Source organism: Shewanella sp. S1-49-MNA-CIBAN-0167 (assembly GCF_040310145.1).
GTDB lineage: Bacteria > Pseudomonadota > Gammaproteobacteria > Enterobacterales > Shewanellaceae > Shewanella > Shewanella psychromarinicola.
In genome coordinates this window covers 1-115,343 of sequence record NZ_JBEOPO010000001.1, presented here as the reverse complement: position 1 = coordinate 115,343, position 115,343 = coordinate 1, and the positions used below count along the sequence as shown (strand labels likewise).

At 43.6% G+C, this 115,343-nt stretch carries 102 protein-coding genes, 1 tRNA gene, 1 rRNA gene and 1 pseudogene (1 of these 105 running past the window's edge); 53 read left to right on the top strand and 52 right to left on the bottom strand.

Annotated elements, in window-relative coordinates:
* Positions 1 to 145 carry the beginning of a CueP family metal-binding protein gene (locus AAEZ00_RS00530; protein WP_351088006.1) on the bottom strand. It extends 452 nt beyond the left edge of the window, so the window shows 145 of its 597 coding nt (coding positions 1–145); the start codon lies at positions 143 to 145; its stop codon lies beyond the left edge, outside the window.
* A gap of 114 nt (positions 146 to 259) precedes the next feature.
* On the bottom strand, positions 260 to 706 hold the full coding sequence (locus AAEZ00_RS00525) for a hypothetical protein (RefSeq protein WP_351088004.1): 447 nt from the start codon (positions 704 to 706) through the stop codon (positions 260 to 262).
* 184 nt (positions 707 to 890) lie between these two features.
* On the opposite strand from AAEZ00_RS00525, the gene AAEZ00_RS00520 reads away from it, so the two are divergent.
* From AAEZ00_RS00520 to AAEZ00_RS00495, 6 genes are all read left to right on the top strand, one after another.
* The gene (locus AAEZ00_RS00520) at positions 891 to 1,655 is read left to right on the top strand and encodes a PepSY-associated transmembrane domain-containing protein (protein ID WP_351077248.1); all 765 of its coding nucleotides are present in this window, start codon (positions 891 to 893) and stop codon (positions 1,653 to 1,655) included.
* Entirely contained in the window at positions 1,655 to 2,413 is a 759-nt protein-coding gene (locus tag AAEZ00_RS00515) for a PepSY domain-containing protein (RefSeq protein ID WP_351077245.1), read from the top strand. The genes AAEZ00_RS00520 and AAEZ00_RS00515 overlap by 1 nt, the downstream gene beginning before the upstream one ends.
* A 177-nt stretch (positions 2,414 to 2,590) precedes the next feature.
* Positions 2,591 to 3,040, top strand: a complete 450-nt coding sequence (locus AAEZ00_RS00510) for a hypothetical protein (RefSeq protein ID WP_351077242.1) — start codon at positions 2,591 to 2,593, stop codon at positions 3,038 to 3,040.
* A gap of 93 nt (positions 3,041 to 3,133) precedes the next feature.
* Positions 3,134 to 3,832, top strand: coding sequence for a heavy metal-binding domain-containing protein (locus AAEZ00_RS00505; protein WP_351077239.1), 699 nt, complete (start codon positions 3,134 to 3,136; stop codon positions 3,830 to 3,832).
* 126 nt (positions 3,833 to 3,958) lie between these two features.
* On the top strand, positions 3,959 to 5,740 hold the full coding sequence (locus AAEZ00_RS00500) for an efflux RND transporter periplasmic adaptor subunit (protein ID WP_351077236.1): 1,782 nt from the start codon (positions 3,959 to 3,961) through the stop codon (positions 5,738 to 5,740).
* Positions 5,741 to 5,751: 11 nt separating this feature from the next.
* Positions 5,752 to 8,886: an efflux RND transporter permease subunit gene (locus AAEZ00_RS00495; RefSeq protein WP_351088002.1), complete on the top strand. Its 3,135-nt coding sequence runs from the start codon at positions 5,752 to 5,754 to the stop codon at positions 8,884 to 8,886.
* Positions 8,887 to 9,045: 159 nt separating this feature from the next.
* On the opposite strand, the gene AAEZ00_RS00490 is transcribed toward AAEZ00_RS00495, so the two are convergent.
* From AAEZ00_RS00490 to plsB, 5 genes are all read right to left on the bottom strand, one after another.
* Complete coding sequence (locus tag AAEZ00_RS00490; RefSeq protein ID WP_124012720.1) at positions 9,046 to 9,309, bottom strand: hypothetical protein; 264 nt, start codon at positions 9,307 to 9,309, stop codon at positions 9,046 to 9,048.
* The gene (locus AAEZ00_RS00485) at positions 9,306 to 9,569 is read right to left on the bottom strand and encodes a hypothetical protein (protein WP_124012721.1); all 264 of its coding nucleotides are present in this window, start codon (positions 9,567 to 9,569) and stop codon (positions 9,306 to 9,308) included. The genes AAEZ00_RS00490 and AAEZ00_RS00485 overlap by 4 nt, the downstream gene beginning before the upstream one ends.
* A 94-nt stretch (positions 9,570 to 9,663) precedes the next feature.
* Positions 9,664 to 10,443, bottom strand: a complete 780-nt coding sequence (locus AAEZ00_RS00480) for a VOC family protein (RefSeq protein WP_124012722.1) — start codon at positions 10,441 to 10,443, stop codon at positions 9,664 to 9,666.
* Positions 10,444 to 10,589: 146 nt separating this feature from the next.
* A complete protein-coding gene (gene mtr / locus AAEZ00_RS00475; RefSeq protein WP_124012723.1) occupies positions 10,590 to 11,846 on the bottom strand; it encodes a tryptophan permease in 1,257 nt (418 codons plus the stop codon).
* Complete coding sequence (plsB, locus tag AAEZ00_RS00470; RefSeq protein ID WP_124012724.1) at positions 11,846 to 14,269, bottom strand: glycerol-3-phosphate 1-O-acyltransferase PlsB; 2,424 nt, start codon at positions 14,267 to 14,269, stop codon at positions 11,846 to 11,848. The genes mtr and plsB overlap by 1 nt, the downstream gene beginning before the upstream one ends.
* A 264-nt stretch (positions 14,270 to 14,533) precedes the next feature.
* Between plsB and lexA the strand changes: the two genes are divergently transcribed.
* The 6 genes from lexA (at position 14,534) to AAEZ00_RS00440 (ending at position 20,690) form a co-directional block, all read left to right on the top strand.
* Entirely contained in the window at positions 14,534 to 15,148 is a 615-nt protein-coding gene (gene lexA / locus AAEZ00_RS00465; protein WP_101033162.1) for a transcriptional repressor LexA, read from the top strand.
* Positions 15,145 to 15,651: a cell division inhibitor SulA gene (locus tag AAEZ00_RS00460; RefSeq protein WP_124012725.1), complete on the top strand. Its 507-nt coding sequence runs from the start codon at positions 15,145 to 15,147 to the stop codon at positions 15,649 to 15,651. Before lexA ends, AAEZ00_RS00460 begins: the two co-directional genes overlap by 4 nt.
* Positions 15,652 to 16,046: 395 nt before the next feature.
* Entirely contained in the window at positions 16,047 to 17,648 is a 1,602-nt protein-coding gene (coxB, locus tag AAEZ00_RS00455; RefSeq protein ID WP_351077221.1) for a cytochrome c oxidase subunit II, read from the top strand.
* Between the two features lie 9 nt (positions 17,649 to 17,657).
* Positions 17,658 to 19,253, top strand: coding sequence for a cytochrome c oxidase subunit I (gene ctaD / locus AAEZ00_RS00450; RefSeq protein ID WP_101033165.1), 1,596 nt, complete (start codon positions 17,658 to 17,660; stop codon positions 19,251 to 19,253).
* A 1-nt stretch (position 19,254) separates the two neighbouring features.
* The gene (locus AAEZ00_RS00445) at positions 19,255 to 19,818 is read left to right on the top strand and encodes a cytochrome c oxidase assembly protein (RefSeq protein WP_124012727.1); all 564 of its coding nucleotides are present in this window, start codon (positions 19,255 to 19,257) and stop codon (positions 19,816 to 19,818) included.
* Positions 19,815 to 20,690: a cytochrome c oxidase subunit 3 gene (locus tag AAEZ00_RS00440; protein ID WP_101033167.1), complete on the top strand. Its 876-nt coding sequence runs from the start codon at positions 19,815 to 19,817 to the stop codon at positions 20,688 to 20,690. The genes AAEZ00_RS00445 and AAEZ00_RS00440 overlap by 4 nt, the downstream gene beginning before the upstream one ends.
* Before the next feature lie 7 nt (positions 20,691 to 20,697).
* Here AAEZ00_RS00440 and AAEZ00_RS00435 read toward each other — a convergent pair whose 3' ends face one another.
* Positions 20,698 to 20,916, bottom strand: a complete 219-nt coding sequence (locus AAEZ00_RS00435) for a DUF2909 domain-containing protein (protein ID WP_124012728.1) — start codon at positions 20,914 to 20,916, stop codon at positions 20,698 to 20,700.
* Between AAEZ00_RS00435 and AAEZ00_RS00430 the strand changes: the two genes are divergently transcribed.
* From AAEZ00_RS00430 to AAEZ00_RS00410, 5 genes are read left to right on the top strand one after another with little or no spacing between them, the layout of a single operon-like run.
* Positions 20,864 to 21,691, top strand: coding sequence for an SURF1 family protein (locus AAEZ00_RS00430; protein WP_124012729.1), 828 nt, complete (start codon positions 20,864 to 20,866; stop codon positions 21,689 to 21,691). The genes AAEZ00_RS00435 and AAEZ00_RS00430 overlap by 53 nt on opposite strands.
* 57 nt (positions 21,692 to 21,748) lie before the next feature.
* The gene (locus AAEZ00_RS00425) at positions 21,749 to 22,300 is read left to right on the top strand and encodes a redox-active disulfide-containing membrane protein (RefSeq protein WP_101033170.1); all 552 of its coding nucleotides are present in this window, start codon (positions 21,749 to 21,751) and stop codon (positions 22,298 to 22,300) included.
* Complete coding sequence (locus tag AAEZ00_RS00420) at positions 22,300 to 23,280, top strand: COX15/CtaA family protein (protein WP_124012730.1); 981 nt, start codon at positions 22,300 to 22,302, stop codon at positions 23,278 to 23,280. The genes AAEZ00_RS00425 and AAEZ00_RS00420 overlap by 1 nt, the downstream gene beginning before the upstream one ends.
* A 13-nt stretch (positions 23,281 to 23,293) precedes the next feature.
* A complete protein-coding gene (gene cyoE, locus AAEZ00_RS00415; protein WP_351077212.1) occupies positions 23,294 to 24,205 on the top strand; it encodes a heme o synthase in 912 nt (303 codons plus the stop codon).
* An 18-nt stretch (positions 24,206 to 24,223) separates the two neighbouring features.
* Positions 24,224 to 24,847 (top strand): SCO family protein, encoded by a 624-nt coding sequence (locus AAEZ00_RS00410; protein ID WP_351077209.1) that lies wholly within the window; start codon positions 24,224 to 24,226, stop codon positions 24,845 to 24,847.
* A gap of 42 nt (positions 24,848 to 24,889) precedes the next feature.
* On the opposite strand, the gene AAEZ00_RS00405 is transcribed toward AAEZ00_RS00410, so the two are convergent.
* Complete coding sequence (locus tag AAEZ00_RS00405; protein ID WP_101033174.1) at positions 24,890 to 25,948, bottom strand: polysaccharide deacetylase family protein; 1,059 nt, start codon at positions 25,946 to 25,948, stop codon at positions 24,890 to 24,892.
* 14 nt (positions 25,949 to 25,962) lie between these two features.
* Between AAEZ00_RS00405 and dinF the strand changes: the two genes are divergently transcribed.
* The 3 genes from dinF (at position 25,963) to AAEZ00_RS00390 (ending at position 27,936) form a co-directional block, all read left to right on the top strand.
* On the top strand, positions 25,963 to 27,309 hold the full coding sequence (gene dinF / locus AAEZ00_RS00400) for an MATE family efflux transporter DinF (protein WP_351077205.1): 1,347 nt from the start codon (positions 25,963 to 25,965) through the stop codon (positions 27,307 to 27,309).
* Positions 27,310 to 27,435: 126 nt separating this feature from the next.
* Entirely contained in the window at positions 27,436 to 27,570 is a 135-nt protein-coding gene (locus AAEZ00_RS00395; RefSeq protein ID WP_351077202.1) for a hypothetical protein, read from the top strand.
* A gap of 36 nt (positions 27,571 to 27,606) precedes the next feature.
* Positions 27,607 to 27,936, top strand: a complete 330-nt coding sequence (locus AAEZ00_RS00390) for an FKBP-type peptidyl-prolyl cis-trans isomerase (RefSeq protein ID WP_351077199.1) — start codon at positions 27,607 to 27,609, stop codon at positions 27,934 to 27,936.
* Positions 27,937 to 28,013: 77 nt separating this feature from the next.
* On the opposite strand, the gene nfuA is transcribed toward AAEZ00_RS00390, so the two are convergent.
* Both nfuA and AAEZ00_RS00380 read right to left on the bottom strand, forming a co-directional pair.
* Positions 28,014 to 28,592, bottom strand: a complete 579-nt coding sequence (nfuA, locus tag AAEZ00_RS00385; RefSeq protein WP_101033177.1) for a Fe-S biogenesis protein NfuA — start codon at positions 28,590 to 28,592, stop codon at positions 28,014 to 28,016.
* A 230-nt stretch (positions 28,593 to 28,822) separates the two neighbouring features.
* Complete coding sequence (locus AAEZ00_RS00380) at positions 28,823 to 29,629, bottom strand: ComF family protein (RefSeq protein ID WP_351077196.1); 807 nt, start codon at positions 29,627 to 29,629, stop codon at positions 28,823 to 28,825.
* Between the two features lie 43 nt (positions 29,630 to 29,672).
* Here AAEZ00_RS00380 and bioH point away from each other — a divergent pair, with 43 nt between their 5' ends.
* Positions 29,673 to 30,461 (top strand): pimeloyl-ACP methyl ester esterase BioH, encoded by a 789-nt coding sequence (gene bioH / locus AAEZ00_RS00375; RefSeq protein WP_351077193.1) that lies wholly within the window; start codon positions 29,673 to 29,675, stop codon positions 30,459 to 30,461.
* Positions 30,462 to 30,538: 77 nt separating this feature from the next.
* Positions 30,539 to 31,048 (top strand): hypothetical protein, encoded by a 510-nt coding sequence (locus AAEZ00_RS00370; protein ID WP_124012734.1) that lies wholly within the window; start codon positions 30,539 to 30,541, stop codon positions 31,046 to 31,048.
* On the opposite strand, the gene AAEZ00_RS00365 is transcribed toward AAEZ00_RS00370, so the two are convergent.
* From AAEZ00_RS00365 to AAEZ00_RS00340, 6 genes are all read right to left on the bottom strand, one after another.
* Positions 31,040 to 32,989 (bottom strand): LTA synthase family protein, encoded by a 1,950-nt coding sequence (locus AAEZ00_RS00365; RefSeq protein ID WP_351088070.1) that lies wholly within the window; start codon positions 32,987 to 32,989, stop codon positions 31,040 to 31,042. The genes AAEZ00_RS00370 and AAEZ00_RS00365 overlap by 9 nt on opposite strands.
* 462 nt (positions 32,990 to 33,451) lie before the next feature.
* Complete coding sequence (locus tag AAEZ00_RS00360) at positions 33,452 to 34,882, bottom strand: sensor histidine kinase (RefSeq protein WP_351087999.1); 1,431 nt, start codon at positions 34,880 to 34,882, stop codon at positions 33,452 to 33,454.
* Positions 34,882 to 35,556 (bottom strand): response regulator transcription factor, encoded by a 675-nt coding sequence (locus AAEZ00_RS00355; RefSeq protein ID WP_101033183.1) that lies wholly within the window; start codon positions 35,554 to 35,556, stop codon positions 34,882 to 34,884. Before AAEZ00_RS00355 ends, AAEZ00_RS00360 begins: the two co-directional genes overlap by 1 nt.
* A gap of 106 nt (positions 35,557 to 35,662) precedes the next feature.
* On the bottom strand, positions 35,663 to 36,130 hold the full coding sequence (locus AAEZ00_RS00350; protein ID WP_351077188.1) for a diacylglycerol kinase: 468 nt from the start codon (positions 36,128 to 36,130) through the stop codon (positions 35,663 to 35,665).
* Between the two features lie 9 nt (positions 36,131 to 36,139).
* Positions 36,140 to 37,807, bottom strand: coding sequence for a phosphoethanolamine transferase (locus AAEZ00_RS00345; RefSeq protein WP_351087997.1), 1,668 nt, complete (start codon positions 37,805 to 37,807; stop codon positions 36,140 to 36,142).
* Between the two features lie 204 nt (positions 37,808 to 38,011).
* A complete protein-coding gene (locus AAEZ00_RS00340; protein ID WP_351087995.1) occupies positions 38,012 to 40,384 on the bottom strand; it encodes a Tex family protein in 2,373 nt (790 codons plus the stop codon).
* A 215-nt stretch (positions 40,385 to 40,599) separates the two neighbouring features.
* On the opposite strand from AAEZ00_RS00340, the gene greB reads away from it, so the two are divergent.
* Positions 40,600 to 41,079: a transcription elongation factor GreB gene (gene greB / locus AAEZ00_RS00335; RefSeq protein ID WP_124012741.1), complete on the top strand. Its 480-nt coding sequence runs from the start codon at positions 40,600 to 40,602 to the stop codon at positions 41,077 to 41,079.
* Between the two features lie 301 nt (positions 41,080 to 41,380).
* Here greB and AAEZ00_RS00330 read toward each other — a convergent pair whose 3' ends face one another.
* The 10 genes and pseudogenes from AAEZ00_RS00330 to acnA form a co-directional block, all read right to left on the bottom strand.
* Positions 41,381 to 41,518 (bottom strand): hypothetical protein, encoded by a 138-nt coding sequence (locus AAEZ00_RS00330; RefSeq protein WP_164839413.1) that lies wholly within the window; start codon positions 41,516 to 41,518, stop codon positions 41,381 to 41,383.
* A 34-nt stretch (positions 41,519 to 41,552) separates the two neighbouring features.
* The gene (locus tag AAEZ00_RS00325; RefSeq protein ID WP_233768588.1) at positions 41,553 to 43,364 is read right to left on the bottom strand and encodes an alkaline phosphatase family protein; all 1,812 of its coding nucleotides are present in this window, start codon (positions 43,362 to 43,364) and stop codon (positions 41,553 to 41,555) included.
* A 127-nt stretch (positions 43,365 to 43,491) separates the two neighbouring features.
* Positions 43,492 to 43,860: a universal stress protein gene (locus tag AAEZ00_RS00320; RefSeq protein WP_233768589.1), complete on the bottom strand. Its 369-nt coding sequence runs from the start codon at positions 43,858 to 43,860 to the stop codon at positions 43,492 to 43,494.
* Positions 43,861 to 45,336: 1,476 nt separating this feature from the next.
* Positions 45,337 to 46,371 (bottom strand): glycine betaine/L-proline ABC transporter substrate-binding protein ProX, encoded by a 1,035-nt coding sequence (gene proX, locus AAEZ00_RS00310; RefSeq protein WP_124012742.1) that lies wholly within the window; start codon positions 46,369 to 46,371, stop codon positions 45,337 to 45,339.
* Positions 46,372 to 46,709: 338 nt separating this feature from the next.
* Positions 46,710 to 47,741, bottom strand: a complete 1,032-nt coding sequence (gene proX, locus AAEZ00_RS00305; RefSeq protein ID WP_124012743.1) for a glycine betaine/L-proline ABC transporter substrate-binding protein ProX — start codon at positions 47,739 to 47,741, stop codon at positions 46,710 to 46,712.
* 9 nt (positions 47,742 to 47,750) lie between these two features.
* Entirely contained in the window at positions 47,751 to 48,590 is an 840-nt protein-coding gene (locus AAEZ00_RS00300) for an ABC transporter permease (protein WP_101033190.1), read from the bottom strand.
* A gap of 26 nt (positions 48,591 to 48,616) precedes the next feature.
* On the bottom strand, positions 48,617 to 49,843 hold the full coding sequence (gene proV, locus AAEZ00_RS00295) for a glycine betaine/L-proline ABC transporter ATP-binding protein ProV (protein ID WP_101034765.1): 1,227 nt from the start codon (positions 49,841 to 49,843) through the stop codon (positions 48,617 to 48,619).
* Positions 49,844 to 50,530: 687 nt separating this feature from the next.
* Positions 50,531 to 51,264: pseudogene (locus AAEZ00_RS00290) on the bottom strand (hypothetical protein).
* Positions 51,265 to 51,447: 183 nt separating this feature from the next.
* Positions 51,448 to 52,128, bottom strand: coding sequence for a DUF2238 domain-containing protein (locus tag AAEZ00_RS00285; RefSeq protein ID WP_351087993.1), 681 nt, complete (start codon positions 52,126 to 52,128; stop codon positions 51,448 to 51,450).
* Between the two features lie 577 nt (positions 52,129 to 52,705).
* Positions 52,706 to 55,426, bottom strand: coding sequence for an aconitate hydratase AcnA (acnA, locus tag AAEZ00_RS00280; protein WP_351087991.1), 2,721 nt, complete (start codon positions 55,424 to 55,426; stop codon positions 52,706 to 52,708).
* Between the two features lie 92 nt (positions 55,427 to 55,518).
* Here acnA and AAEZ00_RS00275 point away from each other — a divergent pair, with 92 nt between their 5' ends.
* Positions 55,519 to 56,895, top strand: coding sequence for a lyase family protein (locus tag AAEZ00_RS00275; RefSeq protein ID WP_351077170.1), 1,377 nt, complete (start codon positions 55,519 to 55,521; stop codon positions 56,893 to 56,895).
* A 148-nt stretch (positions 56,896 to 57,043) separates the two neighbouring features.
* Here AAEZ00_RS00275 and AAEZ00_RS00270 read toward each other — a convergent pair whose 3' ends face one another.
* From AAEZ00_RS00270 to AAEZ00_RS00260, 3 genes are all read right to left on the bottom strand, one after another.
* Positions 57,044 to 57,499, bottom strand: a complete 456-nt coding sequence (locus tag AAEZ00_RS00270) for a hypothetical protein (RefSeq protein WP_351077167.1) — start codon at positions 57,497 to 57,499, stop codon at positions 57,044 to 57,046.
* A 43-nt stretch (positions 57,500 to 57,542) separates the two neighbouring features.
* Positions 57,543 to 57,824, bottom strand: coding sequence for a sll1863 family stress response protein (locus AAEZ00_RS00265; protein ID WP_232772099.1), 282 nt, complete (start codon positions 57,822 to 57,824; stop codon positions 57,543 to 57,545).
* A 343-nt stretch (positions 57,825 to 58,167) separates the two neighbouring features.
* Positions 58,168 to 59,091 (bottom strand): LysR family transcriptional regulator, encoded by a 924-nt coding sequence (locus tag AAEZ00_RS00260; protein ID WP_351077164.1) that lies wholly within the window; start codon positions 59,089 to 59,091, stop codon positions 58,168 to 58,170.
* A gap of 455 nt (positions 59,092 to 59,546) precedes the next feature.
* On the opposite strand from AAEZ00_RS00260, the gene AAEZ00_RS00255 reads away from it, so the two are divergent.
* The 3 genes from AAEZ00_RS00255 to AAEZ00_RS00245 all read left to right on the top strand — a co-directional run bounded on the left by AAEZ00_RS00255 (position 59,547) and on the right by AAEZ00_RS00245 (position 62,256).
* Positions 59,547 to 60,641 (top strand): L-dopachrome tautomerase-related protein, encoded by a 1,095-nt coding sequence (locus tag AAEZ00_RS00255; RefSeq protein WP_351077160.1) that lies wholly within the window; start codon positions 59,547 to 59,549, stop codon positions 60,639 to 60,641.
* Between the two features lie 128 nt (positions 60,642 to 60,769).
* A complete protein-coding gene (locus tag AAEZ00_RS00250) occupies positions 60,770 to 61,813 on the top strand; it encodes an alkene reductase (protein ID WP_124012746.1) in 1,044 nt (347 codons plus the stop codon).
* Between the two features lie 152 nt (positions 61,814 to 61,965).
* Positions 61,966 to 62,256 carry a putative quinol monooxygenase gene (locus AAEZ00_RS00245; RefSeq protein ID WP_124012747.1) on the top strand — a complete coding sequence of 97 codons (291 nt, stop codon included), beginning with the start codon at positions 61,966 to 61,968 and terminating at the stop codon, positions 62,254 to 62,256.
* Between the two features lie 546 nt (positions 62,257 to 62,802).
* Here AAEZ00_RS00245 and ansB read toward each other — a convergent pair.
* Complete coding sequence (gene ansB, locus AAEZ00_RS00240; protein WP_101033199.1) at positions 62,803 to 63,861, bottom strand: L-asparaginase 2; 1,059 nt, start codon at positions 63,859 to 63,861, stop codon at positions 62,803 to 62,805.
* A 1,124-nt stretch (positions 63,862 to 64,985) separates the two neighbouring features.
* Here ansB and aspA point away from each other — a divergent pair.
* The 6 genes from aspA to AAEZ00_RS00210 all read left to right on the top strand — a co-directional run bounded on the left by aspA (position 64,986) and on the right by AAEZ00_RS00210 (position 72,942).
* Positions 64,986 to 66,428: an aspartate ammonia-lyase gene (aspA, locus tag AAEZ00_RS00235; RefSeq protein WP_124012748.1), complete on the top strand. Its 1,443-nt coding sequence runs from the start codon at positions 64,986 to 64,988 to the stop codon at positions 66,426 to 66,428.
* Positions 66,429 to 66,543: 115 nt separating this feature from the next.
* Positions 66,544 to 67,845 carry an anaerobic C4-dicarboxylate transporter gene (locus AAEZ00_RS00230; RefSeq protein ID WP_124012749.1) on the top strand — a complete coding sequence of 434 codons (1,302 nt, stop codon included), beginning with the start codon at positions 66,544 to 66,546 and terminating at the stop codon, positions 67,843 to 67,845.
* 139 nt (positions 67,846 to 67,984) lie between these two features.
* Positions 67,985 to 68,710, top strand: coding sequence for a fumarate reductase cytochrome b subunit (locus AAEZ00_RS00225; RefSeq protein WP_351087989.1), 726 nt, complete (start codon positions 67,985 to 67,987; stop codon positions 68,708 to 68,710).
* A 203-nt stretch (positions 68,711 to 68,913) separates the two neighbouring features.
* The gene (locus AAEZ00_RS00220) at positions 68,914 to 70,923 is read left to right on the top strand and encodes a fumarate reductase flavoprotein subunit (RefSeq protein ID WP_124012751.1); all 2,010 of its coding nucleotides are present in this window, start codon (positions 68,914 to 68,916) and stop codon (positions 70,921 to 70,923) included.
* Complete coding sequence (locus AAEZ00_RS00215; protein ID WP_124012752.1) at positions 70,920 to 71,645, top strand: fumarate reductase iron-sulfur subunit; 726 nt, start codon at positions 70,920 to 70,922, stop codon at positions 71,643 to 71,645. Before AAEZ00_RS00220 ends, AAEZ00_RS00215 begins: the two co-directional genes overlap by 4 nt.
* A 244-nt stretch (positions 71,646 to 71,889) precedes the next feature.
* Entirely contained in the window at positions 71,890 to 72,942 is a 1,053-nt protein-coding gene (locus tag AAEZ00_RS00210; protein ID WP_124012753.1) for a porin, read from the top strand.
* A gap of 184 nt (positions 72,943 to 73,126) precedes the next feature.
* On the opposite strand, the gene AAEZ00_RS00205 is transcribed toward AAEZ00_RS00210, so the two are convergent.
* From AAEZ00_RS00205 to AAEZ00_RS00195, 3 genes are all read right to left on the bottom strand, one after another.
* On the bottom strand, positions 73,127 to 73,240 hold the full coding sequence (locus AAEZ00_RS00205; RefSeq protein WP_232772100.1) for a nitronate monooxygenase: 114 nt from the start codon (positions 73,238 to 73,240) through the stop codon (positions 73,127 to 73,129).
* Positions 73,241 to 73,327: 87 nt separating this feature from the next.
* Positions 73,328 to 73,597 carry a hypothetical protein gene (locus tag AAEZ00_RS00200; RefSeq protein WP_124012754.1) on the bottom strand — a complete coding sequence of 90 codons (270 nt, stop codon included), beginning with the start codon at positions 73,595 to 73,597 and terminating at the stop codon, positions 73,328 to 73,330.
* A gap of 77 nt (positions 73,598 to 73,674) precedes the next feature.
* On the bottom strand, positions 73,675 to 74,310 hold the full coding sequence (locus tag AAEZ00_RS00195) for a hypothetical protein (RefSeq protein ID WP_101033206.1): 636 nt from the start codon (positions 74,308 to 74,310) through the stop codon (positions 73,675 to 73,677).
* Positions 74,311 to 74,956: 646 nt separating this feature from the next.
* On the opposite strand from AAEZ00_RS00195, the gene AAEZ00_RS00190 reads away from it, so the two are divergent.
* The 10 genes from AAEZ00_RS00190 to AAEZ00_RS00145 all read left to right on the top strand — a co-directional run bounded on the left by AAEZ00_RS00190 (position 74,957) and on the right by AAEZ00_RS00145 (position 85,854).
* The gene (locus tag AAEZ00_RS00190) at positions 74,957 to 75,289 is read left to right on the top strand and encodes a hypothetical protein (RefSeq protein ID WP_351087987.1); all 333 of its coding nucleotides are present in this window, start codon (positions 74,957 to 74,959) and stop codon (positions 75,287 to 75,289) included.
* 175 nt (positions 75,290 to 75,464) lie between these two features.
* Complete coding sequence (gene cyoA, locus AAEZ00_RS00185) at positions 75,465 to 76,496, top strand: ubiquinol oxidase subunit II (RefSeq protein ID WP_124012755.1); 1,032 nt, start codon at positions 75,465 to 75,467, stop codon at positions 76,494 to 76,496.
* A 2-nt stretch (positions 76,497 to 76,498) separates the two neighbouring features.
* Positions 76,499 to 78,478 (top strand): cytochrome o ubiquinol oxidase subunit I, encoded by a 1,980-nt coding sequence (gene cyoB / locus AAEZ00_RS00180; RefSeq protein WP_101033209.1) that lies wholly within the window; start codon positions 76,499 to 76,501, stop codon positions 78,476 to 78,478.
* Between the two features lie 2 nt (positions 78,479 to 78,480).
* Complete coding sequence (gene cyoC / locus AAEZ00_RS00175) at positions 78,481 to 79,116, top strand: cytochrome o ubiquinol oxidase subunit III (RefSeq protein WP_351077959.1); 636 nt, start codon at positions 78,481 to 78,483, stop codon at positions 79,114 to 79,116.
* Positions 79,116 to 79,445 carry a cytochrome o ubiquinol oxidase subunit IV gene (cyoD, locus tag AAEZ00_RS00170; RefSeq protein ID WP_101033211.1) on the top strand — a complete coding sequence of 110 codons (330 nt, stop codon included), beginning with the start codon at positions 79,116 to 79,118 and terminating at the stop codon, positions 79,443 to 79,445. Before cyoC ends, cyoD begins: the two co-directional genes overlap by 1 nt.
* A gap of 72 nt (positions 79,446 to 79,517) precedes the next feature.
* Positions 79,518 to 80,429: a heme o synthase gene (gene cyoE, locus AAEZ00_RS00165; RefSeq protein ID WP_351077955.1), complete on the top strand. Its 912-nt coding sequence runs from the start codon at positions 79,518 to 79,520 to the stop codon at positions 80,427 to 80,429.
* A 197-nt stretch (positions 80,430 to 80,626) separates the two neighbouring features.
* Positions 80,627 to 81,436, top strand: coding sequence for a hypothetical protein (locus tag AAEZ00_RS00160; protein ID WP_351077952.1), 810 nt, complete (start codon positions 80,627 to 80,629; stop codon positions 81,434 to 81,436).
* A 117-nt stretch (positions 81,437 to 81,553) separates the two neighbouring features.
* The gene (gene ompR, locus AAEZ00_RS00155) at positions 81,554 to 82,279 is read left to right on the top strand and encodes an osmolarity response regulator transcription factor OmpR (RefSeq protein WP_101033213.1); all 726 of its coding nucleotides are present in this window, start codon (positions 81,554 to 81,556) and stop codon (positions 82,277 to 82,279) included.
* Between the two features lie 9 nt (positions 82,280 to 82,288).
* The gene (gene envZ, locus AAEZ00_RS00150; RefSeq protein ID WP_101034768.1) at positions 82,289 to 83,623 is read left to right on the top strand and encodes a two-component system sensor histidine kinase EnvZ; all 1,335 of its coding nucleotides are present in this window, start codon (positions 82,289 to 82,291) and stop codon (positions 83,621 to 83,623) included.
* Positions 83,624 to 83,898: 275 nt separating this feature from the next.
* Complete coding sequence (locus AAEZ00_RS00145; protein WP_351087984.1) at positions 83,899 to 85,854, top strand: methyl-accepting chemotaxis protein; 1,956 nt, start codon at positions 83,899 to 83,901, stop codon at positions 85,852 to 85,854.
* Positions 85,855 to 85,934: 80 nt separating this feature from the next.
* Here AAEZ00_RS00145 and AAEZ00_RS00140 read toward each other — a convergent pair whose 3' ends face one another.
* From AAEZ00_RS00140 to AAEZ00_RS00130, 3 genes are all read right to left on the bottom strand, one after another.
* Complete coding sequence (locus AAEZ00_RS00140; protein WP_101033215.1) at positions 85,935 to 86,408, bottom strand: peroxiredoxin; 474 nt, start codon at positions 86,406 to 86,408, stop codon at positions 85,935 to 85,937.
* A gap of 34 nt (positions 86,409 to 86,442) precedes the next feature.
* Positions 86,443 to 86,955, bottom strand: a complete 513-nt coding sequence (locus AAEZ00_RS00135; protein ID WP_101033216.1) for a DUF2937 family protein — start codon at positions 86,953 to 86,955, stop codon at positions 86,443 to 86,445.
* A 226-nt stretch (positions 86,956 to 87,181) separates the two neighbouring features.
* Entirely contained in the window at positions 87,182 to 88,078 is an 897-nt protein-coding gene (locus tag AAEZ00_RS00130) for a LysR family transcriptional regulator (protein WP_124012759.1), read from the bottom strand.
* Between the two features lie 146 nt (positions 88,079 to 88,224).
* On the opposite strand from AAEZ00_RS00130, the gene AAEZ00_RS00125 reads away from it, so the two are divergent.
* Both AAEZ00_RS00125 and AAEZ00_RS00120 read left to right on the top strand, forming a co-directional pair.
* A complete protein-coding gene (locus AAEZ00_RS00125; RefSeq protein WP_101033218.1) occupies positions 88,225 to 88,668 on the top strand; it encodes a DoxX family protein in 444 nt (147 codons plus the stop codon).
* Positions 88,669 to 88,713: 45 nt separating this feature from the next.
* Positions 88,714 to 89,409 carry a pirin family protein gene (locus tag AAEZ00_RS00120; protein ID WP_351087983.1) on the top strand — a complete coding sequence of 232 codons (696 nt, stop codon included), beginning with the start codon at positions 88,714 to 88,716 and terminating at the stop codon, positions 89,407 to 89,409.
* A gap of 69 nt (positions 89,410 to 89,478) precedes the next feature.
* Here the strand turns inward: AAEZ00_RS00120 and AAEZ00_RS00115 are convergent, their stop codons facing one another.
* The 3 genes from AAEZ00_RS00115 to AAEZ00_RS00105 are packed head-to-tail and all read right to left on the bottom strand — an operon-like array spanning position 89,479 to position 91,664.
* Positions 89,479 to 91,071 (bottom strand): PepSY-associated TM helix domain-containing protein, encoded by a 1,593-nt coding sequence (locus tag AAEZ00_RS00115; protein WP_164839414.1) that lies wholly within the window; start codon positions 91,069 to 91,071, stop codon positions 89,479 to 89,481.
* Between the two features lie 15 nt (positions 91,072 to 91,086).
* Entirely contained in the window at positions 91,087 to 91,344 is a 258-nt protein-coding gene (locus AAEZ00_RS00110; RefSeq protein ID WP_124012762.1) for a hypothetical protein, read from the bottom strand.
* A 2-nt stretch (positions 91,345 to 91,346) separates the two neighbouring features.
* Entirely contained in the window at positions 91,347 to 91,664 is a 318-nt protein-coding gene (locus AAEZ00_RS00105) for a hypothetical protein (RefSeq protein ID WP_124012763.1), read from the bottom strand.
* A 731-nt stretch (positions 91,665 to 92,395) separates the two neighbouring features.
* Here AAEZ00_RS00105 and AAEZ00_RS00100 point away from each other — a divergent pair.
* Genes AAEZ00_RS00100 through AAEZ00_RS00085 form a run of 4 tightly spaced genes read left to right on the top strand, consistent with a single transcriptional unit; the run spans position 92,396 to position 96,710 of the window.
* Positions 92,396 to 93,694, top strand: a complete 1,299-nt coding sequence (locus tag AAEZ00_RS00100; protein WP_124012764.1) for a cytochrome c — start codon at positions 92,396 to 92,398, stop codon at positions 93,692 to 93,694.
* Between the two features lie 18 nt (positions 93,695 to 93,712).
* Complete coding sequence (locus AAEZ00_RS00095) at positions 93,713 to 94,192, top strand: (2Fe-2S)-binding protein (RefSeq protein WP_101033225.1); 480 nt, start codon at positions 93,713 to 93,715, stop codon at positions 94,190 to 94,192.
* The gene (locus AAEZ00_RS00090; RefSeq protein ID WP_351087981.1) at positions 94,176 to 96,479 is read left to right on the top strand and encodes a xanthine dehydrogenase family protein molybdopterin-binding subunit; all 2,304 of its coding nucleotides are present in this window, start codon (positions 94,176 to 94,178) and stop codon (positions 96,477 to 96,479) included. The genes AAEZ00_RS00095 and AAEZ00_RS00090 overlap by 17 nt, the downstream gene beginning before the upstream one ends.
* 12 nt (positions 96,480 to 96,491) lie before the next feature.
* On the top strand, positions 96,492 to 96,710 hold the full coding sequence (locus AAEZ00_RS00085) for a diguanylate cyclase domain-containing protein (protein ID WP_351088068.1): 219 nt from the start codon (positions 96,492 to 96,494) through the stop codon (positions 96,708 to 96,710).
* A gap of 55 nt (positions 96,711 to 96,765) precedes the next feature.
* Here the strand turns inward: AAEZ00_RS00085 and AAEZ00_RS00080 are convergent, their stop codons facing one another.
* From AAEZ00_RS00080 to argC, 9 genes are all read right to left on the bottom strand, one after another.
* Positions 96,766 to 97,911, bottom strand: coding sequence for an HlyD family secretion protein (locus AAEZ00_RS00080; protein WP_351087979.1), 1,146 nt, complete (start codon positions 97,909 to 97,911; stop codon positions 96,766 to 96,768).
* A 2-nt stretch (positions 97,912 to 97,913) separates the two neighbouring features.
* A complete protein-coding gene (locus AAEZ00_RS00075) occupies positions 97,914 to 98,300 on the bottom strand; it encodes a DUF3302 domain-containing protein (protein WP_351087977.1) in 387 nt (128 codons plus the stop codon).
* Between the two features lie 444 nt (positions 98,301 to 98,744).
* Entirely contained in the window at positions 98,745 to 98,924 is a 180-nt protein-coding gene (locus tag AAEZ00_RS00070; RefSeq protein WP_351087975.1) for a hypothetical protein, read from the bottom strand.
* A 7-nt stretch (positions 98,925 to 98,931) separates the two neighbouring features.
* Complete coding sequence (locus AAEZ00_RS00065) at positions 98,932 to 99,132, bottom strand: hypothetical protein (RefSeq protein WP_351087973.1); 201 nt, start codon at positions 99,130 to 99,132, stop codon at positions 98,932 to 98,934.
* Between the two features lie 307 nt (positions 99,133 to 99,439).
* Positions 99,440 to 100,804, bottom strand: coding sequence for an argininosuccinate lyase (gene argH, locus AAEZ00_RS00060; protein WP_351087972.1), 1,365 nt, complete (start codon positions 100,802 to 100,804; stop codon positions 99,440 to 99,442).
* Between the two features lie 142 nt (positions 100,805 to 100,946).
* Positions 100,947 to 102,170: an argininosuccinate synthase gene (locus tag AAEZ00_RS00055; protein WP_101033230.1), complete on the bottom strand. Its 1,224-nt coding sequence runs from the start codon at positions 102,168 to 102,170 to the stop codon at positions 100,947 to 100,949.
* 75 nt (positions 102,171 to 102,245) lie between these two features.
* Positions 102,246 to 103,151: an ornithine carbamoyltransferase gene (locus AAEZ00_RS00050; RefSeq protein ID WP_101033231.1), complete on the bottom strand. Its 906-nt coding sequence runs from the start codon at positions 103,149 to 103,151 to the stop codon at positions 102,246 to 102,248.
* 14 nt (positions 103,152 to 103,165) lie between these two features.
* Positions 103,166 to 103,945, bottom strand: a complete 780-nt coding sequence (argB, locus tag AAEZ00_RS00045) for an acetylglutamate kinase (protein ID WP_124012770.1) — start codon at positions 103,943 to 103,945, stop codon at positions 103,166 to 103,168.
* A gap of 30 nt (positions 103,946 to 103,975) precedes the next feature.
* Positions 103,976 to 104,956 (bottom strand): N-acetyl-gamma-glutamyl-phosphate reductase, encoded by a 981-nt coding sequence (argC, locus tag AAEZ00_RS00040; RefSeq protein WP_124012771.1) that lies wholly within the window; start codon positions 104,954 to 104,956, stop codon positions 103,976 to 103,978.
* Between the two features lie 261 nt (positions 104,957 to 105,217).
* On the opposite strand from argC, the gene argE reads away from it, so the two are divergent.
* The 4 genes from argE (at position 105,218) to AAEZ00_RS00020 (ending at position 112,951) form a co-directional block, all read left to right on the top strand.
* Positions 105,218 to 106,369, top strand: coding sequence for an acetylornithine deacetylase (gene argE, locus AAEZ00_RS00035; RefSeq protein ID WP_124012772.1), 1,152 nt, complete (start codon positions 105,218 to 105,220; stop codon positions 106,367 to 106,369).
* A 152-nt stretch (positions 106,370 to 106,521) separates the two neighbouring features.
* Complete coding sequence (ppc, locus tag AAEZ00_RS00030) at positions 106,522 to 109,170, top strand: phosphoenolpyruvate carboxylase (RefSeq protein WP_124012773.1); 2,649 nt, start codon at positions 106,522 to 106,524, stop codon at positions 109,168 to 109,170.
* Positions 109,167 to 109,706: a YceB family lipoprotein gene (locus tag AAEZ00_RS00025; RefSeq protein WP_351087970.1), complete on the top strand. Its 540-nt coding sequence runs from the start codon at positions 109,167 to 109,169 to the stop codon at positions 109,704 to 109,706. Before ppc ends, AAEZ00_RS00025 begins: the two co-directional genes overlap by 4 nt.
* Positions 109,707 to 109,888: 182 nt before the next feature.
* On the top strand, positions 109,889 to 112,951 hold the full coding sequence (locus AAEZ00_RS00020) for a DUF2339 domain-containing protein (protein WP_308199778.1): 3,063 nt from the start codon (positions 109,889 to 109,891) through the stop codon (positions 112,949 to 112,951).
* A 56-nt stretch (positions 112,952 to 113,007) separates the two neighbouring features.
* Here the strand turns inward: AAEZ00_RS00020 and AAEZ00_RS00015 are convergent, their stop codons facing one another.
* From AAEZ00_RS00015 to rrf, 3 genes are all read right to left on the bottom strand, one after another.
* Complete coding sequence (locus tag AAEZ00_RS00015) at positions 113,008 to 114,282, bottom strand: CinA family nicotinamide mononucleotide deamidase-related protein (RefSeq protein ID WP_124013003.1); 1,275 nt, start codon at positions 114,280 to 114,282, stop codon at positions 113,008 to 113,010.
* Positions 114,283 to 114,863: 581 nt separating this feature from the next.
* Positions 114,864 to 114,940: transfer RNA gene (locus AAEZ00_RS00010), tRNA-Asp, on the bottom strand.
* Positions 114,941 to 115,043: 103 nt separating this feature from the next.
* Positions 115,044 to 115,159, bottom strand: a 5S ribosomal RNA gene (gene rrf / locus AAEZ00_RS00005).
* Positions 115,160 to 115,343: the final 184 nt, after the last annotated feature.

Genomic DNA, 115,343 nt, shown 5'->3' with positions numbered 1-115,343 from the left:
CATTTCTATATAATGAATTTGCGGTTAATACTGCTTCTTTATAGTTTAATTGTTCAAAATATTGTGCGTCCATAGGCTCTTGTGCTTGAACAAGGGTGCTAGCACCAAGCATGATGAAGCTGCTGATCAATAATTTTTTAAACATAATAGTACCTTTATACGTCATAGTTCGGGACATTGAGTGTTGAAATACACTCAGCATCCTCCCAAAAAAAGAGCTGTGTTGATTGTGAAATACGGTGTTTTTTGGAATAAACGATTAAGGCGGTGGGGACTGATCAATTAACATTACGGAGGTAAAATTAAGCAGTGGAGTTGGGGTAAACTCCATCGCGAGTTTATCGAAAGTAAATCCTATCGGCATCAATGCACAGGGCGCGCTATGCCAAATATCACAATGGCTGCATTTGTCGCAATTGTGTTTATCTGACGGTTCACATGGAGAAATAGCTTGAACCGTGGATTGCTGAGATAACGGCATTGAATCTGCTATAAATGCTTCGTTATCATGGCAATTGCAGGTACCGGCGCCGGTTTCATCAGATGTTGAAGCATGGCCCATGTGAGTCGATAACTGTTTTGCCGTCGACATGGAGACTTGGCTGTTTTCATGACAAGCAAGTGTACTATTCATCGCCATACTTGAGGACGTTAATCCTTGTAAGATGAGGGCAAACACTACCAGCAATGTTGTGGTTAGTTTCATGAATTCAACCGAGTGGATAATGACCTTTAGCCTATCATTGACCTCACTCGTGACTAAGATAAATTGCTTAAAACTATGAGTCACTTAACAGTTAATAACATTTTGATGGCCATTTATCGCCATTGGTTCCCTCGTAAACAAGGTTACAAACAAACTAATAATAACAATAATAAGGCTCATTTTAATGCATAAAACCGCAAGAACAGTTCATAAATGGCTGATGCTATTACTCGGACTGCAGTTTGTTATTTGGCCAGTGACGGGGGCATACATGGTGTTTATGCATATTGACTATATCCATGGGGATCCGCTAATAACTAACCCTCAGATAAAAATCAATCCCGATAAACTGCAGTACTCGTTGGCACAACTGTTACAGACTTACCCTCATGCTGAGCAAATCAGTGTGGGTAAGCTGATGGAGCAAGACGTATACCGTTTTTCAATCCCAAGCCAAACAGCGACTCAGCAGGTATTATTAAGCGCACAAACCGGTGAGCGTTTATCGCCACTAAATCAAACGACGGCCATTGCATTAGCCCAATATTATTACGCAGGTAATGAGCCTATCGATGAGGTGAGCTTACTGACCGACAATCCACCTTTTGAGCTGAGTGATCGACATTTACCCGCTTGGCGGATTAATTTCGAGCATTTCTCCGCACCATCAATTTATATCTCTGCCGACAGTGGACTTATCGTCGGTAAACGTCATGCCTTTTGGCGGATATTTGACTGGATGTTTCGCTTTCATGTGATGGATTATGGCGATGCTGAAGAGGTCGATAACCTGTTGTTATTTTGGATAGCATTGTTATCGACATTCGCCACTATTAGCGGGCTAGTATTAACTTACTTCAGGGTATTTGGGCGCAAAAGCAAACGTAAGCCCATGTATAGTAAGCGTAAAAATATATTTAAAAAACGCAATCACAGTGGAGCAGCCTAATGTTTTGGATCAGAAAACTGCATAAATGGGCATCGGTCATTGTGGGCATTCAATTACTGCTTTGGTTAATCAGCGGGCTGTATTTTAATCTTATGGATCACAATAAAGCCCAAGGCCTTAGTTACCGAAGCGATGCTCACGCCGTGGTGGCGGTAGACACTCATCGTTTGGTTGAACCTAAAATGGTTTTAGGTGCCTTTAAACCAAGCGTGTCACTCAACTTGATTACTTTATTAGATAAACCTTACTACTTATTAACCCATGAAAAAGGCTTATATAAACATCTTCGCCATGACTACACCTTGATTAATGCTTATCAGGGTAAACCGGTATTGATTGACGTCGAATTTGCGCAACGACTGGCCAAAGAATCCTATTCTGGCGAGGCTCAAATCAGTTCGACACATCTACTGATCCCGCCATTGGACGACTTTCCTAAACAGCAAAATGACACTTGGCAGATAAACTTTGCCGATGACATTGCCACCAGCGTTTATATTGAAGCCCAATCGGGCCGACTTGTCGGTCACAGTGATGAGCACAAACGTTTAGCCGAAGTGTTTTTTATGCTCCACTTTATGGATTACTTTAATGAAGGCGGTTTTAATAATATTCCTATTAAGATCTTTGCGTTTATCACCTTATGGTTAACCTTTAGCGGATTTATTTGGGTAATCGACATGTTGAAGCGCCACAAATACCGGCCTAAGTGGAAACCAAAATCAGCATTGTCTAAACGTGAAACCACGCTAAATTAATGAAATGGAATGTGTATCACACGATACCGACTATAAAGCGCTACCATTATGTTAAATAAAATGGGTATGATTGCTTGAAATATTTTTACTGATATAAAGGTCTGTTAAATTAGACCCTACAAACGACTTGGTTAAGGTTAAATGAGAGCAACGCTGTCAAACTATTGGATCATTGCAATGACTTTGCTGGCACTTGTCGGACAGGGGTTGCTGACTAATGACAGTTTTATGGTGCCAATGGCCCATGCAAAAATGGCTCAACAGACTGCGCCTTCAGATAGGCATGCTCACGATGATCTTGCTCAGCAGAGCATGTCGGTAAAAACCGACCGGGCAACCAACACCACAGCCGCAATGCCTCAAAAGGCAACGAAAAACTGTCATGATAATATGGTCAATGATGTGAATGACCCCATTAGCGCATCGGCACCGCAAACCAGCTGTTGTGATGGTTCGGGCTTTTGCAGTCTTGATTGCCATCATTGTTTGACCATTTCACTGGTAGCTAACCTTATTGACATTCAATTGCCGATGGCCAGCACCCCAATCCATTCGACATCAATTACCATGGTTGTTAACCGTGTTTCAATCGCTTTCCCTCCCGCGTTTCGCCCACCTATCGCTTAATTCAATTGATGATTTTTGTGCATTGAGCACATCCAATATAATTATTTTTTAGTATTTATTATCATGATTATTATCATGAATATCGAGGTTGTTATGAAAAAATTCTCCTTTTCTAGTGTGCTGTTAGGCGCGTTGATTGCCGTTATGCTCCCCGTCGCTCTGACATCACCAGTGGTTTATGGCGCAGAGCACGATCATGCCCAACATCAGTCAGCGACCAGTAAAACCTATACTTGCCCGATGCACCCTCAAGAAACCAGCGATAAAGAGGGACGTTGCCCCATCTGCAATATGTTTTTGGTCGTCAAAGATGAGCAACAAGAGTCTATCGTTGACGACAGCCAACATCATTCAGCAGCGGCCAGTAAAACCTATACTTGCCCGATGCACCCTCAAGAGACCAGCGATAAAGAGGGACGTTGTTCCATCTGCAATATGTTTTTAGTCGTCAAAGATGAGCAACAAGAGTCCATCACTAACGACAGCCAACATCATTCAGCGGTCAGTAAAACCTATACTTGCCCGATGCACCCTCAAGAAACCAGCGATAAAGAGGGACGTTGTCCCATCTGTAATATGTTTTTAGTCGTCAAAGATGAGCAAGACGAATTTACCGCTGACGACAGCCAACATCATTCAGCGGTCAGTAAAACCTATACTTGCCCGATGCACCCAGAAGAAACCAGCGATAAAGAGGGACGTTGTTCCATCTGTAATATGTTTTTAGTCGTCAAAGATGAGCAACAAGAGTCCAGCGCTGACGACATTCAACATTCAATGGCTAACATGTAAAGTGCTATTGCAATAGAACAAAGCCTAGCAGGCAAGATCAATTGATCCTTCTGTGCATCGAGCACATTCAATATTATTGTTTTTAGCGTTTTCATCATGGCTATCATGGTGAATATCGAGGTTGTTATGAAGAAATTCCCATTTTCTAGTGTGCTATTAGGCGCGATTGTTTGGGTAATGATCCCCGCAGCGCTCACATCACCAGTCGCTTATGGCGCAGAGCACGATCATGCCCAGCATCAGTCGCAAGCCAGCAAAACCTATACTTGCCCGATGCACCCTGAAGTGATCAGTGATAAAGAGGGAAGTTGTCCCATCTGTAATATGTTTCTCGTCGTCAAAGAGGATCAAGATGAGTCCAGCGTTGACGACACTCAACATCCAATGGCTAACATCAAAAGTGTCAGTCAGACAAACAAAAGCCAAGCAGACAAGGTGTTTGAGCAACCTAAGTCCGCATTACTGCCCACGGCAAATAACAAGGACAACGCTAAGGTAAAGTATGTCTGCCCAATGCATTCGCATGTGGTGTCCGATGCGCCTAGCACCTGCCCTATTTGCGGCATGAACCTTGAGAAAGTGACGGTGGCCGATGCCACCCAGAAAATCGGCAGTGCTGAGCCTAGCGGGGTGCAACCATCAATGGCTAACATGAAAAGTGTCAGTCAGACAAACAAAAGCCAAGCAGACAAGGTATTTGAACAACCTAAGCCCGCATTACTGCCCACGGCAAATAACAAGGACAGCACTAATGTAAAATATGTCTGCCCAATGCATTCGCATGTGGTGTCCGATGCGCCTGGCACCTGCCCTATTTGCGGCATGAACCTTGAGAAAGTGACGGTGACCGATGCCAGCAAAGAAATTGTGGTTGGCGTGTCTGGCGGTATGCAACAGGCACTGGGGATGCGAAGTCAGGTGGTTGAAAGAACCAGTTTATCTAGCCAAGTAAATACCATAGGCACAGTGCAATATAACGAAAATGCTATTGGCCATGTGCATACTCGTGCAACCGGATGGATAGAAACGCTTAAGGTGAATGACGTGGGACAAGAGATAAAAAAGGGCCAACTATTATATGAGCTTTACTCGCCCGAGCTAGTCAATGCCCAAGACGATTATTCCCAAGCACAAGACTACCTTAAACAAGATAACGAGCGTGGCAGTAGTTTATTGCTTAAAGCTCGTAAACGCTTAGCACTATTAGGTGTCGATAGCACGGTGATTAATCGCTTAGAAAAAACCGGTGAAACCATTTTTAAAGTGCCTTTTTATGCCCAGCAAGATGGCTTTATCAGTAAGTTAACGATCCGTCCCGGTATGTATATCCAGCCAGGCGATACCTTGTTTGAAATCGTTAACTTAGACAGTGTATGGGTCATTGCAGATGTATTTGAAAACGAGCAAAGTTGGCTACAAAAAGGCCGCAAAGTCACTGTCAGCGCAGCAGCGCTGGGACTGTTTGATATTGACTCGACGATTGACTATATCTACCCCGAATTAGATCCCGTCACCCGGGCTATGCAGGTACGGATCAAACTCAATAATCTTAACGACAAGCTCAGACCTGGCAGCTTAGTGGATGTCACCTTATTTGGCCTTCCTAAGGATAATGTGCTCACCGTCCCAACAGAGGCGCTCATTCTTACTGGCCGCGAGAACCGTATTGTGGTGCAACGCAGTGATACTAGCTTTGCTTCAGTGCCGGTAAAAATTGGCATGATAGCAGACGGTAAGGCCGAAATTTTAGACGGGCTGAATGAGCATGACAAAGTGGTCATATCTGGACAGTTTTTACTAGACTCAGAAGCCAGTATTCAAGGCAGTTTACAGCGTTTAACGAGTAATGATTCAACCACCCAAGATTCAACCCAAGATTCAACCACCACCGATGCTCACCAGCACTAAGGAGCACGCCAATGTTAGCAAAAATTATCAGTGCTTCAATAAAGCAACGCGTCATGGTGTTGATACTCACGGCCGTTATCGCGTTAGTGGGTTATCAAGCCATGCGCATGACACCTCTGGATGCGCTACCTGACTTATCAGATGTACAAGTCATTGTTAAAACCTCATACCCAGGCCAAGCTCCACAATTAGTTGAAGATCAAATTACCTACCCATTGTCATCGGCTATGCTTGCCGTGCCGGGTGCCAAAACGGTTCGCGGGTTCTCCATGTTTGGCGATTCATTCGTCTATGTCATTTTTGAAGATGGCACCGATATTTATTGGGCACGTTCACGAGTATTAGAATACTTATCACAAACCCAAGATCAACTGCCTGCTGGCGTCACGCCAAGCATTGGGCCAGATGCATCTGGTGTAGGTTGGATTTTCCAATACGCCTTAGTCGATCGCAACGGACAGTATGATTTAGCCCAATTACGTTCATTACAAGATTGGTTTTTAAAGCTTGAATTACAAAGTGTTGCAGGAGTATCAGAAGTTGCCACCGTTGGTGGCATGGAACAAACTTATCAAGTGGTTGTCGACCCGCATAAGTTGGCCCTGTATCAAATCGATTTAATGACCATTAAAAACGCCTTAGATGTCTCCAATAGCTCAACTGGTGGCTCGGTCACTGAAATGGCCGAAGCAGAATATATGATCACCTCAAGTGGTTATCGCCAAACCATTGCCGACTTTGCTGAAATCCCCTTAGGCATTTTGTCTGAAAACGGCACGCCGGTATTAATGAAAGACGTGGCCCAATTAAGAACCGGCCCGGCAGCGCGGCGCGGCATTGCAGAGCTAGATGGTAAAGGCGAAGTCGTCGGCGGTATTGTAGTGATGCGCTATGGTGAAAATGCGCTTGAAACCATTAATAATGTGAAGAAAAAACTCGAGCAAATCAGTAATGGACTCCCTGATGGTGTTGAGTTAGTCACCACTTATGACCGCTCAGAGTTAATCTTGCGCTCAGTCGATAACCTTACCCATAAAGTGCTTGAAGAAATGTTGGTAGTCGGACTCATATGCCTACTGTTTTTACTGCATGCCCGCTCAACCTTAGTGGCGATTATCACCTTACCTATTTCAATTTTAGTCAGTTTTATCGCCATGAATATCATTGGGGTCAATGCCAATATTATGAGTTTAGGCGGGATTGCCATTGCCATTGGTGCCGTGGTTGACGCGTCGATTGTGATGGTCGAAAACACCCATAAACATTTAGAACATTATCGTCAAAAACACGGTAAGGCTCCTGAGGGAGAAGATCACTGGCAACTGGTCAAAGAAGCCTCAATTGAGGTCGGCCCAGCGTTATTCTTCAGTTTGCTTATCATCACCTTAAGCTTTACGCCGGTATTTGCCCTTGAAGCGCAAGAAGGACGTTTATTTCATCCACTAGCCTTTACTAAAACCTTCGCCATGGCCGCATCGGCAATCTTAGCGATCACTTTAATTCCAGTATTAATGGGTTATTTTGTCCGCGGAAAAATCCCTGATGAACGTAAGAATCCTATCAGTCGAGTATTAATTGCCATATATCAGCCATTACTTAAATGGGTACTGCATTTCCCTAAAATCACCATTGGATTGGCGATTATTGTCCTATTCAGTGCTTACTACCCATTAAGCCAAATGGGCTCAGAGTTTATGCCCACCTTAGAAGAAGGTGATCTACTCTATATGCCGACCACCCTGCCCGGTGTCAGCGCAGGCAAAGCTGCAGAAATATTGCAGCAAACAGACCGTCTGATAAAAACCGTTCCCGAAGTCAAAAGGGTATTTGGCAAAGTAGGCCGCGCAATGACCGCGACCGATCCCGCGCCGCTAACCATGCTCGAAACCACCATTATGCTCAAACCCACAACTGAATGGCGTGATGGCGTAACCTTAGAAAGCATTATTGAAGAACTGCAACAAACCGTGCGTATTCCAGGGATGACCAATGCTTGGGTGCAACCGATTAAAACTCGCATCGATATGCTGTCTACCGGTGTTAGAACGCCTGTTGGCATAAAAATATCGGGATCGAATGTTGAGGAACTGCAACGGATTGGCGCTGAAATAGAAGCGGTAGTAAGCAAATTACCTGGAACAGTATCTGCATTCTCACAACGCAGTAGCGGCGGCCGTTATATTGATATTACCCCAGATCTTAAAAATGCCGCACGTTATGGCATGACCTTAAAAGACATCCAGGATGTAGTGCAAATAGCCATTGGCGGTATGACTATTGGTGAGTCGATTCAAGGTCAAGAGCGCTATCCCATCAATATTCGTTACCCACGAGAGTTACGTGACAATATTGAGAAGCTCAGAAATTTACCTGTGCTGACTAAAACGGGTAAGTACTTACCGTTAAGTTATTTAGCCGAACTCAAAATCATTGATGGCCCCCCTATGTTAGCCAGTGAAAATGGTCGCCTTATCTCATGGGTGTTTGTCGATCTAAAAGACATTTCTATCGGCGAATATATTATTGAAGCTGAAAAGGCACTCAAGCAACAAATTACTCTACCTGCGCGCTACAACTATAGCTTTGCTGGGCAGTACGAGTACATGCAACGGGTTGACGCTAAAATGAAAATGGTGATCCCATTAATGATTGCGGTGATTTTTATGCTACTGATGATGACGTTCAACTCAGTAATACAAGCATCTGTGATCATGCTAAGTTTGCCTTTTTCATTGGTGGGTAGTGCATGGCTGCTCTATGGGCTGGACTATAATTTTTCAGTCGCGGTATCGGTCGGTATGATTGCACTAGCCGGGGTCGCCGCCGAATTTGGCGTGGTAATGCAGGTCTATCTCAATAATAGTATTAAGGCCTATAAGCAAGCCGACAACTACCACAGTAAAGCGGATTTAACCGCCGCATTACTCGACGGTGCAGTAATGCGAATTCGGCCTAAAGCCATGACAGTCGCCACCATCTTTTTTGGTTTACTGCCGATAATGTGGGGTAGTGGTACGGGTAATGAAGTCATGCAAAAAATTGCCGCACCTATGGTGGGCGGCATGGTAACAGCGCCGCTATTGTCGCTATTTGTTATCCCGGCGATTTACTTGCTTATTTACGGCCGCACATTACCTAAGCAATAACGACAAACGTTAACGCTAAATACATTCACCCTAGAAACAACAATCCTCAAGTCACTCGGTGACTTGAGGATTATTTTTATGAGCGTTTATACTCATCTTATTGGTACTTACTAAATGGTTTTGATTTAGTTAACCTCTACTCAGGTTAAAAGATGGGGGTTATTGACGTTTAAGTGACTCATTTAACTGATCGACTTGATCTTGCTGCTTTTTACGGCAGGTGGCAATATCGTCTGGGTGACCATACTTGCAAGGGTCGCTTGCCAGAATGGCTCTAGGAAGATTAATCACCATATAGTCAGTGTCATTTTTATTGTCATCCCCATTGCCAGCCTTACCAATACGGATTGGATTTGTTCCACTACAAGCCGTTAGCAGCACTAAACTCGATAACAATGTTAATTGAATTATCAGCTGCTTCATTGTTGTAATATCCCTTGTTTTTCACGTGCGAGAATTACCATCCGAAACATACCCCATGCCATAATGACAGCACCAGTAACCAACATAATATTGATGAGTACAGGGTTGGCTAACATAGGTAAAAAGTCTTGGTTAAATCCGGCAAATATTCCGTAAAGTCCTAGGCCAAATAGTAATGTACCGGGAACATCGGTAATGGCCACTATCAGCATACTGCGGTTAATTCGTGCTAATGCGGCTTGAGTTGTTTCTTGGGTCATAGACTCATCCTTGGGTTTTATTCATCCTTTAAAGCCACTCGCAATGACATAGTTTTTTGCTTCAAGTTCCAATTCTGACCTTTATTATCCGTGATTATGTTGTGGGATCCAATAAAGTTATAATTGAGAAAAATCCACCTTGTGGATCAGTAAGAACAGAGAAACGACCTACATCAGGAATATCGGTCGCAGGCACACAGATGGTAGCTCCTAGACTTTTGGCTTTTGCAACTGAAGCATCGCAATCGTCGACAGCAAAATAATTCATCCAATGCGCAGGAGCATCGCCCCATTCTTCAGTCATTTCCAACATGCCACCAATGGCTTGCTCGCCGACATACAATTGCGTGTATTCAAACTCAGCCATGTCAGCTAGCTTGGTTTGGTAGCCTAATACATGGCTATAAAACTGTTTCGCGCCAGCGGTATCACGACAAGCAAGCTCAACCCAACATAGGGTATTTGATTCTTGCGATCGCTTGATGCCAATATGGTCTTGGCCTTGCCACAATGCAAAACGACAGCCTTCTGGATCTGTGCATAGCGCCATTCGACCAGCATCTGCGACAGAATGAGGCCCCGCAATAATCTCACCTCCAGCTTGAATCACAGCCATAGAGGTAGCATCGACATCATCGACCGCAAAATAAATTGTCCAATGAGTAGGTAATGCCTCCATTTCTGCCGGCATTGGGTACATTGCCGCAATATCATCACCGTCTATTTGCAGCATAGTATAATGCCCTTCTGGCATGGGCATATCATCGGCTTCCCAGCCAAATAATGCCTGATAAAATGCTTTACCTGCCGCCCAATCATGAGTCGCTAGTTCAATCCAGCAAGGTTGTCCTTGTTGATACTCTTGTACCTGCATTATCATCATCCTCTATAAAAAATAGTTGCTTTTATATGGCCAACATGAAACGTGTCTCATAAGTTAAATCGATATCAGCAGAAAAGCAAAAAGCCTTCAAACGAAGGCTTTTTTGAACAATTATAATTCTATGTAACAAGTTAAGATTATTTAAATACCGGTAAGATATCCGCCATTGCCAGTAAGTGACATGTTGCTGTGATCATCCCAAACAACACCACCAGTACAATCAGCGGAGTCCCACCTGGCACCTTAAAACCGTCGGCATTGGGATATTGTTGCCTCACTTTATAAGCCAACAAAGCGGGTACAATAACGGCCCATATGGTGGCCGCAAGCGCAGCAAATCCAATCGCTAAAATAAATCCATTCGGAAATAATAAACCCAGTATTGTCGGCGGTATAAACGTAACCGCGGCCGTTTTAATCCGTCCGGTGCGTGAATCATCAAAATTAAAGAGATCGGCAAGGTAGTCAAACAGCCCGAGTGTCACCCCTAAAAATGATGATGCAACGGCAAGATTGGCAAACAGGGTTAACATGTTATCAAGCCATTGGCTGGCAATCACCCCCGACAAGGCCGCGACTAACACCCCGATATTGCCCCCTTGCGCAATAATATCGGCAAACTGGCTGCGTTGAATATTGCCCATTGTCGCCACTAACCAACACACATAAATAACCAATGCGATACTGGTTCCAGTAACGATGGCTTTCACAATCGTATTGGCATCTTTACCGTAATACTTTACTAAGCTCGGCACGTTACCGTGATAACCAAAACTGGCCAACCCAAAAGGAATAGCAGCGAGTAAATAAGGCAGATAACGCGACTCACCATCGGGTGACGCCAATTTCACCGTGTCAATGTCGATTAATAAATTACCGATAGCCAAGAAGAAAGTGATCATCATACCACCGAGCATGATGGTGGTGATCCGATCGACCGCTTTAGTACTGATAAACACCACAAGTGCCAAGACAATAGCAAAAACCAAACCCGCCACGCTCTGAGGCAAACTAACACCCAGAGCCGATAAGCTGTGATTAACAATCGACCCGCCACCACTGATATAAGCATAGGTTAAAATATACAACACAAAGGCAATAGATACGCCGTTAATCACCCGCCAAAACTGCCCTAGAGTTACGCGGGTTAAGGTGTCAAAACTATCGCCAGGTTCAAAATGCAAATTGGCTTCTAATAACAGCAAACCCGACATTAACATGCAAAACCATACACCTAACAACATGGCTAATGAATAACCAAACCACATTCCTGCACTAACGACCGGCAAGGAAAACATGCCCGCACCGACTGTGGTCCCAGCAATAATCATCGCCCCACCCAATACTGACTTACCGCTAGCTCGATGCTTTGCTGCATTCATGTGGTTGGCCATTATTGTCCGTGCTCCGCTGCCACACTATCAACAATGGTTTGTCTTACTGAAGAACTGAGTAATTTATTGGCATTATCTCGAATTCTTATCACTTCAGAACGATTCTCGACACTGCATAAATATCCCAATTCTTTTAGTTTCACGCTCAAGGTGTTATACAACTTTTTATCATAAAATTCTGGTGCGGTAATGCCATGTAGAGCCCCTAAACGTTGGGCTAACATATGACTATCGGTTTCCAATCCTGAACGCTCAAGCTCCGGATTTATCGCCAGTAAATTAAAGATAATGGCATAGCGTTGCAACGTCTCATTGATGGTTTCAGCAAGCAGTAACACTTGAGTAATATGGTGAGGCGTGATCACCAACTGATCGCTACCGCTCAACAGACCTTGTTCAACCATAAAGTCTAAAATGCAATCTACATGTTTAGGAACATCATCAATACCCATAAAAAGTTCAGCTTTAAGTAATGGGTAAAAATCCATCACTATGGCATGGATTCGGGTGCGATCGCACACATCATAGTGCACTAAACAACTGGCGATGAGTGAAGGTAATGCCATTAAATGAATAATATTATTACGGTAATAACTCATGGTAATAGCAACTTTTTCATCAACCGAAATTATCTCGCCAATAAGGTCCTTAGTACTGACAAACTTATTTAACGACAGACAATGATCAACAATTGACTTGCCATTACCCTCTGCAACGGATGCGTAATGGGTATAAGGCACTGTGTTAAGTAATGCTAAATACAAATCAAGCTGACGTTCTAACTGGCTTCTTTCTAATGCATTTTGCTCTGATGCCAATAACACTAAACTGGTCAATGTCACCGAGCTGGCCGCAGCAGCGCCGTTGATATTGGTCATTACACGATTGGCTAGTAAGTTGACCGATGGGGTAAACCATGATGGTTTCTGATCAGGATCGTTCGCAATCTCTTTACGCCATTCTGGCGCCTGCTCGTTTAAGAAATGTTGTAAATTAATCGGCTCACCAAAGTTCACATAACCTTGGCCAAAATTGCCTAATTTACGCAGAGCCCCAAATAACTGCCAAACAGATTCTTTTTTCTTTTTCTTACCGCTTAATTCTTTATGGTAAGTGGCCACTTCCATCACATGGTCATAACCTAAATACACAGGCACTAAGGTCACAGGGCGTTCAATGCCACGTAACACACTATTAATAGTCATCGCTAACATACCGGTTTTAGGCGCTAGCAAACGCCCGGTACGAGAACGACCACCTTCAGTGAAATACTCGACCGAATAGCCCTTAGCAAATAACTGATCTAAGTATTCACGAAATACTGCGGTATAGAGTTTTTTTCCATTAAAACTACGACGGATAAAGAATGCTCCGCCACGACGGAACATAGGCCCAGCAGGCCAAAAGTTAAGATTAATACCGGCAGCAATGTGCGGTGGAACCATACCCTGATAATACAAAATATATGACAACAGTAAGTAATCCATATGACTACGATGACAAGGCACATAGACAATTTCATGGCCGTCATGATGTAACTGCCTTATCTGTTCTGCACCTTTGATATTGATACCACTGTATAATTTGTTCCATAACCAAGTGAGGAAGCGCTCGGCAATGCGCACAAAACTATCAGAATAGTCAGCGGCAATTTCATCAAGGTATTCAATGGCGGTTTCACGGGCTTTCTCGACAGATACTTTTTTGTTTACCGACTCTTCTTCAATGGCTTTCTTGATTGCATCAGATTTAAGTAACGACGCAAAAAGCACTTGCCGATTCGGTAATTGCTGCCCTGTCATCACTTTGCGTTGACGGCGGAAATGCACTCGCGCAACACGGATTAATTTGTGAGCAATTCTTTTATCGGTACCGTGTTCATCAGCCATAAGACGAAGCGATAATGCATTAGAAAACTGTACAAAATTGTGGCGACCTAGAAACAAAATCATTAGCCATTTTCGCAGCCAGGTCGGGTTTTCCCTTTCAAAAAAAGCCGCTTTCATGCTGTCATCTTCTTTACCCGGTGTACGGCCCCAATAAAGGCTCACAGGCACCAACTGAATATCTAACTCAGGACATTGACGATGAAGCGCTAACAGACTGGTAAAACTATTAATAAATTTTTCACCGCTTTCGCGTTTACCAAAAAGCGGTTTGCGGCCTTCAAGACAAACGATGCGTGATACTTTGAGGCCATCCAATTGCAGTGGCTCATATGGACTGGGCATACCAAAGCTCTCAGTGATTTCGCTTAATGCAGCGGCATCACTGATTGATTCTGTTTTCATAACATAAATCAGAGGTTTAGATGGATCTAAATTAAGATCGTCAAAAGGATCATGTGGCACAACAACCGTGAGTACCATCGATTTTTGAATCCATTTTAACGCTCGTAAAAATATTGAATCTGGTTTTGACATGGTTATTTTCGCAACATAAGCCACTGTAATATTGTCGTATAGGATACCAGAAACCAGCCTGCTTACACTATCAGACCGATTTATCTTTACGCTTGAGTTCTCACTATCAGAAATAACATCAGACAATCAATACACAATAACTAATAGAAACAGGTTGTTGAATGATACTTGACCAACAATATTCAAAAAAGAGTTGGTTAATACTTGCACGAACAAAAACACTGTATATAATGACAGTCACTGTATAAAAAGACAGGAACCATCATGAGACCGTTAACGCCGCGCCAAGCAGAAATTTTAGACTTAATTAAAAACAATATCACCGAAACAGGTATGCCACCCACTCGTGCTGAAATTGCGAGTCGTCTTGGCTTTAAAAGTGCTAATGCCGCCGAAGAGCATTTAAAAGCATTAGCCAAAAAAGGTTTTATCGAGATCATACCTGGTACCTCGAGAGGTATTCGTTTACCTCATGAAGAACAGCTTGAAATCGGTCTGCCACTCATTGGACAAGTTGCTGCTGGAGAGCCTATTTTGGCGCAAGAGCATGTAGAACAATATTATCAAGTCGACCCAAATATGTTTAAACCCGCCGCAGATTTTTTATTACGGGTTCGTGGTGATAGCATGAAAAACATTGGTATTTTAGAAGGCGACTTGCTCGCTGTACATAAAATGCAACAAGCGCGTAATGGTCAGGTTGTGGTGGCGCGTGTTGATGATGACGTCACCGTAAAACGATTCGAACAAAAAGGTAATATGATTTATCTGCATGCAGAAAATGAAGATTATAACCCGATAAAAGTAGATTTAAGTTGCCAAAGCCTAACCATCGAAGGGCTTGCAGTTGGCGTTATCCGTAATGGAGATTGGTCATGAACAAACTAATGGGCGTAGCGCCACGTCACCCAGGCTTATGGGTAGATTTAACTGAAACAGATCTGCATGGCAACCAAACCATTCAAACATTACAAACTGTCACCCAAGGTGAAGCAGAACTGAGTCAATTGTGTAGCCAACTGGCGACGTTGAGCCAACAAGGCAGATGGATTGTATTAATTAGTCCACCTCACATAGGCTATAAGCATATGCTGGCCAGTGCTGGAGTGAGAATGGATCGTATTTTACTGGTGCACACCAAAGATGAAGTCGAAACATTATGGGCCATGGAAAAAGCTCTCACGAGCGGAACTTCTAGTGCAGTGGTTACTTGGACAAGTTCACTCGATGCTCGCGATAGTCGTCGATTGGAAATTGTCGCTAAGAGCGCGCGAGCATTAGGCGTGGTAATTGAAGATGTGAATGCTCACTTACCTCACAAACATCAACTTGTTAACTCTACATTAACAAGTGGAGCAGGTAATTTTTGCTCATTTCACTAAGCATAAATCCTTAATTACCAAGCCCTGCATTGAATTCAGGGCTTTTTTTCATCTTTTTTTAGCCTATTTACCAACAAAGTGATCTTGATCAATGTTTAATCTACAAGTAATGTGGTTAACAAGGATGAAACATTCTTCATCTTTAATTGGATAAAATGACAGTAATCAAGATTACTGTCAGACAAATAATCCAAATAGAAATTGATAAGTTCAGTCGTAGGTACAAGCGTGGTGCACAGCTAACAATAAAAGCGTAGACAGTCTGTATACAACCACCAGAGTACTTTGAGTTCATCAAGCTTTTTTCGGGAACCGAAGAGTTTGCATAGAGCTGAGATTTACTGTGTGACTTTTCTTTGTAGTTGCTATTTTGCAATTAGCAGGGGAGTAGTCTTGTGAAGCAATGGTTGTATTTTTTATTGGTTGTGTGGGTAGCACTTCCGCTTGGGGCAACAGAAATGCCCCTCAACATGACCCAAGGCGTGACGGATATCAGTGGTAAGGTTTATGACCTCCATATGACGATTCTTTACATCTGTTGTGCTATTGGGTTAGTGGTGTTTGGGATCATGATTTATTCGATGATTTATCACCGCAAATCAAAAGGTGCCGTTGCGGCCAATTTTCACGAAAGTACCAAAGTGGAAATTGCTTGGACCGTCATCCCTTTCATTATCTTAATCGGAATGGCTATTCCAGCCACTAAAACCTTAATTGCCATGGAAGATCCCAGCGATGCCGATCTGACCATCAAAATTACTGGGTCACAGTGGAAATGGCACTACAGCTATTTTGATAAAGACATCGAATTTTACAGCTCATTATCCACCCCCAGAGAGCAAATTGATGGCCGTGAGGCCAAAGGCGAAAATTACCTCCTTGAAGTCGATAAGCCGCTAGTACTGCCCATCAATCAAAAGGTGCGTTTCTTGATGACATCTGATGATGTTATCCACTCATGGTGGGTACCCGCTTTCGCGGTTAAAAAAGATGCCAACCCAGGCTTTATCAACGAAGCCTGGACTCGTATTGATAAGCCTGGAACTTATCGCGGTCAATGTGCTGAGTTATGCGGTAAAGACCATGGATTTATGCCTATTGTGGTACAAGCCTTATCGGAGACTGATTTTGATAATTGGTTAGTTGAACAAAAACAACTGGCCAATAATGCTGCAGTCGCTGCAGCCGCATCAATGTCACAAACCTTGTCCCTTGAAGAACTAAACACGCAGGGCGAGCAAGTGTACATAGCGCGGTGCGCCGCTTGTCACCAACCTAATGGGGCGGGTCTTCCCGGTGTATTCCCATCATTGATTGGCAGTCCTATCATAAAAGGCCCTGTTGACGATCACCTCAATATTGTATTAAACGGTAAACCAGGCACCGCAATGCAAGCCTTTGCCAAGCAACTTAGCGCCATAGAAATTGCCGCAGTGATTACCTTTGAGCGAAATGCTTGGGGCAACAACAGTGGCGATGTTGTTCAAGCAGCTGATGTGGGTAACTTCTCAAGTAGTAACGCGTCAAGCACTGAGCCGATCGAGGTCGTAGCCGATGCAGCAAGTACCATTGCCGCAACAACGACAGACATTACCGATGCGGCCACAGAAAAAACCACTCAAGCTATAGAAGCCGTTGCCAAGGTTGTGACACCTGAAGTTGTTGCAGCGGCAGATCTGCCCACCTTAACCTTGGAGCAATTAATCGCTGAAGGTGAGCAGGTTTATGCCACTGTTTGTGCTGCATGTCACCAGGCCTCTGGCGCTGGTTTACCCGGCGCTTTCCCTTCACTTATTGGCAGCCCTGTCGTTAGCGGACCGGTTAGCGGACATATCGATATCGTTATGCACGGCAAACCAGGCACCGCAATGCAAGCATTTAGTAGTCAACTCAGCCCTCAAAAAATGGCGGCAGTGATTACTTATGAGCGCAATGCGTGGGGCAATAATTCTGACGAGGCGGTGCAAGCTGCCGATGTCGCTAGCCATGGACAGTAGGGGAAAACAATGAGCACAACAACGCACGATACAATTGCTACCGCTCATGATGATCATCATCACGGAGCGCCGAAAGGGCTAATGCGCTGGCTACTCACCACTAACCATAAAGATATCGGCTCGCTGTATTTATGGTTTAGTTTCATTATGTTTCTAACTGGCGGTGCGATGGCTATGGTCATTCGAGCTGAGTTATTTCAGCCGGGATTACAGCTAGTCGAACCTAACTTTTTTAATCAGATGACCACAGTTCATGGTCTTATTATGGTCTTTGGCGCGGTAATGCCAGCTTTTACTGGATTAGCTAACTGGTTAATTCCAATGATGATCGGTGCGCCAGACATGGCACTACCGCGGATGAACAACTGGAGTTTTTGGATTTTACCGTTCGCCTTTTCCATGTTACTAGGTTCGCTATTCATGGAAGGTGGTGGTCCTAATTTTGGTTGGACATTCTACGCCCCACTCTCAACCACTTATAGTCCTGACAGCACCGCTTTGTTTGTATTTGCCATTCATATGATGGGGATCAGTTCGATAATGGGCGCCATTAACGTTATCGTGACCATAGTCAATATGCGCGCCCCTGGTATGACATGGATGAAATTACCGCTGTTTGTGTGGACTTGGCTTATTACCGCATTTTTACTGATTGCGGTGATGCCAGTGCTTGCGGGCGCGGTCACCATGGTGTTAACCGATAAGTTTTTCGGTACTAGCTTTTTTGATGCCGCAGGTGGCGGCGATCCGGTGATGTTCCAGCATATTTTCTGGTTCTTCGGTCATCCTGAAGTTTACATCATGATTTTACCGTCATTCGGCATTATCTCGGCGATTGTTCCGACCTTTAGTCGTAAAAAATTGTTTGGTTATTCCTCTATGGTTTATGCCACTGCCAGCATTGCCGTGCTGTCATTCTTGGTGTGGGCACATCATATGTTTACCACGGGTATGCCTGTGTTTGCAGAGCTATTTTTCATGTATTGCACCATGTTAATTGCTGTCCCTACTGGGGTGAAAGTGTTTAATTGGGTGGCAACCATGTGGCGCGGTTCGATGACATTTGAAACACCGATGCTCTTTGCGGTCGCGTTTATCATCCTGTTCACCATTGGCGGGTTTTCGGGTCTGATGCTGGCAATTACCCCTGCTGATTTCCAATATCACGACACTTACTTTGTGGTGGCTCATTTTCATTATGTGTTGGTCACAGGGGCGATATTTTCCATTATGGCAGCGGCATATTATTGGCTGCCCAAATGGACCGGTCATATGTACAACGAAACCTTAGGGAAATGGCATTTTTGGTGTTCGGTTATCTCCGTCAATGTACTATTTTTCCCGATGCATTTCTTAGGCTTAGCAGGCATGCCGAGAAGGATCCCAGATTACGCTGTACAGTTTGCCGATGTAAATCAAATTGTATCAATTGGTGGGTTCGCATTTGGTTTATCTCAGTTTATTTTCCTCGCGGTGGTACTCAAATGCATTAAGGGTGGCAAACCCGCTGGAGATAATCCTTGGCAAGCAGCAGAAGGCTTAGAATGGTCGATTGCCAGTCCAGCGCCATATCACTCGTTTACCACTCCGCCGGAGATTAAATGAGATGACGCAACCAACAAGATCAAATCGTAAGTTATTAATCATGCTGATTGCTGGATCAATTGGTATGTTTGGATTTGGTTTTGCGCTGGTACCGCTTTATGACGTGCTCTGCGATACATTGGGTATAAATGGCAAAACCCAAAATAGTGCCAGCAGCTATGAAGCGGTGGTGGTTGATAAAAGCCGAACCGTAACCATTGAATTTGTCACCCAAGTTCAATCAAATATGCCGTGGGAATTTAGCCCTAAAGTTAACCAAATAAGCGTGCATCCTGGTGAGCTTACTCACGCACAATTTTTGGTTAAAAACCTGTCTTCACGCGACACCGTAGGCCAAGCGATCCCTTCGGTATCGCCTGGCCAAGGGGCGGCGTACTTCAATAAAACGGAATGTTTTTGCTTTAATCAACAACCCTTAGCAGCGTCTGCCACAGCAGAATTACCACTGATTTTTTACGTGGACCCTGATTTACCAGCGTCCATTAATACATTGACTCTCTCTTATACCCTTTATGACATCACCGATAAACAAGCGATCGACATAGAGCAAGGAGCAGCAAAATGACAACAAAGTATCAACCTTATTATGTACCATCCCAAAGTGCGTGGCCGATAATAGGTGCTATTGGTTTATTTTTAATTGCGTTTGGTGCTGGCAATTATATACAACAATTAACCACAGAAAAAACCTCTGGGGGTTACATTTTACTCGCGGGTTTGGCCGTCATTATTTTTATGATTTTTGGCTGGTTTAAAACCGTTATTGATGAGTCCATGGCTGGATTGTATTCAGCGCAAATGGATCGTTCGTTTAGACAAGGAATGAGCTGGTTTATTTTTTCTGAAATTATGTTTTTTGGGGCATTTTTCGGCGCACTCTTTTATGCACGCATGATTTCAGTGCCTTGGCTTGGGGGCGCATCAAATAATGCCATGACTCATGAAGTGTTGTGGCCTGCCTTTGAGGCTATTTGGCCACTGGTAAAAACGCCTGATGGTACCGCAACCGAAGCCATGCCGTGGACGGGTTTGCCATTAATCAACACCATGATACTGCTAACCTCATCGGTTACATTACACTTTGCCCATACCAACCTCGAAAAAGCCAATCGTAAACCCTTGATCATCTGGTTAGCGCTGACGGTTATTTTGGGTATTGCATTTCTCGGTTTACAGGTTGAAGAGTATAGCCATGCTTACCAAGAAATGGGGCTAACACTCTCTTCTGGTGTATACGGTAACACCTTCTTTCTGTTAACCGGTTTTCACGGTATGCACGTGACGATTGGCACCCTGTTCTTAATTATTTTGTTACTCAGAATTGTCAAAGGGCATTTTACGCCCGACAAGCATTTCGCTTTTCAAGCGGGAAGTTGGTATTGGCACTTTGTTGATGTGGTGTGGTTATGCTTATTCATCTTTGTCTACGTGTTGTAAATCAACATTAATAAGGTCTGGGGTTAGGCTGAATGTAGCCAAGCCCTAAGGCCACCAGCAACACCACAATCACAGCAATAGAAAACAACACTCGGCGACCTAGAAAATGACTCATAGGTTGCTGATGTTGCCCTTTAACCATAATAACTAAGGCTCTACCTAAGTTAAATAATATGAATAAAAGCAACGAGACTAAAACTAACTTAACAATGAAAGGGGTTGTCACAGGCAATCCTTTTAGCAGTGTGGGTGTGTCTCAAATATTATTGGTAATCATTACTTTGGTCGTGTTTGGCTTATTGGTCAAGCTAGGATTATGGCAATTATCACGGGCAGCGTTTAAACAAGAGTGGCAAAGCACATTACTTCAGCGCCAACAGCAGCAAGCTCTCACTTATGAAGACATGTTGGCATTGGTTGAATCATCAAAGCGACAAACCGCCTCTCAGCCAGAGGCGTCTTTACTGACGGGTTATCGCTTATCGATTTATGCTAAACCAGCCAATAACACCGTACTGCTGTTAGACAATCAAGTGTATCAAGGCCAAGTGGGCTATTTAGCTTACCAAGTATTTGAGATAACGCCTGATCAACCTTGGATATTAGTTGAACTCGGCTTTGTTCCAGCAAATAAAGATCGTCGAATATTACCGGAGCTCACAGCGTTAAAAGTCGATTACTACACACTATTGGGTCGGGTATACCAAAAGCAAACCAACCCATTAAGTGATCAATTATATCCGGAGAAGTTAGCAGATATAGATGCCCCGCTACGTTTTCAAAACATCAACATCGCGGCATTGGCTGACATGTTGGCTCATCCGCTGATCTCTGTGGTACTGCAACCAGAGAATGTCCCGAGTTATAACTTACCTCAACCCTGGGTGCCGATCCCACTATCGGCGCACAAGCATCAAGGTTATGCCTTGCAATGGTTCACGATGGCAGGAGTCTTTTTAGGATTAATGAGCTGGATAGCATTTCGACAATTTCGACGTTAAGCCTCGTCGTGAAAAATTAACTTAACAATAATATCAAAATGATAAAGAGGAGATGGAATGAACTCCCTACCTAAAAAAAGCAATAAAGCATTAATAGTATTACTGCTGGTATTTATTTTACCGGTAGCTTTGGCCAAATTAGTGTTAAGCCTAGAACTGTATAATGGTGCGGCGACTAACAAGGGGGCGTTAATCACTCCCGAAGTAAATTATGCCAATTTAGCCATGGACAACCCCAAACCACACGTATGGCAAGTGCTGTTTTTTCTACCTGAAACGTGCAATGAACAGTGCCAAGAACGCCTGTATATTTTACATCAAAGCTATATCGCACTGGGTAAAGATCGGGATCGTGTTACCCCTATCATTGTGGTTAATAACAGCAGCGACACCAAGATACTTAAGCAATTAAATATCGGCTTCGATCAAGTAAACGCCAATCAAGCACTGGCAACCATGCTGACAGAGCAACGTCTAGTTATTGTCGATCCTCTCGGAAACTTGGTGATGCAATATGACAATGTGATAGGTCACGACGCCAATATCGCCCAAGGCAAAGCCATGATTGCTGATTTACGCAAAATGCTTAAGTTGTCGAGGGTAGGCTAATGGCAATTGAGCGATTAATCAAATTCACTTTGGTGTTTACCTTGGCGGTTATTCTAATGGGCGCCTATACACGCCTGTCAGATGCCGGATTAGGTTGCCCAGACTGGCCGGGATGTTATGGTCACTTGGCCTTTCCAAGTGCAAGTCATGATTTAGCCAACATTGAGAGTCGTTTTCCTGATGCTCAAATTGAGCCTGAAAAGGCATGGCTGGAAATGATCCATCGTTATATCGCCGGAACATTAGGCTTAATGGTTTTAGCCATTTTAATTTTATGTCTTAAACAGCCTCAAGCCCCCAAAAAACTTCCCATCTTTATTGCTGGGCTCATTGTGTTTCAAGCCGCGCTTGGCATGTGGACTGTCACGATGAAATTAATGCCTATTGTGGTTATGGCACACCTTATTGGTGGTTTTAGCCTATTTGCCTTGTTACTACTCTTGTATCTACGGCTAAAGCCATTACGGATCCCCGGAGGTGATACTTATGCTCGTAAGCTGATCCCGTTAGCATTAGTCAGTTTAGGGGTGTTAGTCATTCAAATTATACTCGGCGGCTGGACCTCATCCAATTACGCTGCGCTTGCCTGCACCACGTTGCCCATTTGTGAAGGGAATTGGGTCGATAACTTACGTTTTGCCGATGCTTTTTCACCATTTCAAGGCGATCATCCTAGTTTTGAATTTGGCGTATTAGACTACGCAACTCGAATGACTATTCATATTAGCCACCGAATTTGGGCGGTTGTTACCGCCATAACCCTGATCGTACTGGCACTAAAATTACGTTATGCCCAATCACACATTATGCGTAACAGTGGTTACTTATTAGTGTTGTTAATCATAGTTCAAGTCGGACTGGGTATTAGTAATGTAGTGATGAATTTACCCTTGGGTATCGCGGTATCACACAATGGAGGCGCAGCCTTATTGCTGCTTACCTTAGTCTTTATTAATTATGCCTTATGGCGCAAAGCATAGGCGAGGAACGACCATGACAAAACTTGTTACGATTAGTCACCATCAACTTAAATTAACCCTGCAATGGCGCGCTTATTTTGAAATGACCAAACCCAAGGTTGTTGCGCTAATGTTGCTGACCGTATTAGTCGGTATGTGTTTATCTGTGCCCGGTATAGTGCCGCTTCAACCTTTGGTCGCGGGAATGGCAGGGATTGCGATGATGGCGGGGGCTGCGGCGGCATTTAATCACTTAATTGACCGTAAAATCGATGCTTTAATGGCTCGCACCTATAACCGCCCATTACCGAAAGGAAAAATATCAGCAACCAAGGCGTCGGCATTTGCGGTGTCACTTGGCGCGCTCGGTTTTGTGGTGTTATATACCTTAGTTAATCCCCTAACAGCTTGGCTAACCTTTGCCAGCTTGATTGGTTATGCCTTGGTTTATACGGCTTATCTTAAGCGAGCCACCTCACAAAACATTGTCATCGGGGGATTAGCTGGCGCGATGCCACCGTTACTCGGTTGGACCGCGATAACCAATGAACTACACGGTTACGCCTTATTATTGGTCATAATTATCTTCACTTGGACACCGCCACATTTTTGGGCATTAGCTATCCATCGCCGTAAAGAATATGCCAAGGTTAATATTCCAATGTTACCGGTGACCCATGGAGTCGAATTTACCAAAACCTGTATTTTGCTTTACACCATTTTATTAGCCATTGCCTGTCTACTCCCGGTTTTAGTCGGCATGTGTGGTCCGATATATTTGGTCGGTTCAACCTTACTCAGTTGCGGTTTTATCTATAAAGCCTGGCAGTTAAAATTTCATGACTATCCAGAACTCGCCATGCAGGTGTTTAAATTTTCAATTTATCATTTAATGATATTGTTCATTGTATTATTAGTGGACCATTATTTTTGGGTAAACGCTTAAATTAGAAAGGGAAATACATTGAAGATAACGATTATTGTAGGGCTATTTCTTTTGGTCGTGGCCGGTGGGGTCGCTTATCAAAAAATGCAAACCGAACCTATGGAACTGGCGACCAGTTATGTATTTGAACAGCCACGCACATTAGCCCCATTTACATTGGCAGACCAGTTTGGTAATTCGTTTACGAACCAAACATTGCAAGGTAAATGGAGTTTATTTTTTATTGGTTACACCGCTTGCCCTGATGTATGTCCAACCACCTTAAATAAACTTGCGGCGGCTTACCCAAAGCTACAAAAAATAGCCAGTAATGTACAAGTGGTGTTTGTATCTGCTGACCCTAAACGTGACACTCAAGCTAAACGATTAGATTACATCAACTTTTTTAATAAAGACTTTAAAGCCGTCAGTGCAGAACACACAGATTTATTTCCATTCAGCCGTGATCTAGGCTTTGTGTATGCCATGGTAGGAGATGACAGCGATTATCAAGTAGACCATAGCGCATCTTATGTGTTGGTTTCACCGAGGGTTGAAAAAATTGCGGTATTTAAAACCAAGCCACAACCAGGCCAGTTACCACAAATTATTAATGCTGAGCTTATTGCTGACTTTGCTCAAATAGTTGCATCTTGGCACTAGCCATTATTGAATAACCGCTTATTAACCCGAGCTGAGGTTAAATTACTCTTCAAGCCAGTGACCATTATCTTGCGGGCGGATCCACGCTTGTGAAAACCAATAATAACCCGTTTTTGTTTTACTCGGTGCGGTGCAATTGTAGCGCGAACGTCCTGGGGCTAAATCTGATGATGCCTGAATGGATAAGCGATTTTCACTTAACCAAATGGGTTTTTTAGCGCCTTGTCCTTGAATAAAACACATCACTTGATGTGGATATATATCCTGAGTGTCGAGAGTCAGCACCAATTTAGGCCGCCATTGACCTGAAACTAATAGTGGATCGCTTATATTTTGCTTAATAACCGGCATAGGTAAGCTGGAAAATTTAACCGTTAAACTTGCCAAATCAGCAAAAGCATTGGCCACCGGAAAACGGGGTAATGCGGTTAATGATGCATACTCTCCCGCCGCACCAGATTGTTGACCAAAACCAACAAAACCATGCTTAGCCAAAATAGCTTCCAGCTTGTTGGTGTATTCACCATAAGGGTAAGCAAACATTTTTACACTTTGACCCGTTCGTTTTAAGATCTCCGCTTCCGTCGATAGAATATTATCTTCAACGCGTACTTGCCATTGGTCTTGGGTTTCTTTGCCTTGGCGGCGAATTAAATGTTCGTGTCCCCAGCTATGGTTAGCAATGGTTACCCCTTGCTCTGACAGAGTGTTAATATCTTGCCAACTCATCATCCCTTTGAAACCCGCATCAATCGGCGCAACAGAAATAAATACCGTATAAGGAAACTGATGCGCCACCAATATAGGCGCGGCATTATTAATAATACTTTCATAGCCGTCATCAAAGGTGATCACAATACTGTTATTGTCTAATGCCGTGTTATGCTTTAGAGACTCAACCGCATGAGTTAATGAAATCACCGTAAAATCATTATCAGCCAAGTACTGCATCTGCTCGGCAAACTGACTAGGTGTCACACTAGTACTTTTAGGCGTGTTTTCAGATACATGATGGTATTGTAAAATAACCACGGCATTGGCATCACAATGCAATACACTCAAACTGAACACCGCCAACAATAACGCTATTTTCTTAACCATGATTATCCATACCTATGTCTGTTAGCACACTACTGTTCAACCGCCAAAAAAATCGCCAATTATTAGCATTAGCGACCCCCATGATATTGTCTAATATCACTATCCCTCTATTAGGATTAGTTGATACCGCAGTAATTGGGCATCTTGAACAAGCTTACTATCTTGGCGGCGTGGCACTAGGCAGTACCATTATCACCTTGATGATTTGGTTGCTTGGTTTTTTACGTATGTCCACCACAGGACTCGTTGCACAAGCCTACGGTGCTAATGATACCTCAACTCAGCAACAATTACTGATACAAGGTTGCAGCCTAGCATTAACCTTAGGCTTAGTTGGCGTAATACTGCAATCTCCCCTGCTCAATTTAGCACTAAGTCTGAGTGATGCCAGCGAACAAGTGATGCTCTATTGTCGTCAATATGTCGAAATTCGAATTTGGTCATTGCCTTTTGCCCTTACCAATTTGGTGCTACTGGGTTGGTTGCTTGGTCGCCAAGCGCCCAAAGCCGCCATGTGGCAACTCATTATCGCTAACAGCGTCAATATTATTCTCGATCTTGTGTTTGTTATGGTCTTTAAATGGAATGTGCAAGGCGTGGCTTTGGCATCGGTTATTGCTGATATCTGTGCTTTTTCAGTGGCATTAGTCATGGTTAAACGCCAGCTGGTTGATATGGGCGGACTAAAATTAAGCCAAGTTATCGCGCATTTATCATGGCGTGGATATGCTCGTTTACTCACCTTAAATCGTGATATTTTTATCCGCAGCTTGTGTTTGCAAGCCGCCTTTAGCTTTATGACTTTCTATGGTGCCGGATTAGGCGACAACATTATTGCCGCTAATGCGGTACTGCTCAATTTACTGATGCTGATATCTTATGCGTTAGATGGCATAGCCTATTATGCCGAAGCTGAAGTGGGCCGCGCATTTGGCCAAAAAAACCCAACCTTACTCCATGACAGCGTAGTACTCGCATTTTGCTGGTCGGCAATGGTTGCGGTGTTATTTAGCCTGCTATTTTGGTTGGCAGGGCCATGGATAATTCAGCTATTAACCAACATAGAAGCAGTACAAGATACCGCAAATAATTATTTAATCTGGCTTATTTTCATGCCTATATTAGCGTTTGGCTGCTACTTATTCGATGGTGTATATATTGGTGCCGCCCATGGGCAGATAATGCGAAATAGCATGATATTGGCCACCTTTGGAATTTATTTCCCCTGCTGGTACGTGTTGCAAGATTGGGGTAACCACAGTCTGTGGGCTGCGATGTCAATATTCATGCTATGCCGAAGCTTGACTCTTGGCTGGCACTATTACTACAAACTCAGGTATCAACTGCTGACCACATCATAGTGCTTATGAGTCATCAAACTTATCCCGTAATAGCACTAGAACGAACGAAGCCTATTGATACCACAATTCAGAGAATAGCTGCGACACTCCTAATTGAGATTAATTCCAGTAAAAATGTATGCCGCAATGAAGCATTTACATAAACCCGTTAACGACATCGAACGTGAAAATGGCGATCACAATGTCAGCAATAATCCACATCGCCTAAGAAAAACTAGTGAAATAGAACACTTCTTAGCGACCAATCTTGGGGTAAAATAACCTCAAATAGCCCAAGTCGTCACACACGAGAATACTATGACTCAAGAATTGATTATTACCGACATTGAAGTTGGCAACGGTAAAACTGCAGTTAAAGGTGCGTTAATTACAACCCGCTACAGTGGACGTTTAACCGATGGCACCCAGTTTGATGCTTCTGATGCGTTTCAATGTGTCATCGGCACAGGTAGAGTCATTAAAGGCTGGGATCAGGGTATTATCGGCATGAATGTGGGCGGTAAACGAAAATTATCAGTACCGGCCCATCTAGCCTATGGCGAACGTCAAATGGGCGATCGTATTCCAGCAAATTCAGCTTTGTTTTTTGATATCGAATTACTTGAAGTGCTCACACGAGACGACTGAAGTCCAAGCTATACCAACAAAAAACGCGACCCATAATAAGGTCGCGTTTCTCAATTCAAGCGTCAATCTTGGCATTATTATGCGTAAGAATGGTCACCATGCTGGTGTTCGGTCACATCTCGAACGCCGGTTAATTCCGTTGGGAACATATCTAACAGCTGCTTCTCGATACCATTTTTTAAGGTGATATCAACTTGAGAACAACCGTTACATCCACCACCAAACTGCAATACTGCAACACCATCATCAGTAATTTCTATCAAGGTGATGTTACCGCCGTGGCTGGCAAGTTGTGGATTAATTTCTGACTGAATAACATACTCGATACGTTCAACTAACGGCGCATCACCAGACACTTTACGCATTTTTGCGTTAGGCGCTTTTAATGTCAGTTGCGAACCAAGCTGGTCGGTTACAAAATCAATGCTGGCATCATCTAAGAAAGGGGCGCTCTTTTCATCGACCATAGCGCTGAAGCCATTAAATGGAAGTTCTACATCATCAGCTTCAGCGGCATCAGGTGGACAATAAGACACACCACATTCAGCTTGAGCGGTACCTGGACTTATCACGAAAACACGAATATGAGTGCCTTCTGGCTGATCGGCCAACAACTTTACGAAATGGGCCTGAGCTGTATCGGAAATGGTGATCATAAAAACCTGCTCCGTCAGGGTATACCTGAGTAAATTAGTAAGAATTAGATCTATGATACCCTGTGTTGCATTGGCTTTGTAGTGTCAGTGAGACAAGATCTTAAAAAAATGATCTAGTGCAAAGTTTTTTAAGCCAAATAAACTTCAGCAAACAAGATCCTCAGCCTTATAAGTAATGAGTAAGTTACTGGTTATATTAGATAATAAAACTGGTTATTATTAAAATCGAATTAATCTAACAATCCGGGCGCTTCAGCACGCGCAAGGCACCAAGTTTGTACATGGACAAATTGTGTACTAAATAATCGCGCAATTTCATCCACTGTAGTGCCTGTAGTGACAACATCATCAATCAAAGCGACACGCTGGTACGTCATCCCATCCAATAATCTGAATGCACCATGACAGTTTTTACGCCTCTGTTTACCCGCTAATCCCGTTTGTGGTGAAGTATCAACAACCCTGATTAAACAACTGTCGTCGACAGGAATATTGGTTAATAGACTTAATTCTTTCGCTATTAACCAGGCTTGATTAAAGCCTCGCTGCCGCAAACGATTTGGATGTAAAGGTACCGGGATCAACACCTGTGGCCGCCTAATGATGCCATGTTTAATGAGTAATTCGATTCGACAAGCTAATTGCTGAGTTATCGCGTTAAGCGGCGCACATTGTTGTTGGTATTTAATCGCGGCGATAAGAGGCCCTAACCCTTGATGATAACTGCAAGGTGCAACAACCCAATTGGGTGTGTGTTGAAGGCATTTACCACAATATGCCTGCAGCACTGCTATTTCGCGACCACAACCTAAACACACTTCATGCTGATACAAACTCGCCGCTAAGCACTCTTGGCAAACACCCGTGAGTACTTGATTAGGAAACAATTGCTGATAACCCGTTTGCTCTATCCTTTGCTGGCACAGCAAGCAACGGTTGGGTAAACTGGCCAGTAAAATGACTCTTGCACGCTGAACACTGTTGGTGCATAAGCGTAATACGTGGGCGATGTTGACTGAATTATTGATTGGCGGCATTGGCTATTCATTCCATTAAATAGGCTCAAAAGAGGTATTAACCGTGAGTTTTCCTGCATTGCATATTGATACCGAAGGCTCTCAAGGCCAAGACATCGTGTTATTACACGGTTGGGGGGTGAATAACCAAGTCTTCAGTCCATTAAAAAACGCATTGCAACAGTATAGAGTGCATTATGTTGATTTGCCGGGTTTTGGTTTGAGCCCCAATATCGATGGTGACATTACCCAGTGGGCACAAGCGTTGGCTGAACAACTTCCACAGCAGGCTATTTGGATAGGTTGGTCATTAGGTGGATTGATTGCTAGCCAAGTTGCCATTAACAACCCAGAGTCAGTGGCAGCATTAGTCACTATTGCCTCATCACCCTGTTTTATGGCTCGCGAAGCCAACAACTTAGCCCCAGCTTGGTTTGGGATCCAGCCACAGGTGTTAGCACAGTTTTCAAGCCAATTAAGCCACGATTTATTCCGCACAGTAGAACGCTTTTTGGCGATCCAAGCCATGGGAAGTGATAATCCAAAATCCGATATTCTACACATCAAAAACTTAGTGTTAAATAAACCATTACCGACACAACAAGCATTGTCGCAAGGATTGGATATGTTAGCGCAAGTGGATTTACGGGCAACGATCGCTCAAATAGAGCAACCGTGGTTACGTATATGGGGCAAGTTAGATAGTTTGGTGCCGAGAAAGATTATCACTGCATTACCTAACAGTGACAACATTGAAGATGTGGTGATCCATAAGGCATCCCATGCGCCGTTTATTTCCCATCCAGATGCTTTTTTAGGCCATTTATTACCTTGGATCACAAAATACAGCTAAAAATAACCTAATAGCGCTTTAGCCTTAGCGAAATATTGACTATAATTTAGTCAGGACATCGTATTGGCAAGGTCAAGATGATTATCACCACTCATTATCCGCAAGTGCCGCTAGCAACGTCAAATGTTGCAACGGATCTTGCGCGAGTGGACAACCAACAAAAACCGCCGATCCTTCCACCGCAAGAACCGGCTAAAGGCCACCGAGAGCGATCATTAAATCCACAAAATGAACGCGCTACGGCTTATATCGTCGCAGAAAAAAAACAACAGCAAGAACAGGCCAAGCGCCAGCAACAAAACCTCACCCAACAACAATCTGTTGCCCCTAAATCCGCCGCAGCACAAGCTGTTAGTGTTAAGACAATCAGAGTTATGGCAAGCCATACACCGGCATTGCAACGTAAAGATATTCAGCTAAAAACCCAAACGGTGGCCGCAAAAAAAACAGCGGAACCTTGGCAGCGCCAACTCATCGACGCTGGCGTATCAAAAGCGACCTATCAGCAATTTGGCCAACGGATTGGTCAATTCTATCAACAACAATCCGCGCCAAACAATGAGTCTCAGTTACAAATATTAGCGTGATACTTCGGTGGCTTTTTCGGTGGTCGTTATATCAGAGAGTGTTGGCTTAGCCTCTGTATTCGCCGTACGATACAACATTTTGTTATAGGCCAAACTGCCCCATAACGCCCACCCTAATGCCGCTTCCGCTTGTGTCTCATCCAATGTCGTCGGTGTCATTTTTTCTGTAGCAAAATCGTACATCACACTTTCTGGAGGTAATTCAGGTTGTAAAATTGTCATTTTATCCCCCTCTAATAAACCAAAGTTTTGATTGTACTGCATCATCGCTCGGCCAGGCCAAGAATCTGGTTCTTTGGTTAAATCACGGCCTAACATCGGATAATTATCAGAAATGCCAAGCAAAGAAACTAACGTCGGCGCCATGTCAATCTGGCTGACAATACGAGGGTCTCGCTTCATATCAATACCGTCGCCTAAAATAAGCCCAGGAATACGAAAACGAGACACAGGCACTAATGCTGCGCCGCCAACACGACTATCGTGATCGGCTATAATCAAAAATAAAGTATCTTTCCAATACGTTGATTTTTTTGCTTTCTTGAAAAACTCACCCAAGGCATAATCGGCATATTTTACCGCGTTGTGCATGGTGTACTGCGGTTGTTCATACAGCTCAATTCGATCATCAGGGAACTCATACGGATCATGGTTGCTTGAGCTAAACACTAAACTAAAGAATGGCTTACCTTCTTTGTGCATTCGCGAAAACTCTTCATCGGCGCGGAACAATAGATCCTCATCAGAGACTCCCCAAGACGCTATAAACGCTGGGTCCTTATAGTCACCTTGATCAACAATATCGGAAAAACCATTGCCTAAAAAGAAACTGCGCATATTATCAAAATGACTTTCGCCGCCATAAATAAACTGCGTGGTATAGCCATGTTGTTTTAATAAATCCGCAATGGTAAAAAAGCCGGTTTGGCTTTTACCTAGCTTAACGACCGCCCTTGCTGGCGTTGGCGTAAAACCGGTTGTCACCGCCTCAATACCTCTTACCGAGCGCGTACCTGTCGCGTATAAGTTTTCAAAAAACCACCCTTGTTGAGATAACTCATCAATATTGGGGGTTAACGGTAAGCCACCTAAACTACCCACAAAACGCGCACCTAAGCTTTCTTGTAAAATGATCACAAGGTTCTTCGGTTTACCGCTATAACTAGCTTGATTAAATGACAACGACGGTATATCTGCTGAGGTAAATGCACTCAGTGGCCGACCACTTTCACGGCGCACAATATCAATCACTTTATCATAGGGTAGTTTGCCATACACTTTCGATGCATCTTGTTCATTACCCATCTGCTTAATCGCAAAAATTAATGAAAAAGATGAGTTAAGAACTAAGGAATTAATTAACGGATCGTCAGAAAATGCCACCAGTGAAGGATTAAGCGGACGGTGCCCCAATGATGAACGCGCACCTAGTATCGTAATCGCAATGACCATCACCGCCACCACTGGGCGCCAATACCATTTAGGGTAACAAATACGCTGAGTGAGTTTACCGCTAAACCACCACCCCCCCCACAAACTGCCGATAGTGATCAATCCAGAAAGGATAAGCTCAGCTTTACGCCCAGCCCATAGCATAGATAATACTTCTTTTGGATAAACTAAATATTCTACGTATAAACGGTTAGGTCTAAAGTCATATTCGGCAATAAATGACGGCGAGGAGGCTTCAAGAAAAATAATCACCCATAAACCTAGTGTTAACCACACTCGTAATATCATCACCCAAGCTCGGCCAACTAAATGCTCCCCAGAAAACACTACGGTTCCTAAAGCTGCTATGCCCCATAACCAACACACTGAAGCAAAATCAACGCGCAGCCCCTGAATAAAAATATAACCCCAACCTTGCGCATCACTGACGCGGTCGGCCTGCCACAAAGACAAACCTAGGCGGCTTAGGCTCAAGATAATAAGTGACATAACACTGAATATAATAATGACTTGGAGTAAACTTCGCGAAGTGTGTGGTGTGGATAGCGACGAAGAACGTTCGCTAAGCCCAAAGAAATTTACAGCCATTTATTGCTCCAATATTATTGTTTTTTTATTACTACATACGTCATTTATATTCAACAAGTCGTGCCAAACGTAGCATGTTTGTTATTTACAACAGATTAATGCTCGTTCTCAAGGTCGATTTACCTTGATAAGTGTCGTCTTTACGGTTTGATTAACCCAATCAAATTAAAAATATATTGCTATCTTTATCAATATATTAACTAACACTCATAAGAGGTGAGATCTCTGACACTAAAACGTTCTGAACCTAGGACTCTAATTGACTATCAAAGTTCAGTGACAATCGACCTATATTAACCTTTTACTAACGATTCGGCTCAATCATTTATCACTTCAATGTGATCTGCATTAGAACAATCTTGTTTAGCCGTCAGCGATTGCTGGGATGTGCAGACTAAACCTAATTTTGTCAGAGGAAACCAACGTAAAGTAAAATTCAAACCCATTCAATTTAGCGATATTTTCCACTATCGCCAATCCTAATCCATGACGTTCACTATTTGAGCGCGACCGTTCGGTTTGAAATAATGGTAATGTGAGTCGTTGTAAATCATTAGCCTTGATGGCGGTCACCAATTGATTCTCAACGCTTATCGTTAAGCCTTGGTCATCGGATACTAAGCATATTTGAATCGCCGAGTCTGATGGGCTGTAGTAGAGCGCATTATCAAATAAGTTGCTTAGAATGAGGTGTAAAGAAAACTCATCAGCAAAACAGTGATCATTGGAAGCTCGATTGTCAATATTCAAGCGAGAATGGATAGTCGCGAACTTAAATGCTAACTCATCAACAATTTGATCCATCAAGGCGTTAATATAGATATGTTGTCGATGGAGATTAATATTTTCAGATGAGGCTTGTTGCAATAGTAATAGATTATTGACTATCGTTTTCATCCGTAAACTAATATTGAGTACATCTTGTTTATAACTCACACCAATACGTTGATCATCTGGATAACGAATGTAGATCTCGCTTAAGCTGATCAATTCACTGATAGGGGTTTTCAATTCATGAGCAATATCGGCGGTAATGCGCTTTTCTGTTTGTAAGTATTGCTGGCTTAACTGAATAAACTTATTCAGTTCGTTGCGTATTGGCTCAATCTCAGTATAACGCTCAAAATGCGACGATAATGGGATGTGTTTTTGGGTTACATCGACGTTTTTTAACGCCAGATTTAATTCGTTAAGTGGCATTAATCCCCGATAAATGACCTTAACCACAGCCCAACGGATCAACACAATCACCAGCAATAAACCAATCGCTAAACTAGAATCAATGATCACCGAAATCTGGGTTAAATCTGTGGTAGCAATCGCAATAGTGAGCCACATAGGCTCAATTTTACTCGGTAGTATTGAGCTATTGCTAGGGACTTGCGGCTCAAAATAAGACACCATAGCGCGACCATCTCTGCCATCTGGTAACACCACATCAGCAAAGATTTCACTGTTTAATGGCAGGTCTTGTTTTAATAAATCCATACCTGGAAACTGGCTTAACGACTCCGAACGCTCAAAAACTGCATCGCCTTGCCATAACTGGAAAAAACTCGCTTTCGTTGAGATGCCAAATTCGGGCATAAACTCACCTGCAAAATCAAATTCCGTGCCATTTTTAGTCACTTTTACTAATGTTTTTAAGTAATTAGACTTATCGGTGAGAGCACTGTCAAATTCAACATCAACCCAGTTATCTATGCTGATATCAATGGCAAGAAACACTAAAATTAAAATCGCTGAGACCACATATGTCATGGTGTTCACTAAATGCGTGCTTAACGATCTCATTAATGTTCACCCACAAAATAGCCAAAACCACGTTTATTTTTAATTGGTAGCGTTGATCCAACTGCTTTGGATTTTTTTCGCACTGACGATAAATGAGCCTCGATGGTATTTTTCGACAAATGGTTAAATGAGCCCACAACCGCTTCACTAATTTGTTCAGGATTGAGTAATTGTTTAGGATTACTAAATAAATACTCAACAATTTTAAATTCGTTTTTAGTTAGATCGATATAGTGACCATTGGCATAAAGAGATTTGTTACTGGTATCAAGCACAAAATCAGCAATACAAATCGTTTTGGCTTGTTGATTCAGCCCACCACGACGGCCAAGAGTCATTAATCTCGCTTGTAATTCATCGAAAGAAAAAGGTTTGCACAGATAGTCATCTGCACCCGCCAATAGCCCCGTCACCCGATCTTCGGCTTGAGATTTAGCCGATAAAATAATCACCTTCGTTTGATTACCTAGTTTACGGATGCTTTTCAACAAACTCAGCCCATCTACATTAGGCAACATTAAATCTAAAATAATAAAGTCATACTGGTTAGTGAGCGCCATACTTAAGCCCTCAGAACCATCACCGGTTTCATCAACGGTGTAACCTAAATGATCTAACCCAACTCTAATGCCGCGACGCAGCGCTTCAGAGTCTTCAATCAACAACACTTTCATTGAGTGTCCTTTATAATAACTAGGCTAATACCGTTTTTTGCTAACACTATTTATTGATCATTTCGGTCAGTCATCACTGATATTAACCACTATAGCTTGCTCATAATTATGCCCACAAAATAACCCACCACACAATTGCTGCCATTAGCATGCTCAGAAAAACAAATGCCGACGCGATGTCTTTTGCTAACCCTGACAAGGTATCAAACTCCAAGCCAATGCGGTCTACCACCACTTCAATAGCCGTATTGACCAACTCAGCGAACAATACAAATAGTAATGCCAGTACCAATATGGCAGATTGCGGCGCGCTAATATTTGCCATACAGGCAAACACAGTCAATGGGATAAACAGTAATATTTCTTGCTGAAATGCCGCTTCATTTCGGCACATCCACTTTAAACCATTAAAAGTATGTTTACAGGTATACAGTAAACGCATAAAGCCATGGCGTTTTACCACAACGGTTGTCTGCTTAGCCGTAACACTTTTTGTTGCGTTCTTTGTTACATTCTTTGTTACATTCTTGATTACATTATCATCAGATGTAGATGATGAAACTGATGTTGTCATGGGTATACCCTAGGTTATTTTACAATCGGTGGTGATGTCTAATTTTGGGTCTCGCACCGAACTGCTTACACCGTAAAGCCCTAATAAAGTATGGAACAAGTTGTCATGGGAATAAGAGCCACTTAAGGCGTGCTCGGCAATACATTTACGATCAACCCCTTTTGCTTGTGTGTAGTCTTGCGGTAACCACATAAACCAAGGCACATGGGTCTGCTGGCTTGGCGCAATGCTATAAGGCGTGCCGTGTAAATACATACCACTTTCACCCAAAGACTCACCGTGATCAGACAAATACACCAGTGCGACATTATATTTGTCTTGGTACTGCTTAAGTAAGTTAATTGTTTTTGCCAACACAAAGTCGGTATAGGCAATGGTATTGTCGTAAACGTTAACAATCTCTTGGTCATTACAGTTTTCAATGTCGCTGCGGCTACAAGCTGGAGTGAATAAAGCTTTATCGGCTGGGTAACGCTGCCAATAAGTCGGCCCATGGCTACCAATAGTATGTAAGGCGATAAATTGATTATCTAACTTTTTACCCGATGCCGCGCTTGCCTCACTTTGTTGTTGTAATTTTTGACTGAGCTTTTCAACTAAAATCTCATCATAGCAACTTGATCCATCACATAATGGGTTTGCCTCACTCGGCGAAATATCTATCTTCTTAATATGTGATCCAACGTCTTTATCACCACCGTCATTGTCAAACCACGTCACATTGACACCAGCCGCTTTAATCACATCAAGCACATTATTTCGTGCATCGGCAACTTCACGATTGTAATTGTCATGGGTTAGATTTGAAAACATGCAAGGTAATGAATGTGCTGTTGCCGTGCCGCACGACGACACGTTTTGTAAGGCAATAATGTCGAGATTTTCAGTGTAAGGGTTGGTATTACGCTGATAACCGTTATAAGCCATATTTTGTGCTCGAGCGGTTTCACCTACAACAAGTACCATAAGTGTAGGTTTGCCATTCGCACTCGGGGTTAACTGTGCATCTTGACCAATAGGGTTAAAGGTTAACTTTTCAGTAAAGTAACGTTGGTTTAGGTATTTAACCGTATTGAAAATATGCGCAGGAATAATCATCTTATTAAGATAGCTATTGTTGCGCCCTACCGATGCATAATCTTTATAGAAAAACACCACCATCATCCCCAGAACCACTAAACTGATAACCGTAAAACCAACACGGCGAAACACCGCTTTAATAAACGAATGGTCGCTGGTGACTTTAATACTGACAAGCAATATGGAAGGTAATACCCCTAACACCAACACATAACCAATTGATTGAGCATTTATGTAGGAAAATGCTTCACCAGAATTAGTTTCAAAAATATTTTCAATCATGCCGTAATCAAACATGACATTATATTTTAACATGGCATACATAGCGGCTGACGACGAAAGCAACAACACAATCATCACCGGTTTAAACACAAATTTAAACGCAAATAAGCTAAATATCAGCACAAAACAACTCGTGAGCAAAATCGCTGGTGACAGCGAAAACAACACGTGCCCATCTGCTGATAATCGATAGATTTTACGGATTAACGGAAAATTTAATACCAAACCAAAATACACAGCGATAATGCAGGTCATCGCCTCATAACTGATACTTTTTGGGGTGATACGGGATAGTGTTTGCGTTAGTAATTTCAATGTTGCCACTCGCAATAAACTCGACTGGCGCTGATATTCCGCTTTGAAACTTAAGATTTGCTTAATAAAAACTGAATTGTTACTGTCTGGTTAATTCAGTTTTAAACTCCTCGCTAAAAAACAAAAAAGCCCTAACATCTAAGATGAAAGAGCTTTAATAATCAATGCTTTATTAAAATACGGTTTACTCTAAGCAATAATTTACTATTTCTTGAGTTTAGCAAAGGCATTTGCAAAAGCATCACCCATCGCCGCATTTTGCGGCGCTTTAACTGGCTTGCTGGCCGATTTATTATGACCAGCACTTTTGCCATTGGCTGCAGGCTGACCCGTAGCAGGCTTTTTCTGGTAACTATTTTGGGGTTTGCCTGCCGACTGTCGGGTCGCTTTTTCGGCATCGATTTTTTCATCAAGACGCATGCTTAACGCAATGCGACGACGTTCAATATCCACTTCCATCACTTTGACTTTAACCACATCACCGGCTTTAACCACAGTATGTGGGTCACTAACAAACTTGTCTGTTAACGATGAAATATGCACTAGTCCATCTTGATGCACGCCCACATCCACAAAGGCACCAAAGTTAGTCACATTGGTCACCACACCTTCTAATATCATTTCGACTTTAAGATGCTTTAACTCTTCTATACCGTCTTTAAAAGTAGCCGTTTTAAACTCACCACGCGGGTCGCGCCCAGGCTTGTCTAGCTCAGCTAAAATATCGTTAATGGTCGGCACGCCAAATGCGTCGGTAACAAACTCGGCAGCGTTAATCTGTTTTAATAAATCGCTATTGCCAATCAGTTGAGTTAAAGACAATAACTTAGCACCAGCAATCGACTCGACCAAACTGTACGCTTCAGGGTGAACTGATGATGAATCCAGTGGATTATCACCATTGCGAATACGTAAAAAGCCTGCCGCTTGTTCATAAGCCTTAGGCCCTAAACGTGCCACACTCAATAATTGCTTCCGGTTGGTAAATTGGCCATTGGTATCACGAAAATCAACCACGTTTCTCGCTAAGGTTTTAGTTAACCCAGCCACTTGGGCCAATAACGCGGCCGATGCCATGTTTAAGTCAACACCCACAGCATTAACACAATCTTCGACGACGGCATCGAGCGACTGCGATAACTGACTTTGGCTAACATCATGTTGATATTGCCCCACGCCAATGGCTTTGGGTTCTATTTTTACCAGTTCGGCCAGCGGATCTTGTAAGCGACGCGCAATTGATACCGCACCGCGAATAGACACATCAAGATTAGGAAACTCATTAGCGGCAAACTCTGAGGCTGAATACACAGATGCACCCGCCTCACTCACCATCACTTTGGTCAACGTCGGATGCGTTTCTTTCACGGCAGCGATTAACTCGCCGGTTAGCTTGTCAGTTTCACGCGAGCCGGTGCCATTTCCAATCGCAATAATCTCCACTTTGTGCATCGTCACTAAGTTACTTAAGGTGCGAATTGATTTGTCCCACAAGTTTTGCGGGGCATGGGGGAAAATAGTCGTGTGCGCCACCAGCTTACCGGTGTTATCCACAATCGCGACTTTCACCCCGGTACGAATGCCAGGATCCAGTCCCATGGTCGCTTTAGCACCCGCTGGTGCTGCCATCAGTAAATCGCCTAAGTTACGGGCAAACACTCTAATGGCTTCTTCTTCTGCGCTTTCACGCATCTTAGCAATAAACTCGGTTTCCATTTGCAAGGCAACTTTAATCCGCCATGTCGAAGTCACCACGGTTTTCAACCATTCATCAACACTAGAGTGGCTCAGTACTAACCCAAAGTGATCGCTAATAATCACCTCACAATAACTGCCTTCAGTCGCTTGCGTATCAGGGTCGGCGTTCATCGACAGCTTTAACATGCCTTCATTACGACCACGCAACATGGCTAGGGCGCGATGCGATGGGATTTTACTCATCACTTCATTGTGTTCAAAATAATCGCGGAATTTAATGCCTTCTTTTTCTTTACCTTTGATCATGCGGCTTTCAAGCACGGCTTGCGGTACTAAATGCTGACGAACTTTACGCAGTAATTCTGCATCTTCGGCAAAGCGCTCCATTAAAATATAACGCGCACCATCAAGTACCGCTTTGGTGTCGGCAAATCCAGCTTGTGGATTAATAAATTCAGTGGCTTTGGTATCAATATCTAATTGGCGATCGGCTAATACGGCATCAACAAGCGGTTCAATACCGGCTTCGATGGCAATTTGGCCCTTGGTGCGACGCTTAGGTTTGTATGGCAGATATAAATCTTCAAGACGGGTTTTGCTGTCGGCGTCATTAATCGCTTGAGTTAACGCTGGGGTTAATTTCCCTTGGGCGCCAATACTCGACAAAATCACCTGGCGGCGATCGTGTAACTCACGTAAATAACCTAAGCGTGAAAACAAGTTACGCAATTGAGTGTCATCTAAGCCACCGGTAGCTTCTTTACGATAACGCGCCACAAACGGCACTGTGGCACCATCATCTAATAGCGCAATGGTCGCAGTGACCTGTTGTTCACGGACATTAAGTTCTTGAGCGATAATCTGGGCAATATTATGCATAATCAATCGAATTCGACATGGTTTAAAATAAAATTATGCCAAAGATACCATAAAGACCACCCTTTCGCTGCTAGTACGAAAGGCTTTATTATGTGTTTATAGATAATCGATAAAAAGAATGCATCATCGGACATGAAGTGCTAAAACACAGAGATGAATATTGCGGCGCAACATAAAATCCTACCGTTAATCGAGAATATTAAAGAGTATCCAGCGTGAAAACTAAGTTAATCACTTTAGAAGGCTACAATAAACTCAGAATTGAGCATGACTATTTGTGGAAAGAACAACGTCCTGAAGTCACTAAAATTGTCACTTGGGCGGCAGGTCTTGGGGATCGCTCTGAAAACGCTGATTACACCTTTAACAAGCGCTTGTTACGCCAAATCGATCGCCGGGTACGCTATTTACGCAAGCTGTTGCCCGAACTGAAGATTGTCTATTACGATCCCGAGCAAAAAGGCAAAGTGTTTTTTGGCGCCACGGTTGAGATTGAAAACGATGCCGGTGATATTAAAACCTTTAAAATTGTCGGCCCTGACGAAATTTACGACCAACACAAAGGTTACATCTCAATTGACTCACCCATGGCCCGCGCCCTGCTCAAAAAACAGGTCGACGATGATGCGGTTGTCAGCACGCCTCAAGGCGATAAAACCTGGTACATCAATAAAATCACTTATCAGCAAGAGTAGCCGTCAATGGGTGTCAAGACAGCTGAGATGAGTTGGATATCGTCTAGCATAAACCCATTGGTGGTTAACTCGCACTGGATGCTCAGATGAGCAAAGCTATCACTAATGCCGCGTTAAGGTGGGAGTCGCACAGGCTAATCCGTATCATGATGCGTTAAATATAGTGCGTTAAACATGGTGCGTTAAACATGGCGCCCAAAGCAGGCTAACGTTAACTTAATGAGCCAGCATAATCTAAACAGAGTCTTTAACGTTTCAAAACCACTGCAACTAAGCCATATCGAACTGGGTTTATCCACGCTTACGGTAACAGGCCATCGGTTTGTGATCTTGTCAACTTGTCATCTTGTTCGGCATATGACTTTTCGTCTTCAAGAACTGCTCCAAGACTTGCGCCAGTAATCACCACCCTGCTCGCATCATTTAGCCATAAAGTCATTTCTCCATAAAGTCATTCATTATTCCAGCTTGCGCTACTTGGCCAACACTTCCTTAAGCGGCGTTCCCGTCGAACCCGATGGTGGTTTTATGTTGAGATACGTCGTGATTGTCGCCGCGATATCATAAGGCGTAATGGCACGACTCACCGTCGCAGCAGACAAACCCGCACCGGCAAAGATCACTGGCACGAAGGTATCGTAACGCCAGGGCGAACCATGGGTTGAAGACACGGTTAGGCCATCGAAATCATTAATGAACACATCGGGCTGGAAAACCACATAGATATCGCCGGAGCGTTTCGGGTGATAGTTGCTTTTGATTGAACGTATCATCGCATTATCTGGCACGCTATTGGTGCGCAATGCTGCGCTCGATACCGCATAAGCGATGCCATCAAATTTGAGCAGTTCATCAACCAGCGTTTGCTCTATTGCCGCTTGATCCAAGCCTTTTTTATCGATCAGTTTATGATTGAGATAAAGGTAAGGATGAAAATACGCTTCGATTAGCTTTGCTTGCTTTGGCTTATTATTAGCGTGAGCTGAAGCCGTATCCGATGGCTCACCGGACTTATCGCCTAACTTCTCTGCTGGCGTCACGAGCAAACCGAACTGTTGTTTTATCGCCGCGATTGCCGAGCTGTTATCCAGTGCCTCGACATCAAAGTAGCTCGCCTTGGCGATGCCGTTGCCATGCAGATAACCGGGAACCTCTGGTTGACCATGATCAGCAGATAACACAATCAGAGTATTTTCCAGGCCGACTTTTTTATCAACATAGGCAAACAGATCCGCCAGTGTACGATCAAGTTGGGCAATATTGTCTTCGCTCTCCAGACTCGATGCACCGAAGATATGACCGACATAATCGGTTGATGAAAAACTGATGGCGAGATAATCCGGCACGTCATCTTGGCCGAGTTTTTCTTTATCGAGTAATGTCTTGGAAAAATCCAGCGTCAGTGCATCACCGGCGGGGCTAAGTGTCAGTTTGGTGGTGAAATACTTATCATCGGCCTGACCAAAGGCATGGGGAAAGACGCGGCCAAAACCCGCGAGATCGGTCTCGTACTCGCGATCATCGGCATCAGCAAACAGATAGTCGGAAGGTTTACGCAGCAGTTGCCATGATTTATCGGCGAAGGCGTTGGCCGGTTTGCGGGTATGCCATTCAACGACCCAGTCGGGATAACGATCGTAATAATAATTACTGGTCACAAATTCACCGCTGGCCTTGGAAAACCAGAACGCTTTGCCGGCATGTCCGGCGAGTGCCACCGCACCACGGTCTTTGACCGACACCGCAAATATTTTAGAACGGCCGGCAAAACTGATTGCGATCTCATCACTGAGCGTTGAAGTCATAATATTGTTGGGTGAGCGACCATCGACCTTGGCGGTTTTTTGCGTCGGGTCGATCTCGGTTTGCTTATCGACATCAGCGCCAGCTGTGAGCAGATGATAGTTCGCATCTTCGATGTTATAGACTAGGCGGTCTTTATCACGATCAAACCAGACATTAGCCACCATGCCATGAGCAGCTGGCGCAGCACCGGTTGCTAGGGAAGTATGTCCAACAATAGTTTCGGTGTTGGCGTGCTGATAGTGGGCATTGTTATAGTTGATCCCGTTATCCAGCAGATAACGGAACCCGCCCTCACCCAGTACCTTGTCATATCGATTTAACAGATCGCCACGCAGCGCATCGACGGTGATCTGTAATATCAGCCGCGGTTGAGCAGGTGCCTCTTTTGCTACCACAGGCGATGTGATAATCATCAATACGCACATCATCATTATCGCAATGAATGTACCTGTGTTGTGCCTATCTGGCTTAACTTGCATTAGCGGCTCCTTTTTGAGATCACTTTTGAGTATAGGAAGCATAAAGCCGTAGTCAAGGTTGATTTGAACAAGCTATTTCATCTCATTGCGCGTTGAACGCCGCGATGATCACCACGTTGACCTTGCCTCATATGAAGGCATTTACTGTAAAATTGACAAGGGTATTTGTTAGCCATCGAGTCAGCTGCAGTGGGTCGATCGCTACTGTGGGGTGTCTTTCAAACACCCGGGGGGTTGCATCTTGCAGCATATACTTAGCCGGCTCGAGTGCTAGTTTGCCGCGGCGTTCTTCAAGTTCAACCATTTCGGCGAGCAAGTGCTCACGCGTACCTAAACCTATGTTCCCCGATAAATTCAGCTCGGTAGGATAAGCGGGTTTATCCAATACATGTAATAGGGTCACAGGGACATTTAATTGCTCAGCAGCCCAGCCACTGGCATCACATACGGCCAAGGTTGCTTTTGAACCGTCAATACAGGCAATCACATTTGTCATCTACACCTTAGTGCTATTGCAGCAATGCAGATTATTGGCGCCATCGTTTTGAGTGTAGCGCCTTATAACGCGCTAACTATTGTTATGCGCGCTGGAGATGTATCGGTAATTGCTCCATTTCGCTATACTCGCTTGCTTTTTCACTTTAGCGCTGGGAATTTTTATATTTGGAGAATCCCCAAGTTTGCTGACGTTACTTAGCAACCTGCGCATTGTATTAAGTGGTGGTGTACCCTAACCCAAACCCGTAAAACCGTTGCCGCATGCATCATCAAGAATGGGGCATGATTTTAGTTTAATTAGGGGTTAATCGAACTCAGAATTGGGCAAAAGTGGGGTTGAGATATTGATTAACTCAGCTTACTTGGTATTGGTTTAGCTTGATTTATAACGTAGCTTCATTTGAACTTATTGCCTGCAGCATGTGAGCTACAGGACGTAGTAAATGTCGCGATCACAGGGATGTGAAAGAGTGACCTTAGTGCAGATGATTAAGCGAGACGCCAGCTCTTGATGTTAAAATCAGCATCCCTGTGGGCTTAACCAAAACATCCCTGTTTGGATACTCGCTGACTCATCTACACCGGTAATTTAACTCTCTTCGATTTAGCCGCATAGTTGTCTATAGATGAAAGCTAAATAGGAAAAGCTCAAATCTAATTAGCTGACTTATTTTGGGGCATAAATGAGTTTGTCTGCTTAATTGAAAATGTACAAATTCAACTCTGAACTTGAGGACGTTGAAGAAAATAGCGTGAAGCTCACATGGATGTGAGCTTAGCTTTCGCGGTACAGGATGTACCATCGGAAGTGTTAGCATTTTCGAATAAGTCCGAAGAACACTAAATGAAGTTAAAAGCTGGATCAATCCCCATGGCGACCTTTTCTCATCTGTTGTTTAAGTAAATAAGGAAAATGTTGCGGGGCGGCTGGGCCAATTATTTTATAAAGAATAAAGAGGGAATAGCCGTTGATTTCCTCTTAGTCTGGTGTGGGTGAAGCGCCACGACGTTAGTGGCCGCAGGCCATAGCCTAAACACATAATGGGGCAGAAATAAGTTCGATCACAAGGTCTAACTCAAGGGATATTGATTTGCAAAAGTATCACAATAGAATATACGGTAACACCCAAATCAGTTGCCCAGTTGGCGTTACTTGGCTTATATCTTTCTAAATACTGTGATCAAATAGAACAACCTTTGGTGGCATAATTAAGCACTGGTAGACCTGTACCTTTGGACTTAAATAAATACCTTTATATTTAAAATAATATGTTGAGTTCAAAAAAATGAAAACAACTTAGGCTTGTTTCTTTGCTCGATCATTGCCTTTTAAAGGGCTACATACTTATTAGCTTTGTACCTTTTAAAAAGCGGTTGCATACGTTTCACCAAACACCTGCTTTTTTGTGAAAAAAATAACCCGCGAGCACGGTACGTGTGCTGCGGGTTACACATAAGCTATTGCAGGTTGAGACTATTTAGCCGCGTTGCGTGCTTCAGTAAGCCAACCGTTCCATTTATCTTGGTTTTTGGCAATCCACTCATCCACGTGGCCTTGAATATCCTGCGTACTCTTTTCGCCTTCGTTCATCCGAGTGTTTTGTTCGTTGATATCGCCAAGTGGCAGAGTGAATACCTCAAAAAATTTCCTTGCTGCCGGATTCTGCTTAGTGAATTTTTTGTTGGCGACTATCTGGATGTCAGAAACAACAAAACCAAGTTTTACCGGGTCAGAAACCGCACCTTCAATTCCACTTACTGTCATCCGTTCAACACCAGAACGTTGAGCTTCGGATGGCTTAATTTCAGGCACGTTTATCCAGACAACGTCCTTGCCTGGCTTCAGTTTGAAAATGGTCCAGTTTGGTGCCCAAGTATAGAAGAATATTGGTTCACCATTGTTATAACCCGCCATCGCTGATGCCATTCCTGCTGCATATGAAGCGGTCACCGGATTGATAGCATCTTTGAGATCGTATACATCCATATGGTGGCTGATAACTTTTTCACATCCCCAGCCTGGAGGGCAAGCGGTCAAATCGGCTTTGCCATCACCATTGGTATCAAATGCTTTTTTCACCTCAGGACGTTTAAAATCCTCCAGAGAGGTAATATTATATTTATCTGCCTCTTTCTTAGACACCAAATAGCCCTGCAGACCACCGGCCTTAACAACATAACCAACTTTCTCACCTTTGTCGTAAAACCCTTTCGGCATCTGGCCGTCATGATTTGGAAACCAGCCATTGGTCCAGTAATCTACATCACCGAGAGTCAGTGTTTTGTAAAAGATCGGATTCGACAGATCTTTAGGTTTTTCCACATCATACCCAAGAGTTTCAAGACCTCGTCGCACCAGAGCTTCCTGAAAAAAGCCGGTGTCCCACGTGGCCCGTGCAGGTTTGACGGTTATGCCTTCTCCTGGCTGGTGATTATCGGCAAGAGCTGCTGACCCGGTCATGGTCATTGCAGCTAAAGCTACACCCATTATTACTTGCTTAATTCTCATTTTCGTTCCTTATTTTTTTGTTGCCATAGATTGGGTCATTCTCTTTAAATGATTGCCAATAATAGACCTGTGCCTTTGAACTTAATTAAGCACATTCATTTTTCTTATGGGTTATATTTTAAATAATGTGTTGAATTTGAAAAATATGTTCAGAACTTAGGCTTGTTTCGTTGAAAAAACATCATTCCCTCTTAAAGGGCTACATCATTATCAGCGTTGTACTCTTGCTTGAAAGCAGGTCCAAACATTTGACGAAACAATTGGTTTTTGTGAAAAAAAATAACCCGCAAGCACTGTACGTGTGCTCCGGGTTATAAATAAGCTATTGTAGGTTGAGGCTACTTCGCAGCGTTGCGTGCTTCAGTAAGCCAACCGTTCCATGTATCTTGGTTTTTGGCAATCCACTCATCTACGTGGCCTTGAATGTCCTGCGCACTCTTTTCACCATCGTTCATCCGAGTGTTCTGTTCGTTGACGTCGGCAAGCTGCAGGGTAAAGACCTCAAAAAATTTCCTTGCTGCAGGATTCTGCTTGGTGAATTTTTTGTTGGCGACTATTTGGATGTCAGAAGCAACAAAACCAAGTTTTACCGGGTCAGAAACCGCGCCTTCAAGCCCACTTATCGTCATCCGTTCAACGGCAACACTTTGGGCTTTTGTTGGATTAATTTCAGGCACGTTTATCCAGACTACGTCCTTGCCTGGCTTCAGTTTGAAAATGGTCCAGTTTGGTGCCCAAGTATAGAAAAATATTGGTCCACCATTTTTATAACCCGCCATCGCTGATGCCATTCCTGCTGCATATGAAGCTTGCACCGGATTGATAGAATCTTTGAGACCGTATACATCCATATGGTGGGTGATTATTTTTTCACATCCCCAACCTGGAGGACAGGCAGTCAGATCGGCTTTACCATCACCATTGGTATCAAATGCTTTCTTCACCTCTGGGCGTTTAAAATCTTCAAGGGAGGTAATATTATATTTGTCTGCGTCTTTTTTAGACACTAAATAACCCCCTAGACCACCGGCTTTCATTACATAACCAATCTTTTCAGCCTTTTCATCGAAATTGTTCGGTAGTTGATCGTTATGCATTGGAAACCAACCATTGGTCCAATAATCAATATCACCGAGAGTCACTGTTTTGTAAAAGATCGGATTCACCAGCGTTTTGGGTTTTTCCACATCATAGCCAAGAGTCTCAAGACCTCGTGCCACAAGTGCTTCCTGAAAAAATCCGGTATCCCACGTGGCTCGCGCAGGTTTAACGGTAACGCCTTCTCCTGGCTGGTGATTATCGGCAAGAACTGCCCCTGTCATTGTCATTGCAGCTAAAGCTGCACCAATTACTACTTTTTTAAGTATCATTTTCCGTCCTTATTTTTTTTTGGTTGCCATTGATTGGGTTATTCTATCTAGAATGATTGCTAATAAAACAATCGCTAGACCGCCAACGGTGGCTAGACCAATATCGAGTGTATTCAAGCCGAGAACGACAGGTGCCCCGAGGCCTCCTGCGCCAATCATAGCGGCAATCACCACCATGGAAAGCGACATCATGATGGTCTGATTAAGGCCCGCCATGATGGTCGGCAGAGCGAGTGGTATCTGAACTTTAAGCAAAACCTGCGAACTTGTTGCCCCAAAGGCGAGCGCAGCCTCGACCAACTCTGGATGCACCTGCCTGATACCAAGACTCGTCAATCTGACGAGCGGTGGCAAGGCAAAAATTATGGTTGCCAGAACACCGGCTGTATTGCCAATGGAAAAAAGCATCACTATGGGTACCAGATAAACAAAGGCTGGCGTTGTCTGCATCGCGTCCAAAACTGGCCGTAGAATGTTATTCACACGATCACTGCGACCAGCCCATATGCCAAATGGCACCCCAACAACGGTGCAGAACACAACTGATGAAAAGACCATGGCAAGGGTTATCATGGTTTCTGGCCAAAATCCAAGTAGACCGATGAGAACTAATGATGCGACCGTAAACCCCGCAAGTTTAAAACCTGAAACCCGCCAAGCAATAATGGCAAACACCACAACAACAAGGAGAGGCGGAGTTGCCAATAGACCGTCCGATACGCCGGACAGAATAAAATCTACTGGCCACTTGATCATTTGGAAGAACCATCGATATCCTTCAACCAACCAGTCAACAAAACTGGTGATCCAAACATCCAAGGGAATCACTCTTTCATCAAAACTGAACATTATATAAAACTCCTGAAGAAAGTATTCTAGGGTGCTGACTGCTCAAAATAGGTCCCCTTCTCTGCACGATTCAAGGTGCGAAGGAAGAGGTTTTTAGAAACAACGCCGCGATATCTACGTTCTGAATTTACTACCGGAATAGGCCAAGCATGTGATGCTACCAGTGGCAAGATATCCTGGAGACTATCGGTTTCCTGAACTGATTCTGCATCGCCCAGAAAAGCATGTTCAAGTTTGCTGGTACCATTACCTTTATCAATAACGTCGCGCAGTGAATCTGAAGAGACAACACCCAAAAACCGATGTTCTGAGTCAAGAACATAGGCAAATTCTCGATCTTTCATGCTCAACATTTCCAAGGTGGCTCGCGGGCTGCCTGCTTTAGTATGCCAGACGACCGTTGGCTGGCTATCGCGAACAATGTCCCCGGCGGAAATAACACCGGTTGGATCCACGCCCCGGAAAAATGCCCGGACATAATCGTCAGCAGGGTTCTGCAGAATCTCTTCTGGCGTCCCCACTTGAATGACTCGCCCGCCCTGCATAATGGCAATTCGGTCACCGATCCGTAATGCTTCGTCTAGATCATGGGAGATAAAAATGATAGTGCGCTCATGCCGATCTTGGAGTTTCAGCAGTTCATCCTGCATCTCTGTTTTGATAAGAGGATCAAGCGCCGAAAAGGCCTCATCCATGAGCAGGATTTCCGGATCTACAGCGAGGCCACGCGCCAATCCGACCCGCTGCTGCATACCACCACTTAATTCATTTGGATATGCATTCTCCAAGCCTTCAAGTCCGACTTGTTTCAAAGCATCTAAGGCTCGCTCCTCACGCTCTTTCTTATCCATACCATCAAGTTCGAGGCCAAATGCAGCATTCTCCAACACGGTCTGATGAGGCATAAGAGCGAAGGACTGAAAAACCATGCTGGTTTTACTTCTGCGGAACCTTACTAGCTCATCCTTGCTCATTTTGAGAATATCTTCACCATCAACTAACACCTCTCCAGATGTTGGTTCAATAAGCCTGTTCAGCATTCGTACGAGCGTTGATTTTCCTGAACCGGACAGACCCATAACGACAAAAATTTCACCTTTATTCACTTCAAAGCTTGCACCTTGCACAGCAACAGTAAGTCCTGTCTGTTCGTAAATTTCTTCTTTGCTTTTCCCTTGTTCCAGTAACTTTACCCCTTTGCGAGGCTCGGAACCAAAAACCTTATAGAGGTTTTTTATAACTATTTTTTCCATATCATTTTCTTCCATTACGCTCATTTACGTCGCTCTGCTTTATTGCACAAACTCTACATAAAAAGCACATGAATAGATCCTGCGAGGTTAAATATTTACGGTACATTTGCTAAATATTTTTGTATACAATAATCCCTAACTGACCTATTTGTCAATGTATACTTACCCTTGAAAAATTATAACCACTTGAAAGCAAAGGTTTTAACTAGGTAATACAAGGCTGTTCTTTGCTTGATATAAGGCTATTCCTTGGTTAATCTAAGGATATTTCTTGGTTAATATAAGGGTGTAATTTGGTTAATATAAGGGTCTTACTTGGTTAACTTAGCTGCTTATATATTATGTTAATTCCTGCATATTATTTTAGTTCATATTCTTTAATAATGCCCCTTATTGGGAGAAAGTAATTATTGAAAAGTGGATCAATTTTTCTAACAAAAACTATTGAAAAGTAGAGAATAGTCAAAGCAAGAGGAAGACAGAGTATGCGAACAAAAACTTACCATATATTAATCGATAGCTTGTGTTAGTTACCCAATCAAAGTGTACTGCGGATCATGGATCCGCAACCGAGTTATCCATAGTCTAAACAAGAGACCAGCTTGGCAGCGTATTCATCCGCTAAGGTAAATCATTTTCTAAGGTGATTATATTGGCCCATTAAGCGCAATTTCATCGACAATGTGATTATGATGAGTACTGCTTTAATTGAGCTTTTTTTATTCTTTGAAGAGAGCTCAACAGCCACATCATTAAGCCGCAGGCAAATAACCCATCTCGTTAGCAGTGCACTTTGTGCGATAACCATGCCGTCCACCCAAGGGCCGGAACATTGCACTCAAGCACCGATCATGACCTGATCATTTGGCGATATATCCAGCAGTAATGTTTGAATTAATGCGGCTAATCCTACACTGCAGCCAATAAATAAAATCAGCCTATACAATAACCAAATATTATCGTAGGCACGGACATAAGCGAGGGGAAATATAATGGAACTCACTATTGCGATTCCGGTGATGTTTAAGGCAGCAATATCGGCCGCAAGTACTATAGCGGCACCACAATAAACTCCGAGAGGTAGACCACTTAAAAAAACGAAATACAATTGGCTGTTCAAGTGATGTCGCCATGGCACTTAAGCCATTAGAGATAAACATTAATATCAGAAAACAGCTAAAAATGGCGTTTTTTATGGTAGCCGTGATCAGCATTAAAATGGGCATACCCAACGGCCCTATCCCGTAAACACTAATAGCACAACCGCTCTGTGATGATGAGGAGGAAAATGTTTCGTTGATTTATGGCAGCATTGGCATCATCGAAGACGCCGATAATCCCAAAAGAAAGGTGCTTAACGCTAATGCCAGCAAAATGGCGCTAGGCCCCTGTGTCAGGATTGTTGGGGACGTCCATCTCATCACCCATTCTTCTAATCAATAACACAGTCTTTTTCAGCATTGATTGCGATAGCCTTGCGAGGCTTTCAAACACTCAACTTAAATGACATTTATCAATAGATTGAGTCTAGCTAAAGAAATGTGTGGTATGGCTAATTCAAACTAGGACGCTCTCTTTCCACTTAACATCCCTTACTCTTTATTTTAAAATTTTAGTTTCAAACTTAATTGCCATTCTTCACCAAAGTCTTTCTGAATACGTGAATTGATATAAAGGGTAATCGCCATAGCTATCAATGCGCCAAGACTTGCCAATGCCATATCTTTATGTGCATCCCAAATATCGCCCTGCGTCCCCAAATACGCCATCCCTATGTCTCCACCAAATGCCTCTGCGGCGCCCCACTCAACCAGTTCATATAGCATCGAGGTTGCCATAATGAGATTTAAAGGAGCAAGATAGCTCCAAAATCCTTTCATACCAGCAATTCGGCAATACAACTCTCTGATAGGGTATGCCAATAAAAGGCCGTATAAAAGATGAATCAATCTATCAAAATTATTCCTGGTCCATCCCATATTTTCATTAAGGCTAAAATTAAAATACGACGTTAAAAATGCATCATAAGGAACATTAGAATAAGTATAATATGAACCTATTTCATGTAGGCTCATAAATACAAATATAAAACCATAAGAGACTCTCGATAATGGACATTTCTTATAGGATATAGCAATAAGGATGACAGATACGACGACCAGTACATTCTCAAGCGCCCAATCGGCTCGATCATAAGGCGATATAGAAAGTACTAAGCATTCAATAGCAAAGATGATTGAAAGGATTAAAAAATATTTTTTATGTTTCATATTATTTTTAGTCATTGTGAATTAAAGTCTTTTTATAGGGCTGCTAAAGGTCAGCTGTAGACTCCTTCCGACCCAATACCATCTTAAATCTGAGGTTCAATACCAAGTCTTAACACCACAAGCAGGAGGACAAGAAACACCTAAGGTTAATATCAGATTAGCTGGTTTTTTATGCTATCACGATATATTGACAAGACTAATGTTTACTTACATCAATGGATTGCTCAATCCATTTATACGCAAATAATGAAGATATTATGCTTTTTTATTTAAAAAAAAAACTCCTTTGAACGGTATTCGCCGTGTATATTTCACAATCTCAAGAAAAATTGATGGTTTAACGCTAAGAATTAAACCTTAGGCATGCTAACACGTTCAAAATATTCGAATAAAAAAGTAAAGCATTAATATTTGTGGTTACTTTCATGCTGATTTAACCTTTGATCGAGACGCACAGTGTCACCAAACAGCTAAACAACAAACCGTCGCTGCCCATCTCCATTTCGACAGAATACAAATAGGCCCAAGTCGTTAAACTTGGGCTTATTTACAGGTTATTTTAAACGGGTGATTACCTTATGTAGAACCCTGATTACTTAGCGAGATTGCGCAATACATAATGCAAAATACCGCCATGTTGGTAGTAATTGAACTCATTGGGGGTATCAATACGGATTTTCGCTTCAAACGAATCTTGCTTACCCGCTTTGTCGGTCGCAGTTACCTTGACTGTTTTCTGACCAGCACTCACGGCAGGAATACTGAATTGCTCTTCACCAGTGAGCTTCAGCGACTCTGCACTGTCATCTGGCATAAACTGCAAAGGTAAAATACCCATTCCAACCAGGTTCGAGCGATGAATACGTTCATAACTTTGGGCAATGACCGCTTTAACGCCCAACAGTGCGGGCCCTTTGGCTGCCCAGTCTCGTGAGCTACCCGTGCCGTATTCCTTACCGGCAAGCACGATACAAGGAGTGCCCTGTTGTTGATAGTGCATGGCAGCATCAAAAACTGTCATCGACTCACCATTAGGCATCAAGCGTGTCCAGCAGCCCTCAGTACCCGGAGCCAGCAGATTTTTCAGTCTGACATTGGCAAAGGTTCCGCGCATCATCACTTCATGGTTTCCGCGGCGCGAACCGTAAGAGTTAAAGTCCTTAATGGCCACACCAGCCTGTTGTAAATAGTCTCCAGCAGGACTGTTTGGGGCAATAGATCCCGCAGGTGAAATATGATCGGTCGTGACCGAGTCACCCAATTTGAGTAAACAACGGGCATTGTCGATAGCCATTATTGCTGGTATCTCAGCGCTGATCCCGTCAAAGAATGGCGGTTGTTTAACATAGGTGGAATCCGGCCAATTATATTTCTGACTCTGCACTACCTCGAGTCCTTGCCAGTCGGCATCGCCACTGTAAATATCGGCATAACGGGACACAAACATATCGCTTTGCACCGCGCTGGCCATGACCTGTTGGATTTCCTGATTGTCCGGCCAGATATCTTTTAAATAGACGGCCTTACCATCAACATCATCGCCAAGTGATTCACTGACCATATCGGCCTTCATATTACCGGCCAGTGCATACGCCACCACAAGGGGCGGCGATGCCAGATAATTAGCTTGTACTTCAGGATGAATACGGCCATCAAAGTTACGATTTCCCGATAACACCGAACACACCTTCAACCGGCCCTGCTGTATCGCTGCGCTGACGGGCTGAGGTAAGGGTCCGGAATTGCCAATACAGGTGGTACAACCGTAGCCAACTAACTGAAACCCTAAGGCATCCAAATCGACATTGAGACCCGATTTAATTAAATAGTCTGTCACCACCTGCGAGCCAGGTGCAAAACTGGTTTTCACCCAAGGCTTAACCTGTAAACCTTTTTGGCGGGCATTTCTGGCCAATAATCCGGCGGCGATTAACACTGATGGATTGGAGGTATTAGTACAACTGGTAATCGCGGCAATCACCACCGCGCCCGCTTCGAGGACAAAGTCCTTATCTCGATACTGGCAGGCAACACCAGTGTTGCCATCAGCGACCGGCACTGAGGGACCACCTTCGCTTGACAGTTCATCTTTACCTACAGTTTCGATTTGATTAACAGGGATCTGGCTGTCCAGCCACTGACGGAAACTGACACCCGCTTTATCAAGTGCAATCCTATCCTGCGGCCTTCTTGGACCGGCGATAGAGGGCACAATACTGCCCAAATCTAATTGTAAACTGGCGTGATAACAGGCTTTGTTCTCAGATGCGCTGCCCCACATGTCCATCTCTTTAAGATAAGCCTTTATGAGCTCGATCCGCTCAGGATCACGACCAGTAAGGGCTAAGTAATCTACAGTTTGCTGATCGATCGGGAAAATACCACAGGTGGCACCATATTCAGGGGCCATATTGGCAATGGTCGCCCGATCGGCTAAGGTCAATTGATCGACCCCTGCACCAAAAAATTCAACAAATTTTCCTACCACCCCAAATTCACGTAATTGCTCGGTGACCGTTAAGACCAGATCGGTGGCCGTAACCCCTGCAGGTAACTTGCCGATAAATTCAAAGCCGACAATCTCAGGTAGCAGCATGGTAACGGGTTGGCCTAACATGGCGGCCTCAGCCTCAATGCCCCCCACGCCCCAACCCAGTACGCCCAAGCCGTTGATCATGGTGGTATGAGAATCTGTACCTACCAAAGTGTCGGGGTACAATAAGTTATCATCCTCTTCTTTGACAAAGACCACCCGAGCCAAATATTCTAGATTGATCTGATGCACGATACCGCGCCCTGGCGGCACCACTTTAAAGTTGTCAAAGGCCTGCTGACCCCAACGCAGAAACTGGTATCGTTCACGGTTACGCTCGATTTCGATGGCGGTATTTTTTTGCATCGCACCGGTTTCGGCAAATACATCGACCATAACGGAATGGTCAATAACCAGCTCAACCGGATTGAGTGGATTAATAGCATCAGCATTACCCCCTAATGTTTCGATAGCATCACGCATCGCGGCCAAATCGACTACCGAAGGTACACCGGTAAAATCCTGTAAAATGACCCTAGAGGGCACAAAAGCGATTTCAGTTTCTGACCAGTTATCCAGATCCCAGCGTGCCAAGGTGTCAATATCCTCTGGCTGGACAAATTCCGAATTCTCATAACGCAGAAGATTTTCTAACAATATTTTTGCCGCAAAGGGTAAGCGGGATAAGTCATAGTGTTCGGCTAATCGGTCAAAGCTATAATAGCGGAAATTTTTTCCATTACTTTCAAGCTGTTTCAATAATTGCATCGAATTTTTCATCACTGATCTCCCAGTAAACGTTTAGTGGCACTTCATGCTAAGCTTAATTAACACCCTAACATATCCACATCAAAATCGACGCGGAAAATCCTATGAGCAAGATGCGTATAGAACATGACAGTATGGGTAATATCCAGGTACCAGAGGATGTTTATTATCAGGCGCAAACTCAACGCGCACGGGATAACTTCCAGTTTTCTGAACGGCGTTTTCCGGTAGCGGCGTTACTCGCCTTACTCGATATAAAATTAGCAGCAGCACAAGCCAATAGCCAGCTCGGCTTGCTTGATAGCACCATGGCAACAGCCATTCAGCAAGCCATTACTGCCAGTAAAAAGCTTGATTTTTCGCAGCATTTCCCGATTGACCTATTCCAAACGGGCTCCGGCACCAGTTCTAATATGAATGTTAATGAAGTGATTGCCAGCCTCGCCAGCGACATTTTGCAGGCAAAAGTTCACCCCAATGATCATGTCAATATGGGTCAAAGCAGCAATGATGTCATACCTGCCTGTATTCACATCAGCACGGTTAGGCGTTTAAAGGGGCAACTGCATCCGGCCATTATGGCTCTGAGTGACAGATTGCAGCATTTGGCTGTGCAGCATTCAAATCTGGTCAAAACGGGTCGCACCCATTTAATGGACGCCATGCCCATCACCCTAGGTCAGGAGCTGCAATGTTGGCAACAACAACTCAACAGTGCTCAAGATAGGATCCAGCAGGTGGAACTGACCTTGAATTATTTACCTTTGGGCGGCACAGCCGTCGGCACGGGGGTTAATTGCGATCCACGTTTTGCCGAACTGGCTTGTTACTACCTGCAAATGCAAGATCCGCATCCCTGGCAAGCGGCGGCAAACCCGGCCTTGTATATGAGTAGTCAAGATCACACTCTAGCCATGGCTTCGGCGCTCAAAGGATTAGCGGTCACCTTAATGAAAATCGCCAATGATTTGCGCTGGATGAATTCCGGCCCTATCGCCGGATTACACGAAATTAGCTTAACGGCGCTGCAACCGGGCTCATCGATAATGCCCGGCAAGGTCAACCCTGTGATCCCCGAAGCCATAGCCATGATTGCCGCTGAAGTGATGGGTAATGAAGCTACCATAACCATCGCGGCTCAATCGGGTAATTTTCAGTTAAATGTCATGCTGCCACTGATTGCCGATAAGTTGCTATCCAGCATCGATTTATTGACCCATGCCTGCCAAGCCATGACAGACAAAGTGTTTGCCGAGTTTCAACCTAATGTCGATAATTTAACCCAAGCATTGCAGAAAAACCCCATTCTTGCCACCGCACTCAATTCAGTACTGGGCTACGATATGGCCGCTAACATTGCCAAGCGTGCTGATGCAGAGCATAAATCTGTTTTAGAAATTGCACTTGAAGAAACCGAACTGGGCGAAAGTGAACTAAAAGCCATACTCGATCCCTTGCATCTGGCAAAACCCCATCAATAACAGGTATGAATAGGTATGAATAGGCCATAACGATTGGTAACAATAGCGAAGGAAGTAAACACCTAGGGGAAACCTGCTGTGAGGAGCCTCATGCAAGGTATTGAGGGCGCGAGAGGTTAAATAACTCCGGCTACCCGTTTATGACAGTTTATTCTTTGTGCCTAGATTCTTTTTCAGATTTTCTCCAGGCATCCTCGAGGGCTTTATATGAATCTAAGAACCCTTTTTTCATCTGGTCCCACGAATTGGCAGAACTGGTTTTCATGCTGCCATACCATTGGGCAACTTGATTGCGTTGCTTGCGAACAGTCTTAAGGTTCTCACGAGCTTCATTGCGCGCGGCCTCGCTCATTTTGTCCCAGTTTTGATCAATCGCCGCCTCCAGCGTATCGATTCGTTTATCCAGTTTATTCAGGCCCTCTTTTGCTTTTATAACCGCCTCATCTCTTTTATCAGCAGTATATGAGTCGATGGCGGCAAGTAAATCCTGCGTTTCTTTTTTAACCTCTTCTAATGAAGTATTGGCGTTTTCCGTTTGGGCATAGCCCAATGGAGTCACACCCAATATGCCAACCAATATCAATGCAAAGACGTGTGATTTCATTTGTAACCTCCTTTTAATGATTAGCAACCATAGTGAAGGATGTTTACTTGAATCTTGAAGTCGCAGACTTAAATGCATGACCAAGAGAATCCCACGCACTATCAATACCTACTTTAAGGTCCTCCCAAGCATCGTCACTCGCGTTCTTAAGCTCGGTAAGCTTATTGGTGGCAGTTACCTGCATAGCTTGCAGTTCTTCAATTTTTTTATAGTATTCAAGTTGTTTATCAGCTGCTGCACCGTCGGCTTTTGCTCTGAGTTTGTTGATCTCCGCACTCCACTCGTCTAATTGCGCCTGTAATTTCTTTTCGTATACTTGTTTCATACTCATCATTATGTTCCTGTTAATAAATGGATTAATAACCGTTTTACACTACTGTTTTACACTACTAATGTGTCGAATTTTTCGCTTTCACCGCCTTTACTTTTACAGGAATGAAAGTTAAATGATATGACGTCTAAAAAAAGCATATTAGTTTTTAATGGGATCGTCAAACAATCACCTGCCCATATTTATCAAGCTCTACTATGCTTTTATTGCCTTTCACTGCCTCATGATAATGCCAACAAGCGATCAAATAATACAAAGGTTTAAATGGTTTTAATGTTAGCGTCCTTGCTTGAGTCCTTGAGTCAACAAAAGTATTTCATACTGAAGAGGATTGACCTCAACGATCTATGCCATTTTCATCAAGAATAGAATGGATCATTTTTCGAACCTGCGCCCTTATGGCATCATGCTGGGTTCGTTCATGCCAAATTTGAAACACATTCACAGTCGCTAGTTGTACTGGACTACTAAAGCGCTGTAAGTTAGCAAATTGATCCATGGCCTGATCGGCAACTGAATCGAGACAAGTCAATATAAAATCTGATTGACTCACTATCTGTGCAGGGATCATAAAGCTTGATATACCAGAGATAACATTTCTCTGTTTTCCCATCAGTGACAAGGCTTTATCAACAACACCATTGAGATCTCCCGTGAGTGTGGTCACGATATGTTTGCATTCTAAATAGGTCTCTAGACTGAATTTGTTACCTATCGTTGGATGGTCTTTTCTGGCTAACACATTCAATCGTTCTTCTTTTAACTTTTGCTGATAAAAAGTACTGGGGAGATCTGAGTAAAATCCAGAAATCGCGATATCACATTGGCCATTTTCTAGCATTTTTCTGGGCAATTTCCCCTGGGTATTATGAGTCACAATCTGCACAAAAGGCATGATTTTTTGAATTTCAGATAGCAATTTAGGTAGCAGGATGCTTTCCATATAATCGGTTGTATAAATATGGATCACATCTTTCACTTTATCTAAAGGAACGTCTAATTCAGATTGATAAAAGTGTTCTAGCTCACTCACCAAGCGAGATATTTGTGGCGCAATAGCATGTGCCTTAGGTGTTGGAACCAGGCCTTTTATTCCCCTAACGAATAAGGGATCGTCAAACTCCTTTCTTAACTTATTGAGCCTATGGCTCAGTGCGGGTTGGCTTATCGCCAATCTTTCTGCGGCTATCGAGGCGAGCCCTTCTTGATACAAAATCTGAAACAGATAGAGAAGATTAATATCACGATTTCTAATATTCATATTTTGGAAGTCAGTTATAAATTATATTCAATTTTTAATTATATAGATTAGCTCTATAATGTACATGAGTTAAATAACCGCTTAGCTGAAGACAAAATCGAATACGCTTGAGCACAAAGACTCACTCTCAGCGCTATATTTTATTTGACGCTTGAGCAAGTAACAAAAAGCTGTGATTCACTGACTATTTGAGTTTGCGATGATGCTGTTAATACTATGATAATACTTATCTTTGAAGACAATAGACGCTTTAGCTATAAAATAATTGCCATCGTCGACATCGACAAACACTGGGCAAACTCAAGATAACTATCACTCATGCTCAACAGTAAATCGTTATCGCTTTAGCAACAGCTCCTGACGGTCACACAATGGTTCTGATCTAAAGAGACAAATCTGAAAATAACGCTAAAAGGTTTTAAAAAATGATAAATAATTTATCCAAGGTTTTGCCAATGCAAAAAACGTTTACGGGCCTACTACTGACACTCGTAGTTTCAGGTTGTGGTTTATTAGAAAACACCAATACCGACCAAAACGTCGAAAAGGCAGCCCCTCTTGCTCAGCTAGAAACCGTTCTTGAACTGCCTTTTCGCCCTGGTAATGTGAGTGCCACAAAATCCGGTAGAGTCTTTGCCACAGTCCACCCGTTTGCTGGTGAACAAGGTGTACAACTACTGGAGGTGACGGGGCCAAACAGCTATCAACCTTGGCCATCAAGCAAGGTGCAGTCCCCAAAAGGTCAATACAGTGAAAATACCATTGATACACCACTGGGTATCACTAAAGATAAGCAAGGCGGTTTGTGGATCGTAGACATGGGACTGCATATCGGTAAAACCCGAATTTGGGGTTTTGATATCGACAGTGGTGAATTAATCAGCAAAATTGTTCTGCCAACGGATATAGCACCTGCTAACAGCTTTGTTCAGGATTTAGTGGTAGACCGTGAAAGAGGTTGGGTTTATTTAGCCGATTTGGCCAATCCCGGCATACTCGCGGTGGAATTGGCAACCAATAAGGTCCGACGTTTTGGCAACCACCCATCATTAAAGCCCGAAGTTAACGCTAAAATGGTGATTAATGGTCAAGCCGTCATGTTTGGCGGTAAGCCAGCCAACACAGGCATCAACCCAATCACCTTATCTGCTGACGGAGAAACATTGTTTTTCGGTGCAATGAATGGCAGAACTTGGTATAGCGTACCGGCTAAATTGTTCCGTGATGGTGTATCGGATGACGTTATTGCCCATCATATTACACGCGTAGGTGAGAAACCGATTTCAGACGGTGCCACAACGGATAGCTTTGGCAATCATTTCATTACTAACTTAAATGAAAATGGCATCGATAAGTTGAGTGCTAACGGAGTGTTTACCCCATTTATCAGAGATGCTCGCCTAAATTGGCCAGACAATGTATCGGCTGATGATAACGGCTGGCTCTACATTTCAGTCAACCAACTGCACAAATCTCCGCGCTTTAATGACGGAGCGGATATAGGCAAAGCGCCATATTATATTTACCGTGTATGGGCTAATACTCAATAAAGTCAGTCGTTATTTACACTTAACATTAATCATTTTAAATGATTGATTAACAGTATCGAACTCGTACTATTTTCAGAATATTTACGATGAATTTAAAAACCGGCAAATGATGTAGAGAAGTAATCAACATGACCAGTAATTTATTCCAATCATTCCAATTGAATGATGCAATAACACTACAAAACAGAATTCTTATGGCACCACTCACTCGTTGTATGGCAGACGATAATTTGGTGCCAACCAAAGCGATGGCTGACTATTATGCCCGTCGTGCCGATACCGGTTTAATTATTTCAGAAGCGGTCGTCATTCGACCGGACGCTCAGGGAAACCCTAATGTACCGGGTCTGTTTACCCCTGAGCAAATTGAAGGATGGCGACAAGTTACCGATGCAGTCCATGCCAATGGAGGGAAAATGTTCGCTCAGCTATGGCATACCGGTAGACTTGCACATTCTTATTTTTATGGTGGCGGTGATATTTTAGCCCCATCAGCACTAGCGATTGAAGGCACAGTGCCTCGTCAGCGTGAATTAGTGTATGAAACACCTAAAGCCGTCACAATAGAAGATATTGAACAACTGATTAAAGATTATAGTCAGGCAGCTGCAAATGCTATTGACGCCGGTTTTGATGGTGTTGAAATTCATGGTGCAAATGGTTATCTCGTTGATCAGTTTCTTCACCATAGTAGCAATATTCGCCAAGATAAATTTGGTGGTTCGCCTGAAAATATGACCCGCTTTCCATTAGCGGTTGTTGATGCCATTTCAGAGCGTATTGGTGAACATCACACCGCACTTCGCCTATCACCCGGCGCTTATCATTATATGGAAGAGGACTCTCGTGACCGCCTCGTTTTCGACTACCTGCTTGCTGAGCTTGAACAACGCAACTTAGCTTACCTACATGTTGGGATTTTTGATGACAGCATGATCTTTACATCATTGGATGGCAGAGTATCAGCATATATGCGTGCTCATTACAGCAAGACACTTGTGGGTGTGGGTAGCTATACGCCACGAACCGGGAGCCTGGCTATTAGCGAAGAAAAATTTGATTTACTTGCCATAGGTCGTCCGCTTATTGCCAATCCTGATTACGTTACCAAAGTAAAAATGGGCGAAGCGTTAATTGAATTTTCAGACGATATGCTCTCGCAATTGATTTAACCTTACTTATGAGCTGAAATATTAGGTATTCCCTATATATTTCAGCTAATAAGCCTCAATAACAAGTCTATTTTCAGTGAAGGATTCACTCACGGGCCTCCCAATGAGTGTCTATTCCGACAGTGTATAAACGTCTATTTAGGTAAATAAATATGAGCAATAAATTGACAATCGTAGCAAGAATTGAAGCTAACAACGACAAAGTCGAACGGGTTAAAGCTGAGCTATTAAAGCTAATTGAACCCACGTTAAAAGAAACGGGCTGTATTCAATATCACTTACACCAAGACAACGAAAAACCTAGCGTATTTGTATTCTATGAAATATGGGAAAGTCGAGCGCTTTGGCAGCAACACCTGAGCAGTGTTCACATTCTTGAGCATAGAAGTGCCGTCGATGGTGCTATTTCATCTTTTACCCTAAATGAAATGACTCATCTATAGCATCTTACATGCAGCTAACCTATTTAAAATAAAGACTTTAGTGGCACAATGTCGTTAGGAGTAATATAAATATAACTAATATAAATAGCTCCCATATAAATAGGACAAATATAAATAGAAACCATGTGATTATTTTATTATATGCACAAGATTCATTAGCAATAAAAGCGCACGTTAATCGTTATTAACGTGCGCTTTTATGTGTGGCAGCGCTTAACCTAAATTAATGATATATATGCAATACAATTCGATTACATTATCAAGTACAAGCCAAAATCAATATGGTTTTAGACAGCAATATGATTTTAGACAGCAATGAGCCAGAACATGTTCTCTAACCCAAAGCGTTTAGATAGTACAGATCTTTGCCGGTATCCACTCTAGAATGCCCCAAGATAAACTAAACTGCACGGATGTTCTTTGTTCGGCGCCACGACTGTGATGTTGATAAAAATCAAAATGTAGCACATAAAAAAGCCAGTCGGAGTGGCCGCTGGCTTGATAACATAGTCGATGAAATTTAGTGCTAATCACATAAATTAGCGCCTAAAACGTCTGGAACCAACGCTGAATTTGTTGAGGATCTTTGCTTTGGGTTAAAGATAGCATCAACAGAATACGGGCTTTTTGTGGATTAAGATTGCCTGCAGCGATAAAGCCATATTTGTCATCATCTATCTCGGCATCAAGAGTCGTAGCACCCGTTGGTACGCGGCTAGAGCGAACAACTAAAATCCCTTTTTTACTCGCCTGAGCTAACGTGTCGAATATAGAGTGGTACATGTTACCGTTACCCACACCAGCACTCACTATGCCATCAAATCCCGCTTCAACCATAACTTTGGCGGGTAAATCACTGGCATTAGCGTAGTTATAAACGATGCCTACCTTTGGTAGCTTGTCGAGTTTACTGATATCAAAAGGCGTTTGAGTCGTATGTTTACGCTCAGTGTTGCCCATGTATTCAACCTTACTGTTATGAAGGACGCCAAGTGGACCAAAATTAGGCGCGGCAAAGGTGTGCACTCCGGTAGTATTAGTCTTAGTCACATCGCGGGCGTTAAGTACGGTATCGTTCATTACGACTAAAACACCTCGGCCTTTAGATTCAGGGTTAGCAGCGATGGCAACCGCGTTATAAAGATTCATCGGACCATCGGCACTCATCGCGGTTGATGGACGCATTGCACCAACGAGTACGACAGGCTTATCGCTCTTAACAGTTAGATTCAAAAAATAGGCGGTTTCTTCTAAGGTGTCGGTACCGTGGGTAATGACGATGCCGTCGACACTTTTATCGGCCAGTAAAATATTAATCCGCTTGGCTAAAGCTAGCCAAACTTTATCGTTCATGTCCTGTGAACCGATTTTAACCAGTTGCTCACCTTGGATATCGGCAAGTTGTTTCATCTCTGGCACAGCCGCAATTAAACTATTAACCCCCACCTCTCCAGACTGATAAGTAGACTCAGTGGCCGACTGGCCCACCCCAGCAATAGTCCCACCAGTGGCAATAATGTGTACCTGTGGAAGTGCCTGCGCCGCAGAGGAGATAAATAACCCCAAGGTGACTGAAAGCAAGAGCTTACGCATAGAAAATTTCATCTTTGTATCCTTTTATTCATTATAAACGCCCCACAGTTTGCACTATTATTTAAGTATCACTGTGACAGTTCTCACTAAAATAGAATAACAATATTGGAGCAAAAAATTTAATTTATTAATAATTAAATACAAATTAACTTATCTGTTCTTTACTAAAAATTACTAATAACATTCAATATTAACGCTAAGGTAACATAGTAGGATGATTAACCTTATAATACCAATTTAATTAATATTTTCTTTATTAAAAAAATCTAATAGACCGGCATTAAATAACAACATCCGAGTAACACCGTTGATTGGTTAATACTAAAAAATATATATTGATGAATCTATTATTTATTAAACAAACCTAATAGACCTTCATTAAATAACAACATATCAGTAACACCGCTGATTGGTTAATACAAATAAAATATATACTTGTTCATCTATCCTTTATTAAGCAAGCCTAATAAGTTTGTATTAAACAACAACATTCGAGTAACACCGCTGATTATTTATTACTAAAAAATATATTTCGATTAACCTATTATTTATTAAGCAAACCTGATAGGTCAGCATTAAATAACAACGTTTGATAGATTAACACTAAAATATATATATATTGATTAATCTATCCTTTATTATGCAAACCTAATAGACTTGCATTAAATATCAACATTTGAATAACACGATCTATTTATTAAACCTCAAATACATCTTGATTAACCTACTCTTTATTAAAAATATCTAATGGATTAAAATAAAATTCGTTAATTAATAAAGTGTAACTTTATACGGCTATTTATTTAATAAAACTTTGGATAACTATTTCACAAGTTAATAAATAAAATAACAAAATATTATCTAATTTATATCAAGACGTAATAGCTCACACAAACTTATCTAGTTGAGATATTTATCTAACAACTAAAAAAAACCTTCCATTTCTGGCGTTTAAGTGATCTTCATCGATATTGAGCTACCTCTAAAAGAGTAATCTTCAATTCAATAGTTAAGGAGACGATTCTCCTTTATGTTTTCGAAGAGTAATTTTCATGTGTAACTTAAATTTATATACACATCCCCAACTCTAAGGTCGAAAATATATCTTACTATTAACTAGATTTAATAGGACCGAAATGAAAGATACTAATAACGTACGGATCGAAGAAGACTTATTGGGTAATAAAGAAGTTTCCAATGAATTCTATTACGGAATACACACATTACGTGCCATCGAAAACTTTAAACTAAGTAATCAAAAAATTTCCGATGTCCCTGAATTAGTTCGAGGCATGATGCTGACAAAAAAAGCGGCTGCCATGGCTAATAGCGAATTGGGTGTCGTTAACCCCGAAATCGCCGATAAGATTATTGAAGCCTGCGATCTGATCCTCACAACAGGGCGATTCGTCGATCAATTCCCAGTCGATGTTTATCAGGGTGGCGCTGGAACTTCGGTGAACATGAATACCAATGAGGTATTAGCCAACGTAGCATTAGAACTCATGGGGCTAGAAAAAGGCCGTTATGATGTCATCAATCCTAATGACCATGTTAATAAGTGCCAATCCACTAATGATGCTTATCCAACGGGTTTTAGAATTGCAGTGATCAACAGCACTGATACCCTACTAGACGCATTAACCGATCTCATCAGTGCTTTTGATACTAAAACCAAAGAATTTGAGACCGTCTTAAAAATGGGCCGCACTCAGTTACAAGACGCTGTGCCTATGACATTAGGCCAAGAGTTTCATGCCTTTGCTGTCACGCTGCGAGAAGAGATTAAATCCATCAAGCGTTGCCAAGAATTATTACTCGAAGTGAATTTAGGCGCAACGGCCATTGGTACGGGTCTTAATACCCCAGAAGGTTACTCCTCACTGGCCATTAAACGTCTGGCGGAAATAACTGGACGCAACTATGTGCCAGCGGAAGATTTGATTGAAGCGACATCGGATTGTGGCGCCTACGTCATGCTACACAGTGCTATTAAGCGTATGGCTATTAAAATGTCCAAAATCTGTAATGATTTGCGCTTGCTTTCGTCGGGTCCACGTACCGGTCTCAAAGAGATCAATTTACCTGAGTTGCAAGCGGGTTCATCTATCATGCCCGCCAAGGTCAACCCTGTAATCCCAGAGGTCGTTAATCAGGTCGCCTTTAAGGTTGTCGGTAACGATATCACTATTACTATGGCCGCCGAAGCGGGCCAATTACAACTTAACGTAATGGAACCTGTCATTGGTCAGGCGATGTTTGAGTCACTCAGTCTTATGGGGAATGCCTGTGTCACGCTGCGCGAGAAGTGTGTTGAAGGGATCACTGCCAACCCAGAAATCTGTATGAACCATGTGATGAACTCCATCGGTATCGTGACTTACCTTAACCCAATTATCGGCCACCATGAAGGTGACATTATCGGCAAAATTTGCGCCCAAACGGGTAAAAATGTTCGCGAAGTGGTGTTAGAGCGCGGTTTATTAACCGTTGAAGAACTAGATGAAATTCTCTCGGTTGAAAATCTGATGCATCCTAAGTTTCAGGCTAAACGAAATACGAGCAAAACCAAAGTGTAACTCAGTGGGGCTGGGGGATCCTCCTCAGCCCAAACTCGATTATTCAACAATAAGCCTGTGTATAACTGACACTTAGAGATACATTGGCAATTAACAACAAAACAGAGTTAACGCTATGATTATATTAGAAATAATTATTGTACTTGGGTCGATTTACCTAGGTGCAAGAATGGGTAGCATGGGGATCGGCTTTGCTGGCGGTCTCGGGGTACTGATACTGACAATGGGACTTGGACTGACACCGGGGACTATACCGATTGATGTGATCCTAATCATTATGTCGGTAATCACCGCCATTGCAGCCATGCAAGAATCGGGTGGGATGGACTATCTCGTCTCACTAGCAGAGAAGTTATTACGTAAACATCCAAAACAAATCACCTTTCTGGCACCTGTCGTCACTTACTTTATGACACTCTTTGCGGGAACGGGTCACACAGCATTTTCAACCTTACCTGTTATTGCCGAAGTGGCAAAAGAGCAAGGTATACGTCCATCTCGCCCTCTCTCTATTGCAGTTGTAGCATCTCAAGTCGCCATTACCGCCTCACCTATTTCGGCGGCAGTTGTGTTCTTCTCGGGCATCCTAGAACCCTTTGGAGTGGATTATTTAGTACTCCTAGCCATATGTATCCCTTCAACTTTTATCGCCTGTATGGTCGGGGCCGTCATAGCCAATGTAATGGGTAAACCACTCGCGGAAGATCCTGTCTACCAAGATCGTTTGGCCAAAGGATTAATCAAAAAACGCGGTAAAACCCAAATTAATATTAAAGACGGTGCTAAACGTTCAGTAGTGATTTTTTTGACAGCGATTGCGACCGTGATGATTTATGCCACTGCAATTTCGGAAAAAGTGGGATTAATTGTTGATCCTGTTTTGCCTCGCAACTCAGCCATCATGGTGATAATGCTAACTGCAGCTGCAGCTATTACGATTATTTGTAAATTAGACGCAAGCAAAATATCGAATGCTGCCACCTTTAAATCAGGTATGTCTGCCTGTGTCTGTGTGTTGGGCGTTGCGTGGTTAGGCGATACTTTTGTTTCTAATCATATTGATGAAATCAAAGGTTTTGCCGGTACTTTATTGCAAAATCAGCCTTGGTTATTGTCGGTAACCCTATTCTTCGCTTCTATGCTGCTCTATTCACAAGGGGCCACAACTAAAGCGCTGATGCCTGCAGCCTTAGCTATTGGTGTAAGTCCTTTGACTGCTATTGCCTCTTTCGCTGCGGTAAGTGCGTTGTTTGTATTACCTACCTATCCAACACTACTGGCTGCTGTCGAGATGGATGACACCGGTTCGACTCGAATTGGTAAAGCTGTATTTAACCACCCATTCCTGATCCCAGGAGTGGTGACCATTGCTACCAGTGTCGCGTTAGCTTTCTTGTTTGGCGGCATGGTTTTATAGCTCAATTTAAAGCAAAATAATTGACGGGCTAATGCCAACAACTGGATTAACCCGCTTATTTTAATCTGTATCTATAGACTTTGTTTTGGCGTAATGCTTGCGCAATTACATCATGACAAACCTTTTAAGTGGTGAATTAATGTCAACAAAAACGCGTGTTCCAACCGCCATAAATGGCGGACCATTTGGGCAAGCTTGGTCGGCGAGAGCCGACGGTTTACAAAGTTTGACCGGTATTTTACTGGGCGCTTTCTTATTAGTGCATATGCATTTTGAGGCAAGCATTTTATTAGGCAAAGAAACCTTCTTTCATGTCGTGCAGTTACTGGAAGGTAGCATGTTTAGTTCTACGGGGCATGGCTTCCAGATAGTGACACAAATCTTTTCGGTCTTTATTTTAGTGTTAGTTGTCGTTCACGCAGCACTGGCATTACGTCGTTTTCCGGTGCAAATAGGTCAATGGCGGGCACTGCGTGGCTTTATGTCCAATATAAAACATAAAGATACTCGAGCATGGTACTGGCAGATGATCACTGGGTTCGTGTTATTTTTCTTAGTATCCGCGCACCTTGGGACTATGATTTTGAATCCTGAAATTGGTCCACACCTCTCGGCCGAACGAGTCTATGATGGCCACGCTTGGCTCTTATATATCGTCTTCCTTCCGGTCGTATTAGTACATGGCATCATTGGGTTATACCGCGTGATATTAAAATGGGGAATAAGCAGTAACCGTCCCCTCATCCGCAAAATAGCTCAGATTTTGATCATCTATTTACTCTGTTTAGGCTCATTAAGTCTAATTACTTACATCTCTATTGGCAGTGAATTATTACATCCAGTACAGCCATTTATGCCTAAGTAATAGACATGCTAAGGGTGACGCTAAGTGTGATTGCATGGCAACAAACAGCCATAACAAATAACGATATGGGCGCACCCATTCCTTTTCGCAAGGCGAAACTAACACACAGATCATCCTCTAACGGTAGGTGCATCACATCTATCGTAGGGGAGTGCAATGATAAATCCATACATATTATCTAAATTATTAGATAAGGAGCTGATTTGAAACTTATTTATACAGACTCATTAGTTATTGGTGCAGGACTAGCGGGCCTTAGAGTCGCAATTGCCACCAAAGAGCAAGGCCTAGATACACTGGTATTATCGCTCATTCCCGCAAAGCGTTCACATTCAGCGGCAGCTCAAGGCGGAATGCAAGCGAGCCTTGGCAACACAGTTAAAGGTATGGGTGACAACGAAGACATACACTTTCAGGACACGGTAAAAGGTTCTGACTGGAGCTGTGACCAGGATGTGGCACGTATGTTTGCCCACTGCGCACCCAAAGCTATACGTGAAATGACTAACTGGGGAGTGCCTTGGTCTAGAGTTTCTGCTGGTCCGCGCGATGTGATCATGAACGCGAAAAAGGTGACCCTACATGAAGCCAAGGAGGCCCATGGCCTCATCAATGCCCGTGATTTTGGCGGCACCGAAAAATGGCGAACCTGTTATACCGCCGATGGTACAGGTCACTCATTACTGTATGCGGTAGATAACCAAGCGATATCTATGGGTATTCCGGTACACGAACGGATTGAAGCCCTGTCATTGATCCATGACGGTAAGCGTTGCCAAGGAGTAATAGCACGTTGTTTAGTGACGGGTGAGCTGCGCGCCTATGTGGCCAAATCAACCACGATTGCCACTGGCGGTTACGGCAAAATTTATGAAATTTCAACCAATGCCACCATTTGCGAAGGTATCGGTCAAGCGTTAGCACTCGACACAGGTGTCGCGACCTTAGGCAATATGGAAGCGGTACAGTTTCATCCCACGGCAATCGTCCCCGCGGGGATCCTTACCACTGAAGGTTGTCGTGGTGACGGCGGCATATTACGCGATAAAGACGGTCATCGCTTTATGCCAGACTACGAGCCTGAAAAAAAAGAACTCGCCTCCCGAGATGTGGTATCACGCCGCATGACGGAACATATGCGCAAAGGTAAGGGTGACGACAGTCCTTACGGTCCACACCTCTGGCTAGATATTACCATTCTAGGGCGTGAGCATATTGAAACCAATTTGCGCGAAGTAAAAGAAATTTGTGAATATTTTCTCGGAATTGATCCCTGTAAAGAGTGGATCCCTGTTAGACCAACCCAGCATTATTCCATGGGCGGAGTCCGTACCAATGCCACAGGTGAAAGCCCACAACTTAAGGGACTATTCAGTGTCGGAGAAGCCGCATGTTGGGATATGCATGGTTTCAATCGTTTAGGTGGTAATTCTGTTGCAGAAACCGTAGTGGGTGGCATGATCATCGGCCAATATGTAGCGGATTTTTGTCAACAAAATTCCTTAGAAATTGATACTGCTCTCACCCAACAATTTATCGATAAATTACAAAACGAGATCGATAATTTAGTCGATGGTAACGGCACAGAGAATCCCTTCCAATTAAAGAAAGAAATGCAGCGGGTCATGATGGACTATGTCGGTATTTTCCGAAATGGTCCCGAGCTAGAAAAGGCCATCAAAGAGCTTAAAGCATTACTTGTTCGCACAAAAAATCTTGGCCTTAAGTGTAAAAAACGTCATTCAAATCCCGAATTGGTTGAAGCTCTGCGCGTCACCAGAATGTTGCGAGTAGCCTTAACGGTCGCCTGTGGAGCCGCAGCCCGCACAGAAAGCCGAGGAGCCCATTCGAGGGAAGATTACCCACAACGTAATGATAAAGATTGGCTCAACCGAACACTGGCCACTTGGCCAGATGCCGAGTCACTGGAACCCGTATTGCATTACGAAAATCTAGATGTGATGAAAATGGAGTTACCACCGGGATACCGTGGTTACGGCAACGATAACACTATCGCCCATCCGGATACTGAAAAACGGAACCAAGAGATAAGCAAGGTAATCGCAGAGCTAGGCGGCAACCCAGATAGAGAGACGCTGCAACAAGCCCTGATGCCATATACGCTACCTAGCCATCTACAGCCATCCAATGAGCGTCTTAGCGATACTTTAGCGGTCACGCCATCTCAACCAGTAGGAAATAAACCATTATGAGCCGTCAAATCAGCTTTAATATCTTCCGTTTCGATCCGCAAGATGACCAAGACAAGCCAAAGATGGAACGTTATCAGTTGACAGAAACAGATGGTATGACAGTGTTTATCGCATTGAATCAACTGCGCGAACAACAAGATAGCTCGTTACAGTTCGACTTTGTCTGCCGAGCGGGTATTTGTGGTAGTTGCGCCATGGTGATTAATGGCTTGCCAACGCTTGCCTGTCGAACCTTAACGGCGAATTATCCTGACGGTGAAATCACCTTAATGCCCCTGCCCGGCTTCGAACTGATTGGCGACTTGTCCGTAAACACGGGTAAATTTATGCGTGAATTAGCCGAAAGATTAAAGCTATGGCTGCATCCTAAATCCGATGACCAAGACATGCACCGCCTTGAAAATCCAATGGCGCCCGAAGAAGCTGCGCGGATTTATGAGCTGGAGCGCTGTGTCGAATGTGGTGTCTGCGTCTCCGCATGTGCCACAAAACAAATGCGTGAAACCTTTGTAGGCGCGGTAGGTCTGATGAAAATTGCCCGTTTCGAAATGGATAGCAGAGACAACCGCAGCGCGGATGATTTCTACCATGTTATAGGAAATCAAGATGGCGTATTCGGTTGTATGACACTGTTAGGCTGCCAAGATAACTGCCCTAAAGATCTACCTCATATGAAGCAAATTGCCTATTTACGCCGAAAAATGGCCTCGACAATACTCTAACCTTAAGCCCCCTTTAATCAATATCCCGTTGTGGTTTGGCTGGATTGATAAGGGTGACACAACGCCAAAATTGCTGACAGGCCTCCCCATCTGCCAGCAGCCGACATGAGGGGCCTTGGCATTTTAGCTAGGCTCCCCTACTCAAGCACTATCACAAGTGCACATCCTTACTACTTGCAGTGCTGTTGCATCGGCAATAAAACTGATTAACAGAGTGCTCGTAGTTGTTATGTAAGGAACACAAATGAAACAGTTCAAACTAACATCAGCAGTGCTGATGTTAAGCTTTGCCGCGCCGACTTTCGCAGTCCAATCCAATAACAACACAGAGACTAACGACGAGTTACGAACTGAATTACAACAAATTCAACACAGACTCGCCATGCTCGAAGCGCAAGAAAGTCAGGCATCTACTCCCTCAAATACTCAGTTTACTGTTTATGGTACTTTACGTCCCACGTTCGGTCTTACCCACACCAATTCAGACGATGTGTGGGATGTTAACGATGCCAGCTCACGGATTGGTTTTGCGACAGAGCAACAATTAGGCGACGGCCTAACTGCCTTTGCTAAAGGTGAGTTTAAGGTCGATATAAAGAATGACGGCGACTTTGGCGATGCACGAAAAGCCTATGTAGGAATAAAGGGATCTTTGGGCCGAGTTGCTATTGGTAAGCAAGCTGTCACACAGGAAATCATTTCCAACCCCGTTGATATTTTTAATCGTTCAGGCACACCCATCGCCTATGACAGTGCGGGTCCATTTAGACTGAATAATCTAGTGACCTATCGCAAACAATTCGGCGATATATTATTTTCAGCTGATGCCCAATTCGATGGTAACAAAGGCAGTGGCGGAAGTGATTTTGTCAACGCCGGTGTCCGTTACAAAAGCGACCTAATCTATATTGCCGCGGCGTTTTACAACAAGGAATTAGAAGACGATAAAGATGAAAACACGCTAGGTGTAACCATCGCAAAAAGCTTCGAATCTCTTTACCTAGCGGCAGCTTATCAAAACATAGAAAAAGACAACGTCGATGGTTCAACGCTGGATGTAGTCGCAAGCTACTTCATCAATGAAACCTATAAAATTAAACTGGGAGTGTCGAAATTCGATGATGGTGGCAACGATATCAGCTCTGGGAACTATAATGCATATAACACGACACTCGAATGGCATAAAACACCGAAATTTAGAACCTTTATCGAGTATCAAGTAAAAGATTATGAATACCGTGAAACCAATGACCAGATAATGGTCGGTATGCGCTACAACTTCGATTACACGTTTTAAGCAGCGCTAAACCAACAACAATTAATGTCATTACACACTCATGCCTGAATCATTGTTGTTGGTTTATCTCTTGAACAAATAAAATACCGACCGTTATCGGTACAGTAATCAGTCCTTTAAACGTACGCTGATTTTTTGTCTCATTGGTATATCTTGAATATAATTAAGTGTCAATAAACCCCATCTACTGAATATACTGTGCTTTTTGTAAATGGGTTGCTGTGGCGATGGTATAAATACCGGCTTGCTTTAGGGCGCTAATTTTTTCACATGATGGCAAGCCAAAATGAAAACTCATCACCGCAGGACGTTCATTAAGCTACATCTTGAACATGGCTTCATCGTCGACAAAACTGTTATCAATTTCGTCAATTTGGGTTGGCGTTTATGCACTGCACACTACAAATAAGTCAGCAAGATGATGTAACCAAGCATGTTCTTTTATTGCATCACGCTGCGCCGGTGCATGACAAAATACATTCACATTAAACGGCGCATTGGTAAGCAAGCGTGTTTCACTAATCGACTGTTGAGCTTGCGCTACTGAACTCGCACCAATCCCCAATGATCCAAGGCCGCGGCATTCGATACAGCGGCGGCCAATTGCGCCGTGGATACACCCGCCATTGGCGCTTGGATAATAGGGTAATATCAAAGCGTGCAGTGAAAGAATTAAGTCTACTCACAATAACGCCTCAAATTTTAAACATAACATTAAGCCTAAGGTAAGTATTACTGCTCTGTTTGATCCATAGATTTGGGGTTCGGGATTAAACCAATGAACCTCGCTAAACTTAGAAGCGTCATAAAAAGCCCAATCATTGCCTGGCCAATAACAAGAGTGTAAGCCAGTACGCCAAGAGGAGTGACGTTATAAAACCCAAAACTAGTCATAACAACAAAGCTAGTATATATCGCCCCTAAAATGCTTTCTTGAGATCCTGCAACGGTAAAACCAAACATATCCTGAAAAAATATGTATTGAGCTGCAAACCAGAATATAATTTCAAAGTAATTCTGAATAAGAAGAATTATCATACGACGATAACCGTGTAATGCGTATGAACCTCCCGATTTGATCGCTCGATACTCGTCAAATAACAGCACATTTATTTGATAAATAACCACTTCGAACACTCGCAATAGCGCATAAATCGCGATACAAAAACTAATTATATCGTTTTTAATATATAGGACGGCTGGAACTGACGCGATTGAAAGAAACACATGAGAAAGAGCCCAAACCTCTGAGAAAAAGCCCGTTTTCGCTTTAGGAAACATCCATCGAACAAAATTAAAGAACGATATTTTGCCCAAATATCGAAATACCACTTCCCAAAAGTTAACAATAAATGAACTTTGCATCATTACCCTAACGTCCCTAATTTATAATATTTGTATAGTCCCCATGGGCATTTACTTCAATAGAACAGAAAAAACGCGCATGGCTAATCATCTGATTTAGTGAATATTATCAGATTTTTTCCCACTACACTCTAAACCTAATCACCCACAGTTCAGATAAGTATTGGCCAGAATCGCATACAGAATAAATACGCCAATATTAAGCCGCCATTCAACGCTATTATCCTTGTTGATCTGAATAGATAATGCACAGATAAACTAGCTTACTAACATCAAATAGAGCGCTTTGGTGGTGAAAGTAATCACAAAACAATACCGCTATCATCACACTAACCCGCCCAAGTTAGGTGCGGCCGGTCACACTTTTGTGGTTATTGCGACCTCAAATCATGACCGCTTGGTTAATTTTGTAAACGAATAGTGTAAACATTGTTCTAGTTAAGATTTATTTAATAATCCCACGGCTCCCCTACCGTAATTTACTTTCAATTAATAGTCCCTTGTTGTTACTCTGCAGCTAATGAAATTGCCAGTTGGATCTGTTGATTTAACTACCCACTCCTTTGAGCTCGGTTGAAAACGTTTCTTGAAACTAACCCTTTGCCAATTCCTTGTTAAACCGCTTAATCGCATCGCAAGGTTGTCCAAATTGAGTAAAACACATTTAACCTTGTGTTTCGGATTACTGTTGCTGCAACCTTTAGCTGATTCTTTTTCTCTGTCGATGGGGCTCTTCATCGATATTACTGAATTTATTGCCATTGCGGATACCGTATTAGCTGAAGTCCTGGGCGTAAGTTTACTGGGCTTATTAATATTTAATCCATTGGTGATCGAGCAATTTTGGCGTTTATTTCATCTCAACTCTACATTTTGTCATCTTCTTGCACTTAGCAATGGGTTAAGTGCCTTGTCGGTTATTGTCCCAAAACCCCTTGAATATACGGCTCACGGTTGCCGCGCTCCTCCTCTATCAGCTTAAGTTTTCACTCAACATACATCATTCGCTCAATACCGCCTTAAAACGCAAGCCAAATCACTCGCTACTGATTTAGTTAAGCTTTTTGACGCCGCTATTGGCGTGTGACGATTATTCTGCAACTGCCGATCCCCCCATTGGTAGCGTAGTAAGCTTTTAAGGTTAGAGGAATCTTCCTTTGTTAATTCGACATTTAAGTAAACCAGCACTGGCAGCATTAGCTTTTATGCTAGCCGGTTGTGAAGGCGGCGTACTGGATCCCAAAGGTCAAGTAGGCATGGATGAGAAACATCTCATTATTGTGGCGACTTTACTGATGCTGATTGTGGTTATTCCGGTAATTTTCATGACGTTATATTTTGCATGGAAATACCGCGATGGCCGCGACCAAGAAATCTATGCGCCCAAATGGGCACACTCAACCACCATTGAAATCGTGGTGTGGGTCATACCGATTATTATCGTGGTCATTCTTGGTGTTATCACTTGGAATTCGACTCACGATTTAGACCCTTATAAGCCTCTCGATCATCCCGCTAAGCCGGTGACGGTTGAAGTGGTGTCACTAGACTGGAAATGGTTGTTTATCTATCCAGAATATGGCATTGCATCAGTTAATGAATTGGCCTTTCCTGCCAATGTGCCAGTTAATTTCAACATCACTTCAGACACGGCAATGAACTCATTTTTCATTCCGCAGTTGGGCAGCCAAATTTACTCAATGGCCGGTATGGCGACCAAGCTACATCTTATCGCGAATGAACCTGGCACTTTCAATGGTATTTCAGCTAACTACAGTGGTGCAGGGTTTTCTGGGATGAAGTTTAAGGCCATTGCGACGCCAACCATTGGCGATTTTGATGCCTGGGTGGCTAAGGTAAAACAGCAAGGTAGCAGCTTGAATGTTGAGCAGTACAAGCTACTGGCTAAAAAGAGCGAAAATAATCCCGTTCAATATTATGGCTCTGTGCAACATGGCATATTTAACCACATCGTTATGCAGTACATGCACCCAGATTCGAATATGAAACCAATGGACACCATGGAAGAAATGAACGACATGGAATCGATGTCGAGTAGGGATCATGCCAAGCATATGCAAGACATGGAACACATTACTGACACGGACGTTGAACATCATTCTGGACATTCATCCTCTACACACTCAACCACAGAGCATTCATCGACTGCTTCTGGGGAGGCGGAATAATCATGCCATTTTTTGGAAAATTAACACTCGAGTCAATTCCATATCACGAACCGATTATTATGGTGACCCTTGCGGCTGTCGCCATTATTGGAATCGTTATTGCGGCCTTAATCACTAAGCATCAAAAATGGGGCGTGCTTTGGCACGACTGGTTAACCTCGGTTGACCATAAGCGCCTTGGTATTATGTATATCGTGCTAGCGATGGTGATGCTGGTCCGGGGTTTCTCTGACGCACTTATGATGCGAACCCAGCAAGCACTGGCTACCAATGGCGCGGCGGGTTATTTGCCTCCTGAGCATTATGACCAAATCTTCACCGCCCATGGCGTGATCATGATTATCTTTATGGCGATGCCATTTATGATTGGTCTGATGAACTTGGTCGTGCCGTTGCAAATTGGTGCTCGCGATGTGGCGTTCCCTTTCTTAAATAACCTAAGCTTTTGGCTCACCGCATCTGGGGCGATATTAATCAATATCTCACTTGGATTAGGTGAGTTTGCCAAAACCGGTTGGGTAGCCTATCCCCCCTTGTCAGAGCTGGCGTACAGTCCGGGGGTGGGGGTCGATTATTATATCTGGGCCTTGCAAATATCCGGGATAGGGACAACCTTAACCGGGGTGAACTTTATCGCCACCGTGTTAAAAATGCGTGCGCCTGGCATGAAGCTAATGCAGATGCCCATTTTTACTTGGGCCTGTACTTGGGCGAACGTGCTAATTGTTGCGTCGTTCCCAATTTTAACCGCTGTTTTAGGTTTATTAACCTTAGACCGTTATTTAGATTTCCACTTCTTTACCAATGATGGTGGCGGTAACGCCATGATGTACATCAACCTGTTTTGGGCTTGGGGTCATCCTGAAGTATACATTTTGGTATTACCGGCCTTCGGTATTTTCTCTGAAGTGCTTTCAACCTTCACCTCGAAGCGCTTATTTGGTTACACCTCAATGGTGTGGGCAACGGGTGCGATTTCTGTGCTTGGCTTTATCGTGTGGTTACACCATTTCTTTACCATGGGGTCGAGCGCTAACGTTAATGCCTTCTTTGGGGTGATGACCATGGTGATTGCGGTGCCGACGGGGGTAAAACTGTTTAACTGGTTATTTACCATTTATCGCGGCCGTTTACGCTTTACCGTCCCAGTATTGTGGTCTTTAGGCTTTATGGTGACCTTCACCATAGGCGGCATGACCGGAGTACTGTTAGCATTACCTGGCGCAGATTATGTATTGCATAACAGCTTATTTTTAATCGCTCATTTCCATAACACCATTATTGGTGGCGCGGTATTTGGTTACATGGCTGGTTTTGCCTATTGGTTTCCTAAAGCCATGGGCTTCCACCTCAATGAACGTTTAGGCAGGGCATCATTCTGGTGCTGGCAAATTGGTTTCTATGTCGCATTTATGCCGCTATATGTGCTTGGTTTTATGGGTATGACTCGTCGTATCAATCACACTGATAACCCGGCATGGAACTTGTGGATTTACTTTGCGGTAGTAGGCGCGTTTATCATCCTCGCGGGCATCATTTTACAGTTTGTACAATTGTATGTCAGCTTCCGAGACCGTGAGCAAAACTTAGATACTACTGGCGATCCATGGAATGGCCATACGCTTGAGTGGTCAACTTCTTCACCACCGCAGTTCTATAACTTTGCCCAGTTACCCCAAGTAACTGACATTGATGCATTCACCGATATGAAAGAAAAAGGTGAAGCGTATCAACGCCAGAAAACATACCAACCTATTCATATGCCCAGAAACACTGCCAGCGGCATCTTGATGGCGGCGGCCATTACCTCGGTGGGGTTTGCCGCAATTTGGCATATTTGGTGGTTAGCTATGGTTGGGTTTGCGGGTACCTTTGTGCTGTTCTTGATCCGTGCTTACAACAACGACATTGACTACTACGTGCAACCAGACCAAGTCGCGCAGATTGAAAATGCACACTTAGATAACGTAGCAAGGGGCTGATAATGAGTATTGCTATCCAAGCAGATTTACACCTGGCTCACTCTGCTGAGCACCATGTTGAACATCATGACGAACATCATGATACAAGCGGCAACACCTTATTCGGTTTTTGGATTTATCTGATGACCGACTGTATTTTGTTCGCATCCGTTTTTGCAACTTATGCTGTTTTGTACATGAACACCGATGGTGGTGTGTCCGGTAAAGATATTTTCGAATTAGATTTCGTGCTTATGGAAACCGCCGCCCTGTTGATCAGTAGTATTACTTATGGCTTTGCCATGATTTGCGCTAAACACCAAAAGAAAGTCGCCACATTAGTGTGGTTGCTGATCACCTTCGCCCTAGGGTGTGCGTTTATTGCTATGGAAGTGTCCGAATTCAGTCACCTGATTGAACACGGTAATGGCCCAGATCGCAGCGCCTTTTTATCGGCATTTTTTGCGTTAGTGGGCATGCATGGTTTGCATGTCACTGCTGGTTTAATTTGGATGCTGATCATGATGGTCGAAGTGCTAACAACAGGTTTAGGTCATCGCAGTATTACCCGCCTAAGCTGCTTAAGCTTATTTTGGCACTTTTTAGACATCGTTTGGGTGTGTGTGTTTACCGTCGTTTATTTGTTAGGAGTCTTGTGATGAGTCATGCACATTCAAGCCACACCGAAGGTGATTTTGCCGCTAGCGTTAAGTCTTATATCGTCGGCTTTGTGTTATCGGTGATTTTAACTGCTATTCCATTTTGGTCAGTGATGACCCAACACTTTAACCATGCAACCACCTTATGGATTGTGGTTGTCATGGCCATAGTGCAAATCGTGGTGCATTTAAAATACTTCCTCCATTTAGATTTTTCTAAAGAAGGTAAGCTTAATACATTTTCGTTCTTATTCACTGCGTTGATTATTATCATGGTGGTGGGTTTATCTGTGTGGATTATCACCGCAGCTAACGAATTGATGATGTAAACAGCGCAATGTCAAAGCACTGCAACCAAAGTATGCAACCAGACAGCTATCATCAATAATCAAGGTCCATCTATGTCAGCACAATTAACCTCACGCTTACGAGGATATGTTCAGGTTACTAAGCCTGGCATCATCATGGGCAATTTAATTTCTGTCGCCGGCGGGTTTTTACTCGCCGCTCAAGGTAGCGTTGATTGGACCTTGATGCTTGCCACTATGATAGGACTGTCATTGGTGGTGGCGTCGGGTTGCGCTATCAATAACTGTATTGATCGTGATATCGACGCCAAAATGCAGCGAACGCGCAACCGAGTCACCGTCACAGGTGAAATATCGGTGCAAGCGGTATTGAGCTTTGGCATTGGTCTGGGGATCATTGGCTTTACCATGCTGGCAATATTCACCAACAGCTTAGCGGTATTGTTTGCCGCTATCGGCTATGTGGTTTATGTCGGCGTATACAGCCTATACATGAAGCGCAACTCGGTTTACGGCACTTTAGTGGGCAGTTTCTCCGGTGCGGTGCCACCGGTTGTCGGTTATTGTGCGGTCACCGGACAAATGGACACAGGCGCCATTATTTTGCTGCTAATGTTCAGCTTATGGCAAATGCCGCATTCATACGCGATTGCAATTTTTCGTTTTGACGACTATGCCGCAGCCAATATTCCGGTGTTACCTGTGGCTGAGGGCATGGCTAAAGCAAAATTACATATTGTGCTCTACATTGCCGTGTTTGCAGTAGTGAGTGCGCTGTTACCTTTGGCAGGTTACACAGGTATCGCCTTTATGGCTGTCACTTGCGCCACGAGTTTATGGTGGTTAACTATGGCGTTAAAAGGCTATCGTCGCAACATCAACCTACAGTCTTGGGCTAGGCAGGTATTTGGCTTTTCCATTATCACCATTACCGCGTTAAGCGTGACCATGGCATTGGACTTTCAAGTGGTTGCTCAACCTACACTACTAATATTGGCGCCTTAATAAGGCAGCATTATCAAACAAGCCCATGGCCTCTTGGTCAGTGGGCTTTTTTTATTTGATTAATCAGCATTTTTTACTACGATTGAGTACTAGAATTGAGCACTACAATTGAGCACTACAATTGAGTACGACTCAAAAATACCGCCCGCGGTTCTAAAAATAATACTGAACTGCACAGGCAAACATAAAGGGATCTTATGTTTATCATGTCGCGCACCAGCCAGCGCAAAACACTTGCACTTAACACCATAAAAAACATTGTCCTGCTGTTAGCATTCGGGTGCAGTGTACTCACGGTCAACTCACTGCAGGCGACCCCATCACCTCGGCCTACAGCCACAGACAGCATTTTTGGTAATTGGATAATCGATACTCCAGAACAAATAACACTATTACAGTTAAATCGCGACCACAGTTACTTATACATGGAATTTAACTTAACTAAACCGCAAAACAGCGTCGCAGAATGGGGGCAAATAGACATCCAGCCACTAGGAGTGCGCTTTATCCCAAGCTATAGCAATAATCAGCAACAAGGCCTCGTTGCTTATCAAATTAACCATCTAAAACTGCAAATAATGCTCACGCCACAACGGCAACAGTTAGCATTCACTATCGACACTAATGCCGACAGTGTTGCCGATGAACAATATCAATATCATATCTACCCGAGTCAATCCGTTTATGGCGTATGGCATGAGCTGTCAAGGTTTATGCTGAGTAGCTTAGTGCTACTCGATAATGGTTACTACGCTGTGGTGCAAATCAACTTACACCAAGACCCGCAAATTAATCCTCATTACACACATTTACAATGGGGACGCTTTGAACGTCAACAAAACCAACTGTTCATCGAGCCTATTTTTGATAACCCTCCACAACAAAGCGTTAGCCAATTCGACACCATGACAAGCGTTTTTTATCACCTTACTCGTCAACAATTGGCGCTATCGTTTGCGGTTGAAGATGACAATGTAAATGCCCATCAACGCCGATTTAGACGATAAACCGTCATTTACAGCTATTTAGTTACAATTTCTGCCACAATCAGCTATTCAAATTCAAGCGATTACACTTCATACTGGACCATAGCTGGTATCAATTTAGTGTTAAAAGGATATTTCATGGGCCAAGAAACCTCGAAGATTCTCGTCGTCGATGACGATATGAGATTACGTTCATTATTAGAGCGTTACTTGATAGAGCAAGGCTTCCAAGTTCGTAGTGCAGCCAATGCCGAACAAATGGATAGATTACTTGAGCGCGAAAACTTTCATCTTTTAGTACTCGATCTGATGCTACCCGGTGAAGACGGTTTATCAATTTGTCGCCGTTTACGCCAGCAAGAGAACCCTATTCCGATTGTGATGCTGACCGCAAAAGGCGATGAAGTCGACCGTATTATCGGCCTCGAGCTCGGCGCAGACGATTACTTACCTAAGCCGTTTAACCCGCGCGAACTACTCGCGCGTATTAGAGCCGTAATGCGGCGTCAAATTGCCGAAGTCCCTGGTGCGCCAGCGCAGCAAGAAGAAGTGATTGCCTTTGGTGAATTTTCACTAAACCTTGCCACCCGCGAAATGTTTCATGGCGATGAGAGTATTGCCCTCACCAGTGGTGAATTTGCGGTATTAAAAGTGCTGGTTAACCATCCTCGTGAACCCTTGTCTCGTGACAAGTTAATGAACCTTGCCAGAGGTCGTGATTATTCCGCTCTTGAGCGTTCAATTGATGTTCAGGTATCACGCCTACGTCGTTTAATTGAAAAAGATGCCGCCAACCCTCGCTATATTCAAACTGTGTGGGGCCTTGGCTACGTATTTGTACCCGACGGCACCACGCGTAAGTAAGCCATGAAACTGAAGTTAAAATGGTGGCAACGCTTTTTACCCCGAAGCGCTTTTAGTCAGACGGTATTGTTGATTGGCAGCTTATTGCTGATTAATCAATTAGTGTCTTACTGGTCTGTCGCCGTTTACTTTATCAAACCCAGTTACGAGCAAATCAACCAACTGATTGCCCGCCAAATCAATATTTTATTTGTTGATGGTGTCGATGTTGGCCGTGAACACCTCACCATGGTTGATGCCTTAAATGCCAAAGTTCGTGACGATGGCATGACGGTTTACAACCTCAAACAAGCTCAAGACGCTGGACTAAATCAAGCCACTTATTACAGTTTTCTATCTGAGCAAATGTCGGTGTATTTGGGCGGCGAAGCCGAAGTGCGTTTTTCGCAGGGTGACAAACTCGATGTATGGATTAAGCCACCGCAAGCACCTTCTTTGTGGATAAAAGTGCCGCTGACCAGCATTAACGAATCTGATCTATCGCCGTTGACCTTATATTTATTAGTGATTGGCGCGCTCAGTGTCGCCGGTGGCTGGTTGTTTGCCCGCCGGCAAAACCGGCCGTTAAAAAGACTTCAAAAAGCGGCATTTGCCGTATCAAAGGGCGATTTCCCGCCGATGCTGCCGTTAAGTGGTTCAACCGAAATTGTTGAAGTAACCCATGCTTTTAACCAAATGGCCAACAGCATGAAGCAACTTGAACAAGACCGTGCCTTATTGATGGCTGGTATTTCACACGACTTGCGTACACCCTTAACTCGTATTCGGTTAGCGTCTGAAATGATGGTCGACGATGACCAGTATTTAAAAGAAGGCATCGTCACCGACATTGAAGACATGGATGCAATTATTAACCAATTTATTGCTTACATTCGTAACGACCAGGAAGGCGTGCGCGAGCCAGATCAAATTAACCGCCTAATACAAGAAATTAGCCAACAAGAATCGCACCGTGAAGAGACGATAGAATTGTCGTTAGCAGACTGTCCCGACATCGCGATGGATAGTGTGGCCATTAAACGGGTGTTGAGTAATTTAGTTGAGAATGCCTTTCGATATGGTAATGGCTGGATAAAAATAAGCTCGTACCATCAAGGTAATGCAGTCTGTTTTAGCGTTGAAGATAATGGCCCAGGCATTGATGAAACTAAAGTTGAGGCACTGTTTCAACCCTTTACCCAAGGCGATTCAGCCCGTGGCAGTGTTGGCTCTGGTTTAGGCTTAGCCATTATTAAACGCATTATTGACCGTCATCATGGCAAGGTAAAACTGTCTAACCGTCCCCAAGGTGGATTAAAAGCACAAGTATGGCTGCCGTTAATCAGCAAACGCCGATACAGCTAAACTTACATAATTCAGCTATCACGACGCTGCTATTTCAATGTCTTGATGAAGACGCAGCTATTCCAATGTCTTGATGAAGGTGTCGTGCTGAAAATGTCGCGCTGAAAATGTCGCGATCAATGTGCGTGAACTCAAAAATAAATCACAAAACAATGTAGTGACTCAATTTAAACGGTTTTACGGCTCCCTCGAAATCAATAATCATCCCACACGATAAACGGTAACATTAGTGCCATAAAATACTCATAATGGTCTTTATCTGAAGTCTGGGTAGCATGAAAATATCAACATTATCACTTAGTGCATCAGCGTTATTATTACTCCTTGCAGCCTTATTAGCCGCAACCGTGTTGTGGAGTAACCAACAACGCCAAGTGAGCGAGCAGCTCAATCAAAACTTACAGCGGATCCAACATACGTTTCAGTACGATGTGCGCAATAACATCAACAATTACCTACGAACAGGACAAAGCAACTACCTAGAACAGGCGCGCGCCGACATCACCAGTATCACCGTCAGCATCACCCAATTACACCAAGCGCATCCACAATTAGGCAGCGCCTCGCTGATCGAGTTAATGGCCCAATTAATTGGCGACTTAGACACTAAATACCGCGCCGCGGGTAAATTGGCAGGTAACCCGCGTCAATTACTGGCCTTTGCTGAGTCAGAGATGCTCGATTACAATCGCAACTTAAGCCGTTATGCTCAATCCGCCCGCCAAGGCAACAACATCGCACAGCAATACCTAGCCCTCAGCCTTGAATTACCCAGCTTGGTTTACCCATTATCGCAGCAAACTCAGACCCTACTGATAGACCAAGATACCAGCGTGACCAACAGTGTTAACTTCTCCATTAGTGCGCTTAATACCTGGCACGATAAACTACAAAGTCTACCCTTATTAAGGATTTACCGCACCGAAGCAGTGGATGAGTTTGCCTTAGGTGATGATGAACCCGAACGCATTGAAGTTGGCGAAACGCCACGTGCTGAATTACTTAGTTTGACCCAACGCTACAGCAAAGAAGTCGCCAATACCAAGCAGATGATCGCCGACAACCAAACGGTGCAAACCGCACTGATTAACGCCACCAGCCAAGTCGAGCAGCAATTAGTGACCCTAGCAAATAGGCAAACTCAAACAGACCAACAATTAAAGCTCAACTTACAATGGTTGCTGTATGGCATGGTGACCTTGCTAGCGTTGTTTTCGGTGAGTTACTTCATCTTGCAGCAACGCCGAGTGGTCACCCCGTTACGACGCTTAAATCGCGCGTTCTCGATGTTAAGCGAGTCTAACCAACGTGAACCGTTACCGGTAACAAGCCAATGTGAAACCGGCCAGATTGCGGCACACTTTAACCGACTGCTGCAACGATTTGAACAAGATGATGAACAGCAAAAACACAATATGATCCAGGTTTCACAGTCATTAAGCCAATTAGTGACCCGAATTGGTTCGTTATCAAACAGCACCCAACAAACACAAACAGTCGTACAGCAAGCACAGGGGCAAACTGCTGATTTAATTGCATTAGCCAATAAAGTAAACCGGTCGTCTAGTGCGCTAACAGCAAGCGCACAACAGACCATGAATGACATGCTGGCCAGTCAACAAGAGGCACAAGGCGTATTAACTGCTACAGAACATACATTGACCAAAGTGGATCAATGTAACCACTCGCTAACCCAGCTAAGCACCTCGGTCAGTGATGCGGCTAAAATTGTCGATGTGATAGGTAATATTGCCGATCAAACTAACTTACTGGCACTCAATGCCGCCATCGAAGCCGCAAGAGCCGGTGAACAAGGACGCGGGTTTGCTGTTGTGGCCGATGAAGTTCGCAACTTATCCCACCGTACCCAGTTATCGCTCAAGGACATCATGGCAATATTAACCCAGTTAACGACATCGAATGCCGCGCTGAGTCACAGTGTAAATGACATTAGCGAGGCTTCAGAACAGCAAAAAAGCCGGGCCCAAAGCTTGTTAACCTTTGCTCAGCAAGTACAACAACAGGCCAGCGCCATGGCAAAGAGTGCCTGTCAAGGGAGTGAACACGCAAACCAACAAGTGCATCATCTTGACGAGTTTGTGGTTGCCATGGACAGTTTACTGCTGCGAGCAAAACACGCCTTTGAACAAAGCGAAACCATTGCATTAGAAGTCAGCAACAGCGTCAACAATATAGAACAAAACTTAGGCATTGCCGCTGGGAAGGCTTAAACGTCTATCACGTTCGAATATAAAAATGGGCGCCACATTGGGCGCCCATTTTTTATCTCTAATAACCTATTATGTATAGATTATAGTGCCGCCATCACAGCTTCTGCGGTGCTGACTTCAAATGACTTACCTTGTTCAACATTAAGTAAAGTCACTACACCATTGTCGATCACCATGGCATAACGTTGTGAACGAACACCACCAAAACCTGCGGTATCCATTTCTAAGCCTAATGCTTTAGTAAAGCTGGCATCACCGTCTGAAAGCATCATCAATTCAGATGCATTTTGTGCTTCGCCCCAGGCTTTCATGACGAATGCATCGTTAACCGCAACACAAGCAATTAAGTCAACGCCTTTGGCTTTAAATTCGTCTGCCAATACCACAAAGCCAGGTAAATGGGCTTCTGAACAGGTTGGTGTAAATGCACCAGGCACGGCAAACAACACCACTTTTTTACCGGCAAATAACTCAGTCACATCGTGGTTAACCATACCGTCTTTAGTCAGTTGGCTTAATGTAGCTTTTGGTAGCGATTGTCCTTTAGCGATCATAATTATTTCCTTAATTATTAGTTAAAACGATAGGTTATCTTGGCGCCAATACCTTACGGCAGCCCAGAAATAGAATAGATAATACGGATTCACATAAAATCGAGATCAACAGCCCCAATAACATACCAATCGCAATGGCTTCTGGTTTTAACAAAATCACATGGGAATAGTTTTGCCACACCTCAGCTTGAATGTCTTTTTTTGGCGTAAGGATCACTTGTTGATAGGGACTGTAACTGTGTTGACGAAACCGTGTTAATGCATCGGTTAATGACACATAACGTTGATAAATAGACTCGATACTTTCACCGCCAGCACTAAATACTGGATCATTATTTTGTCGATAATGGCGGATCAGTTTATTGATATCCCCACCAAAAAAGCGGTCCGCATCGTGCTGAAACTCAGCCAAACTTAGCTTAGCTTCAAGCTGGTGCGCCTCGAGTCGCTGGCCGTATTGGTCAACAAAACCGGGAACTTGAATACCAATCAATACGCCACAAACAAACAGCACTAAGCGAAGGTAATCCATTAAATGTTTTATCATGATGTCATCGGTTGCGATAAAGATAAATTCAGAAAGGTCACAATATCACCAATTAGTTAACTAAGCATCTTGTATAAATGGATGTTAATTTAACGTGCAGCCGCTGAGGATTTGTAATCCAACATTCACCAATGATGGCATCACAAGCAACGGCTTAATGTCGACACCATCATCGTATCAACACGCTCAAGGGCATCGTCATACGCCCATGAGCAATACAAATAAGTTAACTCAATCCCCAATTCACTTTAGGTAGGTGTTCAACAAACCAGTCAAAGGCGCGCCCTTGATGATCTTTATGCCAAGCAATATACACACTTTGATTGGGCCTTGGGATTGAACATGGCTTTTCAATTAGTTGACCACTATCAAGGTATGATTGCACCATATGCCGCGGTAAAAACCCAATGCCCAACCCTTGCACTTGCGCCGCAATTTTAGCTTCCATGGTATTAAGGCGGATCATCTGCTTACTTTTAAAGATACCGTTATCGCGAATAGGCAAAAGCTGTGAAGTATCGGCCACCACCAGCGCCGAATAATGTGTCAATCTGTCGGCATCCAACATGCCATCCACAAACGCCAGCGGATGATGCGGCGCTACGGCAAACACAAATTCAACTTCACCCATTTTATGGGTTTGAAATACTCCTCTTGGTAGCTCGCCTGACGCGCCAATGACAATATCGGCGCGGCGACTGTGCAGTGCATCCCAACCGCCACCAACCGCTTCAACATCTAAGGTAATATCAACACTGTGCTCTAGTTGATTAAACTGCTCGATCAAATTAAACAATGGTCTCTGATAAATAATGGTATCGCGCGATAAGCGAATTTCATTTTCCCAGCCAGACTCGAGTTGCTGTACCGAATCAATTAACCGATTTGTCGCCAATAAAATTTCTCGCCCATGCTCGAGCACTAACTTACCTGCAGGGGTTAATTGCGCTCGCTGTTTTGAGCGGTCAAACAAGGCCGCACCCATTTCCTCTTCAAGTTTTTTGATGGTATAGGTCAAGGCCGACGGCACTCGATATAAAGATGCCGCTGCGGCAGCAAAACTGCCCTTACGCTCAATGGCATCTAAGGCGCGTAATGCATCAATAGTAATCGGGTTTTGCATGACCTTCTCCATATTCAAAAAAATTGAACTATTACCTCAGTTTATTCCGATTTTTTATTCAATCAAGTACCAATATACTCATCATCAATCAGTGAGACAGGCTCACTTCAAACACACAATGTTTAACCTTATTGAGGATACATACCATGAAAGCACTCGCTAAAAACATCACCCACTCTACTGCAGGTTTCAGCACATTAGCATTACGCTTACCTATTGGGATTATTTTTATGGCTCACGGCGGGCAAAAAATATTTGGTTGGTTTGGTGGTTATGGCCTTGAAGGCACTGGACAATGGATGGCATCAATTGGCATTGAGCCTGGCGTATTAATGGCCTTCTTAGCCGGCAGCGCTGAATTGGTTGGTGGATTATTTATTCTATTGGGTTTACTGACTCGCCCATCAGCGGTGGTGTTGGCTTTTACTATGATTATCGCCATTGTCAGTGTGCATTTAACCAACGGTTTATTTATGGCTAACAATGGTTATGAATTTGCATTAGCACTGTTAGCTGCCAGTGTGTCACTTGCGCTGTCTGGCTCAGGTAAAGTCGCAATCGATAACACCATTGCCACTAAATTAGCTTAAATAAATATCGGCTTAGTCTTTTTAATGGCTCTTTAGGAGAAAGTTATGATCTCATTACGTCATGCAAATCAACGCGGTAAAGCCAAATTTTGCTGGCTGGACAGCAAGCACAGTTTCTCATTTGGTAGCTATTACGATCCACAGCATATGGGGGTTTCAGCGCTGCGAGTCATCAATGATGACCGCGTTACGCCCGGAGCAGGGTTTGCGACTCATGGCCATCGTGATATGGAAATTATCAGCTATGTCCTTGAGGGCTCTATCGTCCATAAAGACAGTGAAGGTAATGTGGAAGTATTGCCTGCGGGTGAGTTTCAATTAATGTCTGCTGGCAGCGGTATTACCCACAGTGAATACAATGCATCAAACACTGAACCACTGAAGTTTTTACAAATTTGGATCCAGCCTAATACCTTAGGCAATACACCGAGATACCAGCAAAAAAACTTTGGTCAAACATTGGGCTTGACCACGATTGCCACACCAACAGGTGAAAACGGTACTTTGCAGATCAAGCAAAATGCGACATTGTCACAACTGATTTTGGCGCCTAAATCTAAAATAACCTATCAGATTGCGACTGACCGTAAAGTGTATGTTCATCAAGTCGCTGGCGAACTGAGCATTGAAGATCAACCGCTGAGTGCAGGTGATGGCGCAAAACTCACTGACATGTCCACAGTGACCTTTATTAACCCATCAGACACTCAGTCAACGGCACTCGTTTTTGATTTACCCTAAATGAGTTCAGTGAATGATTAGCCTGCGGTCGTTTCCCTGCAGGCTAAATCACATCAATCTAACGTTAGTTTATTGTCCACTGGTGGGCGTACTATTTTCAGGCATCGATGACAATGAATGGCGGTACCCGCCTAACTGACATGCGGTCCATAAACACACTGCCGTAACCAACATCATCCCAATCTGTACCCCGATTACCCCATGATAACCAGTTTGCCATAACGCCATTATTTGCTCAGAGAACATCAGCCAATCTGCAGCAATGGTGACCACTAATATGCCACTGGTCAGTAGCAATAACTGACTAATATGCCGCTTAGTATCATTCACCTTAATGCTATACAAGATCACCGCTACTAACGATGCCACAAAACAACCAACCAGCCATTCGCTTCGCCCTGGCAAGGTTGCTGGCAATAGTCTTTCACACAAAAAGCCAACGGCTGTCGCCACAATAATGCCGCCGCAACCACCAATCGTCATCGCGGTCACAATAGCAATACTGCGCGGCGAAGACTGACGCTGAGCACGGCGTTTATTAATCCACAGCATATTGCCCGCGACAATCATGGCGCTGATGGCCATTGCCAATATAAAGTACAAAATGCGGATATCTACCCCGGCAAAGTTACTAAAATGCAATGTCACTAATACATCTCTACCTTGGCGGAATACATTGTAATTATCGACATTAACCTTATTCATCACACTGCTATCTTGGACGCGATAAGTCACTTCATCACGTTGGGCAAAATTAGCCGTGTCGGTTCCACGCACTTGCACCAGAGCATTATCGGCGCCGTAATGATGGAAAATAATATTGCGTAATTCAAAATTCGATTGCTGTTTAGTTTGTTCAATTAAGGTAAACGCATTGCTCATATCCAGTGATTTTTCACTGCGCGGTTCGCTGATACGGTTAAAGCCAGCATCATTAAATAATGCTTGTCGATCGCCCTGGTAAATAAACACCACAAAAGCCAGCTGGAACACTATGGCCAAGTTAAGGATCAAGCCGCTTAGTGCATACATCAAGGTAAAGGGCAGTGTCATCACCCCTGCTACGGTATGAAGATCGAGCAGTTTATCGCGACGCTGTTTATCGACCCGATACAAAAAGAACTGTTTTAGCAATTTGCGGGCGTGAATAAAAATCCCCGACACTAATGCAAATAAAAAGATCAGTGTCACCATACCAATCAGATAACTGCCACCGGGCAGATCGAGGTTGTAATGCAAGCGATAAATAAATTGCGATAGATAAAAGTCATCTTTGCCAGCAACAGTTTGACCGTTTTTAGGATCAACCAATATCGCCATGGATTGAGGCGCTGATTGTGGAGCGTCTCCCACTATATCAAAGTAAAAAATATAATAAGGTACTAGCTGGGTCGGCATATTTATCCGAAAACGGCCATTATAATCAAGCGGATATTCAGCCAACTTTTGCTCAACTAATGTCGCTAGTGGTATGTCTGCTTGGCTGTTATCGACAGGATGATGCGGGGTGATGGCCCATTGCGTTATTTCGTCGTGAAATAAGGTTACGGCGCCGGCCCAAAATACCAAAAATAATAACGGTGAAATAATTAACCCAAGCCAACTGTGGGCTTCGATAAGGTTTTTAATGACTTTGTGCTGTACGGGAGAATCAGATTTCATTGAGGTATTCATGACTTAGGTTTGAGAAAAAAATAACAATGCATTGATAAGGCTACTGGCCACAAGCCATTTTGCACACACCAAGCTGGCGGCCTTTGCGCTATTACGGCTATAACAAAATGCCATCACCATAACCCACATACAAAAACCCAGCATAAGCCCGACAAAGAGTTTTACATCGACATCCACAGGTAAGATCCGAAATACCATGAGCATTAAACTGATTGCCAATAATAATCCCCAAAAAAATGCCGAAAATGACTTAGGCCACATGATTATTTAACCCCAACCAGCACGATACTGACAAATAGCGCAAAGCCTAACGAGCTCACCCAAATACTGCGACCTTTATAATGCGACGCCACCAGCACCAGTAATATCCACATGGTCATCATACAAATCAGCACCACTAAACTGGCCACTAATACACTGTAAGAATGGCTAAATCCCCACAAAGCGAACAACACCGCTATACCGCATAAACTCCAAGACAGTAATTTAGGCAAAGGAAAACTGATAAGCTGCTGTTTATCAGATGCCAAATAGGCAAACAAACAACCAAGCCATAAAGAAGATACACTGACAAGTTCCATTTGATAAGGTCTCAAGATAATTAATGCAAATGATAATGATTTGTATTAATTATCCCGAATGTGCTCGGGTAATACAAGTAGATTGTCAATAAACCTTAAAAACAATCCTCAATCAGTGATCTGATAACGCAGTAACGACCTCTGGTGGCATAATTATTACTGCAAAAAATGATCACTTGTGCAAATAATCGCTGTAAAAAATAACCACCCAGGAAAATAACGACGACATTAACGCTCGCTATGACGATGAAACCGGCAGGCCACAGATAAGTGAATCGCCGAGTAACGTCGCCGCATACCTTAAAGCAATCGTATTAACGGTAAATATGCTCATTTTGGCTTATTTATCCCATCTATTAACCCTAATTGAGGTTAAATAGTTTTTTTAGTCAGCGTCTCCAACGGCCGGTCAATGCAGTTTGGCCGCTGACATTACTGATAGATCCCTAAGATTACCGCAACATAGCGTCAACCTATAAACCGGTTAGTTAACAGCAGATTAACTAAAGCTCATTATTTCTCAATCCACGTGTCACTCATCACATTGCTGATGTATTATGTGATGCTAAGACATAAACAGATAAGTTAATATCATTGCTGGACAAAGGGTCTTCCCTTGCTTAGGATTAATATTTGACCAATCACAATAATAATACAACGTCGAACAGGGAACGTGAGATGAGATATTCCCTTCTTAATACCATTTTTTATTTAAAATAAGGCAATGTAATATGCTAAAACGCATCGTTTACGGCGTATGTGGCGCAGCTATTGTTGGACTCGGCTTATTCAGTTTATACGCTTGGAATCCTGCAATTGACCCCGTCATACCCGCTCAAACAGATTATTCGCCACAGGTTATCGAACAAGGCAAAACCCTCGCCGCAGCAGGTTATTGCAGTACTTGTCACACCCCGCCCGGTGGTACGGCTTATGCCGGTAACTATGAAATGCACACTGATTTTGGCACCATTTATTCAAGTAACATTACCCCAGATGTCGAAACAGGTATTGGTAACTGGTCAGAAGCGGCTTTTAGTCGCGCTATGCGCACTGGTGTAAGTCGTGATGGACATCATTTATTACCGGCGTTCCCTTATGAGCACTTTAATAAAATGACCGACGATGACATTAGTGCTATTTATGCTTACATCATGACGTCAGTCCCAGCCGTCAGCCAAGTCAAAAAAGACAACGGTATTCCATTCCCGCTCAATATCCGATGGTTTCAAGCCGGTTGGAAACTGCTGTTTGCAGACACTCAACCTTTTGAGGTTAACAGCCAGCAATCTGCCAAATGGAACCGTGGCGCTTATTTAGCTCAAGGTATTGCTCACTGTGGTGCATGTCATACTCCGCGTAATGCACTGGGCGGCGAAAAATATGCACAAATGTACCAAGGCGCAGCCATTGATGGCTGGATAGCACCGTCATTAACCTCAACAAGTACTTCACCGATCCCTTGGCGTTCGCAAGACTTTTACGAATACCTCACCACAGGTAACTCGCCTTATCACGGCAGTGCGGCAGGCCCAATGGCGCCGGTGATGCACAAAGGATTATCTGCGCTCCCCAGCAGCGATCTTCAGGCCATTAGCGGTTATTTTGCCGATCTTGCCGGCACGAACAAAACTGACCAGTCACAAACGAGCAGCACTTTACAGGCGGCAATAACGGCGCAGCATCAACAACCGGATCTACGGATTGATGAAGGCGCGCGTTTGTATGCTTCTGCTTGTCAAGCATGCCACTACAATAGCGACCAATTAGTTAAAGGCCGTCCATTGATTACTATCGGTTCGGCGACCCATCTTGATGCTCCAACTAACCTGATTAACGTAATACTCGATGGCGTACGTAACGATCAAGGGATCCGCGGCGTGGTAATGCCAGGATTCCGAGATGCGCTGAGCGATAAAGATATTAGCGCAATAGCAGCCTATTTGCGTCAAACCGCTGGGGAAAGTACCTGGCCGAAATTACAACAACAAGTGGGCGAGATCCGCAATCAACCCCGATTTGAGCACTAATTCACTGGAGAAGTGACAATGGCAAAATTTATTTTAAACGGCAAGCCGATGACTGCCGACGTAGAGAGTGATACGCCTCTACTGTGGGTAATTCGCGATGAACTCAACATGACCGGCACCAAGTTTGGTTGCGGCATTGGCACTTGTGGTGCCTGCACAGTCCATGTTGGCGGCCGAGCAACACGGTCATGCATTACCCCAATATCGTCAGTTGAAGGGGCCGAAATCACCACGATTGAAGGTCTTTCAGAAAAAGGCGACCATCCATTGCAAATTTCTTGGCAAAAGCTGCAAGTGCCACAATGTGGTTACTGCCAGTCGGGCCAAATTATGCAAGCGGCGGCATTATTAAAAGATATTCCAAAGCCTTCAGACAAAGACATTGACGCTGTGATGGGCGGAAATTTATGCCGCTGTATGACCTACGTTCGTATTCGTAGCGCCATTCATGAAGCCGCAAACGCAACCAAGGAGAGCAACGATGAGCAGACTGCCTAAACGTGGATCGGTTGGCATGAGCCGCCGCGGTTTTTTAATTGCCATGACAGCTGTCGGTGTCAGTTTTGGTTTTCCTCGTCACTTGATGGCGGCAATGGATCCTGCCAGCCCAGACGGTAAAATACTCCCGAGTGAAGGCGATATTTACGAACCTTCATTGTGGTATTCAATCGACACCGCAGGCAAAATTAAAGTCAACATTATGCGCTCAGAAATGGGCCAACATGTCGGCACCGCTATTGCGCGGATTCTTGCTGATGAGCTAGAAGCGTCATGGGATGATATTGAAATTATCCATGTCGACAGTGACCCACGCTGGGGTTACATGGTCACTGGTGGTAGTTGGTCTATTTCGCAAAGTTGGCCGGTATATCGTCAAGCAGGCGCCGCCGGTCGTACTGCGTTAATTGAAGCTGCCGCTAAAAAATGGGGCCTTGCGCCACAAGACTGTAAAGCCAGTAATGGGAAAATCATCTCAAGTAAAGGCGAGCTGTCTTATGGTGAGTTAGTGACTCAGGGCTTAACGCGTCAGTTTACTGAAGAAGAACTGAAAGCCCTGCCGCTTAAGCCCAATGCAGACCTAAAACTGGTCGGCCAGCAAGTAACCTCTCTTGATATCGCCAACAAAACCAACGGTAAAACGATATTTGGTATCGACGCTAAAGTCGATGGCATGGTATACGCCAACCCGATTTTACCCCCGACCCGTTATGGATCTAAAGTGGTTAAGTTTGATGACTCAGCCGCAAAAGCAGTAAAGGGTTATCAGCAAACGATCGTGCTAGACGATGCCAGTGGCAGCGTACCTGGTTGGTTAATGGTAATCGCCAGCAGCTTTACTGCGGTGCAAAAGGCCTCAAAACTGGTTAAGGTTACATGGGATGCGGGTGAAACAGCAAACGTGTCTGAAGCAGATATTATTGCCCATGGTAAAACACTGCTTGGCGATCAAACCAAAGGCAGTATTTTAGACACTGGCAATAGTAACACTGAGCCCGTTTTTGCCAGCGCCAGCAGCACTATTGCCGAAGAATATATCACCAGCACGGTATTGCATGCACAAATGGAACCCCTTAATGCCTTGGTCTTTAAAAACCCAGATGGCGTATGGGAAGTGCATTCAGGTACTCAGTGGCAGTCACTTACGCTACCCGTACTAGCCACAGCATTAGGCGAAGATGAAGCTAACATTGTTATTCGTAGCTATATGTTAGGTGGCGGCTTTGGCCGTAGACTTAACGGCGATTATACTATTCCGGCCGCATTAACCTCTAAAGCATTAGGCGGAAAACCGGTTAAAATGGTGCTAACGCGCCCACAAGACATGCTATTTGATAGCGCGCGATCAGCTTCAGTACAGCAGCTAAAAATGGCCTTTGACGATAAAAAAATCGTTACCGCCATGGAACATCACGCCACTGCAGGTTGGCCAACCCAAGCATTAGTGCCAGGCTTTATGCCAAAAGGCACCAATGGCGAACCCTATGATCCGTTTTCAATTGCAGGCGCAGACCATTGGTATAGCGTTGGCGCACAAAAAGTACGGGCGGTATCAAACGATCTTGCCATGGCTACTTTTAGACCGGGTTGGTTACGTTCAGTAGGGCCCGGTTGGACTAATTGGGCCGTTGAAAGCTTTATGGATGAAGCAGCCCATCATGCAGGTAAAGATCCATTGCAGTTCCGTTTAGACATGCTGATCGCCGAAGGCCGCAATGCCGGTAGTACGCCTGTTGCCGAAGGCGGCGCTGCGCGCCAAGCCGTAGTACTCAAAAAAGCAGCCGAGATGATCGGTTGGGGCACACCTCAAGCCAAAGATACCGCGCTTGGAATAGCATCAACCTTTGGTCAAGAACGTGATATGCCAACATGGGTATCGTGCGCGGTACAGGTCCATGTCGACAAAAGCAACGGTATTGTCAATGTGCAAAAGCTTTATATCGCCATCGATGCCGGTATTATTGTTGATCCCAATGGCGCAGAAGCGCAGTGTCAGGGCGCGGCATTATGGGGATTGTCCATGGCGTTATACGAAGGTACTGAACTGCTTAATGGTCAGTATAAAGATTCAAACTTCAATACCTATACCCCTCTGCGCTTAGGTCAAACTCCTGACGTTAAAATTGAGTTTATCCCAAGCAAAATGCCACCTTCTGGATTAGGTGAGCCAGCAGTAACCCCTGTTGCCCCAGCGATTGCCAATGCAATCTACAATGCAGTCGGTGTACGTTTACGTAAAATCCCGATGAAACCTAGCGAGTTAACAAGCGCACTCACTAAAGTGTAATCGCTTACCAAACTGCTAACAAAAAGCCCGATACATTGTATCGGGCTTTTTCATACCAATTTTCATATCATTAACACAAATCAGAGCATTAAGATTACAATATCTATCGGCAGCAGCATATTAACCGACGGAGACTGCTCAATGAAAGATCGCTTTAGTCGCGCAGACAAAGCGCTGTATTGCGCCAAACAAGGCGGGCGAAACCAAATACAACAAGCACAGACTCCATAATCCCGATCATTTATGTGTCATAGTCATCCGTCACAAACGCCCTCATACAACAAGACTAATGGCCTTCGGCAAATAGATAATTTAGCCAACCTTGCATTCTTAATAACACCTTACGCATTACTGCAACGTGACTAAAATGCTCGGTATAAATCGCTACCTGTCCAGAGACTCCTACAGGCAAAGACTGCCTAGCCGCATCATCCTCTAACTCAATTAGCACTATCACCCGACCACGTTGGAATAATTTATTCGATGACTGTAAATTACCACTAAATTGGATTTCGCCTTCTGCCATAGCTGGCAGCACTTTGGCTATCTTACCTTTAAACACTTGCCCCGGCATGGCGTCAATAATCACTTCAGCCTCATCACCTTCTTTGAGCCGTAACAAAGAGTTTTGCCAAAAAGCACCGGCAAAATAACGGGTTTCATCTGGAATAAAGGTTAGCGCAGGACGCAATGGTAAAGGCACTGCCATCACCCCTTCACGCAGAGCAAGCTGAGTAACGAGCCCATCGGCAGGAGCCCTGACCACGGTTTGCTGCAAGTCATACTCAGCCTTAACTAACTCAGCCTCAAGGCCAGCAACGTTGGTGTTAACCCCATCAATATTTGACTCATAAGCCAAACGAGTACGTAACGCCTCTGCTAAAGCGGCATCCAGTTTCGCTAATGAGGCAATGTATAACTGACGGCGATTATCGAGTTCAAGTTCACTAAAAGGAGAATTACGACCCGCTTTTTTTCGACCTTCGTCATAACGACGATAAGCTGACTCAGTACGATCTTTATCTGCTTTTGCTTGCTCAACTTTAGCGGTTGCAATATGAAATGCAGCCTCTAGCTGTGGCACTTGTTGTTCAGCTTCTTTTAAAGCCGCCTGTTTTTGCTTAACAACCGCAAGGTAAGGTGTTGGATCTATTTTAAATAATATCTCACCTTCTTTAATGGGCATGTTCGGCTTAATATTAACCTCTATTACCAAACCTTTTACCGCGGGCACAATCGGAATAGTAACAAAATACTCACGAGCAAACCGCGAATAAGGATGGTTATAATTCATTAAAATCAATAATGTACCAATTAAAATAATCCCACCAAGAATAGCGGTAGGTACGGTCCATTTGGTTAAGGGGATTTTAAATATTTTAAAAATGGCGATACAAAATGCGGCATAAGTCAGTATGAGTAATAAATCCATAATTATACCTCTGGTGGGTTTTCATCTGATTGAGGAGGATTGTTCACTACGGCAGAGCGTTGTTCTAATACCGCTAAGCGCTCAGTTAATAAGCTAACATGATTAATTAACTCTTTAACTTCACCTTCAAGTACCAGCTCACGTGTTCTTGAATCACTAAAGCCCCAGCCTCTATCCTCGCGGTATAACGTGGCCCAAATCCATAAAAATGGCCAAATAGCATGTAAGGTAAATAAACTCACCCAGCCAGCAATATGCAGTGCATCTTGTTGTGGATGATTACGTTTTTTCGCAATCTCATAGGGAATATCATGAATAGCAATAATGCCGTAAAAAATAAATATCACCACAAACACTAGAATGCCGAGCGCAAAATAATCTAAAAACATAGCTTCTCCCAGTTAGCCTGATTAAATATAAGTGATTTCAATTAGTATAGAACCGATTAAAAAAAGAGCCTGTTGATGTTAAAAATACCCATAAAAAGCCCTCTATTGTGCGCCAACACAATAAAGGGCTATTTAGGTAAACATCAGGACAAATCAAGTCGGTATTAATCACCCGCCATTTTTGCATAAACTCAAGACGCGGTATTGCGTGTTCATCTGTTTGCTATGGCTCATCAGACAACGACTCAACAGCAAAGTCACCTAACTTGTAGGCTGCCTCTTCACTGTGACCATACTGAGTTAATTCGCTAGGCGCTGCAGGACGACGATCCAATACAAATGTGCTTAGAACATAAGGGGCTTAGTGTTGTGCGACCCCCTCCCTTTATACGCTTTAAGATCCATCACCACTGAACCTTCCACCCGCGTTTCTGAGCCTGTTAGTCACGCAATTGGCTGTTTACTTGCGCTATATAAATGGCTCCTTAAGCGATAATAATCACCCTGTTCAACATCGTGTTTTACGGGGATCAGCATATCGCTACTCTCAGCACGTCTCTCTCCCACGCCTGTAATGGTTGCCGTAGGATGGCGATACTCAATGGCGGTTTTTAATGTTTGCAATTTGCCTTTAGCCTCTAGCACTAAAGGTCACACGGACCTCCATTGGGCCGTCCCAATCCTCTTCGGCATTCAGTTGTATAATCCATTCACCATCAGCATCCAACATGGTTCCGCTGATTAATGCCTCCGATCCACCCGCAAGCTTATGATGTAATGCCGCACTGACGCCATTAACCCGTAACCCTTTTACTTCAAGCTTTATGACCACAGGTTCTGGTGAGCTAAAGCGGATTTAGGCCGCACAATACTGGCGCGGGCGCCATCGTGTAATAACACAGACTGCGGAATATAAGCATTAGGATTGAGCAATTAACTATCATCAACCGACAGCAGTATTGAATAAGCGGGCAAGGTTAACTCGCTAGCGTAAGCCACGACCATGAGTGATTAAAACAACAAAGCCCTGTCGACTTATGTCCACGGGGCTTTATAAGTAGTCGTCCAGAGTCGAGCGGCACAAAGATGAACTTAAGCTCAATTCTGGATAATAAACGGTCATCCAGAGTTGAGGTTAGTTAAGCTTTTTTAGCCGCTATCGCTGCGTTGACTTGATTAATGGCGGTGCCACCTAATACGTCACGTTTTTCTAAACAGGCTTCAATGGTCAAGTTAGGATAAACGTCATCGCTAATCACGTTGGCAAACGGCTGTAATTCGGCCACGGTGAGATCTTCAATCGGCTTTTGCTGAGCAATAGCAAATACCACAACCTCGCCGACCACTTGGTGCGCTTCACGGAACGGCATGCCTTTAGCAACAAGATAATCTGCAAGCTCAGTGGCATTAGCATAACCTTGCTGAGCAGCCACCAACGCTTGCGGACGATTTACTTTTAAGCCCGACAACACCAATGCAGTTATGTCTAAACAAATAGCCCAGCTGTCGACCACATCAAACAAGCCTTCTTTGTCTTCTTGCATGTCTTTGTTATACGCCAATGGCAGCGCTTTCATGGTGGTGAGAATACCCATTAAACTGCCATAAACACGGCCTGTTTTACCACGGATGAGTTCGAGTGCATCTGGGTTTTTCTTTTGTGGCATCAATGATGAGCCTGAGGTCACTTCATCACTTAATGAGATAAAATTAGCTTCGCCAGAATTAAAGAAAATTAAGTCTTCGGCCATACGGCTTAAATGCATCATGCTAATTGATGCGGCGCTGCATAATTCAACCACATGGTCGCGATCTGACACACTGTCTAAGCTGTTTAAGGTTGGGCGAGCAAAGTTTAACGCTGATGCGAGCGCATGACGATCAATCGGATAGGCGGTACCCGCTAACGCACCTGAACCTAATGGGCAGGTATCGGCACGATTAAGCGCATCTTGCAGGCGGCTAATATCACGCTCATACATTTCCACATAGGCTAACGCCCAATGACCAAAGGTGATCGGCTGTGCACGCTGTAAATGGGTGTAACCCGGCATAACCGCATCAACTTCACGTTCAGCAAGGGCAACTAACTCTGCATGCAATGTACCTAAACGTACCAGCAAAGCTGCACCTTCTTTTTTACACCATAGCTTTAAATCAGTCGCGACTTGGTCATTACGAGAACGACCTGTATGCAGTTTTTTTCCTAAGTCACCGACTTTGGCAATCAACTTTTGTTCAACAAAGCTGTGAATATCTTCCGCGCCGTTGCTGATAATGGCCTGTGGATCATTACCCACTTCCACCAGCAGTTCATTTAAAGCCGCTTTTAAGTCGATACATTCTTTAGCCGTAATAATCCCGACACTGGCAATAGCGTCTGCCCATGCGATAGAGCCGACAACATCTTGTTCAAATAAGCGGTAATCCACTGGCAGTGAGTCATTAAATAATTTGAAAAGTGCACTGGTTTCGCCCTGAAATCTTCCGCCCCATAATGCCATTTCGGTATCCTCTTTTTCGATATTACAATTCAATGATGTCGGTGTAGTTGATATCAACTTTGTTATAATCACTTTTTTAAAAATGAGCAAAAGTGATTATAAGAAAGGCGCTTTGCAGCGCCTTATATTGTTTGCTTACTGTCTATTTAGCGTTTAGCGCGCGAATACGGCTTGGTAACGAATATAAACGAATAAAGCCTTCAGCGTGTTTTTGATCGTACACGTCATCTTCACCAAAGGTGGCAAAAGATTCTGAATACAAGCTGTTTGGCGAACGTTTTTTAACAGCCGTTGCTTGGCCTTTGTAAAGCTTAATGACCACATCACCGTTAACCGATTCGGCTAATGATTCAGATGCAGCAATAAGTGATTTACATAATGGTGTAAACCAACGACCGTCATACACTAGGTGTGACATTTGGGCGGCAATTTGCTCGCGCCACGTACGGCTGGTTTTGTCCAAGACTAATTCTTCAATGGCACGAAGACCGGCAAACATTACCGTTCCACCTGGGGTTTCGTAACAGCCACGTGATTTCATCCCTACAAGACGGTTTTCGGTAATGTCGATACGACCTACACCGTGTTTACCTGCGATGTCGTTTAACGTCATTAATGCAGCATATGGCGATAAAGCTTCATCGTTTACATGAGTAATACGGCCATGTTTAACGCCTAACGACACATATTCTGGCTCGTTTGGCGCATCTTCTGGGGCAACGGTTAACGTCCATACGCCTTTTGATGGCTCGTTCCACGGATCTTCTAACTCGCCACCTTCGTGGGAAATATGCCATGCGTTTGCATCACGGCTATAAATTTTAGTCGCTGAAGCTGCGGTTTTAATATTACGCTCTGCGAGGTAATCCAGTAAGTCTTCGCGGCTACGCATTTCCCACTCACGCCAAGGCGCAATCACTTTTAAGTCTGGTGCTAATGCCGCAAAACAACCTTCAAAGCGTACCTGGTCATTGCCTTTGCCGGTACAGCCATGGCATACCGCGTCAGCGCCAACTTTACGGGCCACTTCAACTTGCGCTTTGGCAATGATTGGACGCGCCATTGAAGTGCCGAGTAAATAGGTACCTTCGTAAATAGCACCCGTTGCGATAGTGGGGTAAATGTAATCTGCCACCAACTCTTCTTTTAAGTCAACGATATAACATTCGCTGGCACCTGAGGCTAACGCCTTTTCAGTTAAGCCCACTAACTCTTCTTCACCTTGGCCTACGTCGGCACAGAATGCGACGATTTCGCAGTTATCATAGGTTTCTTTTAGCCACGGGATAATGGCTGAGGTGTCTAACCCACCAGAATACGCCAATACCACTTTTTTAACGCCGGTTTTTTTCACTGCATTAGACATGTTTATTTCCTAAAATCGATTACGTATATAGTTAATTTAATAACGCCAACGGCACTATTGACTTATATAATGAGACTAACTTAATAAGGTGACTAATACTGCATTTTGCGCATGCATACGGTTTTCTGCTTGATGTAAAACCAATGAACCTTCACCGTCCATCACCTCGTCGGTCACTTCCACGCCGCGATGCGCAGGCAAGCAGTGCATAAAGAATTTAGCCCCAGCTTTAGCCATTAACGCACGGTTGACTTGATACGGTGCAAAACGGGCTTTTATATCCGCCAGCGGTGTTTCATCACCCATTGAAATCCACGTATCCGTATAAATAGCATCGTGGCCTTCTATGGCATTAATGTCAGCACTTAAGGTCAATTTGCCACCATTTTTTTGTGCTAAAGCTTGTGCTTCGCTGACGATTGATGCGTCAGGGAACGCGCCCTCAGGGCAAATCACTGTCATCGTTAGGCCCAAAATAGCCGCACCGTAAATGAGTGAGTGTGTCACATTGTTACCATCGCCCACATAAGCCAGTTTAGCTTGGCTCACATCATCAAACTGCTCGGCTAACGTTAAAAAGTCAGCAAGTGCTTGGCACGGATGGTACAAGTCTGACAAGGCATTAATAACAGGTACGCTGCCATGTTCAGCTAATTGCTCAATCGTGGTATGCGAGTAGGTTCTAGCCACAATAGCATCGGCCCAACATGAAATGTTAGTGGCAAAGTCAGCAACCGATTCGCGTTGGCCCAAGGCACCATTTTGTTGATCTAAGTATAAGCAATGACCACCTAATTTATTAATGCCAATATCAAAACTGACTCGGGTACGCAATGATGGTTTTTCAAATAGCATCACAACGCTTTTACCATCTAAGGCGCGACGGTACTCAGCAGGGGTGTTCTTAATTTTTTTAGCCAGTTCAATGATGGCTAAAAGCTGAGATTGAGTTAACTCTTTTATCGACAATAGGTGCTGCATAGACTACTACTCCATTAAGGTTGTATTTGAGTCCCGACGGACCCACCTTTGACTAAGGTTTTTAACTGTTCAGCATCACGCCACGAAGCAATCTGCACGGGTTTCCCCATCCATTGCGCGACTTCTAATGCGGCTTCCACTTTAACTTTCATGCCTTTTTCAATCACCCCTTGGGCGACTAAGTATTCAATTTCACTTTTATTTAAGCAGTTAATTAACTGGCCTTTACCGTCTAATACGCCCGACACATCTGACAATAAAACTAAGGTGCCATTAACCAATTTAGCTAACGCAGTTGCCGCTTGGTCAGCATTAACGTTTAACATTTTACCTTGGCTAGAAATGGCAATGGAGCTACAAATTGGCATCCAACCTTGGCCTAAAATAAAGTTTAAATAGGTGGCGTCTTTTGGCTCAACTTCACCAACGAGGCCTAAACGCTCATCTTTAATTTTGGCACTTACCGTGTTGCCATCGCCTAGGCTCATGCCCACACTCACAATACCCGCTTTAGCAGCCGCGGCTTGTAGAATTTTGTTCGATGTGCCCGCTAATGCACCAACCACAATAGGAATTTGGTCTTCTGGCGTGACACGTAAACCATCGAGCTTAATGGTTTCTTTACCATTAGCGGCTAACTGTTCGTCAACTAGGCAACCACCGCCATGGACTAATATGACTTGCTGACCTGCAGCAAGCATTTCTGCTGCGGCTGTCATTAAACGCGCAATACCCATTTCGCACTGGAGTAATGCACCACCCACTTTTAATACTAATACAGATTTTGTCGCCATGATTCTTATTCCTTTACTAATGCGATCCGATTACACACCGAAATGGATTTTAATGCACTGTAGCCCTTGGCTCGCAGCACCTTTCATTAAATTATCAATCGCACTGGCGACCACTAAATAACCGCTATTGGCATCATATTTCCAACCTAAATGACAATTTGGTGTATTGACGACATCATCCACTTTAGGAAATTGATTATGCTTTACCGTCACGATGGGTGCGTTGTCATACACGCTATACGCTTTGATCACATCGGCTTCGGTGGTACCTGGTTTTAGTTGTACGGTTATCGTCGCTAAAATACCACGCTTAAAGTTACCTAAATGCGGCGTAAAGATCACTTCTTGGCCTAAATGTATGGCAATTTCAGGCTGGTGTCTGTGGCCTAACACACCGTATGGCGTTAAGCTGACTTCGCAAAAATTAGTGTGCAGTTGCGCTTTACGACCCGCACCAGTGACACCACTAACGGCATTAATCACCGGATACATCGAGGTTAATAATGACTTTAATGGTTTTAATGCAGTGAGCGACGCTGTGGGGTAACAACCTGGCACAGCAATCATTCTGGTTTGTTTAATCTGCTCGCTATGCCACTCTGCTAGACCATATACCGCCTGAGCTAATACGTCAGGATGAGTATGCTCAAAGCCGTACCATTTAGGATACTGTGCCACATCAGCAAAACGATATGCACCGCTTAAGTCGAACACTGCAAGACCTTGGTGGTAAAACCATGCGGCAAGCTCTAGGCTCACTGAATGCTCAGTCGCTAATACCACGGCATCGGCTTCGGCAACGATTCGCTTTTTAGCCTCATCGGATAGCGGCGAAAGCGTGTAAGCCATGTGGCTATATGTAGGGTATAAGTCGGCTAATTTACGACCTTTATCTACACTATTTTCCGACACATACAACCCTTGAACGCTGAGATTGCAGTCTGCGTTAATCAACGAGGTGATTTGTGCACCTGTGTAACCACTGGCGCCAATAATTGCGATGCTTTTCATAAGTTTGTTTTCTTTTTGATAGTGATAGAAAGTGTCAGCATAGACTATGTAGACGGGATCCGTCTAATTTCGGACTATCGTCGCAGGACGTTCGCGTTGATTATTGATATAGTGGATTTAGCAGCGAGAAAGCACATATTTATTTTCATTTTTATCGTTCTATTTATGGTGTCGGTTAATGCTGTTTGCTAGACTACCACACAATATTAATTATGCAATATATGTGAATAAGTATTTTAAATATTATTTTTAGGATAACCCATGAGCACACTCCCAAATCTAAAAAGTTGTTTTACACAGCTGATTGCAGCGCCATCAGTCAGTGCAATCGAAGCTGAAGACGATATGAGTAACCATGCAGTTATCAACTTGTTGCAAAACTGGTTTAGCGAGCTTGGTTTTGAATGTGAAACGCCTACAGTAGAAGATTCACGTAACAAGCAAAATCTTATTGCTAGAATAGGTTCTGGCAGCGGCGGGTTATTATTAGCAGGCCATACCGATACCGTACCATTTGACGAAGGCCTCTGGAGCCAGAGCCCATTTGAGATGGTTGAAAAAGATAATCGCTGGTATGGTTTAGGCACCTGTGACATGAAAGGCTTTTTTGCACTAGTGCTTGAAGCATTAAAAGACATGCCACTGGACCAATTTAAACGCCCGTTGACTATTTTTGCCAGCGCGGATGAAGAGACCACCATGAGCGGTGCCAAAGCGTTCGCCGATTCCAAAGCAGTGGCCCCTGATTATGCGGTTATTGGTGAACCCACCAGCTTAAAACCTGTCTATATGCATAAAGGTCACTTAGCTCAAGGGATCCGTGTGATTGGTCGCAGTGGCCATTCATCAGATCCAGCGCGCGGCCTCAATGCCATTGAAGTTATGCATAAAGTTATTAGTCAGCTAATGACACTAAAACAGCACCTAAGTGAAAATTATCGCGAAGATGCATTTACAGTGCCTTACCCAACAATGAACTTTGGCCATATTCATGGTGGTGATGCTGCCAACCGTATTTGTGGCTGCTGCGATTTACACTTAGATATTCGCCCATTACCTGGCATGGAGTTAGCTGAACTCGAATTAATGGTATTGAACTACTTATCCGATATCAGTAAGGAGTATCCTGGTAGCATTAGTGTCAGTACTTTGTACCCAGGTGCAGAATCGTTTGCTGGAAAAGCAGATAATCCGTGGACCAAATTGGTGGCAGAGTTATCTGGACATGATGCCGAAGTGGTGAACTATTCAACCGAGGCCCCCTATATTAATAAACTGGGCTGCCAAACCTTAGTATTGGGCCCAGGGAGTATTAACCAAGCTCATCAGCCAGACGAATTTATTGGCTTAGAATACCTAACGCCCACGGTCGAGTTAATTAAGAAAATGATTTATCACGCATGTATGAAGTAATCGTCTCGGTTAGGTTTTTTTAATCATATAAATGTAATATTTTTACGAAATAAAATTACTAAACACACCACCCGTGTATTGACCGATATTGATACGCTGGGTATTGTAATGGTTGAGTATTGACAAAGTAGTTCTTTTTTTGGGGAGTTAGTATGACAGAGCAAACGGCAGATATGTATGCGTCACTTCGATCAAATGTAGGAAATTTAGGTCAGATATTAGGTGAAACGATGCAAAACCATTTAGGTGGTGCATTTTTAGAAAAAGTAGAACAAATTCGTATTTTAGCCAAGAAATCTCGCCAGGGTGACGAAGCCTCTCGCGAGCAAATGCTCGCATTATTAACGGCTTTACCTGACGAAGAACTGGTGCCTTTCGCTAAAGCCTTCAACCAATTTTTAAATTTAGCCAATATCGCAGAACAATTTCATACCATTAGCCGCAATTGCGACGAGCTCGTGTGCGTGCCCGATCCAGTAGAGCAGTTACTCGGACACATGCTGGATACCGATTTAGACAAAAAAGATGTCATTGAGTGCTTAAAAGATTTAGACATCGATTTAGTATTAACCGCGCATCCAACAGAAATTTCACGTCGTACGTTAATTCAAAAGTACGCTGGGGTAGTTGATTGCTTAACCGAGCAAGAGAACAAACAGCTAACGGAGCGCGAACGCAGACAAAGCACCCTGCGTCTTCGTCAACTTATTGCCCAAATTTGGCATACCAACGAAATCCGCAGCGAACGCCCTACACCCGTTGATGAAGCTCGCTGGGGGTTAAGCACTATCGAAACCTCATTGTGGCAGGCTATCCCTGATTTTTTGCGTCAACTCAATGATCAAGTTGAACAAAAAACCGGACAACAGCTGCCTATCGATGTATGTCCAGTCAGATTTTCAAGTTGGATGGGCGGCGATCGTGATGGCAACCCATTTGTGACTTCAATCGTTACCCAAGAGGTACTCGACCGTAATCGCCATGCTGCAGCAAGACTGTACTTAAAAGATATTGTAACCTTGCTTGGCGAACTTTCGATGGATCAAGCTAATGCTGAATTATCAGCGTTAACCGACAACAGCAAAGAACCGTACCGCGATGTATTACGCCAATTGCGTGGTCAATTACGTAACACCATCGATTACCTTAATGCCCGACTTGAAGGCAAAAAACCAGACATAGATACCAGCGAGCTGATTTGGCACAAAACTGATTTACTGCAACCACTAGAGCTACTTTACAAAAGCTTATCCGATTGCGGTATGAAGTTGATCGCCAATGGACTATTACTCGACATCCTGCGCCGTTTAGCGTGTTTTGGTATTCACATGCTACGCCTAGATATTCGTCAAGATGCATCACGCCACAGTGACGTAATAGCTGAACTTACCCGTTATTTGGGCATGGGCGACTACAATCATTGGGACGAAAATGAAAAACAAGCCTTTTTACTGCGCGAATTAACCAGTAAACGTCCGCTCATCCCAGTAAACTGGCAACCTAGCGATGACGTCGCAGAAGTCATCAGAACCTGTGCTTTAGTCGCACAACAGCCAGTAAATGCATTAGGGTCATACGTGATATCAATGGCCAGCAAACCGTCTGATGTATTGGCCGTATTATTACTACTAAAAGAAGCCGGTTGCACTAACCCGATGCATGTAGTGCCGTTATTTGAAACCTTAGCCGATTTAGAGAGTGCAGCTGATTGCATGACTTCGCTACTGAACATTGATTGGTATCGAGGTTATACCAAAGGTATGCAAGAAGTCATGATTGGTTATTCTGACTCCGCTAAAGATGCCGGCGTAATGGCAGCGGCTTGGGCACAATACCGTGCACAAGAACAATTAGTTGCGGTGTGTAAAAAAGCCGACGTTAAATTAATGTTGTTCCATGGTCGTGGCGGTTCAATCGGTCGTGGCGGCGGACCGGCTCATAAAGCGATTTTATCGCAGCCACCAGGCTCGGTTGATGGCCGTATCCGCGTGACAGAACAAGGCGAAATGATCCGTTTTAAGTTTGGTTTACCTAAATTGGCAGTCCAAAGCTTAGCCCTATATACCTCAGCGGTGATGGAAGCGACATTATTACCGCCTCCTGAGCCTAAAAAAGCGTGGCGAGATTGCATGCAACGCATTGCTGAAGAGTCGGTGTTGCATTATCGCGGTATTGTTCGTGAGGAACCTGACTTTGTTGCGTATTTTAGAGCCGCCACACCAGAAGTTGAATTAGGAAAACTGCCATTAGGCAGTCGCCCAGCTAAACGAAAAGTCGACGGTGGTATTGAAAGCTTACGCGCCATTCCATGGATTTTCGCGTGGTCACAGAATCGCTTAATGTTACCGGCTTGGCTTGGCGCTGGCGAAGCATTACAAGATGCGGCAGATCGCGGCGAGCTTGAACTATTACGCGAGATGGAACAACAATGGCCATTCTTTGAAACCCGTATTTCGATGCTAGAAATGGTGTACACCAAAGCAGAGCCTAACTTGGCGAAATACTATGAGCTGTGTTTAGTTAAGCCAGAACTACATCATTTAGGTGTCAAACTACGTCAACGTCTGCAACTGGGCATTGACGCGGTATTGTCATTAACCCAAGCAACAGAGTTAATGTCACATACACCTTGGAGTCGTGAATCTGTTAAACTGCGCAACCCTTACATAGACCCTCTTAACTTTTTACAAACCGAGCTATTAGCCCGTACACGTAGAGAAGTTGAGCCGTCGGAGCATGTTCAGCTAGCATTAATGCTGACCATTGCCGGCGTAGCAGCAGGAATGAGAAACACTGGATGATACCCTTGATCAAAACCCTTGGGCTTGGACTGTTATTGTTACTGACTGGCTGTGCCAGTCAGTACAGCATCACCGAGTCGGAAATAGAGCAATACCTTAATAAAGACATGCACTTTGAAGTCAAGCAAGGCAACAAGTTAATTGGTGTCTCAGTGAAGCTCAATGACATGCAAGTGGTATTAGGCGCTAAACCCGATACCATGGCAGTCACGGCAGCAACGATTATTACTGTAAATAATCCGTTACTACCCATTCATGCCAAGCTGAAGACTACATTTGAAGCGGTGCCTTGGTATGACACTAATACCAAAAGCGTTTATCTGCGTCAGTTAGACTTAGTGAGGGTTGAGTCAGAACCCGCTGATATTGAGCGTTACATCAGCCAAGTTACCCCACAATTAATGGGTTTTTTACGTAATTACCTTGAAAACCAGCCAGTGTATACCTTAGACACTCGCGACAGTAATCAAGCATTAATGGCGAAAATGACTAAAGAAATTGCGGTGCAACAAGGTAAACTTGTAGTGAAATTTTAATGTTATTATCACAGTAATAGAAAGCACCTTAGGGTGCTTTTTTATTGCTTCAAACTTACCTACATGCACATAGTCTAGAAAGGCTGAACTTCTCAAGTCTCAGAAAACGGTGCATTTCCTAATCAATCAGAACCACGTACAATAACTTGGCAATATTGGAGTGCATAATAATCATGGGATAAATGATGCCGTTAATGGATGACGTAGCAAAACTAAAAGCACAGCTGGCGGAGCTGTCTTCACAGCAAGGCGCTCAACAAGCTGACTTAACTCGACAACTCGATCAGTTTAGCCAACAACTTGATGCATTAGCCCTGCAAGTGCAGGCGCAAAATAATAATGAACAACCAATAGCGTTGTCTGATGAAAACATACATGCACCTGTGCATAAGAGTCGACCAAACGATTCGAGCGGCAGTATCGTTGCCGATACACCTCAATACTCGTCTGCTGCTTGGGAGCGCCAATCGTTAGACACAAGTCATTCAGCGTCAACATCATCCATATCAGCACAACAAACTTCGGTAGTAACAAAGTCACCAGCCAGACAAAGCGCCTTAAGTGCAATGGTCGCTCAATTAGCTGAAGCCATCGGCGAGTTGAGTACTTCGGCGTTTTCACCCTTATCTGGGTTAACCGAACAAGCAAAAGAATTCTACCAACATTACCAAACTAAAGGATTAGGCCCAGTCTTTTTAATGACCGTTGCCGGCATTATCACGCTTACATTAGGCTTTGGCTATTTACTGCAGTTTTCAATTAATAATTGGTTTTCTGAGTTAGGTAAGGCCTTACTGGGCCTAGGTGTCGCCAATAGCATTATCGCTGGCGGCGTATTCATTCGTCAGAAACGTCCTGGCATGCAGGACTTTGGCTCTGGGCTTGTTGGCCTAGGACTTATTCTCAACTATATGTGTCTGTATTTTCTTGGGCCATATTTTAATCTTATTAGTGATATAGCCTGCTTTAGCTTGTTATTGCTTAATACGATATTGGGTTATGGCTTATCATTAAAACTCGACACCAAAGTGGTCGCAATTGTCGCCTTGCTTGGCGGTTCGCTGGCGCCGCTGATGTTACTTGATGGCGGCCAAACACCGTTATTATATTTACCCTACTTAATGCTTATCGGTATCTGCTCTATGGTACAAAGCCATAAGTTAGCCTGGCCGATGTTAATTGAAGTAACCGCACTGCTTCATATTGCCTGTATCCAAATACTCCGTTTATTTATTCCATTACCGTTTTCAATAATCGATTGGCAAACCGGCTTAGCATTGCTGATGATCAATGGCTTATTTTACCTCTATAGCATTGGCAGTTTGTTATTTATCATAAAATCGACGTTAACACCAAGGCTGCTAGCGGTTCCAATCGCACTCATGGTTTTTACTCTCTACACCCTAACGGAGTGGAGTGTATTTGCTGGTGAGCTATTTGCACTTAATGCTTTCCTTTGTGCACTATTGTATTGGGTGATTAAACGCGACAAGGATATTGGCGCTCTTTCTTTGGCCTTTGCGGGGAGTTTTGCAGGCTTTGCGGCTCTATTTTTACTCAGCGCTGAACTGATAGGTTTAGTATTGCTGCTAGAAGGTTTATTGTTATTGTGGATTGGCTGCAAACATCTGTTTAGCCCCATTCGAGCAGAAGCTTATGTATTACTAATGGTAGGTATAATCAGCAGCTTTATTCATGTTTTCGATGTGCTAGCTCAATCTCATTACAATGATGAAGGCATATTGGGTTATCAGGGTCTACTGACTCTATTGATGATCCTGACCTGCGCGATGACCTATTTAGCGCAAAAACTACTATCTCGACATAAAGCTGACTTAGTGAAATTCGAACACCTTGCGGTGCGATTTATTCATGAGTTACTTGGGGTACTTTATTCGGTCACGATACTACTCATCAGCTTTTTTATCACTGATGAATATTGGCTCAATACATTGCCACTTATTGGTTTATTACTTTTATACATGAGCGCTAAGCACACCTTACGTTTTAGTGAAGTATTAGCCTGGCTATGGCAACTGCCTTTATTAGGTGTAATCATTTTTGCCATGCTGGACGCCAATAGTCTTAGCTTTTCAGACCAAGCCCTGAATGCCAAGTTAGCCCGTATCGAACTGTTTGTGGGATTATTACTGGCCTATTATTGGTACCAAAAATACTATGCTGCTGCCAAGTTAATCCGCTTTGCTTACTATGTTCAGTTAGCTTGTTACTTAGCCTTACCGTTACTGTTATTACCCAAAATAGTTCGTAGCTACCCTGATTACATTGCTATTTATTTGTGGTTCAGTTGTATTGTGAGTGTTGGTTTAGCGTATTTTGTTAACCACAAAAGTCTTCGTTATGAAGCGCAAATACTCACAGTAATGGCAACCATAATCACCGCCGCTATGTGTCTGGCAGAGCAATGGCAAGGGCTTGTTGCATTAGTTTTAGGTTTACTCTTTGTTGGATTTATTACTTTACGCTATTTGCAATTCCCCACAAAATGGCAGCAAATTACCACCCTACAATGGCACCTTGGACCGTATTACATCGCCTTGGTGATGGCAGTATTAAGCCAAACGTTAACTAACTTACTGCATCCTTCATGGGCAATTACCGCATTAATAGTGTGTGGTTATTTCTGCATTATTACCGAAAGAAGCAATCGTGTCGGTCAACGTTTAAAGCAAGCCTTAGCGCCGAGTTATAGCTTGGCGTACTCTGCAATCTTTATCTGTGCCATTTTACCTATCGTGTTTCACAGTGAAGCACAGTTAACGTTAAACATTGATAGTTTGCTGACTAATTTAGCAGAGTTTGGAGTGCTCGTTTTATTAGGTCGATATTTACTAACAGCCAGATTAGGCATTAGGGCACACAGAAAAATTATCTCTTATATCGCGCTTAAGTGGGCTTGGCATGCTTTATTGGTGATAAGTTACCTATTATGGAGTTATCAATTCAACCTGAGTATTGCTGCGCCAATGAGTGCTGTGCTGCTGGTTGTGCATGCCTGTGTGGTGATGTTTATAAGCTTACGACCTAAGCAAGCAAGCCTAGTCAGGCTCGCTGCACTGCTATTCGCTTTGGCTTGTATAAAGGTGATATTTGTCGATATGGCGTCCTTTGAACTCATTCAAAAAATCGTCGCCTTTATTCTGATTGGGGTTATTTTACTGACAGTCGCTTACTTTTATCAAAAAGCTAAAAACAGCCAACCGTTGAACGAAGTTGAACCCTAGTCATTAAATCAAGCTTGCCTACCCTTTGTTTACGGGTAAGCAAACTTGTTATGCGACTATTTGGCGAAACGAGTTATAGCAGGATAATCGACTATTACAGCTTCTTCGAGTAACGCGCGGCGAAGCATATCGTAAGCAATCGCGGTACTCATACTGCGAACAAGCTGACGAGAACGCTTTGGTAATTTCACCATTTGGCTATACACGCTATGCTTTGTCGCAAGCGCTATTGCAACAGTCCCTACGGGTTTGTCATCAGAGCCCCCCTCAGGACCAGCAATACCGCTAGTGGCTAAAGCAAAGTCACTGTCTAAAATACCTCTTACACCTTGCGCCATAGCTTCAACAGTAGGAATGGAAACCGCACCATGATCGTCTAGTATCTGTGGATTAACACCCAATACCTTCACTTTAGACTCATTACTGTAAGTTACTAATCCATGGTGTAAATAAGAAGAGCTGCCAGCAAAGTCAATCAACTGACTGGTGATCATTCCGCCAGTACAAGACTCTGCCACACTTAAGCTCAAGCCTGACTGAAATAAACGATGATGAATTTCGGCTGCTAATGTAGGACGATTCTCCGCAACAACGGCACTTCCTAACAGAGTTTTTACCTGTTTAGTGACATCATCCAAATAGCGCATAGCCTTCTCACCACGGGCAAATATCTTAATTTCAATGTGCGGCATTGAAGAACGATACCCTAACTCGATACCCGCGGGTAATGTAAGTTCCGATAAAGTGTCTGCCAATGATGACTCACCATGACCAATCGTAAGTAACTTTTCTAGAGCCGATTTTTCAGCGACCCCATACTCTTTGGTGATAAAGGGAATAAACTGCTCAGTAATCATGTGTTTTAGCTCAAATGGCACACCTGGGGTAAAGAATAACCACGCATTATTCAATTTAACCCTAAAGCCGCAAGCAGTGCCAACGGGGTTATCGACCATAATCGCCGAGGCCGGTAACCAAGCTTGCTTTAAATTGCTTTTGGCCATCACTCGATTATTACGGGTAAACCAGTCTTCTAAATGTTCACGCCATTGCACATTCTCGACAAGATCTTCGCCCTTAGCCTTAGCCATCGCTAATGCTGACATATCGTCGCTGGTAGGCCCCAAACCACCATTAACAATGATCACATCAGCATGCTTGCTACGCTCTTGGAATACGGCAACAAGATCAGCTAAACGATCGCCAACTGTCACTCTGTGCTGCATTTCAATACCCATTTCCATCATGGTATTAGCAACCCAAGCAGCATTGGTATCTACTATCTGGCCTGATAACACTTCTTCGCCTGTGCAAATCATTTCTAACTTCATCATTATTCCTTATCACATCCAATTGGCACTAACTTAGGTGACCAATATGTGAATGGCAAGAAAATAGACCGAATTATAGAAAATTAGATCATAAGTAGATGAATGAATTACAACAATTCAACAGAAATTGCTCAAAATAATTAAATGAGATCACACAAATACTCTAGAGCAGATTTGAGCGAATAGAGACAAAAACACAGATTCTGTTGTGACTTACAATCCCCTAAGTGAATGATAATATTGCAATCTATAGATATTATTGGTCTGCAAGGTTAGTATTTTTATATGTTGAGGATCCGTTGTACGAGGCAAAGTGGGAGCTGATAGTAATGAGAATAACCCCGTATGCTTTCGGCGCACCAGACAGGCAGTTTTAGTGTGATCAGCCACTAAATTCGTCAATGATGGGAGTGAATGTCCAATAATAGAGGAAATATTGTTGGCTCAATTGAACAGCGAAGTTCACGCAGACAAAATGTCGTCGAGACTATAGATGATCGATAATGATCGCTCTATGACTTGTATTTCACCAAATTTCAGATACAAAAAAGCCTCGTCATATGACGAGGCTTAGATGTAATTGGCGGAGTGGACGGGACTCGAACCCGCGACCCCCGGCGTGACAGGCCGGTATTCTAACCAACTGAACTACCACTCCTTTAGCAAATTGCTTACGCACGATGCTAAATGCTTTTTAAGTCGCTAGTGTGTCAGCACAAGGAGACTTGCTTTTTCAAGCTACTCTTTCGAGTAAATTAGGCGCCTGGAAATGACCTACTCTCGCATGGGGAGACCCCAAACTACCATCGGCGCGATTGCGTTTCACTTCTGAGTTCGGAATGGGATCAGGTGGTGCCACAATGCTATGGTTTCCAGACAAATTTGCATATCTACCGCCTTTAAGGCCGTAAATAATAATTCGGAAAGCTGATTTTTTTGAGTCTACAAAACACTGTTTAAGCGCTCTATTCTAACACTAAGGTCAGTAAAACCCATCTGGGTTGTATGGTTAAGCCTCACGGGTCATTAGTACAAGTTAGCTCAACGCCTCACAACGCTTA

Excerpts from the sequence above, each read along its gene's own strand:
- AAEZ00_RS00350 (WP_351077188.1), bottom strand. The coding sequence starts at position 36,130 with ATGACAACATCAGTTTCATCATCTACATCTGATGATAATGTAATCAAG.
- argB (WP_124012770.1), bottom strand. The coding sequence starts at position 103,945 with ATGGCGACAAAATCTGTATTAGTATTAAAAGTGGGTGGTGCATTACTC.
- AAEZ00_RS00325 (WP_233768588.1), bottom strand. The coding sequence starts at position 43,364 with ATGCAAGTTAAGCCAGATAGGCACAACACAGGTACATTCATTGCGATA.
- AAEZ00_RS00255 (WP_351077160.1), top strand. The coding sequence starts at position 59,547 with ATGCAAAAAACGTTTACGGGCCTACTACTGACACTCGTAGTTTCAGGT.
- AAEZ00_RS00430 (WP_124012729.1), top strand. The coding sequence starts at position 20,864 with ATGAATAAAAGCAACGAGACTAAAACTAACTTAACAATGAAAGGGGTT.
- AAEZ00_RS00520 (WP_351077248.1), top strand. The coding sequence starts at position 891 with ATGCATAAAACCGCAAGAACAGTTCATAAATGGCTGATGCTATTACTC.
- AAEZ00_RS00525 (WP_351088004.1), bottom strand. The coding sequence starts at position 706 with ATGAAACTAACCACAACATTGCTGGTAGTGTTTGCCCTCATCTTACAA.
- AAEZ00_RS00490 (WP_124012720.1), bottom strand. The coding sequence starts at position 9,309 with ATGAAGCAGCTGATAATTCAATTAACATTGTTATCGAGTTTAGTGCTG.
- AAEZ00_RS00120 (WP_351087983.1), top strand. The coding sequence starts at position 88,714 with ATGATCTCATTACGTCATGCAAATCAACGCGGTAAAGCCAAATTTTGC.
- AAEZ00_RS00025 (WP_351087970.1), top strand. The coding sequence starts at position 109,167 with ATGATACCCTTGATCAAAACCCTTGGGCTTGGACTGTTATTGTTACTG.
- AAEZ00_RS00115 (WP_164839414.1), bottom strand. The coding sequence starts at position 91,071 with ATGAAATCTGATTCTCCCGTACAGCACAAAGTCATTAAAAACCTTATC.
- AAEZ00_RS00300 (WP_101033190.1), bottom strand. The coding sequence starts at position 48,590 with ATGTTCAGTTTTGATGAAAGAGTGATTCCCTTGGATGTTTGGATCACC.
- AAEZ00_RS00405 (WP_101033174.1), bottom strand. The coding sequence starts at position 25,948 with ATGGTTAAGAAAATAGCGTTATTGTTGGCGGTGTTCAGTTTGAGTGTA.
- ansB (WP_101033199.1), bottom strand. The coding sequence starts at position 63,861 with ATGAAATTTTCTATGCGTAAGCTCTTGCTTTCAGTCACCTTGGGGTTA.
- AAEZ00_RS00100 (WP_124012764.1), top strand. The coding sequence starts at position 92,396 with ATGCTAAAACGCATCGTTTACGGCGTATGTGGCGCAGCTATTGTTGGA.
- cyoD (WP_101033211.1), top strand. The coding sequence starts at position 79,116 with ATGAGTCATGCACATTCAAGCCACACCGAAGGTGATTTTGCCGCTAGC.
- AAEZ00_RS00135 (WP_101033216.1), bottom strand. The coding sequence starts at position 86,955 with ATGATAAAACATTTAATGGATTACCTTCGCTTAGTGCTGTTTGTTTGT.
- ompR (WP_101033213.1), top strand. The coding sequence starts at position 81,554 with ATGGGCCAAGAAACCTCGAAGATTCTCGTCGTCGATGACGATATGAGA.
- AAEZ00_RS00195 (WP_101033206.1), bottom strand. The coding sequence starts at position 74,310 with ATGATGCAAAGTTCATTTATTGTTAACTTTTGGGAAGTGGTATTTCGA.
- AAEZ00_RS00360 (WP_351087999.1), bottom strand. The coding sequence starts at position 34,882 with ATGAGATCGTTAAGCACGCATTTAGTGAACACCATGACATATGTGGTC.
- AAEZ00_RS00505 (WP_351077239.1), top strand. The coding sequence starts at position 3,134 with ATGAAAAAATTCTCCTTTTCTAGTGTGCTGTTAGGCGCGTTGATTGCC.
- AAEZ00_RS00320 (WP_233768589.1), bottom strand. The coding sequence starts at position 43,860 with ATGACAAATGTGATTGCCTGTATTGACGGTTCAAAAGCAACCTTGGCC.
- AAEZ00_RS00210 (WP_124012753.1), top strand. The coding sequence starts at position 71,890 with ATGAAACAGTTCAAACTAACATCAGCAGTGCTGATGTTAAGCTTTGCC.
- AAEZ00_RS00425 (WP_101033170.1), top strand. The coding sequence starts at position 21,749 with ATGAACTCCCTACCTAAAAAAAGCAATAAAGCATTAATAGTATTACTG.
- AAEZ00_RS00130 (WP_124012759.1), bottom strand. The coding sequence starts at position 88,078 with ATGCAAAACCCGATTACTATTGATGCATTACGCGCCTTAGATGCCATT.
- AAEZ00_RS00380 (WP_351077196.1), bottom strand. The coding sequence starts at position 29,629 with ATGCCGCCAATCAATAATTCAGTCAACATCGCCCACGTATTACGCTTA.
- AAEZ00_RS00225 (WP_351087989.1), top strand. The coding sequence starts at position 67,985 with ATGTCAACAAAAACGCGTGTTCCAACCGCCATAAATGGCGGACCATTT.
- cyoB (WP_101033209.1), top strand. The coding sequence starts at position 76,499 with ATGCCATTTTTTGGAAAATTAACACTCGAGTCAATTCCATATCACGAA.
- AAEZ00_RS00365 (WP_351088070.1), bottom strand. The coding sequence starts at position 32,989 with ATGTCACTTATTATCTTGAGCCTAAGCCGCCTAGGTTTGTCTTTGTGG.
- cyoE (WP_351077955.1), top strand. The coding sequence starts at position 79,518 with ATGTCAGCACAATTAACCTCACGCTTACGAGGATATGTTCAGGTTACT.
- AAEZ00_RS00110 (WP_124012762.1), bottom strand. The coding sequence starts at position 91,344 with ATGTGGCCTAAGTCATTTTCGGCATTTTTTTGGGGATTATTATTGGCA.
- argE (WP_124012772.1), top strand. The coding sequence starts at position 105,218 with ATGAGCACACTCCCAAATCTAAAAAGTTGTTTTACACAGCTGATTGCA.
- AAEZ00_RS00275 (WP_351077170.1), top strand. The coding sequence starts at position 55,519 with ATGAGCAAGATGCGTATAGAACATGACAGTATGGGTAATATCCAGGTA.
- dinF (WP_351077205.1), top strand. The coding sequence starts at position 25,963 with ATGTCTGTTAGCACACTACTGTTCAACCGCCAAAAAAATCGCCAATTA.
- AAEZ00_RS00370 (WP_124012734.1), top strand. The coding sequence starts at position 30,539 with ATGATTATCACCACTCATTATCCGCAAGTGCCGCTAGCAACGTCAAAT.
- AAEZ00_RS00250 (WP_124012746.1), top strand. The coding sequence starts at position 60,770 with ATGACCAGTAATTTATTCCAATCATTCCAATTGAATGATGCAATAACA.
- cyoE (WP_351077212.1), top strand. The coding sequence starts at position 23,294 with ATGACAAAACTTGTTACGATTAGTCACCATCAACTTAAATTAACCCTG.
- AAEZ00_RS00260 (WP_351077164.1), bottom strand. The coding sequence starts at position 59,091 with ATGAATATTAGAAATCGTGATATTAATCTTCTCTATCTGTTTCAGATT.
- AAEZ00_RS00420 (WP_124012730.1), top strand. The coding sequence starts at position 22,300 with ATGGCAATTGAGCGATTAATCAAATTCACTTTGGTGTTTACCTTGGCG.
- AAEZ00_RS00050 (WP_101033231.1), bottom strand. The coding sequence starts at position 103,151 with ATGCAGCACCTATTGTCGATAAAAGAGTTAACTCAATCTCAGCTTTTA.
- AAEZ00_RS00230 (WP_124012749.1), top strand. The coding sequence starts at position 66,544 with ATGATTATATTAGAAATAATTATTGTACTTGGGTCGATTTACCTAGGT.
- mtr (WP_124012723.1), bottom strand. The coding sequence starts at position 11,846 with ATGGCCAACCACATGAATGCAGCAAAGCATCGAGCTAGCGGTAAGTCA.
- AAEZ00_RS00440 (WP_101033167.1), top strand. The coding sequence starts at position 19,815 with ATGACAACAAAGTATCAACCTTATTATGTACCATCCCAAAGTGCGTGG.
- AAEZ00_RS00090 (WP_351087981.1), top strand. The coding sequence starts at position 94,176 with ATGAGCAGACTGCCTAAACGTGGATCGGTTGGCATGAGCCGCCGCGGT.
- AAEZ00_RS00390 (WP_351077199.1), top strand. The coding sequence starts at position 27,607 with ATGACTCAAGAATTGATTATTACCGACATTGAAGTTGGCAACGGTAAA.
- AAEZ00_RS00245 (WP_124012747.1), top strand. The coding sequence starts at position 61,966 with ATGAGCAATAAATTGACAATCGTAGCAAGAATTGAAGCTAACAACGAC.
- AAEZ00_RS00500 (WP_351077236.1), top strand. The coding sequence starts at position 3,959 with ATGAAGAAATTCCCATTTTCTAGTGTGCTATTAGGCGCGATTGTTTGG.
- AAEZ00_RS00095 (WP_101033225.1), top strand. The coding sequence starts at position 93,713 with ATGGCAAAATTTATTTTAAACGGCAAGCCGATGACTGCCGACGTAGAG.
- plsB (WP_124012724.1), bottom strand. The coding sequence starts at position 14,269 with ATGTCAAAACCAGATTCAATATTTTTACGAGCGTTAAAATGGATTCAA.
- AAEZ00_RS00270 (WP_351077167.1), bottom strand. The coding sequence starts at position 57,499 with ATGAAATCACACGTCTTTGCATTGATATTGGTTGGCATATTGGGTGTG.
- AAEZ00_RS00285 (WP_351087993.1), bottom strand. The coding sequence starts at position 52,128 with ATGACTAAAAATAATATGAAACATAAAAAATATTTTTTAATCCTTTCA.
- AAEZ00_RS00015 (WP_124013003.1), bottom strand. The coding sequence starts at position 114,282 with ATGAAGTTAGAAATGATTTGCACAGGCGAAGAAGTGTTATCAGGCCAG.
- AAEZ00_RS00080 (WP_351087979.1), bottom strand. The coding sequence starts at position 97,911 with ATGGATTTATTACTCATACTGACTTATGCCGCATTTTGTATCGCCATT.
- aspA (WP_124012748.1), top strand. The coding sequence starts at position 64,986 with ATGAAAGATACTAATAACGTACGGATCGAAGAAGACTTATTGGGTAAT.
- AAEZ00_RS00395 (WP_351077202.1), top strand. The coding sequence starts at position 27,436 with ATGAAGCATTTACATAAACCCGTTAACGACATCGAACGTGAAAATGGC.
- AAEZ00_RS00160 (WP_351077952.1), top strand. The coding sequence starts at position 80,627 with ATGTTTATCATGTCGCGCACCAGCCAGCGCAAAACACTTGCACTTAAC.
- AAEZ00_RS00445 (WP_124012727.1), top strand. The coding sequence starts at position 19,255 with ATGACGCAACCAACAAGATCAAATCGTAAGTTATTAATCATGCTGATT.
- AAEZ00_RS00355 (WP_101033183.1), bottom strand. The coding sequence starts at position 35,556 with ATGAAAGTGTTGTTGATTGAAGACTCTGAAGCGCTGCGTCGCGGCATT.
- AAEZ00_RS00205 (WP_232772100.1), bottom strand. The coding sequence starts at position 73,240 with ATGAGTTTTCATTTTGGCTTGCCATCATGTGAAAAAATTAGCGCCCTA.
- argC (WP_124012771.1), bottom strand. The coding sequence starts at position 104,956 with ATGAAAAGCATCGCAATTATTGGCGCCAGTGGTTACACAGGTGCACAA.
- ppc (WP_124012773.1), top strand. The coding sequence starts at position 106,522 with ATGACAGAGCAAACGGCAGATATGTATGCGTCACTTCGATCAAATGTA.
- lexA (WP_101033162.1), top strand. The coding sequence starts at position 14,534 with ATGAGACCGTTAACGCCGCGCCAAGCAGAAATTTTAGACTTAATTAAA.
- AAEZ00_RS00140 (WP_101033215.1), bottom strand. The coding sequence starts at position 86,408 with ATGATCGCTAAAGGACAATCGCTACCAAAAGCTACATTAAGCCAACTG.
- ctaD (WP_101033165.1), top strand. The coding sequence starts at position 17,658 with ATGAGCACAACAACGCACGATACAATTGCTACCGCTCATGATGATCAT.
- AAEZ00_RS00105 (WP_124012763.1), bottom strand. The coding sequence starts at position 91,664 with ATGGAACTTGTCAGTGTATCTTCTTTATGGCTTGGTTGTTTGTTTGCC.
- AAEZ00_RS00485 (WP_124012721.1), bottom strand. The coding sequence starts at position 9,569 with ATGACCCAAGAAACAACTCAAGCCGCATTAGCACGAATTAACCGCAGT.
- AAEZ00_RS00495 (WP_351088002.1), top strand. The coding sequence starts at position 5,752 with ATGTTAGCAAAAATTATCAGTGCTTCAATAAAGCAACGCGTCATGGTG.
- AAEZ00_RS00020 (WP_308199778.1), top strand. The coding sequence starts at position 109,889 with ATGATGCCGTTAATGGATGACGTAGCAAAACTAAAAGCACAGCTGGCG.
- proX (WP_124012743.1), bottom strand. The coding sequence starts at position 47,741 with ATGATACTTAAAAAAGTAGTAATTGGTGCAGCTTTAGCTGCAATGACA.
- AAEZ00_RS00125 (WP_101033218.1), top strand. The coding sequence starts at position 88,225 with ATGAAAGCACTCGCTAAAAACATCACCCACTCTACTGCAGGTTTCAGC.
- AAEZ00_RS00265 (WP_232772099.1), bottom strand. The coding sequence starts at position 57,824 with ATGAAACAAGTATACGAAAAGAAATTACAGGCGCAATTAGACGAGTGG.
- AAEZ00_RS00515 (WP_351077245.1), top strand. The coding sequence starts at position 1,655 with ATGTTTTGGATCAGAAAACTGCATAAATGGGCATCGGTCATTGTGGGC.
- AAEZ00_RS00340 (WP_351087995.1), bottom strand. The coding sequence starts at position 40,384 with ATGCATAATATTGCCCAGATTATCGCTCAAGAACTTAATGTCCGTGAA.
- proX (WP_124012742.1), bottom strand. The coding sequence starts at position 46,371 with ATGAGAATTAAGCAAGTAATAATGGGTGTAGCTTTAGCTGCAATGACC.
- nfuA (WP_101033177.1), bottom strand. The coding sequence starts at position 28,592 with ATGATCACCATTTCCGATACAGCTCAGGCCCATTTCGTAAAGTTGTTG.
- AAEZ00_RS00145 (WP_351087984.1), top strand. The coding sequence starts at position 83,899 with ATGAAAATATCAACATTATCACTTAGTGCATCAGCGTTATTATTACTC.
- AAEZ00_RS00330 (WP_164839413.1), bottom strand. The coding sequence starts at position 41,518 with ATGACTTTATGGCTAAATGATGCGAGCAGGGTGGTGATTACTGGCGCA.
- argH (WP_351087972.1), bottom strand. The coding sequence starts at position 100,804 with ATGGCATTATGGGGCGGAAGATTTCAGGGCGAAACCAGTGCACTTTTC.
- AAEZ00_RS00075 (WP_351087977.1), bottom strand. The coding sequence starts at position 98,300 with ATGTTTTTAGATTATTTTGCGCTCGGCATTCTAGTGTTTGTGGTGATA.
- AAEZ00_RS00510 (WP_351077242.1), top strand. The coding sequence starts at position 2,591 with ATGACTTTGCTGGCACTTGTCGGACAGGGGTTGCTGACTAATGACAGT.
- AAEZ00_RS00480 (WP_124012722.1), bottom strand. The coding sequence starts at position 10,443 with ATGCAGGTACAAGAGTATCAACAAGGACAACCTTGCTGGATTGAACTA.
- AAEZ00_RS00055 (WP_101033230.1), bottom strand. The coding sequence starts at position 102,170 with ATGTCTAATGCAGTGAAAAAAACCGGCGTTAAAAAAGTGGTATTGGCG.
- AAEZ00_RS00215 (WP_124012752.1), top strand. The coding sequence starts at position 70,920 with ATGAGCCGTCAAATCAGCTTTAATATCTTCCGTTTCGATCCGCAAGAT.
- cyoC (WP_351077959.1), top strand. The coding sequence starts at position 78,481 with ATGAGTATTGCTATCCAAGCAGATTTACACCTGGCTCACTCTGCTGAG.
- acnA (WP_351087991.1), bottom strand. The coding sequence starts at position 55,426 with ATGAAAAATTCGATGCAATTATTGAAACAGCTTGAAAGTAATGGAAAA.
- AAEZ00_RS00460 (WP_124012725.1), top strand. The coding sequence starts at position 15,145 with ATGAACAAACTAATGGGCGTAGCGCCACGTCACCCAGGCTTATGGGTA.
- proV (WP_101034765.1), bottom strand. The coding sequence starts at position 49,843 with ATGGAAAAAATAGTTATAAAAAACCTCTATAAGGTTTTTGGTTCCGAG.